This window comes from Pseudomonas neuropathica (assembly GCF_015461835.1).
Classification (GTDB): Bacteria; Pseudomonadota; Gammaproteobacteria; order Pseudomonadales; family Pseudomonadaceae; genus Aquipseudomonas; species Aquipseudomonas neuropathica.
This window is the reverse complement of sequence record NZ_JACOPX010000008.1, coordinates 54,730-170,072: the sequence shown is the minus strand read 5'-3', so window position 1 is coordinate 170,072 and position 115,343 is coordinate 54,730. Positions and strand designations below refer to the sequence as shown.

The following is a 115,343-nucleotide window of genomic DNA, read 5'->3' as shown; positions in this document are numbered from 1 at the left end:
CAGCTCAGCCGCCGCCTGACGCACTGCCGCTTTCACTTCCGGAATCTGACTCAGCGGATTAAGCAAACCGAAGTCATGAATCATCCCGTTGTAACGCACCGAGGTCACCGCTACACCCGCCGCATCCAGGTGTCGCGCATAGCCTTCGCCTTCGTCACGCAACACATCGAACTCGGCAGTCTGCACCAGTGCCGCAGGCAAGCCCTTGAGTTGTTCGGCGCTGGCATTCAGCGGCGAGGCGTGAATCTGCGCACGCTCGGCGGGGTTGGTGGTGTAGTTGTCCCAGAACCACTGCATCATGCCTTTGGTGAGGAAGTGGCCCTCGGCAAATTGCTGGTACGAGCCGTCGTCGAACTGCGCGTTGGTCACCGGCCACATCAACAGCTGGAAGCGCAGCGCCGGGGCTTTCTGTTCCTTGGCCATCAGTGCCACGACCGCCGCCATGTTGCCGCCGACGCTGTTGCCGGCCACCGCCAGGCGCTTGCCGTCGACACCGATGTCCTTGCCGTGCTCGGCCACCCATTTGGTTGCGGCGTAAGCCTGGTTTATCGCGGTCGGGTACTGCGCTTCCGGCGACGGTGTGTAGTCGACGTACACCGCAACCGCGCCAGAACCCACCACCAAGTCACGAATCAATCGTTGGTGGGTCGGGAAATCGCCGAGCACCCAGCCGCCACCGTGGAAGAACATGAACACCGGCAACTCGCCTTTGACTTTGGCCGGGCGCACAACTTTCAGGTTGAGGGTCTGGCCATCGACCTTGATCGCCTTGTCGCTGACTTCAACACCGGACAAGTCCACCTTCACCGAAGCCTGCGCGCCGGTCAGCACCGCACGGGCGTCTTTCGGGCTCAGTTGCTCAAGCGGTTTGCCACCACCGGCGGCGAGGGCATTGAGGAAGGCTTGGGTATTGTGTTCGACACCGCTGTTTTCGGCGGCGAAAGCGTTGCCGATGGACAGGGCGAGGAGGGAAGCGGTAAGGGTTTTCTTGACGATGTTCATGGTGGAAATCCTTTTGAATGTTTTTGATTTTTTATGCCTGGGTTGCGGGCTGCTGTGGCGCTGGGCTTCAGGCCTCAGCAACACCGTGAGCACAGATTAATGGGCTGCTCAAAAGTGAAAAAGCGGCTATAAAGCGTTTAACTGTCTACCAGAGAGTGACAATGAACCCGTTCGAAGACATGCGTATTTTTTGCCAGGTCATGGACTCCGGCAGCTTCACCTCGGCGGCCGATCAGTTAGGCCTGTCCAAGCAGTTCGTCAGCCGACGCTTGATGCAGTTGGAAGAGCGTCTCGGCGTGCGGTTGTTGAACCGCTCGACTCGGCGCCTGGACGTCACGCCGCTGGGGCAGAGTTATTACGAATCGGCGTTGCGCCTGTTGGGTGAAGTCGAGCAAGTGGAGCAGGGCATCGCCGGGCAGACTGCCGAGCCACGAGGGACGATTCGTCTGAGTGCGCCGCTGTCGTTTGCCGTGGCGCATCTGGGCTGTCTGCTGCCGCTGTTCTTGCAGCGCTATCGTGAGGTTACGGTAGAGGTCGATCTGAGTGATCGGCCGGTGGATTTGCTCGGTGAGGGCTACGATCTGGCGCTGCGCATTGGCGTGCTCGAAGACTCGACGCTGATTGCCCGGCGCATCGCGTCGATCGAGCGGGTGTACTGCGCCAGTCCGGCGTACCTCGCCGAGCGCGGCACGCCGCTCAAGCCTGAAGACCTGCACAGCCATGACTGCCTGCCTTATGGCCATGGGCGTTCGGTGCAATGGCGCTTCAATGCCGGGCAGGGCAAGCCGTTATTGGTCAATGTCACCGGGCGCATGCGCGTTAACAACGGCGAGTTGCTCAGGGATGCGGCGGTGCAGGGGATGGGCATTACCTATTTGCCGACGTTCATTGTCGGCGCGGCGCTGAAGGATGGCCGGTTGGTGCCGGTGCTGGATGACTTGCGCCCCGAGCCGCTGACGTTATCGGCGGTGTACCCGCAGCATCGTCAGGCCTCAAGGCCGGTGCAGGCGCTGATTGAATTTTTGCGTGAACGCTTGAACGAGAGCCACGTCGCCCTCTGATTTACACGCAGATCAAACTGTAGGAGTGAGCCTGCTCGCGATAGCGTTTCGTCTGTCACAGTTTCAGTGTCTGAATGACCGCTATCGCGAGCAGGCTCACTCCTACAGTTGATGGTGGTCGTCTGCGTAATCTGCGCACGCCACAAAACCTTGTGGGAGCGAGCTTGCTCGCGAAAGCAGTGTGTCAGTCATAACATCATTGGCTGACATACAGCATTCGCGAGCAAGCTCGCTCCCACATTTGATAAGGGTCGTCTGCGTAATCTGCGTATGCCACAAAACCTTGTGGGAGCGAGCTTGCTCGCGAAAGCAGTGTGTCAGTCAAAACATCATTGGCTGACATACAGCATTCGCGAGCAAGCTCGCTCCCACATTTGATAAGGGTCGTCTGCGTAATCTGCGTATGCCACAAAACCCTGTAGGAGTGAACTTGCTCGCGATAGCGTTTCGTCTGTCACAGTTTCAGTGTCTGAATGACCGCTATCGCGAGCAGGCTCACTCCTACAATTGATGGTGGTTGTCTGCGAAATCTGCGCACGCCACAAAACCCTGTGGGAGCGAGCTTGCTCGCGAAAGCGGTGTGTCAGTCAAAACATCATTGGCTGACATACAGCATTCGCGAGCAAGCTCGCTCCCACAGGTTTTGCGGTGTGTCTGATGATCAGTTGGCGCGCTTGTCATCGCCCGGCTCGCCGCCGACATGTACGCCGCGATCATCGCCGGCTTCAGCCGCAGCGTGGACGCCACGATCATCACCGACTTCACCGGCGCGGTGGACCCCGTGGTCATCGCCGACTTCACCGGCGCGGTGGACCCCGTGGTCATCGCCGACTTCACCAGCGCGGTGGACGCCATGGTCATCTCCCGCTTCAGCATGGGCGCCGTTGCGGCCGGATGAGGCGCTGTCGCCCGAGTGCCCCGAGCCGTGGTCGCTGCCGCTGTGGCTACTGTTGCCACCGCCACCACCACTGCCACTGTTGCCGCCACCGCCGTGACTGCCTCCGCCGCCACTTCCGCCCCCACCATTTCCACCGCTGCCACCACCACCGCTGCCACCGCTGCCACCACCGCTGCCACCGTGACCGCCGCCGCCCCCGCCACTTCCTCCACTTCCGCCGCCGCCCCCTCCGCTACCGCCACCACTGCCTCCACCACCACTTCCACCATCCTTGGCATGAGCACTGGATACCCCGGACAAACTGTCCGGAATCAGCACCGTAGACGCTGACAGAACTGCGCCGATGGCCATTGCGAGCACGAGCTTTTGAATGTGCATATCGTTCTCCGTCTTTGTGGTTTTGTTGGGAACGTAAAAGTGCGTTGTTGCAGGGACCGGACCCGTTCCCGGGAGTCAGTGAATACTCGAAGCCAGTTCGAAAATCGGGATGTACATCAGGATCACGATGACCCCGATCAGCAGGCCGATGAAGGTCATCAACAGCGGCTCGAACAATTTAACGAACCACTCCAGCCAGCGGCTGATTTCCTCGTCGTAGAAGTCGGCGCTGCGTTCCATCATCTGCCCGAGGTTGCCGGACTGTTCGCCGGCGCGCAGCAATCGTAGCGAGACCGGCGTCACCAGGTGATTGAGTTCCAGCGCGGTGGACAGCGATTGCCCCTCGCGCACCCGCTCGCAGGCCTGATCCAGCCGCGTCCGCGAAGCGACGGTGAGCAAGCCCCTGACCATGGCCATGGCGGTCACCAGCGGAATTCCGCCTTGCAGCAGAATCCCCAGCGAACGATAAAACCGCGCCAGCTCATACATGAAAATCCGTTGATGCACGGCTGGCAGTTTCTCCACCAGCCGATCCAGCCCACGGCGAAACGCCGGTTGCTTCTGCAGGACGGCGAGGGCAATGACCAGCGCCGCCAGCCCGCCAAAAAACTCAGCCTGATGCGCATGCAGAAACATGCCGCTGCTCATCAACACCTGCGACAGCCACGGCAGGTTATTGCCCAGCCCTTCAAACACCAGACTGAAACGCGGCACCACATAACCCATCAGGAACAACACCACGCCACCACCGACGATCAGCAACAGCATTGGGTAGATCGAGGCGCTGATGATCTTCTGCCGCACCTCGTCCATGCGCTGGCGATAACTGACGTAGCGACCGAGCGCATCGCCGACCGCGCCGGTCTTCTCGCTGGACTGTACCAGCGCCACGTACAACGGCGGGAACACCGCCGACAACTGGCCCAACGCCTGCGAGAAGGATTTGCCCTCATAAAGCAGGCGCACCAGCTCACTCAAGGTTTTCCGGGCAGCGGGGGCGGTTTCTTTTTCGGCGAGGCTTTCCAGCGCATCGATCAACGGTAGGCCGGCATTGAGCAGCGTGGTCAGTTCCTGGCTGAACAACACCAGGTTGAAGGTCTCGCGCTGGCGCAGTTTCAGCGAGCGCCAATGCTTGTCGGCATGCGAGCTGAGCACCCGCAAACCTTGATCCTCGGCGATCCGCCGTGCGTCGCTGTCACCCGCCGCTTCGACGCTCAAGGACACCACGCCAGCCTTGCCGACCGCTTTCAAATGAAATCGCATGGGCCGCGCTCCGTTTACTGCCAGTTGGTCACTTCAGCGTTTTCACCTTCACCGCCGGGCTGGCCGTCCTTACCCATCGACAGCAAGTCGTACTCGCTGTTTTCGCCGGGATAGCGGTAGGTGTAGTTACGTCCCCACGGATCCTGCGGGAGCTTTTTCTGCAAGTACGGGCCGGTCCATTTCGCTTCGTCACTCGGTGCGGTGACCAACGCCTGCAAGCCCTGTTCGGTGGACGGGTAGTGACCGACCTCCAGTCGATAGATATCCAGCGCTTTGCTCAGCCCTTCGATCTGCGCCTTGGCCACTTTCACTTCCGAGCGACCGAGTTGGGCGAAGTATTTCGGCGCGACGATCCCGGCCAACAGGCCGAGCACCACCAGCACCACGAGCAATTCGAGCAGGGTAAAACCGCGTTGGCCACGCGGACGAAATTGCAGCTTCATGATGACCTCCCGTGAGTGGCAGCCGTGTCGCCTGAAGGGCTTATGCAATTGCCATGCTCAGCCTCACTGAAGATCGGTTGATTGGCTGAAGCCCTTGTAAATCGGGCATTTCAAGAGTCGGCACAGTGCTTGCGTATGGCTCAAACGTGATCGGCCATTGGGGCATTTCCCCCAATTTATCGGGGTCGATCCGGGGAGGCCCGACATGAAATTTCTCGCCAGCGGATTGCTCGGATGTGTGCTGCTCAGCGGCGCCGCGCAAGCCGACGTATTCATCTCCGTGGACGCCAAGGGCAGCTATGTCCTGTCCAACGTTCACCGGCCCGGACGCACCTACGAACGGGTGATCCACGAGGCTGAAATGCCTGTGGCCAGCCTTGATCAACAGCCACAAATGATCGCCAACCAGCCCTACGCGGAACTGGTGTCGGCGGCGGCCAAGGTCAATCAATTGCCCGAGGCGCTGCTGCACGCGGTGATCAACGCCGAATCCCACTACAACCCCGGTGCGACCTCAGCCAAAGGCGCGGGCGGGCTCATGCAGTTGATGCCCGACACCGCGCGCGAACTGGGTGTGACCGACGTCTACGACCCCAAGGCCAACATCCAGGGCGGGGCGAAATACCTCAAACGCCTGATGACCTTGTTCGACAACGACATTGCTCTCGCCGTGGCGGCCTACAACGCCGGGCCCGACGCAGTGCTCAGCCGTGGCCGGGTGATTCCGCCGTTCGCCGAAACCCAGCGTTATGTACCGAACGTATTGCGTCAATACCGGCGTTTGCAGGGCCTGGCCATGGATGCGCCGTTGTGACCCAACCCGGTTTTCCCCACATTCGGGGGCAAACCGCAGAGGCCCGAAAAGTGGGGAAAACCGGTGGGGAATATCCCCCAGATCCTCAAATGGTTGCGGTAACTGATTGAACGGTAATGAGATTTTTTGTGGCACGCGGATTGCTCCGAGGCATTTGTCGAGAAGTGTTCCCAAGAGCACCCACTACGAGGTTACTGATCATGGTTGGCATTCATCACGCTCCGTCCCTGTTCAACTGGCTGCTGATTCTGGCCTCGATGCTCAGCGTCGAGCTGGCCAGCGCGGCCGTGCGTTGCGAGCGCAACCTGGTGGCCAACGTCGTCGCCTTCGATCAACCGCTGATGTTCAACCGCCTCGGTGCGCAGAACATCAACGGCATGATGTTCGCCCTGCGCCGCGATGTGGTCGATGAACATGAGCAGTCGCTGGCTTACGGCGGCGCCGCAGTGCCGGGCAAAGTCTCGCTGCGTCCGGACAAGCGTCCACGGCCGTTGGTGCTGCGCGTGGCGGCGGGTGATTGCCTGACGATCAATCTGCAGAACCTGCTCGACTATCAGGCCAATCCGAACAAGCACTTTGAAAACCAGGGCGAAGAGGAGGGCGTGGAAAACGCCAACGGCGCCGAAGCCTTCAAAGTCGACGAGCAAGTGGCGGATCGTCACGTCGGTTTCCAGGTCAACGGCCTGCAAGCGGTGAACAGCATCGATGACATCTCTTCGTTCACCGGGCGTAACGCCAACAGCCTGGTGCCTCCGGGCTCCAGCCGTTCCTACACCTTGTTCGCCGAACGTGAGGGCGCGTTTGCCGTCAGTAGCCGTGGCGCGACGTTTGGCGGCGAGGGCGCGGCCGGCAACGTTGCCAACGGTCTGTTCGGCCAGGTCGTCGTGCTGCCCAAGGGCGGTCGCACCTATCGCAATACCCTCACTGAAGAAGAAATGCGCCTGGCCACCACGGGCCGCGCACCCACCGGCCAACCGATCGTCGATTACCAGGCGCGCTACCCGCAGCGCGAACCGTGGCTGCGTGAAGGCAAGGCTGGTACGCCGATCATCGGCATGGTCGACGGCAATGAAATCATCTCCAGCGAAAGCGATGCGATTGTCATGGGCAGCAACGCCGACGGCAGTTTCCCATCCAGCACCTACCCGCTGGAGTCGATGGGCAAACGCAACCCGGCGATCCCCAACCGCCTCGAAGCATTCCGCGATTTCGCCTCGCAATTCCAGGACGAAACCGCCGCTACTCAAGCATTCCCGGCTTATTGGGCTGACCCGGTAATGGCCCATGTGCTGGAGCCGACCCGCGACTCGTTCATGATCAACTATGGCTCCGGCGGCATGGGTGCCGAAGTGGTCGCCAACCGCTTGGGCGTGGGGCCGATGCACGACTGCCTGTCGTGTGCCTATGAAGAATTCTTCCTCAGCTCGCACACCGTCGGCGATGTGGCGATGCTGGTGGATGTGCCGGCCAACACCGGGCTGGAGAACATCGCCCCCGGCCAGATACCGCGCGCCGATCAGATCGGCGTGAAAGCCACCATGGCGCTGTATCCGTCGGAGCCGTCGAACGTCAACCACAGCTACATCGGTGACTTCGTCAAATTCCGCAATACCCACAATGGCCACGAGCAGCACATCTTCCACCTGCATGGCCATCAGTGGCTGTTCAATCCCAACGACGACAACTCCGATTACGTCGACGCCCAGGGCATCGGACCGGGCGCCGGTTATACCTATGAAATCGCCAACGGTGGTTCGGGCAACCGCAACCGCGTGGCCGGTGATGCGATCTATCACTGCCATTTCTATCCGCACTTTGCTCAAGGCATGTGGGCCATGTGGCGCGTGCACGATGTGTTTGAAGAGGGCACGCGGCTCGACGTTTCGCAACAGGGCGCCGACGGCTATCACAGCGAACCGTTTGCCTTGCGCAGCGGCAAACCCGCCGCTGGCGCGCGGGCCTTGCCGGACGGCGAAATCATTGCCGGCACACCGATTCCGGCGATTGTTCCGCTGCCGGGCAAAGCCATGGCACCGATGCCGGGCAAAGTCGTGGTCGTGCCGAAAATCGGCGAAACCCTGATCGCCGGCAATGATGACGACGAGGATGAAGAAGAGGGCGACGACGGCGAACATCACGGCGGCAATACCGGCGGTCAAGCCATCGGCTCGCTGGCGCTGGTCGATCGCAGCGAAGCCAATCGCAATGCCGACGGCAGCCTGAAAAACCCAGGCTATCCGTTCTGGATCGGCGGTATGGAAAGCTCGGTCGGCCAACGTCCGCCAACGCCGCCACTGGACATGCTCGACGCCGCCACCGCACAGTCGCTCAAGGCCAGCGGCAAGGCACTGTGGGCCAATCTCGACCCGGCGCAGTCCGGCGGTTGGAATGGCGGCTTGCAGCGTCACGCACTCGATGGCGTCGCGGCCGGTGGCGAGGCGCACACCGTCACCACTTCGCTGGATTTCTCCAAGGAAGTCACCCGAGCCAAACCGATTTACCTGCCGGAAGAAGGCACTGAAGTCGAACAGGCGGCGATGGCCTTCCACGCGAAAAAAGACCACCCAAGCTACGCCTTGCTGCCCGGCAATCAAGTGGTGGCCAAGGCCTTCCGCACCAACGGTGCCTTGCCAATGGCCGGCGCGCCGTACTACGAGCCGTGCATGGACGATCGGCAAAAACGCCTGACCAGCAACGCCGGCAGCGGCGAGTTCGCCAGCGGTGAGCGCATCGACGGCATGTCCTTTGTCGGCGCCTCGAGCTTCACCGCCGACCGCCCACGCATCTACAAAGCCGCCAATATTCAGTTCGACGCGGTGTACAACAAGGTCGGCTATCACTTCCCGCAGGCGCGCATTCTGGCGCTGTGGGAAGACGCCTGGCCGGTGATCACCAAGCAGCGTCCGCCAGAGCCGCTGGTGATGCGCATGAACACTTTCGATTGCGTGCAATACCAGCAAACCAACCTGGTCCCGGCCACCTATGAGATGGACGACTATCAGGTGCGCACGCCAACCGACGTGATCGGCCAGCACATCCACTTGCCGAAGTGGGATCTGACCTCGGCGGACGGCTCCTCCAACGGCTGGAACTATGAGGACGGCGTGCTCTCGCCCGGCGCTGTGCAGGAGCGCATTCATGCGATCCGCGAGTTCAACCAGTGCGCCGGCACCGATCCACGTGACGGCACCCAGGCCTGCCCGATAGCCAGGAACCACCCATTCTTCGGCCAGTATGGTCGCGCCGACTGGCTGGGTGCGCGCACGGCGATGCAGCGCTGGTTCGTCGATCCGGTGGTCAACGCCAAAGGCGTCGATCGCGGCCTCGGCACGATCTTCACCCACGACCACTTAGGCCCATCGACGCACCAGCAGATTGGTCTGTACGCAACCGTTCTTGCAGAGCCGGCCGGTTCCACCTGGTTCCACGCCGAAACCGGTGAGCCGTTGTACAGCGGCGCGCGTCAGGATGGCGGCCCGACCTCGTGGCAAGCGGTGATCAACACCGGCGACCTCGATGGCGACGGCAAGAACGACAGCTTCCGCGAGTTCTTCCTCGAATACAGCGACTTCCAGCACGCCTATGAAGCTGGCGTCTATGTCGGTGCCGGTCCCAACGGTGTGCCGAATGCGCAGGCGTTCCCGGCCACCGCCGACAGCTTCCGTTACGCGATCAACCCGCCAGTGCGCAACAACGCCAGCAACTTGCTAGAAGGCGTGCTGGAAGTGCAGGGCGGTCAGGTGCCGGGCTGCCCGAGCCGGCCATGTCCGCAGGCGATTTCGGTGGATGACCCGGGCATGTTCGTCGTCAACTATCGCAACGAACCGCTGGCCCTGCGCGTGTACGACCCGAACAAGGTCGGCCCGGATGGCAAACGCGGCATGCAGGCTGACGGCCTCGGCGGTGATCTGTCGTTCGCCATGCAAAGCCGCACCGACCGCGCGATTCCGGCGATGAACCTGGCGCCGAATCTGCTCACCTCGGCCACCGGCCCAACCGGCGGCACCACGCTGTTCCCGCCGCACATCAACAAGGGCGGCGCCGAACCCGGTGACCCGTTCACGCCGATGCTGCGCACCTATACCGGCGACAACGTGCGGCTGCGGGTGCATGCCGGCGGCCATGAAGAAGAGCACAACGTCACCCTGCACGGTGTGAAATGGCTGCAGAGCGGTTCCGGTTTCGGCAACAGCTCCAACTCCGGCTGGCGCGCGTCGCAGATGATCGGTATTTCCGAACAGATGGGCTTCATTGCGCCGGTGTCGATGCTGTCCAGTTCGGCGGCGACCACGGGTGATTATCTGTACTCGATGGACGCTTCGATCGAAGGCTACTGGAGCGGTATCTGGGGCGTGATGCGCAACTACACCGCCAAACGCGCCGACCTGTTCGCCATCCCCAACAACCCGAGCCCGGCGGGCATGCGCAATACCGTGGCGTTCGAGGGCAGTTGCCCACGCTATGGCGCCAATCCTAACGGCATTGGCACTCGGCCGACTGTGCAGCGCAACTATGAAGTGGTCGCGGCGCTGGCCAATGACATCCTCGGCAATACGCTGGGCCTGACCATCGGCGATCCCGAAGGGCTTGGTCAGCATGTCGGCGGGCCGCTCAATCCAGCGGGCGGCACCCTGGTGCTGAATTCGCGCACGGTGAGCATTCCACAAGTCACCGTGACTGATCCGGAGGATGGCGAAACCATCACCATCGGCGGGCAGAGCGGGCCGCTGCATGATCCGACCGCGATTCTCTATGTGCGTAAATCCGACCTGGATCCGCTCAGCGGCAAGCTCAAACCCGGCATCCCGGTCGAACCGCTGGTGCTGCGCGCAGCCGCGGGAGATTGCATCAACATCACTCTGGAAAACCGTCTGCCGAGCGTGATGCCCGACTTGACGCAAACCGCGGTGATGCAAGGCATGGTCAAGCGTGATCGCAACAGCGGTCTGGGCTCGACCACCTTCAGCAACAACCTGATGCGGCCGTCCAGCCACGTCGGCCTGCATGCGCAATTGCTGGCGTATGACATCACCAAATCCGACGGTGCCAATGTCGGCGCCAACCCCATCCAGACCGTGCCACCGCGTGTCGGCAACAGCGGCGCGTACCCGACGCGTACCTATCAGTACTACGCCGGGCACCTGGAGCGTGAAGGCAAACCGGTGACGCAACTGGGTCGCAGCGTCGACAACATCAACGCCACGGCGGTCGAGTTCGGTGGTTTGAACATCACCCCGGCGGACGTGATCAAGCAGCCGCAAAAAGGCCTCGGTGGTGCGATGAGCATTCTGCCGATCGGCGCGACCTGGGTCGACGATGCGCGCAAGGTCAACGCCACGGTCACCGCGCCTGGGCAAACCAGTTACCGCGACTTCGCGATGGTCTGGCACAAGGCGTTGAACACTCGTTGGGCCAATGGCCGGCCGGTGGAAGGGATCGCTGCTGAAGGCTTCGGCGTGCCGACCGATCCGCAGGACAACTCGAGCATGGCGATCAACTACAAGACCGAACCGCTGTGGTACCGCTTCGGCCTCGCCCCGGATGCACCGTTCGGGCATGCCGATGGCGCGGGTTATGGCGACATGACCAACGCGCACATGGCCTACAGCAACGCGTTGGTGGGCGGCGATCCGCAGACGCCGGTGCTGTATGCCAAACCCGGGCAACCGTTGCGCACGCATATTTTGATGCCGAGCGGTGGCAGTCGTGGCACCACGTTCCAGCTCGACGGGCATGTCTGGTCGGTCAATCCGTTCCAGGCCGAGAAGAGCGACACCGGGGGTTATCCGATGGGGTCGCCGGGCGTGGGTTCGGTGCGCTTCGGCTACAACCCGATGTCGATGTACATCGGCGCCCACGAAAGCGTCCTGCCGGCCGCGCACTTCAGCTTCATGATCCCGAGCGCTGGGGGCAGCAATGCGATCCCGGGGGATTATCTGTTCCGCGATTACGCCGCCTACGGCAACACCTCCGGGTTATGGGGCTTGCTGCGGGTGACCAACGAACCGGAACCGGCGCCGCAGGGGCAGTAGACACAACGACAGGCCTACAGAGGGCCGGTGGTGGGCAGTGAGGGTGCGGTAGGAATGCAAATCCCTTGTGGGAGCGAGCTTGCTCGCGAATGGGAGCAACCCGGTTTCAAGGGTGCAGCGGAAGACGCCTTCGCGAGCAAGCTCGCTCCCACAGTGGGCAGTGGTGGCAGTGAGGAAGTGGGATGGATGCAAATCCCCTGTAGGAGTGAGCCTGCTCGCGATTGGGGCAACTCGGTTTCGGATGGTGAGACGGATGACGCCATCGCGAGCAGGCTCACTCCTACAGGGGCCGGTGTTTTGCCAGATGAAGAGGTAGGGGAGTGCTGGATGAACAGGATCATCAACATCATCGGTATTTGCACGCTGGCCATGGCCGGGGCGTTGTTGACGCTGAGTGAGATTGCGCTGGCGCAAACCGGCGGGGGGCAGACGCTGAACCGTGATGGCGTGGCGGTGGACTTCAACCTCAAGCCACTGGCCGCCGACGGCAAGCTGCGCGAAGGTGAATTCGCCGACGTGCAGTTCCACATCACCGACAGCGCTTCCGGTCAGCCGTTGTCCGGGGTAGCGCCGGGGGCCTGGGTCGATCCGCAAACCCTCGCCGCCGATCAGGCCCAGGGCCGCGACCAGAGCTGCAAAGCCCGGGTCGGGGTGTTTCTCAAATCCAACATCGGTGCGCGGCCGTTGCTCGACCTCAACAGCTATTTCCTGCTGGTGATGAACCGCGACGCCAGCATCGCCGTGGTCGATCCGTCGGTCTCGGTCGGCGGCATCACCAGCACCCTCGCGCGAATCGAACTCAAGCAGCCGCCGATGGACTGGGTCACGCCCAAAGACAACAAACGCGTGTTCGTTTCCATGCCGACGGCCGGCGAAGTGGCCGTCATCGACAGCGAACAATTCAAGGTTCTCGATTCGATTAAAGCCGGCAGCCAACCGGTACGCGTGGCGCTGCAACCGGATGAACGTCTGCTCTGGGTCGGCAACAACGCCAGCAAAGCCGAAGACTCCGGCGTCACAGTGATCGACAGCCAAAGCCTCAAACCCCTCAAACACTTGCAGACCGGGCGCGGCCACCACGAAATCAGCTTCAGCAAGGACAGCCGCTTCGCCTTCGTCAGCAATCGCGATGACGGCACCGTCAGCGTGGTCGACATCGCCAGCCTGAACATCGTCGAGCAAATCAAAACCGGCTCGCATCCACTGTCAGTCGCCTATTCGGGGCTGTCCGGCGCGGTCTACGTGGCCGATGGCAAGGACGGCACCGTGACCGTGATCGACGCCAGCACCCACGCCATCCGCCGGGTGATCAAACTGCAGCAAGGCCTCGGCCCCATGGGCTTCAGCGCCGACGGCCGCTTCGGCGTGGTGCTCAACACCGTGGAAAACCGCGCCAGCGTCATCGACGCCGCGACCAACAGCGCCATTCACGACCTCGACGTCAGCGCCGAACCCTACCAAGTGGTGTTCACCCAGGCCTACGCCTACATCCGCGGACTCGCTTCACCGAAAGTCACCATGATCAACCTGTCTTCTTTAGGCGAAGGCCGCCAGCCGATCAGCCAGGGGTTCGAAGCCGGCCCGCAAGCGCCGCGTCTGGCCGGGGATTTGCCGCTGGCCTCCAGTCTGGCAGTGTCGCGTGACGACAACGCGGTGTTCGTGGTCAACCCGGTCGACAACACCACCTACTTCTACGCCGAAGGCATGAACGCGCCGATGTCCGGTTACCCCAATCGGGGGCAGATCGCCCGCGCCGCCATGGTCATCGACCGCAGCTTGCGCGAAATCTCGCCGGGACTTTACAGCGCGCGGGTGAAGCTGCCGGCGGCGGGGCGCTTCGACGTGGCGTTCCTGCTCAATCAACCGAACATCATTCACTGCTTCACTGCGCAGATCGAAACCAATGGCGCCGTGGCAAAACACCTCGGCCAACCGAAAGTCGAGTTCCTCCTCGACAAGACTGCCGTGGCACTCAACGACCCCTACGTCGTGCGTTTCCGCATCGTGCAGGGCAAAGACAAAACCCAGCGCAGCGGCGTGAAAGACGTGCAATTGCGCTACTACCTCGCGCCCACCTCGCATCCCCGCGAAGTGGCCGCGCTGGAAGTCGCCGACGGCGTGTACGAAGCGCCGATCACCCTCGACCGCAGCGGCGCCTGGTATCTGCATGTGCGTGCGGCCTCTTTGGGTGCCGGTTTCGATGACAAGACCTTTGCCAGTGTTCGGGTAGCCCCCGGCCAGGCCCGTTGAAGAGGAGTTTCGACATGAACCGATTTGCATCCAGTGGCCTGCTGAGCCTGTGCCTGTTGAGCCTCGGCATCCAACAAGCCCAGGCCCATTCGGCGGACGAGCACGCCGGGCACAAAGCCCCGGCCAGCAATACCCAGGAACACGCCCAGGTGAAATTCGCCAACGTGCCGCTACTCGACCAGAACGGCAAAACCGTACGCCTGGAACAAGACCTGGTGCAGGGCAAAATCGTCGTCATGAGCTTCATCTACACCAGTTGCACCACGGTGTGTCCGGTGGTCTCGTCGATCATGGGCAAGGTGCAGAAACAGCTCGGTGCACGGGTCGGCAACGAAGTGCAACTGGTGTCGATCAGCATCGACCCGCAGCGCGACGACCCGAAACGCCTGCAGGATTATGCGCGCACGTTCCAGCGCGGGCCGGGCTGGAGCTGGCTGACCGGCTCGCCACAGTCGATCAATGAAACCCTCAAGGGCCTCGGCAGTTTCAGCGGCGACCTGAAGAGTCATCAACCGCTGATCCTCGTCGGCGACGGCGACAGCCGCCACTGGATGCGCTACTACGGCTTCACTGATCCGGCGCTGCTGGCCAAGGAAGTGGAAAAACTCAGCGGCCTGCGCACCCACGCCAAACACACTGCCATCGCCATGGAGCAACAGCCATGAGACTGCTCGACTGGATCTCCCTGACCGTGTGTTTCTGGATTCTTGGTAACGTCGTGTTCGCTCACGAAGGCCACGTCTCTGAGCCGCCAGCCGCTGTGGCCGCCGCGCCGGCCAAAGGCACCCACGACGCGAAAACCTGGTTCACCGACACGCCTTTACAGGATCAGAACGGCGAGACCCTGCGCTTCTACAGCGATGCGCTGCAAAACCGCATCGTCCTGCTTAACGTGATCTTCACCAGTTGCAATGACGCGTGTCCGCTGATCACCCAAAAGCTCAAGGAAGTCCGCGAGCTGCTGGGTGACAAGGCGCAGGACATCACCTTTATTTCCCTTACCAGTGATCCGCTGCGCGATACGCCGGCGGTGCTCAAGGCTTACACCTTGAAGCAGGGTTCCGATGACCCTCATTGGCTTTTTCTTACCGGCGACAAGGCGCAGATGGACTTGGTATTGAGTCGCATCGGCCAGATCGTACCGACGCCAGAGCAACACTCCACGCAGTTGATCGTCGGCGATGTCGCCAATAAACGCTGGAGCAAAATCCGTCCCGACGCCCCGGCTGCCGCCATTGCCCAGCGCTTGCAGTTGCTGACAATGCCCGTGGCCGGCCGCTGAGTCCGCGCCATGAAACGCTACTGCGTCCTCGCCCTGGTCCTGCTCGCCGGCGTCAGCCTTGGCACGAGCGCTGCGCCGCTGACACCCGAAGAGGCGGCGGGAAAACGCTTGTACCGCCAAGGCTTGTCGGCCAGTGGCGAAGCGATCATGGCGCGGGTCGGCGCGGCGGATGTGTTGCTGCCGGCGACCAGCCTGCCGTGCGCCAATTGCCATGGCACCGATGGCCTCGGCCGACCTGAAGGCGGCGTGCGTCCCCCCGAATTGAACTGGGCGCGACTGACCAGCACGTATGGCCAGCAACAGGTCAACGGCCGCAGCTATCCGGCCTACAGCGAAAGCACTCTGGCCACGGCCATTGAGCAGGGCCGAGATCCCGGCCACAACCGTCTCGACCCGAGCATGCCGCGCTTTCTGCTGTCGATGAAGGATCAGCGCAACCTCACCGCCTATCTCAAACGCCTCGCCGACGAACGCGACCCCGGCCTCGATACCGAGACCTTGCATCTGGGCACCTTGCTGCCCAGCCAAGGGCCGCTGGCCGAGGAGGGCATGACCGTTGCGGCGGTGCTCAACGGCAGTGTCGCGCGGATCAATCAGGCCGGTGGCATACACGGCCGGCAGTTGCGCTTGACGGTGATCGATCCCGGCCCGGACCGCGCCAGTGCCGAACAGGCCTTGCAGCAACTGATCGAGCAGGAACAGGTGTTTGCGCTGATCGCGCCGCTGGCACCGGCTCTCGACAGCGAACTGGGGCCACGCCTGGAACAGGCCGGGGTGCCACTGATCGGGCCGATGTCGATCCTCGGCACCCTGCAGGCCAGTCCGCAGATATTCGAGCCATTACCGGGATTGCGTGAGCAGTTGATCGCGCTGGCCGATTACGCCACGGCCAGTTTGCGCGTGCTGCAAGGGCCGACGCTGATTGCTTATCCCGATGACCCGATCCAGACGCAAGCCGCGCAAAACCTCGGCCAGTACTTGCAGGATCACGGCTGGCAGAAAGTCCATCTGCAAGCCTACGACCCGACGGCGGATGCGCTGCCGCTGGGTTCGCGTTCAGTGTTTTATCTGGGCACTGGCGGCGGCTTCAGTCGTCTGGCGACGCGGCTGCAAAGCGCCGGGCAAGTGCCTTACCTGTTTGCCGCCTCTAGTCAGGTGGCGGGTGATCTGCTGCAAGTCCCCGACGGATTCACCCGGCGGGTGTTTCTCGCCTATCCGTTCGTGCCCAGCGACTGGACCCAGGCCGGGCGCATGGCCCTGACGTTACTGCGTGAAGGCCAAGGCCTCGGCGCCCAGCACGCGGTGCTGCAAGTCGGCGCCTATGCCTCGATGTTGCTGCTCAGCGAAGGCATGAAGCAGGCCGGCCGCGACGCCAGCCGCGAGAAACTGGTGGCGGCGCTGGAAGGCCTGCACGACTTCGACACCGGCCTGACCCCGCGCCTGAGTTTCGGTCCCGGTCGACGGCTGGGCTTGAGCGGCGCGCATGTGGTTACCGTGGATTTGCCCGATCAACGTTTCTATCTGGTCGCACCCTATAAACCGATGGTTGCCAGCCCCTGAACGGAGGGCCCGATCATGAAACGCACAACGCTGATCTTGCTGCTGACTTGCTGGCTGCCGCTGGCGTGGGCGAATAACGAGCCGGCCGTGGCACGGGTCAACGGCACGGAGATTTCCGGGTTTCGCTTCGAGCGCTTCTTCGCCGAATACCTGGAAGATCAGGGCCGCGCGGTGACGAGTATTCGCAGCCCCAAGGCCTACAAGGAACTGCGCCAGGCCGCGTTGCAAATGCTGATCGACAAAGAATTGCTGTGGCAGGAGTCGCAGAAACGTGGCCGGCAGATCGACGAACAATTGCTGCGTCAGCAGATCGAGCAAACCCGCATGGCCATCGGCGGCGCGGATAAATTCGTCCGGCGCTTGCAGGACGCCGGTTTCGATGAGGCCTCCTTCACCGAGTACACCCGCCGCGAACTGGCGGCGCAGCAGATGTTCGCCGAACTGATCCGCGCCAATACCTTGCAACCCCGTCACCTGTTGATCCGCGTGCCCGTGCAAGCAGATGCAGCCACAGTGGCTCAAGCGCGTCTACGCTTGATGCAAATGCGCGCCTCGATTGTCAGCGGGGCGAGTTTTGCCAGCCAACCACTGCGTTCACCGTTTGGCTGGCATGTGATTTATTTGCCGAACCACTTGGAGGCCGCCGATGTCCCAGATTTACAGGGGCTGGATACAGTCAGGGCAGAGTTCGCCCGACAGCAACAGACCCAGGCTCGTCGTCAGGTGCTCGCGCAATTACGGGTGCAGAACAGGATCGAACGAATTGACGACGACTGAAGGTTCCCCCCCAATAGTGGGGAATGGCTTCGATGCCCATTCAGGTGCTTCCCCGTTTCTGGGGAACGGGGTACCAGGACGAGCGGGCATTGTCATTAAATTCAAGGACATGAAGAGATAAAATTACCGGCACTCAGCCTGGCATGAAGTGTGCGTTACCCCTGGTAAGGCGCACTCTCAGGGCGGGGTCATCGGACCTGCTGTTTCAAGGAGTCGACCTTGGTTAACAAAGTACTGGTTGTCGAAGACGAACAGCTGCTTGCACAGAACCTTCAGGATTATCTGTCGGCGCAGGGGCTGGACGTCGCGATTGCACATGACGGAGCGACGGCTATCGGTTTGGCCGAAACCTTTGCCCCCGACGTGCTGGTGTTCGATTACCGCTTGCCCGATATGGAAGGCTTTGAGGTGCTCGACGCGGTCCGCCAGAACAGGACGTGCCATTTTGTGCTGATAACGGGTCACCCGACCGCTGAAGTCTGTGAGCGGGCGCGGCAACTGGGGGTCAGCCACATCCTGTTCAAACCGTTTCCCTTGGCGGAACTGGCGCGGGCGGTCTGCGACCTTCTGGGCATCAAGCGTGAAGCGAAACCCGGTGCGAGCCCTTCCGAGGGATTTGTCGAACGACGCCAGAGCAGGACCGAGAGCTTCCCGTTGCAGTTGTACGATGGCAGTTGGGTGTTGGCGGATCGGCGACGACAGTTGCACGCCATGGCACCGGACGACGATCAAATGCTCACCGGGGAGTAATGGCGCGAACAGACGTTCCGGCACTTGCCGCCAAGGTTTGCCGCGCCGACAGGGCTCTAAGCCCCGGTTGGAGAGCAAGCCATGGAACGTCTGTCCGTTGTCGTCGAACCGCTGTTGGCCGCAAGTGCCACCGAGCGCTTTTCCAGTGAATACTTTTCCAGCGAGCAGTTGTCCCAGGCCCGGGCGCGGGCCGCCACCTCCGGCGAACGCGTCCTTGAAGCCCTCGGCGTACTCTGTGAACTGGCGCCGATGCCGTTCATTCACACCCTCGGCGCCACCCTGCATTACCCGGTGCTCGACACGGACAGCCTGTTTGCCGCGACGCCGGTGTTCGACCGGGTCACCCTCGCACAATGCCTGAAACGCGAATTCATCCTGCTGCGCCACAACGACGAAGTCATCGGCGTATTTGCCGACCCCTTCGACCCGGCGCGGCTGGCCTGGATCGACGATTGCCTGCACGGCGCGCCGCTGTATCTGGTGCACGCCGATGACCTCAAGGCCTATCTGGCCCGCCACGAAGAAAGCTTTCATGCCGTCGAATCGCTGAACGCTCAGGGCGACACCCACCACGAAATCGACACCCTGCAAAGCCTGTCGCTGACCAGCATCAGCGAAGACGCCAGCAGCGTGGTGAAACTGGTCAACTCGACCCTGTACGACGCGCTGAAAATGCACGCCAGCGACATCCACCTCGGCACCACCGGCCACGGTCTGGTGATCAAGTACCGCATCGACGGTGTGCTCAACAACATCAGCAAAGTCCAGGGCAGCGAGTTCGCCGAGCAGGTGATTTCGCGGGTCAAGGTCATGGCTGAACTGGACATCGGCGAGAAGCGCGTACCGCAAGACGGTCGCTTCAAGATCGGCATCAGTGGCCGCCAGATCGATTTTCGCGTATCGATCATGCCGAGCATCTTCGGCGAAGACGCGGTACTGCGGGTGCTCGACAAACAGGATCTCGCCGACAAGGTCTGCGGCGTGCAATTGCAGGCGCTGGGCTTTGAAGACGAAACCCTGCGCCAGTTGCGTCGCCTCGCCGCCGAACCCTACGGCATGGTCCTGGTGACGGGCCCGACCGGCAGCGGCAAGACCACCACGCTGTACGCGATGATCACCGAGATCAACCACGGCGTGGACAAGATCATCACCATCGAAGACCCGGTCGAATATCAGTTGCCGGGGGTGCTGCAAATTCCAGTCAACGAGAAAAAAGGCCTGACCTTCGCCCGTGGCTTGCGCTCGATCCTGCGTCACGACCCGGACAAGATCATGGTCGGCGAAATCCGTGATCCGGACACCGCGCAGATCGCTGTGCAATCGGCGCTCACCGGTCACCTGGTGTTCACCACCATCCACGCCAACAACGTCTTCGACGTGATCGGCCGCTTCACGCAAATGGAAATCGACCCCTACAGCCTGGTTTCGGCGCTCAACGCGATTCTCGCCCAGCGCCTGATCCGGCTGGTGTGCGCCAGTTGCAGCGCACCGGTCAATCCGAGCGATGAAGAACTGCGCGCATCGGGCCTCGATCCGCAGAAAGTCGATCACTACCACTTCGTTCACGGCAAGGGTTGCGGCCACTGCCGGGGCAGCGGCTATCGCGGGCGCACGGCGATTGCCGAGTTGCTGCACCTCGACGACGAGCTGCGCCAGATGATCGTCGAGCGCCAACCGATCAAACAAATCAAAGCCCTGGCCTGCGCCCGTGGTTTGCGCCTGCTGCGCGAATCGGCGCTGGAGCTGGTGGAACAAGGTCGCACCACGCTGGAGGAGATCAACCGTGTCACATTTATCTCGTGAGCGTTTTGTCGCCGTGCTCGGCGCCAGCGGTGTTGGTCTCGGTCAGCGGCGCGGCAGCGACACCCTGTGGCTGGGCAGCGTCGGTTACATCGACGAAGGCTTCCAGAGCTACGCGGTGGCGCTGGATACCCTCGATCGCCTGCTCGGTGAACACGCCGGCGCCGGTGCCGAATTGAGCGTGGTCATTTCCGGTCACTTCAGCCGTTTCTGCCTGGTGCCATGGAGCGCGCAGATCAGCAGCCCTGAGGAACTGCGCGGCTTTGCCCAACTGTGTTTCGAAGACCTGTTCGGTGCACCAACCCAGCCGTGGAGTCTGGTGTTGTCCGCCGAACCGGCCGGTTACGACCGCATCGCCAGCGCCTTGCCGCAAGACTTGCTCGAACGCCTGCGCACGCTGGTCAGTGGTCGCGGTTTGCGCCTGCGCTCGGTGCAGCCGTACCTGATGGCGGCGTTCAACCGCTTCGACAAAAGTCTCGATGCCGGCGACTTCCTCTTCGTCGTCGCCGAGCCGCAACGCAGCGTGTTGTTGCTCGCAAGGGAAGGGCGCTGGGCCGGTGTGCGCTCAGTGGGCGGCAGCGACAGCGATGCCGCGTTGAATGCCCTGATCGGTCGCGAACGGCAGCTGCAGGCCTCGACCAGCGAACGCGCCTTCAACGTTTATCTGCATGCGCCGGCGCGCCTTGATGCGCATCCGGACGTGGCGGGGGTGCAACTGCGCACCCTTGAAGACGACGCGATGACCGTGCGTGACGGCTTGTACGTCATGTCCCGGGCGGTGGCCTGACATGCGCGCGCTTAATCTCGATTTTCAGCCACGTCCACGTTCCGGCCCGTTGGGCTGGAGCCTGCTCGGCGGCGGCGTGCTGCTGGCGCTGCTGTGCTTCGGCGTGCAACAGCACCTCGACGCGCACACCGAACAGCAACAAGGTCATCTGCAAACCACGCAGCGTCAGCTCACCGGCGACAGCGGCGCCAAGTCCACCCTGAGCCCGGCGGAAACCCGCGAGCAAGCGGCAAACCTCGCCGAGATGCGCAAGGTCTCGCAGCAACTGCGCCGGCCGTGGGAACGCCTGTTCGCCATGCTCGAAGCCATGCCGCGCGATGACGTCGCGCTGCTGACTCTGACCCCGGATGCGCGCAAGGGCCAAGTGCGGATCAGCGCTGAAGCGCGGGATCTGCAAGCGATGCTCGATTTCCACAAACGGCTGGAAGCCAGCGACGAGCTGTCCGACGTGTCGCTGCTGAGCCACGAAATCGTCGTCAAATCGCCGGAGCAACCGGTGCAATTCAACCTGTCGGCGACCTGGGAGATGGGCGATGCGAATCCCTAGACTGATCGTCCACGAATACCTGCAAGGCCTCGGCGTTCCGGGCCTCGCCGGGTTGGCGTTGCTGCTGGTCGCCGTGGCTTGGGCACTCGGTGGCTTGCTGCCGGGCTGGCAATCGTTGCAGCACTTGAGCCAGCAGACTCAGGAAGCCAGCGAGTACCTGGCCAAGGTTGAAGACGGCAGCATCGCGCCGCCGGTGGTGCCGCAGCGTCAGCTCGACGACTTCCGCAACAAACTGCCGGCGCAGCCGCAAGCCACCGTCGCCATCGACCGCATCTACGCCCTCGCAGCCCAGGAGCACATCACCCTGGCGCGCGGTGAGTACGCCCTCGGTGTCGACCCGAAAACCCATCTGGCGCGCTATCAGATCCTCTTGCCAGTGCGCGGCAGCTACCCGCAACTGCGCCGCTTCGTGCACGCCTTGCTCGGTCAGTTGCCGGCGGTGGTGGTGGAAGACCTCGAGTTGCAACGCAAGAAGATTGGCGACACCGACCTCAATGGCCGGATCCGTATGACCCTTTACCTGTCGAGGTCGTGATGAATACCAAGCGCGTGACAGGGTGGCTGGCGTTCTTCGGTGTGGCGGCGGCGTTGGCGTGGTTGCCGGCGTATTTCTCGCCAAGCGAAGACGCCGATTCGAACCAGGTTGCCGTCGCCACACCGGGGAAAACCCGGGGCGCGCTGCCGGCCAGCACCGCCAAGGCCAAGGATGCACCGATCAAGGACCTGAGCCCGGCCGGCGATCTGTTCGCGGCGAAATCCTGGAAGGCCGCGCCGACCCTGGCCACGGTCACCGAACAAGCGATCAACCCGGCCACAGTGGTGCAAGCCCCGAGCCTGCCACCGGTGCCGTTTCAGTTCGTCGGTCGGCTGCATGACCGCAGCGACCTGCAAGTGTTTTTGCAGAACGGCGAAAAGATCTACGTCGTGCGCAACGGGGATGTGATCGACGACACCTGGAAGATCACCGGCATTTCCGATGTGGAATTGAGCCTGGTCTACCTGCCTTTGCATTTGTCGCAGACCTTGTCTGTGGGGAGTACGCAATGAACCGTTCCCGTTTGCTGATGAGCCTGGGCCTGTGTGCCGGGCTGGCCGCGTGCAGCACCGCGCAGGTGGCCAACAAGGAAGCCGCCGACCTGATTGAACAGGGTCAGTACGAGGCGGGGCTGGCGCGGATCGAAGAAGGCCTGCGTGAAAACCCTCGCGACACCGAATTGCACCTGCTGCTCAACACCGGCCGGGCCAAGGCGATCACGTCGTTGCTGACGGCCGGCGACACCGACCGCGCGCGTCGCGACTTCACTTCGGCGCGCACCGCCTACATGCGCGTGCTGACCATCGAGCCGAACAACCGCCGCGCCCAGGATGCGCTGAAGCAGATGGAGTACCTGCGCAGCATGGACGAGAAACTTGAGCTGGCCCGCGGCGACCTGCGTCGTGGCGACATCTACGGTGCGGATCGTCAGGTCAAACAGATCCTCGAACTCGACCCGGCCAACCAAGGCGCGCTGGAGTTGCAAGGCAACATTCGCCTGGTGCAGAGCCGCAACGTGATTGCTTATCCGCAACTGCGCACCAAGCTCGATCGCCCGGTGACTCTGGAATTTCGTGACGCCAACCTCAAGACCATTTTCGAAGTGCTGTCGCAAGTCGCCGGGCTCAATTTCATCTTCGACAAAGACCTGCGCCCGGACATGAAAGCGACGATCTTCGTGCGTGACGTGCGCATCGAAGACGCCGTGACCTTGCTGCTGCAACAGAACCAGTTGCACCAGAAAGTGGTGAACGAAAACACCTTGCTGATCTACCCGGATTCGCCACAGAAAGTGAAGGATTACCAGGAACTGGTGATGCGCACGTTCTACCTGACCAGCATCGACGCCAACACCGCGCTAAACATGGTCAAAACCATGCTCAAGACCCGCGATGTGTTTGTCGACGAACGACTCAACACCCTGACCATGCGCGACACCGAAGACGCCGTGCGCATGGCCGAGAAACTTCTGCAATCGCAAGACCAGTCCAACCCCGAGGTGGTGCTCGAAGTGGAGGTGATGGAAGTCGCCACCCAGCGCATTCTCGACCTTGGCCTGCAATGGCCGAGCACCTTCGGTGTGGTCAACTCCGATGGTTCGCCAGTCACCCTGTTGGGCCAGCTCAAGGGCATCAACTCTGACCGCATCTCCATCGGCCCATCGCCGCAAGCCAAGATCAACGCGCAGGACAACGACATCAACACCCTCGCCAGTCCGGTGATTCGCGTCAGCAACCGCGAGCAGGCGCGCATTCACATTGGTCAGCGCGTGCCGATCATCAGCGCGACCTCGGTGCCGTCGACACAGGGGCCGGTGATCACTGAAAGCGTGACCTACCTGGATGTCGGTCTGAAGCTCGAAGTGACGCCCACCGTGCACCTGAACAACGAAGTGGCGATCAAGATTGCTCTCGAAGTGAGTAACGCCACGCCGCTGGAACCGACCCGTCAGGGCACGATCCCGGTGCAGGTCGACACCCGCAATGCGCAAACCTCGCTGCGTCTGCACGATGGCGAAACCCAGATCCTCGCCGGGCTGGTGCGCAACGACCACGGCGCCACCGGCAACAAGATTCCGGGGCTCGGCGATATTCCCGGACTCGGCCGTTTGTTCGGCAGCAACAAAGACACCATCGGCAAATCCGAACTGGTGCTGTCGATCACCCCACGGATCGTGCGCAACCTGCCGTATCAGAGCCCGTCGGACATGGAGTTCTCCACCGGCACCGAGACCAGCATGCACATCCAGGCCCCGGATCGTTCGCAGAGCTACGTGATGCCGTCGCCTGCCGCGCAGCCGCGTGCCGTCGGTGAATCGGCCGTGGCCACCACCCGCGTCACTGTCGAGAAGCCTTGATCATGAACGCCTCCCAACGCGGTTTCACCCTGATCGAAGTCGTGGTGACGCTGGCCCTGATTGGCCTGTTGGCGAGCATGGCCGCGCCGCTGACCGAGACCCTGGTGCGGCGGGGCAAGGAGCAGGAATTGCGCAACGCGCTGTACCAGATTCGCGATGCCATCGACGCCTACAAACGCGCCTTCGATGCCGGCTACATCGAGAAGTCGCTGAACAGCAGCGGCTACCCGCCGAACCTGAAAGTGCTGGTCGAAGGCGTGCGCGATGTGCGCAGCGCCAAGGGCGCCAAGTTCTACTTTTTACGCCGCATCCCGCGCGATCCGCTGGTGCCGGCCAAACGTGATGATGAAGGGGGTTGGGGCGTGCGCGCCTACAACAGTTCGGCTCAGAATCCGCGCGATGGCGAGGACGTGTTCGACGTCTACTCCCACGCCCGGGGCAAGGGCCTCAACGGCATCGCCTACCGCGAGTGGTGAACCTCATGCGCCGGGAAAAAGGTTTTACCTTGCTGGAGCTGATGGTGGTGATGGCGATCATCGCCACGCTGATGACCATCGCGCTGCCGCGCTACTTCAACAGCCTCGAAGCGTCGAAGGAAACCACCCTGCGCCAGAGTCTGTCGGCGATGCGCGAGGCGCTGGATCACTTCTACGGCGACACCGGCCGTTATCCGGATTCCATCGAGCAACTGATCGAACAACGTTACCTGCGCAACGCGCCACTCGACCCGATTACCGAACGCAAAGACCAGTGGGTGCTGATCGCGCCACCGGACGGCGTTGCCGGTGGTGTGGCTGATATCAAAAGCGGTGCTACCGGGAGGGCGCGTGATGGCAGCCAGTATTCCGAGTGGTAACCGCGCGCAGCAGGGCGGCTTCACTTACCTGGGCGTGCTGTTCCTGATTGTGGTGATGGGCATGGGCCTGGCCAGTGCTGGCGAGTTGTGGTCGACCGCGTCGCGCCGTGACCGTGAACGCCAGTTGCTCTGGGTCGGCACTCAATACGCCCAGGCGCTGCGCAGCTACTACCGCAGTTCGCCGGGGTTGGCGCAGTACCCGAAAGAATTGGTCGACCTGCTCGACGATCAACGTTTTCCAGAAGCGAAACATCATTTGCGTCAGCTTTATCCAGACCCGATCGGTCAGGGTGAATGGGCAGTACAACGCGGTTTCGATGGACGCATCACCGGCCTCAACAGCCCGTCGACCGAGCTGCCGTTGAAGCAGGCGGACTTCCCGACACAGTGGTCGGATTTCGAAGGCATGCAGCGCTATTCGGACTGGCAGTTCGTTGCCGAAAAAGCCTTTCTTGAAGGCACCAATGGCCCGGCCAAAGGCCAGTCAAATTTGCCGCAGGCGTTGCAGCCATGACTCGTCAGTGGTGGTGCGCGCTGATCCTCACCGCTGTGGCGTGCTGCGCCCACGCCGGTGAAGAAGACGAAATGATGGGCTTCATCGTCGACGACACGATCTCGCACATCGGCCACGACTTTTACTACTCGTTCAGTGAACGCCTGCGTGACACCAGCCCGATGGATTTCAACCTGGTGGTGCGCGAGCGCCCCGACGCGCGCTGGGGCAGCCTGGTGACCGTGGAATATCAGCAACGCCTGGTTTATCGGCGCTTCCTGCCGCCGAACACCGTGGAACTGAAGGACGAGGCCTACGCGGCCGCCGACTGGGTTCGACGCCAGGTTGTCCAGCGCAAGCTGGAGGCTCTGTTGCAGGACACCACCGACCTTGAGAAGGACGAACTATGAACAGCACAACGTTCTCACGGCGCAGCGGATTCTGGATCTCGGGGTTGTTGATCGGGCTCGCCAGCGTTGCGGCTGTCCAGGCCACTGAACTGGTCTACACGCCGGTCAACCCGTCGTTCGGCGGCAACCCGCTCAACGGCACCTGGCTGCTCAACAACGCGCAGGCGCAAAACGATCACGACGATCCGGACCTGAAAAGCCGTTCGAGCGTGGCCGGCACCTCGGCGCTGGAGCGCTTCACCAGTCAATTGCAATCGCGGCTGCTAGGGCAGTTGCTGGACAACATCTCCACCGGCAACACGGGGAGCCTGTCCACCGACTCTTTTATCGTCAACGTCATCGACGACTCCGGGGCACTGAGCATTGAAGTGACCGATCGAGCGACCGGTGAGGTTTCGGAAATTCAGGTGAACGGCCTCAACCCATGACGGGCTGACGGTTCCGGGGAGAACGGACATGAAAAAGATCATCGCGTTAGGGCTGCTGTTGGCGACATTACAAGGGTGCAGTCTGCGTGAGCCGATGTCGGCCGAGCAGGACACCGAAACCCCGACCCTGACTCCAAGGGCCTCGACTTATTACGACTTGCTGAAGATGCCACGGCCCAAGGGGCGGTTGATGGCGGTGGTGTACGGGTTCCGTGATCAGACCGGGCAGTACAAGCCGACGCCGGCGAGTTCGTTTTCCACCAGTGTGACCCAGGGTGCAGCGTCGATGTTGATGGACGCGATGCAGGCCAGTGGTTGGTTTGTGGTGCTGGAGCGGGAAGGGCTGCAGAACCTGTTGACCGAGCGCAAGATCATTCGCGCGTCGCAGAAGAAGCCGAATACGCCGGTGAATATTCAGGGTGAGCTGCCGCCGTTGCAGGCGGCGAACATGATGCTTGAGGGTGGGATCATCGCTTATGACACGAACGTGCGTAGCGGTGGGGAAGGGGCGCGGTATCTGGGGATTGATTTGCAGCGTGAGTATCGGGTGGATCAGGTGACTGTGAACTTGCGTGCGGTGGATGTTCGCAGCGGGCAGGTGTTGGCGAATGTGATGACCAGCAAGACGATTTATTCGGTGGCGCGCAGTGCCGGGATTTTCAAGTTTATCGAGTTCAAAAAGTTGCTTGAGGCTGAGGTCGGGTATACGACGAATGAGCCGGCGCAGCTTTGTGTGTTGTCGGCGATTGAGGCGGCGGTGGGGCATATGGTGGCGCAGGGGATTGAGCGGCGGTTGTGGCAGGTGGCGGGGGACGCTTCTGTGCCTGGGCAGGATGATGTGTTGAATCGGTATTTGAGCCAGAACAAGATTGACCCTGAGGCGGAGTGAACGTGGCGGCCTTCGGGCCGACCAGGTTCTGGTTGGGCGGGTGCATATCCGTTGCTGCGGTAACGGCAGCTTAGGGTTCCGCCCTTACGGCGGGTCACTTTTTCCAGACGCCGAAAAAGTAACCAAAAAGGCTTGCTCCTACGTGCGGCCCGCTCGCTAAAGCTCGGGGTTCCTTCGCTCCGTGATCGATCCGGGCGCAGCGCCTACGGTTTGCTTCGCTGCACCTCCTCTCGCTGTGTTTGGCTGCGCCAAACGGTCGCTGCGCTCCCACGCCCGGATCAATCCCTCCACTCAGCCTTCCGACGTCGCCCGTGGATCAAGATCAAGAGCAGGCGAGCTGACACTCGGCCTATTGAGTGGTGAAGAGCGCGGGTGTTCGGCTTTGGATTTGTGGTGGATTTGCCCCTCACCCCAGCCCTCTCCCCGAGGAGAGGGAGCCGATTTGTGTGCTTTTCAAAACCTGAGTTCAACGCGGTATCGCACGTCGGCGTACCTCTACCAAACCACTCGGTCAGTCCCCTCTCCCTCTGGGAGAGGGCTAGGGTGAGGGGCTCTTGCTTCAACGCTTCAAAATCTGAGTTCAGCTCGGTATTTCACGTCGGCGTACCTCACCCAAACACCTCGGTCAGTTCCCTCTCCCTCCGGGCGGTCCGACGTTTCGGGAGGGCTAGGGTGAGGGCTGCGATCTGAAGTGTGTTTAAAGAAGTGTCTGAATCGGCGGAACCTTCCCACAAGGTTTTCAGGTTGTCCGTCGGACGTCCGGTCTCTAGCCTGTGTTCGTCGCTGCCAATTCAGCGACCGGGCATGGAAACCCGAAGACACGAGAGAGCAGATACGCCTTTCATAACGTATGCTTGCGCACTTTCATTGTGTGCACTCTGTTATGGCGGTTGTGCGCGGGAGACATTCGTGTCTGCCGGGTTGCTCTCTCCCGGATTTCCAGCCTGCGTACAGCTGCCACCCATTTTTCCTGGAAGTCGAATGGGCCAGCTGCAACTATCAATGAGAGAGAATCACTATGAAAAAACCAACACCCAACCCCCCAGAATCAGACACCAACACCACATCCCCCTACGCCTCAGTCGACAGCAAAAAACTCCACGAAGCCGCCGACCGCGCCCTGGATTTCTACCTCAACCCCACCGCCCACATCATGTCCAGCGCCAACGAGCCGGAACCCATGTACCTCGCCAACCCCAGGTACAACACCGAATCCCTGCTCGCCAACGCCAGCGAAACCCTCGGCTCGGCCAGCGAAATGCTCATCAACTTCGCCGCCTCCCTGGAAACCTCGCATCGCAAGACAGCACTGGGCATCGCACAAGTCGTCATGCTGGGCGAACTGGCGGTGAATCAAGCCCTCGATCACGTCGAGCTGAAGGATGGCTGATTGATCGTTCCCACGCTCTGCGTGGGAATGCAGCCCCTGACGCTCTGCGTCAAATTCGTAATTTGGAACGCGGAGCGTCCCGAGAGGCATTCCCACGCAGAGCGTGGGAACGATCAAGAACAGAGACAGGGTTTTACCCTCGGTCCGGAGGCACCATGGATCCACTGTTTTCCACAACCGTTCAATATTTCGAAAGCGAAGAACAGGCCGCCAGCTACGACCGTTGGCTCTGTGCCAAAGTCCAGAAATCGCTCGAAGATCCGCGCCCCTGCATTCCGAATGAGCAGGTAATGGCAGATATGAAGGCATTGATGACGGAACGGCGAATCAAGCATGAAACTCAAGAGACGTTGCGCAAAGTAGACCCGGCGCTCCCACGTTGATCATTCCCACGCTCTGCGTGGGAATGCAGCCCCTGACGCTCTGCGTCAAATTTGCAATTTGGAACGCGGAGCGTCCCGAGAGGTATTCCCGCGCAGAGCGTGGGAACGATCAAGAACAGAGACCGCGTTTTCACCCTCAGTCCGGAGGCACCATGGATCCCCTGTTTTCCACAACCATTGCAGATTTCGAAAACGAAGAGCAGGCGGCCAGCTACGACCGCTGGTTCCGTGCCGAAGTCCAGAAGTCACTCGATGACCCGCGTCCGAACATTCCGCATGAGCAGGTAATGGCAGAGATCGAGGCATTGATGGAAAGGGTGCGGCGCAAGCAGGAGGCACTTGAGGCGTCTGACAACGATGAATCCTTGACCGTTCAGGAGTCATCAAAGATCAGGTAACATCGGTTGATTGTAATATTCAAAGGAGAGAAACGATGGCAGGAAAGCCAGTCGCAAGGCTCGGAGACCCAGGGAGTCACGGCGGAAACATTTCCACTGGATCAAGTCCTATTTTTGTTAATTCAATGCCCGTGGCATTGGTAGGAGATATCTATTCCTGTCCTCTTCACGGCAGCAACCCCATAACGACGGGCGCTCCCCATGTTTTCGGTTTGGGGAAAGACGTTGCCCATGTTGGCTCCCAAACAGCATGCGGAGCGACGATTACTGCCGGATCACCCGACACCTTCGTCGGTGAGTCTGGTGGTGGCGCTTCCACTAGCTTCTTCTCGCAGTTTCTGAAAGAAAAGACTTTTGTCGAGTTTCAGTTGCTTAACGAAAAAGATGAGCCCATCGCCAATGAGGCGTATGAACTGACGCTGCCGGATGGAACCTTGATGACTGGCGTCCTTGACGAAAATGGCTTTGTGCATGTTGCAAATATTCCTAGAGGGAGTTGCAGCATAAAGTTTCCGAAACTTGAAGATACGGAACATCTTTAATGGTTCAGCCTACTAAAACTAACAGCACCACACAGGCAGCAAAAAATACAGGCGCATCAGGAAAAACTACAAAGACTAATCAGGTAGTCGTGTCAGGTGCCTATATGGAAATACTGGTTGGTGGTCCCTATACCCGCGATAAAGAAGAGCATCCTTTCGGGCACGCAGCTTTACACGTGGTGGTTGGTAGCAAAGACATCACCTACGATTTTGGTCGTTATGGCAAAACATGGGGAACCTTCGATAGCGAGGGGGAGGGTGTGTTGAATGTTTGGACGTCCTTCAAAACGTATATCTCTGGTGAGAATAGTTTGGGGCGTACAACAACTGGTTTTGTTTATTTTTTGGATAATGCTAAGGCTGAGGCTGTTATCGCCCATTTCGACGGTATTGTCGCTCAACAAAAAGAACAGAGAAGAAAGACAGCGTCGTCAGCACGTTACGTCCTGCCTTCAAACTATCATCCAACTACGAATAACTGCACAACCGTAACAATTGCAGGAGCAAAAGTTTCGGGTAAGCCAATTGTGCATAATCCGGCGAAATATAATGAGATGCGCGGTCTTTCTTTCATTGAAAGACAGGCAGCGCGTACGCAAAGTAGTCCGCAGGACGGAATTTTTATGCCAGCGGATTTGCAAGCCATGCTCGAAGCGAATACCGAGGCACCTTATGATAAGAAAAATGTTTACAAATAGGCGACTTGGCCTTTGGCTGGTGGCAGTTTTATCCGTAAATGCGATTTTTTTGGCTTTTCTGATTTCTGATGATATTGCGAAGGGGCACGATATGAAAATGATCAAAACTAAAGAACCGTTGCTTATCGAAGGTCCAAATGGCGACGATAATTTCTATGTCCTGCCTCTGGGCACTACGCTCTACCACGATAAAAGCTTTCCTGAAGGTCACGATCGTTATGTGGTGTATCTGAATCATAAAGGCGCGATTGCTCACGAAGAAGTGCCCATGAAGCCTGAGTATGGTGGTTCTTTTATTGATCCGCTCTGGCTGGCAAATGTGGATGCAGATACTTTGAAAGAAATTTTCAAGCGTTTTCCGCTTTCCAAAAAAGATATCGCTGCCGCCATTAAGGCCAATGAATTAACCAAGGATGATCTGGCCGACATTATTCGTTCAATGCCAGATTGATCGACTATGAGCTGCCGAAGGCTGCGATCTTCTGATCTTCAATAGCAAAATCAAAAGATCGTAGCCTTTGACAGCTCCTGCATAGGCCAAAAAAAACCGCGACCCCCCTCACCAGAGAATCGCGACCCATCAACACCCAACCCCTACTGCTGCAAAACCGTCGCCTGGTTAGCCGACCCAAACTGCTGAATGTTCGCCGTCTGCGTAACCCCACTCTGATCGACATTGGCAATGTTCCCCGTCCCGCCCTGGGTCACATACGCCACGTTCATCGTATCCGCCTGTTTCACCGTGATCATGTTGTCACTGCCATACAGCTGCGCGGTATACGCCTGGTTGCCAGTCCCGGATTGATCGAACTCAGCGCTGTTCCCCGTGCCATTCGAAGAACCCTGCACCAGGTTGCCCGTCCCGCGCTGATCCGAGATCAGAATGTTGTCGCTACCATTCTGATCAAAGTACAGCTCGTTATACGACTCAGCCTGACTGACCGTGGTCTTGTTGCCAGTCCCGGTCTGATGCGTGGTCATGACTTGCCCGACGCCGTCCTGAGTGAAGCTGGCGATGTTGCCATTCCCCGCCTGAGTAACCGTCGCACGCTGGCCGCTGCCGAACTGACCGCCGGATTGCGGGCCTTTCCAGTTGCTGGCATAGACCTTGTTGTCGTTGCCCACCGAGGTGGCGTTGAGCACGTGGCTGTCGCCGTTCTGGTAGGTGAAGTGCACGTTGCCGTTACCGACCTGATACAGCGCCAGTGTCGAGTTGACCGATTCGAACTGGTCGGCGTAGATCGCGTTGGTATTGCCGACCTGGGTGACGGCGGCGTTGTTGTTTTCGCCGAAGCTTTGGTCGACCACGGTTTCGTTGCTGTCGCCGTACTGGTTGACGGTGGCCTGGCTGGCCAGTTGCGCGTCCTGCCAGATTTCCGTGCCGTTGAGGTTGCCGAACTGGTTGATGGTGATGTTGCCGCCGGTGCCGTTGCGCTGGTCGCCGTAGGCGTAGTTGCCTTCGCCGGCCTGGTTGATGCCGATCTGGCCGCCGTTGTGCAGCACTTGTTCGGCGGTGCCGTAGTTGGCGGTGCCGTACTGGGTGATCACTGAACTGTTGCCGCTGCCTTCATAGAGTTGTTCGATGTTGGCTTCGTTGCTGTCGCCGAACTGGAAGGTTTTGCCTTCGCTGCCGTTCTGCGAGTCCTGATAGATGAACGAGAAGTTGCCGGTGCCTTGCTGCTGTTGCAGGGCGCTGTTCGGTGAGCCGAAGCCCAGCGACTGGCTGGCGTGGGCGGTGTTGAAGGCGCCGACTTGTTGCTGGGTGATGGTGGCGTTGTCTTCGTAAAGTTGTTCGGCGTAACCGGCGTTGTAGTCGCCGACCGCGTCCTGGGTGATCACGCTGGTGGCGTGGTCTTGCACGGCGGCGGCGTCGTTGCCCTGGCCCAGTTGGGTCTGGGTGGCGGTGCTGAACGGCGCCTGGGTCTGTTTCACGTCGGCGATGTTGGCGGTACCGACCTGGCTTTGGTTGGACAGGCTGTCGTCGGCCATGGCCTGGGCACTGATCATGACCAGGAGGGCGGCGGTGAGGGGCGTCAGTTTGAACATGATGAACTCTCCGATGATTTGCAGTGCTTAGCGATATTGCTTGACCGAAACGCTCATGCCGTTGCCCGACTGGGTCACGGCGCTTTGCAGCCCCGCGCCGGCCTGCTCGATGCTGGCGTCGTTGTTGTTGCCGTTTTGCGAAATCTGCGCGCGGTTGTGGCTGCCGTTCTGCGTGATGGAGGCGGCGTTGCCGGAACCGTTCTGGTTGATCAGCGCCATCAGGTCGCTGCCCTGTTGCAGGATGTATGCCTCCTGATTGCTGCCCGATTGCACGATCTGCCCGAGCAGCGACTGACCGTTCTGTTGCAGCAGGGCGACGTTGGCCTGGCCGAGCTGGTCGATCAGGGCTTGCTGACCCACGGGTGGGGGCAGTTCGCCGAGGTCGCTGCTGGTTGGGGCCAGGTCGTCGTTGTCCATCAGGTCGTCGGCACGCACGCCCGCAGTGCTGCACAGCAGGAGCAGGCAAAGCAGGGCGGCGGTCGGCGTGTTCATGGCTCACATCCTGTCAGGCGTTAACCGATTTCAATTCAGCCCCAGCCACCCGCGAGTGGCTGGGGATCTGGCTTACAGCGTGGTCACCGAGACCGTGCGCACGGTGCCCTGGGACGAGCGGATCGTCGCGGTCGGGTTGGCCGATGGCACCACCAGCGTGTTGTTCAGCGTCAGCCGCCAGCGTCCGGTGACCGGTACGGTGGTGGTGCCGAGGGTGACCAGCCCGGTCGGGGTGGTGACCTGCACGGTGATGGTGTTGCCGGTGGTCACCGACGAGGTGCCGGCGAAGTCCCAGTTGAAGCGTCCGCCCGAGCGTGCCTGCACCGTCGAGGTGGTGATGGTGAAGGTCTCCGCCGCTGGCCGTGGCGACACTTGTACCGTGACCGTGGCCGGCGTCGACAGGGCGCCGAAGCTGTCCCGGGCGATGTAGGTGAAGGTCGTGGTGAACGCCGTGGTCACCGTGGCCGGTGGGGTGTAGGTGATCACCGTGCCGTCAGTGCTGACCGTGCCACGGCCGGCGGCTGGTTGGGTCAGGCTGGCGACGCCCAGCGGCACGTTGCCTTCCGGATCGGTGTCGTTGGCAAGCACGTTGATCGGGATCGCTACACCGAGGGTGGCGACGCTGTCGGCGACGGCGGTCGGTGCCCGGTTTGGCGCGACGGTGATCGTCACGGTGGCCGGGTTGGCCGAGGCCAGACCTTTGGCGTCCTGCGCTTTGTAGGTGAAGGTCGTGGTCAGTGGCGTGTTGACCACGGCTGGCGGCGTGTAGACCACGGCGGCGGTGCCGCTGAGGGCGACGGTGCCTTGGCCGGCCGCCGGTTGGGTCAGCGCGGTGATGCCCAGTGGGTTGTTGCCGTCGGGATCGCTGTCGTTGGTCAACAGGCTGAGGGTGATCGGCACGCCGAAACTGGTGCTGCCGGTGTCGGCGTTAGCGATCGGTGCCTGGTTTTCTCCGGTGTCCGGTGCGGTGCCAACTACGACGACTGCTTCAGTGTCACTGCCGCCAGCGGCGGATTTCACCGTCACGGTGGCCGGTGGCTGAGTCAGGTCGGCGACGGTGATGCGCTGCAAGGTGCCGGACTTCGATAGACGTCCGTAACCTTGGGCAACCATGTCCGGGATCGCTACTTCATCGGTCGATGTCGCTTCGATCAACAAGGTTTTGTTGGACCAGTTGTAGCGCGCAGTCTGCACTTTCACCACGTCGGTGAGCTTGCTAGACACCGATGTCGGGCGTGTGGTCCCGGCCGGGTTGGTTGCGGTCACGACGACGACTGACGGCAGGGTGCCGTTGCCCAGGCGCTGACCGAAGAACAAACCGGTATTGTCACCGGTCAGGCTGGTCTGGCAAGGCGTTGGCGGAGGGCCGGGCAGCAGCGCCACGGTTTCGCGGAAGCACAGGGTCGAGTTGCTGTCAGCCTTGGCGAACACTTCGGCACGCACACCGGCCGAGGTGCGGCGATAGGTGGCGCGGTCGATGTCGACATGGGTTTGCTGACGGCTGTCGAGCACTTTGCCGGCGACGGTGAACAGGGTGGTTTGAATCGTGCCGGCGCCGGACGGCCCGACGATGCGGACGAAGTTGGTATTGAACGGGCTGCCGGTTACCGCTTCAGTGAGGTTCGGGTCGCCGACGAAGGTTTCGACGCCGCCGGTGTCCGGGTTCACTTCGGTGTAGGGGCCGTTGATGCTGCGCAGGAACGGTCCGATGGCGCCGTTGAGCGTGCCGCTGAAATCGCCCGGCGCACCGATGCCGATGTCCTTGGTGATGTTGATCGCGCGGCGCCCAGGGGTGGTGACGTTGACCGTTTCCACGCCATACGGGTGGGTGATGACGTAGGTGCCGGCCACCGGAACGTTCACCCGGATGCGGATCCGCGCAAAACTTTGCTGATCGCCATCCGCCGGGTTTCCCGAGGCAAATGCCGCCTCTATCCCGGCGACATAAGCGTCCATGCCATAGCCAGCGCCGTTGTTGGGAATAGTGGTTTCGGCGAGAAACCAGAAGGCTTCCGGCGGCCAGTTGTCGGGGAACACCATCGGCAGGCTGTCATCGAAGATGCCCGGTTCCGGCAGCAGGGTACACATGTAGGCCGGTGGCGTGGTGACGCCGACGCGCGAACTGGCGGCGCGCGACTGGCACAGTTCCATCGACAGGTTGTTGCTGTCCTGATACCACATCGGGAATTTCCCGGTGGCAAAGGTGTAGGGGCCGGGGTCGACGGCGGCAAGTTGCGCATAGGCACTGCCGGTCAGCGAGAGAGCGAGCCCGAGCGCGTTGAGCGCAAAGCGTGGCCACTTGTTCATGATGCCTCCTGATGCGGATCTGGGCATGTGAGCGTTCATTGCACGATGACCACTTCTTCGGTGTCGCTGCCGCCGTTGGACGACGTCACGCGCACCTTGGCTGGCGGTATCGGCGAGATCCCGGTGGCCAGACTTTTCACCGCGCCGTCGCCACTCAGCGCACCGATCGCGGCGCCGCTGCCAGAGGTGGCGGTGAGTACGGGTGGCGAGGTTTCGTCACTGGTCGAGGCCACCACGGTGAGTTGTCCGGAGCTGAGGCTGTATTGCGCGCTCTGGATCACTACCAGGTCGGTCAGGGTCATGGGCAGGGTGGTCGGCGTGCTGCTGGCGATGGCCAGGTGGTTGTCGGCGGTCACTTGCAGGACGCTCGGTACGGTCGGGTTGGCCGACGATTGCGCATACCAGGCACCGGTGGAGTTGGCTTCGGTCATGTTCAGCAACGGGGTGAAACTGGTCACGGCGACGGTGCCCGGGGCTGGCGGTGCGAGGACGAACACGTCCTGTTGGGCCACCGGTGCGCTGGTCCCGGCTTTGCGCGAGTAAGTGCTGCGCTGGGTAATCATTGGTGTGGGTCGAACTACCGTCGACAACTTGCCGGAGACGGCAAATGTCGTCGTCCGCAGATCCAGACCATTGGGGCCTTCGATACGGATGAAATTGGTGTTGAACGGGCTGCCGGTCACGGCTTCTTCAAGGTTCGGATCACCGACAAACTGTTCTGCCGAGCCAGTCACCGGGTTGGTTTCGGTGTAGGGCCCGTTGAGACTGCGCAGGAACGGTCCGACGTCACCCTTGAGCGCACCGTCGTAGGTTTTCGGTGTGCCGATGCCGATGTCGCGGGTCATGTTGATCGCGCGGCGGCCGGGCGTGTCGATGTTGAACACTTCGACACCATACGGGTGGGTGATGACGTAGGTGCCGGCCGTAGGAATATCGACCCGGATGCGGATCCGCGCGAAGCTGATCTGATCGCCTTCCGCCGGGTCACCGCCACTGAACGCGGCTTCGATCGCCGAGCCGTAGGAGAGGTTGATGCCGCGCGCGGCGTCGACAATCGTGCCGTCAGCGGTAAACCAGAATGCCTCGTCGGGGAAGTTGCTGGGGAAAACCAGCGGCTGGGCGTCATCGAATATGCCGGGCGCCGGCAGCAGCGAGCACATGTACGAAGGTGCGCCGGGTGCGCTCGGTACGCGAGAACTGAGTGCTTTGGACAGGCATAGGTCCAGGGTGCGACCGTGGGTGTCCTGATACCAACTGGCGAAACCGCCGTTGGCCGGCGCGTACGGACCGGGGTCAACAGCAAACAAAGCGGCCTGAGCAATGCCCTGGGCCAAGGCGCTCACGACCAGGACAGTCGCGGTTTTGGACAGTAAAGGGTGCATGAGTTAATCCCTCTATCAAAGTACCTGCCCCTTGGGGATGGGTCAGTTGCACAGGGCCTGTACACCTTCCATGCCAATGTGTGGTGGTTGGGCGGGAGAGGGCCGGGATAGAGGGCTTGACGCGCAGAAGGGTCAGGTTTTTGGCCTGCGGGAAAAGGGCGTCATTCCCCAGAATCGGGGACGGTGGGGATGCTCTTAGTGGCCCGTCGTACGCAGAACCCCTGTAGGAGCTGCCGCAGGCTGCGATCTTTTGATCTTGATTCACAAAAGCAGGATCAAAAGATCGCAGCCTCGTTGCACTCGACAGCTCCTACACAGATCTGAGGTGGGTTTGGGAGGTGTAGATCGGGTCGATATCCCCGCATCCGGGCAAACCCCCACCCGTGGGCTATAACCCTATAGGACGTATCGGGAAGTCGCCGCCATGAACATGCAGTCGAAATCGCTTCCGGTTGAGGAGGGCACGCTACGCTTGGGTTCGCGCAAGCAACCGTTCAACCTGCTGCGCTGGTTTTCGCTGATCAGCATGGCCGTGATCGGCACCGTGGCCATCGCACTGGGCGCGGTTTCAACGCGTTTCGTGATCGAAGAAAGCGTGCAGCGCGATGCCTTGCTCACCGCGCAGTTCATCCAGGCCATCGCTTCGGCCGAGGTGCGTCACGTTTCCATTCCCAATATCCGGACGATGGGTGAATTGCTCGACCCGCGCCAGGACAAGGATTTTCCGGATGTCGACCCACAGGCTCGGGCAGGGGCGCGGGGCGAATTTCTCGATCATATCGAGCACCTGCCGGACGTGATCCTCGCCAACATTTACGCGCCGGATCGCCAAGTGATCTGGTCGACCAATCCCGCGCTTATCGGCACCAGCATTCATGCCGATGAAGATCTCGATCGCTCCTTCAACGAAAAGATTCCGGTCTCCGCCAGTTACCACGACGTCGACAAGGCCCGGGAGGAACAGAAGTTCGTCATCCCGCCGGATTACATCTTTATCGAAAACTACATTCCGCTGTTCGACGCCGAGGGCAAGAACGTCACGGCGATGGTCGAAATCTACAAGGAACCCAAAGACCTGATCGCGCGCATGGAACGTGGGCTGACGCTGATCTGGCTGGCCACCGCGCTAGGCGGCGGGCTGATTTATCTGGGTTTGTACTGGATCGTGCGGCGCGCGGCGATTCTGCTCACCGCCCAGCAAAAACAACTGATCGCCAATGAGACCTTTGTTGCCCTCGGCGAGATGTCCTCAGCTGTTGCGCATAGCCTGCGCAACCCGTTGGCGACGATCCGTTCCAGTGCAGAACTGGCGCTGGAGTTCGATGCCGGCCCGGCAGAAAAGAACATCAAGGACATCATCGGCCAGGTCGACCGCATGTCGAAATGGGTGCGCGAGCTGCTGCAGTCCCTGCGCCCGCTCAACGATGATCCGGAGCCAGTGAACCTGGTGGCGGCGTTGCACGAAAGCCTCGTTGCGTTTGAACAGCAGATCGCCAAGGCCGGCGTGCAAGTGGTGTTTCATCCGCAGCACACGCCGATGGTGCTCAGTCAGCCGGTACAACTGACGCAGATCCTCAACAGCCTGCTGGCCAACGCCCTGGAGGCGATGGACAAGGGCGGCACATTGACTGTCAGCCTGGAACCGAGTGATGACCGTGGTGTGTGCGTGGTACTCAGTGACACGGGTAAAGGCATGAACGAAGAACAACGGACCATGGCGTTTCGGCCGTTTTTTACCACCAAGTCTGGCGGCCTCGGTGTCGGTCTGGTGCTGGTCAAACGCATCATGGAACGCTTCGGCGGCGGCGTGACCCTCGACAGCCGCGAAGGTGAGGGCACCACCGTTCGTCTGGCGTTTCAGCTTGTGCCGTAAATCGGCAAAACTTCTCTGAACTTCCCCCGCTAGTGGGTGTCAAGCCCCGGTCACCGGGGAGTGGGGAAACCCGTAGATCTTCCAAGTCCCTGTTACAACTGGAAATAATTTATTGGCGCACTAGTTGCAAAACACCATCACCCCTTCCTTGATGAGGCGGCTGGTGATGGACAGAACAACGCGTAACCCAAGCAATACCTTTCTGCTGACGCCCCTGAGTGTCTTTCTGATGTTGACCCTCGGCACCATGGCCGGCGTTCGCGCCAGTCCGATCGATGACGAGCGACAGCCAGAAACCTCCGATCCGTCGGCGTACTACGACGAGCCGGCAGACGAACCGACGGCGCTCAACGCCATCCTGACCATGCCCGAGGCCAACGAAGACTCCTTCGACTTGCCCGACGGCGTCAAAGGCACCCGTGCCGAAACGCGCATCGAAAACGTCTTGCCGCCGTCCGTGCAGACCAGTTTCAACTACCCTACCAACGGCAAACCGAGCCCGCTGTATGGCGCGCAGCCGTTCACCCAGCAGTTGACCCTGTTCGAAGAGTTCGGCCCGGAAAAGCTCGACCCGACCACTCCCGCCGCGCCGCTGCCATTTCCACCGGCGGCGATTGGCCCGGCACCGGCTCAGGACCCGAACAACGTCGCCCGCAGCGCGCCACCCGGCACCGCCCTTGATGCGTTCCTGCGGCAACCGGGGCTGACGCCATTCCCCAGCCAATTCTCTAACGTGGTCGACCGTAACCCGTGGCAGGCGCAGATCGAAGTGTTCCTCAATCGCCACATCGGCTCGTCCGCTGAAGGCCGGCCACCAGGAAAAGGCTGGGCACACCAGCGCTGGAACGAGTTCTACCCACAGGTCGCCTATAAAACCGCGCAGACCGGCGCGCGCCTCAATGGTGGCCTGCGTGACAGCGTGCAAATGCACCATTACGCGGTGGGCGAATTCGGCCCCGGCGGCCTTTACCACAACGTCGCGGGTGTACCGCTGACTGACGGTACTGCGAAAGGCGTCGACCCGCGTTTCCACCCGGCGATGCCGGCGCAAAACCACAACTCGGTGTGGACCTTCGACGGCACGTTACCGCCAAAACTGTTGATGGTGCGCTATGGCCAACCGGTGATGATGCGCCACTACAACGGCTTGCCAATCGACCCGTCGGCCAACCGTGGTTTTGGCCTGCACACCATCAGCACCCACGAGCACAACGGCCACGCGCCAGCGGAAAGCGACGGCTATGCCAACGCCTTCTTCTTTCCGGGGCAGTTCTATGACTATCGCTGGCCGATCCAGCTCGCCGGTTACGACAGCATCAACACCAAGGCTGAAGACCCGCGCGCAGCGTTCCCCTGCGCCCCCGGCGAAACCCTGTGGGTCAACGATCTCGCACCGGCGAAAAAGACCTGTGACAACGGCACCATCAAGATTCGGGGCGACTGGCGCGAAACCATGAGCACCCACTGGTTCCACGATCACATGCTCGATTTCACCGCGCAGAACGTCTACAAGGGCAACGCGGCGATGATGAACTACTACAGCGCGCTGGATCGCGGCAACGAGTCGGTGAACGACGGCGTCAACCTGCGTCTGCCCAGCGGCAGCGCCTTGCCGTGGGGCAACCGCGACTACGACGTCAATCTGGTGTTCGCTGACAAGGCCTGGGATCAGGAAGGCCAATTGTGGTTCAACCCGTTCAACACCGACGGCTTCCTCGGTGACCAGGTGCTGGTCAACTGGCAGTGGAAACCGACCCTCGACGTGCGCGCGCGCAGTTATCGCTTCCGCATCCTCAACGGCTCGGTGTCGCGCTACTTCAAACTGGCGCTGGTGCGCGAAATCAAAGGCAGCGGTGGTGAATTTCAGGGGCCGAAAAACTCTGGCCTAACCTACAGCCGCGTGCCGTTCCACATGATCGCCAACGACGGCAACATCATGGAGCACAGCGTACCGTTCGACGGCAGCATGGACCTCGACGCCGATGGCGATAAACAGAACCACAACGCGATCCTGCCGACCCAGGGCATCGCCGAGCGCTTCGATATCATCGTCAACTTCTCGAAAAACGGTATCAAGCCGGGGGACAAGTTGTTCTTCGTCAACCTGCAGGCCCACGACGACGGCAAGGGACCCAAAGAGGTCATTCCGTTGGGCGACATCCTGTCGGAGAAATACCTGGCGGTGATCAAGCAGACCAGCAAGGGGCCGCAATGGGACAGAGGCGATCCGGCGGTGGGCAAGGTCTTGCAGCTCAACGTCAAGGCTTACACCGGTCAGGATCTGGCGATGAACCCAGCTGCGTACGAACCGGCAAAACCGGGCAAGGCTGAAGGGCTGGTGATGATCCCGCTGAAGCTCCACCGCGACAACGCCGCCGACAAGGCACTGCTGGCCAAGGCCCGCCACCGCACCTTCACCTTCGGCCGTTCCGACGGCACCGATGAAGCGCCGTGGACGGTCAAGACTGACGGCGGCTTCGGCTTCCACATGGACCCACGCCGGCTCAATGCCTCGACCCAATTGTCCAGCGGCCCGACCGACGCCGGTGTCACCGGGTTCGGTACGCTGGAAGTGTGGAAGATCAAGGCTGGCGGCACGGGCTGGAGCCATCCGGTGCACGTGCACTTCGAGGAGGGGATCATCCTCAGTCGCGGCGGCAAGGCCCCGCCAGAGTGGGAAAAGTGGGCGCGCAAAGACGTCTATCGGATTGGTTCTGAAGCGGATGGTCTGGACAACGTCGAGATGGCGATCAACTTCCGCGAGTTCGCCGGGACCTACATGGAGCACTGCCACAACACTCAGCATGAGGACAACTCGATGCTGCTGCGCTGGGACCTGGAAAAACCCGGTCAGCTGCAACTGATGCCCACCCCATTGCCGAGCTGGGACGGTGTGCGCTACGTCAACTCGGCCGCGCTGCCTACCTTCCGCAGCGGCGACGGTATGGGCCCACAAGTGGTGGTCAAGCCATGAACCGTCGCCACGGTGACAGCCAACCCGTGCATACCCCGCGCTCCCGGGCGCTGGGCATGCACCTGGTGCTGCTGCTGGTCGCCTGTGTGCTCGGCAGCCGCGTGCTGCTGGCACATCAGGCCAGCGTCGGCGAACCACCTGCGGCCAGTGAATCCGCCACCCCGTGGGGTGGCGACTATTTCCCCAACACCTTGCTGACCGATCAGGACGGTCAGCAGGTGCATTTCTTCGATGACCTGATCAAAGACAAAGTGGTGGTGATCAACTTCATCTTCACTTCGTGCAGCGACTCCTGCCCCTTGGAAACCGCGCGCCTGCGCCAGGTGCAAAAACTGCTTGGTGATCGGGTTGGCCAGGACATCTTTTTCTACTCGATCAGCATCGATCCGCTCAGTGATACGCCCGAAGTGCTCAAGGCCTATGCGCAGCGCTTCAAGGTCGGCCCGGGCTGGAAATTTCTCACTGGCGAATTCGCCGATGTCACTGACTTGCGCAAGAAGCTCGGGCTGTTCATCGAAGGCGTCGACAACGGTCGCAACAAGGATCACAACCTCAGCCTGATCGTCGGCAACCAGACCACCGGGCGCTGGATGAAAGCTTCGCCGTTCGAAAACCCGTGGATCCTCGCCGATCAACTGGCCAACACCTTGCAGAACTGGAAGCAGCCGAGCATCGAAGAAAGCTACGCCAATGCCCCGGACATTCGTCCGCCGAGCAATGGCGAAGAACTCTTCCGCACGCGCTGCGCCTCCTGCCACAGCCTCGGCCCAATGGATGGCCAGGGCCTTGGCATGCGCAGCATCGGCCCTGACCTGATCGGCGTGACCCGTCACCGTGATCCGAAGTGGCTGAATCGCTGGATCCGCGAGCCGGATCGCCTGCTCGCGGAAAAAGACCCGATTGCCTTGCAACTCTACGAACAATTCGAGCGAATCCCGATGCCCAACCTGCGCCTCGACGAGGCATCTGCGCAGTCGATCATCGATTTCCTCAGTGACGAAACCGAGCGCCAGCAACCGCCCACCACGGCCGTGGCCGACGGTGCTTTGACGCCAGTAAAACCGGGCGATCGAGCCGCGACGGTGAGTCAGATGCGGTAGCGGCGAAATAGCATCATTGAACCGTGTGTCGCGGTCAGAGCCACCTACACTGATGGCTGTAACTGGCTCGATACAAAACCTCCAGGACACTCCCATGCAGCGACTGGAAGCACAAACAACCTCTGCGCCGGACACGCCGGCGGCAATGGGCAAAAGTTGGCGCGAACAGTTCAATCTGCTGCGCTGGTTCTCGCTCGCGAGCTTTTTCATCATCGCCGCCGTGGCCGTGGGGCTGGGGTACATCTCGACGCGCTTCGTGGTCACCGAAAGCGTCGAGCGCGACGCCTTGCTGACCGCACAATTCGTCCAGGCCATCGGCTCGGCAGAAATACGCCACGCTGGCATCAGCCCGGCGCGGACCATGGGCGAAATGCTTGACCCGCGCCAGGACAATAACTTTCCCGATGTCGATCCGGGCGCCCATGCGGCGGCCCGCGCCGAGTTTCTCGACCATGTCGAACACCTGCCCGACGTTCTTCTGGCCACGGTTTATGCGCTGGACCGCACGGTGATCTGGTCGACCAATCCCGAGCTGATCGGGGTCAAATTCGAAGATGACGACGAACTCGACGAGTCGTTCGAGATGAAAGTCGCGGTGTCTTCCAGTTATCACAAGATCGACGATGAGAAACCCGAGCAGCAGTTACTGCGCGAACCGAAGTATTTGTTCATCGAGAACTACATCCCGATGTTCAACGCCGACAAGAGCAAAGTCGTTGCCATGGTCGAAATCTACAAGGAGCCGGCGGATCTGGTCGACCGCATCGACCGTGGATTTGCCTCGATCTGGGCCGCTACGTGTTTCGGCGGTGCGGCGATCTTTCTGGCGTTGTTCTGGATCGTCCGCCGCGCCGCGAAGTTGCTGCAGAGCCAGCAGCAACAACTGATCAGCAACGAAACTTTTGTTGCCCTCGGCGAGATGTCATCGGCGGTCGCGCACAGCCTGCGCAATCCATTGGCGACCATTCGTTCCAGCGCCGAACTGGCCCAGGAAATTGCCAGCCCCGGTGCGCAGCGCAACATCGGCGACATCATCAGCCAGGTCGATCGCATGTCGCGCTGGGTGCGCGAGTTGCTGGTGTCGCTGCGGCCGATGAATGACGACGGCGAGGCGGTGGACCTGGTCATGGCGGTCGAAGACACCGTTGGCGCCTTCGAAGCATTGATCAAGCGCTGCAACGTCGAAGTGCGCTTCACACCGCAGAATTGCGCGCCGGTCGTCAGCCAGAAGGTGTTGCTCACGCAAATACTTAATAGCCTGTTTGCCAACGCCCTCGAAGCCATGCCCAAGGGCGGTGTGCTCAGCGTCGAATTCGAATCGCCGCAGCCCGACAGCGTGCGCCTGACCGTGAGTGACACCGGCAAGGGCATGAGCGCACAGCAGCAGTTGTTGGTGTTCAAACCGTTTTTCACCACCAAACAGGGCGGCCTCGGGGTTGGCCTGGCGTTGGTCAAAAGAATCATGGAGCGTTTCGCAGGTTCGGTCGTGCTGACCAGCCGCGAGCAGGAGGGAACCCGCGTCAGTCTCAACTTCAAAGTGGCATCGGGAGGGGAATATGGAACACAGCATTCTGCTGGTCGAGGATGACGAACTGCTGGCCGAGAATATTCAGACCTACCTGGAGCGCAAGGACTTCGAGGTGACCGTCTGCCATTCGGCCGAAGACGCGTTGGCGCAACTGGAAACCTTCATGCCCGACATTGTGCTGACCGACAACTCGCTGCCGGGCATGAGCGGTCACGACCTGATCCAGAAGCTGCGCATCAGCGCGCCGGATCTCAAAGTGATCATGATGACCGGCTACGGCAACGTCGAAGACGCCGTGGTGGCGATGAAGGAGGGCGCCTTTCATTACGTCACCAAACCGGTCGCGCTGACGGAGCTCAAACTGCTGCTCGACAAGGCCCTGGCCACCGAAAGGATGGAGCGCACGCTGTCGTTCTATCAGGAACGTGAAGCGCAGAAATCCGGGGTGCAGGCGCTGATCGGCGACTCGGCGCCGATGCAGTATTTGAAGAACACTATCGGCCAGTTGCTCGATGCCGAGCGACGCATGGCCAACACCGATCTGCCCCCGGTTTTGGTGGAAGGCGAGACCGGCACCGGCAAAGAGTTGGTGGCCCGCGCGTTGCACTTCGACGGTCCGCGTAGCAAAGGGCCGTTCATTGAATTCAACTGCGCGTCGATTCCATCGAATCTGGTCGAGTCAGAGCTGTTCGGCCATGAGAAGGGCGCATTCACCGATGCCAAGGATCGCCGGGTCGGGTTAGTGGAAGCAGCGGATGGCGGCACGCTGTTTCTCGATGAAATCGGCGAGATGGATCTGCTGTTGCAGGCGAAAATTTTGAAGTTGCTGGAGGACCGCACCATTCGCCGGGTTGGCTCGGTGAAGGAGCGCAAGGTCAACCTGCGGGTGATCAGCGCGACCAACTGCAACCTGGAGCAAATGGTGCAGCAGGGCAAATTCCGCCGTGATCTGTTTTTCCGCCTGCGGATCATTTCGATCAAAGTGCCACGCCTGTATGCCCGGGGCGACGATATTCTGTTGCTGGCGCGGCACTTCCTCGCCAGTCATGGCAAACGCTATGGCAAGCCAAATCTGCATTTCAGTCAGCAGGCCGAAGAGTTGTTGCTCAGTTACACCTGGCCGGGCAACGTGCGCGAACTGCGCAATATGCTCGAGCAGACCGTGTTGCTGGCGCCGAGCGACACGATTGCTGCGCATCAGCTCAACGTGTGCATGAGCCTGGTCGACGAGCCGCCGCTGCATATTCATGAAGCACCGATGCACTACGAACCGCGTCCGGCGAGCAACACCGAATCAATGAACCTGCCGGAAGTCGAGCGCGACATGGTGCGCAAGATGCTCGACAAGACCGACTGGAACGTCACCAAATCCGCGCGCCTGCTGGGCCTGAGCCGCGACATGCTGCGCTACCGCATCGAAAAACTCGGCCTCGCCCGGCCGGATAAACGGCAGTGGTAACCCCACCGCAAATCCCCTGTAGGAGTGAGCCTGCTCGCGATAGCGGTGTGTCAGTCGACCTTTTTATAGGCTGACACACCGCTATCGCGAGCAGGCTCACTCCTACAAGGGATCGGTGGTGCCGCAAATGTTGTGGGCAACCCGGATCAATGCTGCTGCCGACTCAAACACTCCAGCAAACAACCCGGATCCAGCACCTCGTCATTCACATAAATCCCGCGCTCGGCATCGTACGTGCGGATAAACACCCGTACCGTCGCATCCGCCACGGTCGGCAGTTGTGAATCGTAGAATTCATGGTCACCCGGAATCACCACAAAATCCTGCGGCGCCGTATCGTCGTAAGGCTTGGGCGGCGTGGAACTCAGTGAATACGGAGCAGGGTGAGCAAAGGGCTGGTTGGGCCCGTAATAATTGAAATTGCTGTCCAGCGCTTGCGCCTGAGTGGCAGCGAGCAGACAGCCGGTCAACAACAGCCGATCGAGCATATGCATGGCGGCACCTGCGAGTGCGGTTTTCCCCAAGGCTATTAACTATAGCTGCCCCACACGAAACCCATGTAGGAGCTGCCGAAGGCTACGATCTTTAAAAACAAGATCAAAAGATCGCAGCCTGCGGCAGCTCCTACACGAATTGGCTTACAAGTTTGCAACAACCGCAATTGAAGAGCTGATCTAGACTCGGATCCGCTCAATCACGAGCATCGTCCGGAGTGCGCCATGGAAGTGCCCAACAATAAAACCGCCATCGAGAGCAATCGACAGGCGTGGAACGATTCCGCCCGCCATCATCAGGATTCGCCTGACTGGCAGGCCTTGCTCGGCGAGGTCGCACAGGCGGATTTCTCCTGCCTCGATGAGACCCTGAGTGGGTTGCTGGATGTCGACGGCAAAGATGTGATTCAACTGGGTTGCAACAATGGCCGTGAGAGTCTGTCGCTGTTTGCGCTCGGTGCCAGAAGCGTGGTCGGTGTCGATCAGTCGGCGGCGTTTCTCGAACAGGCGCGTGAGCTGAACAAGCGTTCACCGCACAACGCTGAATTCATCGAAAGCGATATCCATCATTTGCCAGCGTCCTTGCACAATCGTTTCGATGTGGCGCTGATCACCATTGGTGTTTTGAACTGGATGCCGGACATCGGCGAGTTCTTCCGCCACGTCGCCTCGACCCTGAAACCGGGCGGCAAACTGGTGATCTACGAAACCCATCCGTTTCTGGAAATGGTCGACCCGGATGGGGAAGATCCTTATCGCCTCGCCAGTTCGTACTTCCGCGCCGAGCCGTTTGTGCAGGAAGAACCGATTGTCTATGTCGGCAAGGTTGAGCAGCAGGCGGCGAAGTCGTATTGGTTTGTGCATAACCTTGGCGCCATTTTCAGCGCTGCCATTGCGGCGGGGCTGAATATTGCGCACTTCAAGGAATATGCGCATTCGAACCGGGAAGAGGTGTATGACCGGTATTTGAATCAGGAAGCGCAGATGCCGATGTGTTTTACCTTGGTCGCCACCAAGTCCTGATTGATCGGTGCGGCAACCGGCCTCATCGCGAGCAGGCTCACTCCTACATTTGAAATGCGTTCCCCTGTAGGAGTGAGCCTGCTCGCGATGACGGCATCACTGCCGCTAAACATTTCAGATGTGATTCAAGCCTGCGCCGCCGCACTCACCACCGGCCGCCCCGGTTTGCGCAGCGGTTCCAGACGCGAACCCTCATACCGCGTTTCGCGGAAAAACTTCCAGCGCCCGAACAGGCAGTAAACGTGCATCACGCGACCCTGCTCGTGGTAACCCATGCGCAGATGCAGCTTCAGCGCCGGAATATTGTGCGTCTCGCAGACATCCACCACCTTGTCGCAACCCTGCGCCGCCATCGCCTCCCACAGCGCCACCTGCACGTCCACCGACAGGCTGCTGCCGAAATACGCACGGGTCATCTCACCACCGAATTCAAAGAACTCGCCGGGCTTCACCGGAAAGGTGCAGCCGTAATAGTGACGGTCGTGATAATCACGAATGCTGCCCCAGATAAACGCGACGGCGTGGCCGTCGGCATCAAGGTACATGTGCCCGGTGTGTCCCTCAGTGGCCAGCTCGGCCATGGTCTGCACGCGGTCACCGAAATGCTTGCTGAACGCCACGGCATTCTCCGGTGTGATGTCGACTTTGCGCAGTCCGTCGTAAGGCCGCAGCTTGTGCGGCGGTACCGGGCTGACCAGGTCACGCTCCATCCACAACAGTTCCCAATGGAAGAACACGTAGCGTTTCCACAACGTGCCGAACGTGCGGCCGAAGCCTTTTTGCCGGATGCGCTCTTGTAGTTTTTCGATCACGCTCATGATGCCCTCCGTGGCCGCAGCCCGGGTGTGGTGGATGGTGCTTTTGTGGGTATAGATCACGCTGGCCAGTTAATTTCAAAGGGCCACTTTGGAAAGTATTTCAACGTGTGTATCTCAATCGAGTGCCGTCGCCCCGCGTAGAAAATCCTTGTTCACATCGGTATAGGAAACCCGCGGAACGCCCGTCAGCCGCTGCTCTAGCACAAGGCTCAATGACTCGTTCGGGTTGAGATAGGCGTCACCGAAATCAGCGCCGAGTTGCGTCGGGTGGACGACGATTTCCAGCACGCCGTCGGTCGGCGCGTTGCCGTTGCGCAGGTCGATCGGCGTGCACACATAGTCGGCGGTAACGCCGGCCAGACTCTGCAAACGCCAATTGAGCAGTCCCTTGAACACACGCTTGGGCAGATTGAGGTTCTGCCCCAGGTTGCGCGCCAGCCGAATCGGTACACCTTGATGCGCGGCAAACCGCGCGACGATCTCGCCGATCGGCCAGATGTTGTGCACGTGCTGGTGAGAATCGATGTGGCTGGGACGCATGCCGTGATCGACGCAGCGCTGCCACTGCGCCTGCAATTCTTCGCGTACCGCCTCGCGATCCTCGCGGCCCAGCCAGAAGCTGTGGCGCGGCAGGCTGAGGTCAAACACGCCGAAGTCATCGCAAAAGGTGCGACGCGCCAGAATCCCCTGGCTCAGTGGTCGTCCGTAAGTGAGGTTGAAGTGCAGCCCGACCCGACCTTGCAACGTCGGATGCCGCGCCATGGCACACGCCGCTTCGAACGCCGGCATGTTGGCCATGGCGGTGGCAGAACTGATGACCCCAGCCTGAAACGCGGCGAAGATCACCGAATTTTCGTTCGGACTAAGGCCGAAATCGTCAGCGTTGACTATGACTTGGCGAGGCATGTTCGCCCTCCGTGGTGATCGCGACAGGTTTCGGTGTGGGTTTCGCAGGCTCGGTACGACGGGCGCGCCAGGCTTGTACGTGCGGTTTGAGGCGATGCCACAGGCGCAGGCCCAGACCGAGCACCAGACCACTCGGCCGCCAGGAATAAAAACTCCAGCGCCAGTGCTCCAGTTGCCCAGTCATGCGTTCATGCAGTTGATGGCTGGAGTTTTCCAGGCTGACCCGCGAGGCGTCGATCCAGCGCCAGTTGTCGTCCAGCCCCCAGCGAATCCATTCCTCCAGCAACACCCGGCCGCTGCCCAGATCGGCGTATTGCGGCAGGAAGGCGAGGTTGTAATCGTAGAGCCGTCCTTGCTCCAGCAGACCGAGGCGATAACTGATGCAGCGGCCATTCAGTTCCAGTGTCACCACCCGCACCAGGCCCTGGCCGGCGAGGGCGGTGAAGGCGCGCTCGATCAGTTGGCGGCTGTGTTCGCTGGCGAAAATCCCCACGCCTTCGTCGCCTTTCCAGCTCACCGCTTCGACGTCGCTGATAACCTTTAACAGCGGGCCCATGCTCAACGCATCGGGCACGATGCGCCGCACTTCGGCACCGCACGCGGCGATCCGCTTGCGTGCCCGCCGCAGCTTGTAGCGCGGGTCGCCGGAGACTTCCTGATGATCGGCCTCGCTGATCAGATGCACCGGCACCCGACAACTCAGGCGTCGTTCAGCGGTGGGACTGCGCGCCATCCATTCGGTCAGCGCACTTTCCTCACCCGCAGGTTCGGACAATTCATTGAGTTGCAGCAACGCGTGGGGCAGCCGTTGGCGAATCAACAGCAAGGCCTTGCGCATGTCTTCATGGCCAAGCAAAGACAACAGCGCCAAACGATCGGCCAGTGGATACCCCAAGTGATGCACGACCCGGAACGGCAGGCCGGCAAAGCGCTCGCGACTCGCCACCAATGGCAGGCACAGACGCAATTCGTCCGCTTCCCACCCCAACAGAATGTGCAAACGCTCATCCGCGCCAAGGGCCTGCTCGGCCGCGCACAACCAACCGAGGTGGTTGAACGGCGTGTGATCCGTCACCCGCAGGCGCAGCGCTTCATACGCTGCTTCCGGGAAATCGGCGGCGCACAGCGAAGTGCGCCATTCGAATCGCGTCACCATAGACTCAGGCCGCCGTGGCTGTTACGGGTGGACGGGACGGTTTGCGCAGCGCATCCAGACGCGAACCGCTGTAGCGGCTTTCGCGGTAGAAACGCCAGCGACCGAACAAGGTGTACACATTCATGATGCGGTTCTGCTCGGTGTAGCCCATGCGCAAGTGCAGCTTGAGCGCCGGGATGTTGTGGAATTCGCAGACGTCGACAACCTTGTCGCAACCCTGTGCAGCCATGGCTTTCCACAGCTCCAGTTGCAGATCCACCGACAACTCGCTGCCCCAGTAGGCGCGAGTCAGTTCACCGCCGAACTCGAAGAACTCGCCGGGTTTCACCGGAAACATGCAACCGTAATAGTGCCGGTCGAAATAGTCCCGCGAACTGCCCCAGATAAACGCCACGGCATCGCCCTGATCGTCCAGGTGCATGTGCCCGGTGTGACCTTCTTTGGCCAGCTCCGCCATGGTGCCGACGCGGTCGCCGAAGTAGCGCGCGAAGGCGCTGGCGTTGTCCGCCGTGATCTTCACCACCCGCAGCGGCGGGTACGGTTTGAGGTTGTGCGGCGGCACCGGGCTGACCAGATCGCGCTCCATCCACAGCAGTTCCTGATGGGAAAAGATGTAGTGTTTCCACGCTTTTTTGACGGTAGCAGTGAGTCCTTTCTGCCGCAGGTGTTCAGTCAGTTTGCTTAGCATGTTCATGGTCTTGGCTCCTGATGACGAGGCATCGCGCGGCCACAGGCTTGCGCGGCTGAACATCAACGGACGGTTCATGAAGCGCTCCAGCCGAGGGCGAACAGGGTTTGCCCCGGCAGCTCGAAACGCACACGCCCGTCCTGGCAGGTAAACGGCGCGTCGCGACTGCGATTGTCAGCACCGAAGTAGCGCAGGGCGCCGTTGTTCAGCGGACACTTGGCGCCGGCCAGGTCTACACGTTGCAGCCGAGTGCCTTTATTTACCCCGAGCAAGACGCGCTGATCGTCGTCGGCCATCGCCAGCACATCGACTTCAAAGGCATCGTTTTCCAGCCACAGCACCTGATGCAGCCAGTGTTGGGCTATGAATTGCTGGGCCAGGCCTACCGGCTTCAGCTCGAAGTGTTGTTCATCGGCCGAGACACGCAGCATGCCCTTGGGGTACTGCGGCTCATCGGCGGCCTGGAACCAGTTGAGCATCGTCAACAAGCCATCCTGCGACGCGTTGATCACCACCGACGCCCACCACAGCGAGGTGTAGTGGGTTTCCTGATCATAAGGGCTGAGGCTGGAGCCGCTGGACAGATTGGTCTGGTCGAGCAACAAGGCTTTGCGCGGCTGGCCTTTGCCATCGAGGCCAACCAATTCGGCCGCGCGGCGCACGCTGTCGCGATAGACACGCGTGGCGAGCAGGTCGCGGATCATCCATTCGTGCCACGCTAGTGCATCGACCTGATCGCCGGATTCGCTGAGCAGACGCCGCGCCCAGTCGATGCCACGTTTGTCTGCCGCATTATTGGCAAATGGCCCGTTGACCAGCCGCGAACTGGCCGGCATGGCGATGCGCACGCCGGCCTTGGCATTGGCCGGATCGCTGCGCACCTGCCGCGCCATGCTGGTGAAAATCGCCTGATACTGCGCATAACTGGAGTAGTTGAGGTTCGGCTCGTCGGCAAAACCGATGTAGTGGGTGCCCTTGCCACCCAGCGCTCGGGTGCTGGCTAACCACGCATCAAGTCCGCCGTTGCTTTGCACATCGGCGCGCAAGTCAGCCTGGCGCTGACTGCCGGCGAGCAAGGTGATGTCCTGCCTGATACCGAAGCGCTTCTGATACACCTGACGGAACGCATCTTCGAACTGCGGATTTTTCGCCGTCACGTCGACAAAACTGTAGTAACTCGCCGCCGTCGGTTTCAGCGCATCGAGCGCGGCGTGACTGGCGGGTGGCGGCATCACGTAGGGCAGGGCGATGCCCAGGTCCGGCGTACGTCCGAGGACTTTGTCGTGCAAGACCAGATGCGTCTGACCGGCGTCTTCACGCAGCGCTTTCAGTTGCTGCGGGTTCTGCGCGAACAGGTTGGCCGTGCCATCCAGCCAGAACGCCGCTTTGCCGCTGCCTTGCAGACGCAAGCGCCAGACTTGCTCGCGCTCGCTGACGGGCAGGGCAACCTGATCGAACTGCCAGTAGGCGCGATAGGGTTTCAGCGCCAGCGTCAGTTGCTGCTCAGCGCCGACCCGCTGTGCCTGCAACCCGCTGACACCTCCGTGAAACTTGCCCGCCAGCACCGCGTGTTCACCCGGCGCGACCTTGAAATACAATTCGTCGCCATTGCGGGTGTCGACGCTGAAATGCACTTTCGCCGGGGCGAACAGCGCGACCGTGTGCTCGTCATGTTCGACGCGATAATTGCGGAAGCTGTAGCCGGGAATTTCCAGCCGATAACTCGCCGCGCCGGGCAGCAGCGGCCAGCTTTGACTGCCACGAATTTCACTGGCCTTTATAAAACGATCACCTGCCAGTTTGCCCTGGCCATCGAGCAAATACAGATGCTCTTCATTGGCATCGGCCTGCCACGCCGGCGTCCAGCGCACGGTCAGCGTGTCCGGACGATCGGTTTGCAGATACAGGCTGCCGTCACGAATCTCGGCCCAGCGCATCGACGTCGCGAAGGCGTCCAGCGACAGGCCGAGACCGAGCAGCAGGGCCAGGCCTTTCATGCGGTTTTCCGGCGTTGCAACATCAGCCACATCGGTGTGACGTCGCGCGGCAGGATGATCAGGGTTTGCCAGAACGGCACGTCGCTCAAACGGCAGTAAAGCACCAGCATTGCCACGGTCACCGCCAGGTAGGCAATCGACGAAGCCGCCGCCGCGCCGACGATGCCGTAAGCCGGAATCAGCACCAGATTCAGCGCCAGATTGAGCAGGGCACCGAGGCCCATCAGCAACGACACCGTGCCGGGACGATTCTTGCCCAAGAGGTCCAGGCGCAGAATGCTCGCGTAGCACAGACCCAACAGCCCCGGCAGCAAGGCGAGCAGCGCCGGATACGCTGGTTGGTACGCCGCACCAAACAAGGTGACGATCAGCCATTCGCCAATCACCGCCATGGTCAGGCACGCGCCGAGCATCACCGTGGCGGTCAGGCGCAGGGCCAGCGGCGTGACCTTGTCCATGCCTTCGTCTTGCTGCAGCAGGCGTTTCATCAGTGGCGTGGTGACTGCTTCCGGAACGATCAGCAGGAGTTCGGCGGCGGCGCTGGCCATGGCGTAGTGGCCGAGGGCGGTGCTGCCGAGCAGGGCGCCGATAAACAGGTAATCCGAACGCAGGATCACTTGCTGGAACAACAGATCCGGATGGCTGCGCGCGCTGTAGCGCAGCAGTTCGTTCTGGCTGGCGCGGTCCCATTGCAGTTGCAACGGTTGTGCGCGTTTGAGCCAGACCCAACCGACCAGCACTACCAGACTGATGCCGGCCAGCCAACTGATCAGCGCCGCTTCCAGGGCCGCGCTTTGCCACATCCAGAACAGCGCGAGAAACAGCAACAGCGGCGCCAGCGACTCGACCAGGCGCAAGGCATTGAACGCGACCACGCCACCGGAGGCGTTGTGCAACGTCAGCAAACCGCTTTTCAGCACGGTCAGCGGCACTGCCAGCAACAACAGCCAAGCGAGCAAACCGAGCTGCATCGTCACATCCAGCTCGGTGCCAAACTCACGCACCAAAGCCACCACCAGCAAGGTCAGCAACGCCGCGAGCAAACAGCCGAACACCAACACCTGACTCAGCAACAAACCCATCGGCCGCTGCTTGGCGGCCTGATAACCCACCGCCGAATTCAAGCCGCCACTGGTGGCGGCGCTGATCAGATCCGGCAGCGTGCTGAGCAACGCAAACAGCCCGCGCTCGCTCGGCCCGAGAATCCGCGCCAGCAACACATTGCGCAGCAAACGCAAGGCGATCATCGCCAGTTTGGTGCCCATGCTCAGCGCCAGATGCTTGAGGTAATTGCTTCGGCTCATGGCCGCGCCCCGCGAAAAATCCGCCACGACAGCAGTTGCGGATTACGCGCGGTGCGCTGGCTGACGCCGAAACGCGGCAGGTTCAGCGGATCGCCTTCGCCGCGATAAATGCCGGTGCCGGTGCCGAGGGCGAACGGGTAATCGTGATTGGCAATCTGTTCGCGCACGCGCTCATCGTTGTCGCCATTGGGGTAGCAATACACCGGCAACGGCCGGTTGCAGCCGTTGTGCAACGCATCGCGGCTGCGGCTGATTTCTTCGCTCAGGCGCACATCGTCGAGACCGGTGAGGATGGCGTGACTGGCGCCGTGCGGACCGAAACGCACCAGCCCGGACGCCTCCAGCGCGCGCACCTGATGCCAGTCCAGCGCTTGCGGTTGCGACTCCTGCGGGCATTCATCGGTCAGGCGCTCCAGCTCCTGCGGGTCAATCGATTTCAGCCCTTGCAGGTAATGCAGCAGCGCGAGGCTGCGACGGTCGACGTCGATGTCATCCAGCAGCACTGGCAGAGGGTGATGCAGGGCGTGCAGGCATTCGATCAGATGCATCCGTGCCTTGTCGCCATGGCTGCCCCAGAGGGTTTCGCCAAGGCTTTCCCACCAGAAGCGCTGACGGCTGCCGATGAAATCGGTGGAGAGAAAAATGCTCGCCGGCACCTGATGTTTTTGCAGCAGCGGGAAGGCGTTGACCGCGTTGTCGCGCCAGCCGTCATCGAAGGTCAATGCCACCCTTGGACGTTCGGTACGCAGTGAGTTGGGCTGAAGGATTTCCATCAGCGGCACGCAATCGAAATGCTTGCGCAGCCACACCAGCAAATGCTCGAAAGCTTTCGGCCCGACGCACAGTTCGTTGCGGTGCGGCAGATCGGCTGCGCGGTCGTTCGACAGCACCCGGTGCAGCATCAGGATTACCCCGGCGCCGTGCAATTGGTTACGGCCCATGGACGAGTTGAGATAGAGCCAGCCACTGGTGCGTTTGAGTAATTGTTTGATCGCCATGGCTTCGGTCCTCTTAACGGTTCTGTTCCGGATTCCACTGGGCATACCGCTGACCGCGCAGGAACTGCCACAGGCCAAGACTCATCCCGGCGAGGGTGACCAGCAGAAACGCGGCGAGGCGGAAGGGTTTCGGCAAGCGGTGTTGCGAATCCAGCAAACCGGCAATTGCGATGGCATAGCCAAACAATTGCGCGATCAGGGCCAGGCGGTAGAAACCATGGTCGTCCCACAGCCAGAAGTTGCTCAGCAGCAACGGCAGCAACAGGACCGGCGCCAGGCGGCGGATCAGTTTGTGGCTGATCAACGCAATCGAATACAGGCCATATTTCAGCGGATTGAGCAGCTCGCGGCGCTGGGCGAGGCTTTGCAGACCGCCGACGGTGACGCGTTGGCGGCGGCGGAATTGCTTGTCCGCCTCATCCACGCCATGGTCGATCACTTGCGCTTCAGGCACGTAGACGATGCGCTTGTGCGCCACCGGTGCGCAGGTGCTGATAAAGAAATCGTCGTTGACCTCGGCCGGCACGTTCTGGAACAACTCGCGGCGCAAGGCGAGCAGGGCGCCGTCGGCGGAAACCATGCAGCCGGTGCGGTTCTCGACCCGGCGCAGCCAGCCTTCGTAATGCCGATAGAGGCTGTCGCCGACGCTCAAGCCGCCGCCGGTGACCGGAATCACCATGTGTCCGGCACAACCGCCGACATTCGGATCACTCAGTGGCGCGAGCAAATACCCAAGGGTTTCGCGCGACCATTGGTTGTCGGCGTCAGTGAACACCAGAATGTCGCCGGTGCTGAGGGCCACGCCGGCATTCAGCGTCGCCGCTTTGCCTTGGCGCGGTAGATCGAGGACGGTGATTCGCGGATCAACGACCTTGTGTGCGCAGGCCACCGTGTCATCGGTCGAGCCGTCACTGGCCAGAATGATCTGCAGCGAGGCCGGCTGGTAATCCTGCGCCAGCAAGGTGCGCAACTTGTGTTCGATGTGCCGCGCCTCATTGTGCGCGGCAATCACGATGCTGACGCTCAATGGCGGCGCCGGCGTGTGACGCCAGGCCGGGAACAGCGGCGCCAGAATCGTCAGCAGCAGCGGGTAGCCCACATAGGCGTAGACCGGCAGCAACAGGCACATCCAGAAAATGAATTCAGCCACGGGCAGGCCTCCTGGCGTTCCAATGACACAGACTCAAAATGAACGCGGCGCCGGCCAGGTGCAGACGCACCCAGTGCAGCCCCCACAGTTGCAGGGTCAGACCGATGTTCCGGTGTTTGAAGCTTTGGCGCAGGCTGAGCACCAGCCCTGGCAGCAATGTCAGGCTGACCATGACGATCGCGTGATGCGGAAAGCCGTCGAGCAGCGCTGAAATCGCCAGAAAGTCCAGCAACCACACCAGCAGCGACAGCATCGGAAAACGCAGCAGGCGCAGGCTGAAACCGTGGGTGCGCAGCAATTGCAGATGGCTGCCCTGACGCCACAGTTCCTTGCCCATCCATTCGCGCCAGTTCATTTCGTAACCCCAATGCAGGGCGACGTTGTCGTTGATCGACAGCAACCGCGCACCCTGTTCGTGCAGGCGCAGGGTGAATTCCTTGTCCTCGCCGGTGCGCAGGCTTTCGTTGAAACCGCCGACCTTGTCGAACCAGCCCCGGCGCATCAGCAGGTTTGAGCTGGGCAGCCAGTCAACGACGTGGGACGCCTGCGACGAAGCGCGCGCGGTGCGGCGTTGCCAGGCTGTGGCGTACCACGGCGCTTCGGCGGGGGTGTGCAGATCCAGGCCGAAGACATCGGCCTGGCCGCTGCCTTCAATGTCGAACAACGGCTTGAGCCAGCTCTCCGGCATTTCAATGTCGGCGTCGATAAACGCCAGCCATTCACCCGTGGCGACGGCCGTGCCGCGATTGCGCAGGGCGCCGATCAACAAACCCGGCTGCACCAGCACCTGCGCGCCGAACTGGCGGGCGATCTGCGGACCCTGATCGCTCGAGCCGTTGTCGACCACGATCAACTCGCACTCGACATTGGCCGCGTGGGCAGCTTTTTGCGCGGCAAGCAAGGTGCGGCCAATGTGCCGCGCCTCGTTGAACATCGGGATGACGATGCTGATGCGGCTCATGCCTTTGCCTCCGTGCTCAGGGGCGCCTGCTCGGCTTTCAGGCGCAGGACGCTGGTCATGGCGAGCATGATCCACACGTATTTCTGGTTCGGTGCGCTGAGGAACATCAGGAACAAGGTCAGCGACAGAAAGCTCACACCGAGGTGGGTCATCATGTCGGCCTGATGCCATTCGCGGCGCAACATCCACGCGGCGCGTGCGCGAATCAGGTTGTACAGACCGAGGCCGAGCATGCCGACGAACAACAGCCCGGCAGGTACTCCCAGCTCACTGAAGATTTCCAGATAGGTGTTGTGCGCGCGTCGATAGAGGTCGCCGATTTTGCGGTTGGCCGAAAACGCCTTGGCGTAACCAGTGGTCGCGTAGTGCAGCGGAAAGGTGCCGGGGCCGGAGCCGAGCAGCGGGTTCTCGCGGATCATCTGACTGCCGACGACGATGTACGAGGCGCGGCGCCCGAGGGATTCGTCCTGAGCCTTGGAACCGGCGCTGAGAATACTCAGGGACTGGATGCGCGCCATATAACCGGCCGGCATCGCGTAGATCGCCAGCGGAATCACGATCGCCGCGCCAAGCATGGCGAAGCCCAGATGCCGCGGGCGAATCCGCGTCAGTTGGGTGCGGTAATGCCAGCAGCCGATCAGCAGGCTCAGCGCCAATACGACCAGCCCGGAGCGCGATTCGGTTTTGGTCATGCCGCCCAACAGCAGCAGGCAGCAACCGCCCCAGAACAACCGGTGCAGCAGGTTCGGGCTGCGGATTACCAGTAGCAGCGCCAGCGGAATGGCAAAGGCGATCAGCAGGGCGAACGCGTTGGGGTCTTCAAGCAGTCCGGCGGCGCGACCCTGATCCTGAAATTTGGTCGAGAACATTGCCATCGCACAGGTGGTGCTGACGGCGAGGGTGACCAGCCGGGCGAACAGATCGAGGTTCAGCTCGCGGCCGATCAACAGGGTGATGACAAACAGAATCAGACCGACGCTGAGCTCGCGCAGGTGGCCGAGCGACATGCCCAGGTCATCGGTGTTGAGCAAACTCAGAAAGTACAGCACCAGAAACCAGATCAGGAAGCGCCAGATATTGCTGCGCAGACGCTCCGAGGGAATCTGGTGCAACGCCAGTTGCAGCATCAGGATTACCGCCAGTGAAGCACCGATCAGCTTGCTGCCGGAGAACGACGTGTCCTTGAAGAAGCCCTCGAACGGCACCAGTGCGGCAATGCCGAGCAGACCCCAGGTCGGCTTGCGGTACAACACCGCAAAACCCACCAGGCCCAGCACCGCCCCCGGCGCCAGAAACGGATAAGGGCTGGCCAGCAAACCGATGCAGACCAGACCGAGCAGACTGACGATCGAGAGCGGGAAAATCATGCGCGTGCCTCCCGTGCCGTGCGGATGTACAGCTGCGACCAGCGCTCAGCGAGCGCCTTGAGGTCGTAGCGATCCTGTTGTGTGCGTTTTGCGTTGTCGCGCAGTTGCCGGGCCAGCTTCGGCTCGCTCAGCAACGTGTCGAGCTGACGGGCGAGGGCGGCGCAGTCGGCCGGTGTGGCGAGTAAGCCGTTGTGCCGGTGTTCGAGCACATCGGGAATGCCGCCGACGCCGAACGCCACCACCGGCACCCCGGCCTGCATGGCTTCAAGCAAAATCATTGGTGTGCCTTCGGTGCGCGAGCTGATCACCAGCGCATCGAGTTGCCGCCACCACGGTTGCATGGCGATCTGATAACCGGGCAAACGAATACGTTGCTGCAAACCGGCATTGTCGATCCGCGTCTGCAACACTTCGCGTTCCGGGCCGTCACCGAGCATCACCGCATCCAGTTGTGGATGCTGGTGACACAGCGGAATCAGCGCATCAAGAAACAGATCCGGGCCTTTCTCGCTACTCAAGCGGCCGACGTAACCGACCAGCCAGCGCTGCCGATCCGCGTCAGGCACCAGCGCCGCAGCGGCTGGCAAACCATTGGGGATCACCTGCAATTTCTCCGCGCGGACGCTGGCCTGACGGTGCAGCGCGGCGATGCTTTCCGCCACGCAGACCACCCGATCCACCGACGCCGTGCGGCACAGTTGCAGACTCAGCCAGGTGTAGAACTTCTGCTTGCGACTGCGCGGTGTGAAGCCGTGCTGGGTGATCACCAGCGGCAGTCGCATCAGGGTTGCGCCGACCCAACCGAACAACAGCCCTTTGAAGTTGTGCGTATTGATCAGCGGTTTTTCACTGCGGCGCTGACGCAGGTACTGCAGCAATTCTCCGAGTCCGGCGCAGCCGCGACAGTCGACCCCGGCCGTGCGAAAGCGCGCGATCAGTTCAGGCGGCGCGTCGAGGAACAGCACCTGATGCTGACCCGGTGTCGCCAGACAATGATCCAGCAACATGCGCTCGGCGCCATAGAAGCCGCCGCTGCTGAGCAAATGAATGATCGGCAGCGCGGCAGTCGGGGAGGATGCGGTGCTCAATTGCGCACCCAGTGCAGGAAGCTTGGCACCGTCCAGTTCTTGTGCGGATTGCTCGGCAGCGCGTTCTGGTCGTTGATCACCAACAGCACCGGCAGACCGAGTTCGTGGCTGATTTGCGCCGGGTGTTTGAAGCGGTGATCGAAGAACTCACGCACGTAGACCAGGGCAATCGCCAGCAACAACCCGGTGAACAAACCGAATGGAATGATCAGGCCCGGTTTCGGGAACGCTGCTTCGGTCGGTTCGAACGGCGGGCTGAGCACCCGGGCGTTGGACAGATCGTCGTTGAGCGCGCCGGTGGTGCTGCTTTCGGCGAAACGCTGGGCGTAGGTCGAGAAGGCGGCGTGCAGCGCATCGATTTCGGTGTCCATCTGCCGCAGCTTGCTCTGGGTCTGCTGCAACTCGTGGATGCGGTTCTTGAACTCGGCGATGCGCGCGGTTTTCTGATCGATCACTTGCTTGACCACCGCCAGATCGTTGGTGCGCTCCTGGATGCGGTTGCTCACCACTTTGAGGAACTGGCCACGGGTGCGAGCAATCTGCTCGCGGGTCAGCAGCATCGGTTCGCTGCCGGGCTGGAACACCGCCAGGTCATTCATGTAGCGGCTGACCTGGGTGGTCAGTTGTTCGCCCATCTGTTTGATTTCCCGATCTTCGAACGCCACGTTGTCGACGGTGGTGGTGAAGGTGTAGGGGAAGGTGTAGTCGTTGAGCTTGTTGTTGCTGGCCGCAGCCAACGCGGTTTTCAGGTATTCGAGCCAGCGCTGGCTCTGCAACAGGCGATCCTGATACAGGTTCAGGGCTTGCTCTTCGGTGTTGATCGCGTTGAGGCGGAAGGTGATTTCTTCCTTCGGATCCGACGAGCCGACACTTTCCAGCAAGGCTTGGCGATTGCCTTCCAGACCGTCGAGGCGCACCTGGTAGAGATGCTTTTTCGACTCATAGAAGGACTGCGGCAAGTCGATCGACTGCAAGGCCTGACGGCTGAACAGATAGTTCTGCAGCAAGGCTGAAACAAACGTCGTGCCCTGATGCGGATCGGGGAAGCTGTAGATGATCGAGATCACGTTGGAGCCGGGCAGGGTCTCGATTTTCAGGCTATCGATGGCTTGCTGGGTGAAGGCGTCGAGCGCGGTGTCACGCACCGGATCAGTCTCAAGTCCAAGCACGTTGCGCACCGGGTTGATCACGTACTGGCGCAGCGGCGAACTGACGTAGCGCTTGAACGGCTCGGCCACCAGTTTGCTGAAGATGCCCGGCGAAGGTGTGTATTCACCCTTGTCGCGCAGTTCGCTGATGGTCTGACGGATCAGCGCCGGCGAGCGGAGGATATTGCTCTCGGTTTCCATGTCCGCCAGCGACGGCGGAATGAACGTGGCGTTGTCCACCGTGAGTGACGTGGTGGCGTCACCCTGGGAGAGTTTTTTCGACTGCACGATGACCTGCGCGGTGATATCGAAGCTCTGTTTGAGCACCAGCGGCAGGAGCAGGGCGATGACTGCAAAGATCAGGAAGACCCGTTTCACCAGTTGTTTGTTGGCGAAGAAGATCCTGAAGAACTCATGCAGGTAGTTTTCCTTTGGATTCATGTCGGTCACCTGAGAGTCAGTTGTTGTTGCTGTCTTTGTTGTCGACGCGGTAGCCGAAGCTGAACCCGACACCCTGGAACAGCACCACATCGGCCAGTTGGCGAGCGAGTTCGCCGGCGCTGGCCAGTTTGGTTTTTGGCACGAACAGCATGTCGTCCGGTTGCAGGTAAGCGATTTGCGAGGCATCGCCGGACAAGGCTTTTTCGACGTCGTAATGCACCGCCTGCACCTGATTGCCATTGCGGCGCATGATCACCACCGAATCCAGGCGCGCCTTGACGTTGGTGCCACGGGCCAGAGTCAGTGCTTCAAGCACCGACACCGGCCGGCGGATCGGGTAGGAACCCGGTTGACCGACTTCGCCCAGCACATAGATTTCGTTGCCGGCGGTGGATTTCAGCAGCACGTCCACGGTCATCCGGCCCGGCAGTTGCGCGTATTTCTGGTTGAGGAAGGTTTCCAGTTGATTGACGGTCATGCCTTGCAGCGGCACGGCGCCGATTTCCGGGAAACTTGCGTAGCCGTCAGTGCCGACGGTGATCTCGCGGCTCATGCCGGTGGCCGGGTGGTTCAGCGCGCTTTTCAGGTTCTGCTCATTGGTCAGCGGGCTGATGATTTGCACGGTCAGCTGATTGCGGTTGGGCTGGAACAGTTGCTTGCGCTGATAGGCACGCTGGATTTCTTCGCGGGCCTGATCGCTGGTCAGCCCGGCAATTTTCACCGAGGTGTTGGCGCCCGGCAGTTCGATGGTGCCGTCGGGCAGCACCAGTTGATTGCCGTTGAGCTGGCTGGCTGCGGTGAAGTTCAGGCCGATCTGATCACCCGACTGCACACGGTAGGCGTCCGAGCCGCTGGTGCTGATATGGAAGATCACGTCGAGCACGTCCTGCGGGCGCAGGGTCTGCTCGATCTTCGGCATATCAGTGGCCTGGGCGTTGGCCGGGGTGGCGGTGAGAATATTCACCGGCATGTTCTGGGTTTCGGAGGTGCTCGAGCAGCCTGCAAGCGGCAGCATCAGCAGCACAAGAATCTTGGCGTTCATGGCGTCATCCTTCGCGTTCGCTTAGAGGTTTTTGTAAAGCCATTTGGGCATGTAGTACTTGCGCCGGTTGAACACGCTACCGACCACTTTGGCTCCGGCCTGAGTCAGGCGTTGCACGGCGGCCTGGGCGGCTTCCCAGCGGGTGTCTTCGGCGCGTACGACAAACACCACGCCGTCGACCTGAGTGCTGATGACCAGCGTGTCGGCAGCGGAATACACCGCGTCGCCGTCGATCACCACGAAGCGGTACTGGCTGCCCAGTTGATCGAGCAACGGGCTCAGGCGCTCGGCGGTCAGGTGTTCCATGGTGCGGATCGGCCGGCCATTGGGCAGCACATGGAAGGGCAGGCTCGACACCTGCACCACGCAGTCCTGCAACAGCGGCGGGTTGTCCGGGTTGAACAGCAGGTCGCGCAGGCCGCGCTCCTTGCTCAGGTTCAGTTGCTGGGTGAGGTTGCTCGCTGACTGGCTGGCATCGACCAGCAGCACCTGGCCGCTGCTCATTTGCGCGAGTTGGCTGGCCAGCGCCAGGGCACTGGTGGTGGTGCCGGCGCCGGGATTTGCGGCGGTCAGGAACAGGATCCGCAGATCAAGATCCAGCACGGTCGAGGTCAGGTTCGATTCGCTGGGATTGGCGATGCTCAGGCTTTTGTTGGTTGAACCGTCCATTAGCTTGCTCCGTGGCCGCTGAATACTTTGAAGGGGGTTTTCAACAGAATCTTCAGATCAAGCAAAAGGCTCTGCTCGGCGATGTAGCTGAGGTCCAACTCAACGCGCTGGTCGAAGTCGATATTGCTGCGTCCGGAGATCTGCCACAGGCCGGTCATGCCGGGGTAGATCGCCAGACGGGCGAGGTGATTGTCCTTGTAGCGGTAAGCGTTGAATGAGGTCGGGCGAGGGCCGACCAGGCGCATGTCGCCGGTCACTACATTGATCAGGTTGGGCAGTTCATCGAGGCTGGTGCGCCGCAGGAAACCGCCGATGCGGGTGATGCGTGGGTCCTGGTCAATCTTGAAATCGATGGCGTCGGCACCGTGCTTGTTGAGGTGGCGCAGCGACTCTTTCAATTCTTCGGCGTTGGCGACCATGGTGCGGAATTTGTACATGCCGAACTTGCGGCCGCGGTAACCGGTGCGCTTTTGCACGAACATCACCGGCCCTGGGCTGCTGAACTTGATGACCAGTGCCAGACCCAGCAGCAGTGGCGAGATCAGCACCAGAATCATAAGCGCACCGAGGCAGGCGACCACGCGGTTGGTGCGTGACAGTTGCCATGGGCGACCGCCGTCGCGGCCAGTGAACCAGCCGCGACCCTGGCGATGAATCGCCGCGTCGAGACGCATTCGGTGCTCGGGGTCAACGCGCTTGTCACGGCGCATTTCCTGGATCGGCACACCTTTCTCATGTCCAGTCATGGAGTCCTCCGCATTAATTCAGCCGCGAGCGGCGCGTGGGCGATAGGCAGTGGGGTAGTAGTCGCGGAACCAGGCGATGAATCGCGCAAGTCCCTCATCCAGCTCGATCCGGGGCTGAAACCCGGTGGCCTGGGCCAGGTCGCTGGCCTCGGCGCAAGTGTTGAGCACGTCGCCCGGTTGCAGCGGCAGCAGCTCGACAATGGCTTTCTGGCCGAGATGTTTTTCCATCAGCGCCAGATAGGTTTTCAGCTCGACCGGATGCTGCCCGCCGATGTTGAACAGCCGCCACGGCGCCATGCTGCTGGCCGGGTCGGGCTGCTCGCGATCCCAGTGCGGGTCGGCGTGCGGTGGGCATTCGGTGAGGCGGGCGATGCTTTCGATGATGTCGTCGATGTAGGTGAAATCGCGCTGGTGCTCGCCATAGTTGAACAGCTTCAGTGGCTCGCCTTCGCTGATCGCCCGGGCAAACTGGATCGGCGACATGTCTGGCCGGCCCCAAGGCCCGTACACGGTGAAAAAGCGCAGGCCGGTGCAGGGAATGCCAAACAGGTGGCTGTAACTGTGCGCCATCAGCTCGTTGGCTTTCTTGGTCGCGGCGTACAGCGACAGCGGGTGATTGACGCCGTCCTTGACCGAGTACGGCGTGTGCTGGTTGGCGCCGTACACCGAGCTCGACGAGGCGTAGATCAGATGCTCGACCGGGTGATGCCGGCAGCTCTCGAGAATATTCAGGAAACCGTTGAGGTTGCTGTCCAGATACGCCTTGGGATTGTCCAGCGAGTAACGCACCCCGGCTTGCGCGGCGAGGTGAATCACCACTTGCGGCCGTTCGCGGACAAACAGCGCGTCAATGGCCGAGGCATCGGCCAGGTCAACCGTGACGAGCTGGAAATCGCCGGCCTGCTCACGCACCCACTGCACGCGGTCGTGCTTGAGTTGCGGGTCGTAGTAGGCGTTGAAATTGTCCAGACCGACCACTGAATGCCCGTCGCGCAGCAGCCGCAACACGCAATGGGCACCAATGAAGCCGGCCGCACCGGTGACCAGCACCTTCATGGCCGTAGTCCTTCAGGGGCAATGTGACGTAGACCGATGCCGCTGTAGTGCAGGCCAGCGGCCGCCACTTGTTCCGGGTTGTACAGGTTGCGGCCGTCGATGATCACCTTCGAACGCAGCTTTTCGGCGAGCAATTCGAAATCGACCACACGGAAGTTTTTCCACTCGGTGCAGATCACCAGTGCGTCGGCGTCTTCCAGGGTGTCGTCGCGGGTGGCGCACAGGTGCAGATCGTTGCGGTAGCCGTAGAGGCGCCGGCATTCGGACATCGCTTCCGGATCATAGGCTTGCACGCTGGCGCCTTCGGCCCACAGCGCATCCATCAAGTAGCGGCTGGGCGCTTCGCGCATGTCATCGGTGTTGGGTTTGAATGCCAGGCCCCAGATCGCGATGGACTTACCGGCAAGGCCTTGCGGGAATTGCGCTTTCAGTTTGCTGAAGAGTATGTGCCGCTGCAGGTCGTTGACGTCGGTGACGCTGCGCAGCAGTTTCAACGGCATGCCGTTGTGTTCAGCGGTGTGCAGCAGCGCGCGCAGGTCTTTGGGAAAGCACGAGCCACCGAAGCCGCAGCCCGGATAGATGAAGTGGTAACCGATGCGCGGGTCAGAACCGATGCCTTTGCGCACCGCTTCGATGTCGGCGCCAAGCAGCTCGGTGAGGTTGGCCAATTCGTTCATGAAGCTGATGCGGGTGGCCAGCATCGCGTTGGCGGCGTACTTGGTCAGTTCGGCGCTGCGGTTGTCCATGAACATCAGTTTTTCGTGATTGCGGCAGAAGGGTGCGTACAGCTCGCTCATCTGCTCGCGAGCTGCGTCGTCACGGGTGCCGACGATGATCCGGTCCGGGCGCATGCAGTCGGCGAGGGCGCTGCCTTCCTTGAGAAATTCAGGGTTGGAGACCACCCGTACGGTCAGACCTGCCTTGTCGCGGCGCTGCAATTCGCTGTTGGCGGTGGCCAGCACCTGATCGGCCGTGCCGACCGGCACCGTGGATTTGATGATCAGCGTGCGATCGGCCTCCATGTGCGAAGCGATTTGCCGGGCGACGTTGAGCACGTGGCTGAGGTCGGCAGAACCGTCCTCATCGGCCGGGGTGCCGACGGCGATGAAGATCAGCTCGGCATGCTCGACCGCATCGCTGGCCTGGGTGCTGAACAGCAGACGGCCGGCCTTGATGTTCTCTTCAAGAGTGCTGGACAAACCTGGCTCGCTAATTGGCGGCACCGCTTGTTGCAGTTGTTTAATCTTGTTTGGGTCAATATCCACGCATAAAACGCGATGACCGACATCTGCAAGTGCGGCGGCTTGTATTAATCCAACATAGCCCGTGCCAAATACGCTCACGTCCATCTGCGCACCCTCGATAGAGCGGAAAGAAGAAGTTCGAAATGAGACTGTCAAAAGGGGTATAGCGCAGGGTTTGAAACGCGTGTCAGCAAAATGACATGTTGCACCTGTATAACAGCCCCAATTTTGGGGGCGATTGGCCATCAAGTGCTTGCTATTGCTGGATTTGTCCCGTGCTTGACGCTTTTTTCACATTTCAAAGAAAACGATGGACGGTCGAAGGCCGCGAATTTAAAGGCTTTCAGCAACTTGAGTGTGTCAGATTTGAGTCATCGGTTTTTTGACGCTTTGTCAGAAAGTCAGCCATTTCTTGCGCTTTGATGGCCGGGTGCTAGTGTCAGATTTTGACCGACAAACTCTTGACCCTTTACGGTTTTTGCCCGACCGGAATTGCCATGTTTCGATATCTGAAAGAACTGCTTTTAGTTATTTATTTGCTGCTTTATTCCGAATATTACATTGATCGGTTAAATGCTATCGGCTTCGGTTTTGCTGTACTTCTTTTTGGCGCGATGTTTTTGGCGCTTACTTTAGCGTTATATCTAACGGCCTATATACGGCAAACCCTCATACGACATTTATTCGCATTGGCGATGTTCGCCTCGGCGGTATTTTTTGATGTATATACCCGCGTCACCGCGGATTACCTGAGCTACAGCAGCTTCGTCTCGCTGGTGTATTCCGGCGGCTTCATCCAGGAAGCGGCGTACCAGTATCGAGACGCGATCCTGCACGGCGCCCTCAGTGGTTTGCTGTTGCTGTTCGGCATCGGTCTGAAGCCTCGCCACGGTTTGTCGATTCCCAACGCGTTGCGTGTGGCGGCACCGCTGTGCGGCGTGTTGCTGCTCAGTACGGTGTTGTTTTTGCGTGCGGGTGAGGGCGCCCGGGGTTTGCCGATCATGTACACGCCGCTGGCCTACCTGAACCTGTTTGCCTACGAAGCGCTGCACAACACCGTCGGCCCGCGCGAACCAGTGACACTGACGCGCACCTCGCCAGCCGTCGGTCACGATATTGTGCTGATCATCGATGAAAGCATCTCCGGCAATTATCTGGACATCAACGCGCCGTTCGGCGTGCACAGCAACCTCAAGCAGGCGCATCCCGGTGTCGACATCTTCAATTATGGCTACGCCGCGTCCATCGCCAATTGCAGCGCCGACACCAACGTGACCCTGCGTTACGGCGGCACCCGTGCTGACTACATGCGCATCAACAGCACACTGCCGTCGATCTGGCAGTACGCAAAAAAGGCCGGGCTGCGTACGGTATACATCGATGCCCAGCGCACGGCTGGCAATCTGCAGAACCTGATGACTGATACCGAGAAGAAGGACATCGACCAGTTCGTGCAATTCGACCAGACCAGCGTGCGCGATCGCGACATGGCGGCGGCAGCGAAGCTCATCGAATTGCTCAACGACGACCAGTCAGAGCTGGTGGTGATCAATAAGGTCGGCGCGCACTTTCCGGTGCACGACAAATACCCGGATGCGTTCATGGCCTACCGCCCGACCTTGCCGCGCGGGCAGTTCACCGAGGTGGCCGATACCGGCGAACGCACAGGTTTCAACGGCCAGCCAGACGATTGGGTGCTGTATCGCAACGCCTACAAGAACACCGTGTTGTGGAATGTCGGCGAATTCTTTGCGCGGGTGTTCGCCCAGGGCAATCTGAACAATGCGTTGCTGATCTATACGTCTGATCATGGCCAGGATTTACACGAGCGCGGTAATCCGGGCCTGAACACCCATTGCGGTGGCGATCCGGTGGAGGAGGAGGGGCTGGTGCCGCTGGTGGTGATTCAGGGCAGCGATCTGAAGACACTGGACTGGTCGGCGCAACTGGCGGCGAACAAGGATCGCTCCAGCCACTACAACATCTTTCCGACGTTGCTGCAGTTGATGGGCTATGACCTGGCGGGGATTGAGGCGCTGTACGGCAAGCCGCTGACGGTGCCAACGGCGGATGAGTTCACCTTCAACTACCGCTTCAATGCACGGTTGGGGGCCAAGCCTGAGTGGAAGCATATTGATCTGGGCAGCATTGTCACGCCGTCGCAGGCGCCCACCAGTGTGGCGGCGGGGCAGTGAGTTTCAGCTTGTCCGGGTTGACGCTTTCGCGAGCAGGCTCGCTCCTACATTTGGAACGCGATCAACCTGTGGGAGCGAGCTTGCTCGCGAAGGGGCCGGTCAATTCAACGCTGAGTTCAAGTCGGTCATCGCCATCCGCTATCCTTGCCCCACACTGACCGATCAGGTGGCGGCATGCTTCGTGTTGAAAACGTCTTCAAAAGCTATCTCACCCCGCAAGGCCCATTGCCGGTGCTGCAAGGCGTCGACCTGACGCTGGAATCCGGCAGCAGCCTGGCACTGATGGGCGAATCCGGCAGTGGCAAAAGCACCTTGCTGCACCTGGTGGCCGGTCTCGACAAAGTCGACAGCGGCAGCATTCGCAGCGGCGAGCATCGGCTGGAAAACATGAACGAAGCGCAACTGGCGAACTGGCGGCGGACGGAAATCGGTCTGGTGTTCCAGCAGTTCAACCTGATCGGCAGTTTGCGCGTCGAGGACAATCTGGCCTTTCAGGCGCGCCTGGCCGGGCGCCATGAGCCGCGTTGGCAGGCGCATCTGGTGCAGCGTCTGGGCCTGGGCGATTTGCTCAAGCGTTATCCCGAGCAACTTTCCGGTGGCCAGCAGCAGCGGGTCGCGTTGGGCCGGGCGCTGGCGTCGCAGCCGAAATTGCTGCTGGCCGATGAACCCACCGGCAGCCTCGACGAAGCCACCAGCGACGAAGTCCTGCGGCTGTTGCTGGAATTGCTCGATGACACGCCAACCACTTTGTTGATGGTTACCCACAGCCCGCGCGTCGCGGCCCGATTGGCGCAGCGAGTGGTGTTGTCCAGTGGACGGCTGACGTGATCGTTTTCCGTCAGACCCTGCGCGCGCTGCTCAGCCATTGGCAGCGCCATCCGGTGCAGTTCTTCAGCGTGCTGACCGGCTTGTGGCTGGCGACCAGTCTGCTCACTGGCGTCGAGGCGCTGAACAGTCAGGCGCGTGACAGCTACGCGCGGGCCAGCCAGTTGATCGGCGGCGAACCCCAGGCCAGTCTCAGTACGCCGAACGGCGCGACGTTCACGCAGCAATGGTTCGTTGACCTGCGCCGACAGGGCTGGCCGGTGTCTCCGCTGCTGCAGGGTCGGTTGCTGCTCAAGGGCCATGAAGATCAGCGCCTGCAACTGATGGGCATCGAGCCGGTGTCATTGCCGGCCGATTCCGCAGTGGCCGGGCAGGCGCTGCCGATTGAGCGTGTCGTCGAGTTCTTCACGCCACCGGGCAGTACCTGGATTTCACCGGAAACCTTGCAAGCGCTGGGTCTGCGCGAAGGCGACACGCCGCAAACGGCTAATGGACTGCGCTTGCCACCGTTGCTCGCGCAAAAGGACATGGCGCCCGGCCTGTTGCTGGTCGACATCGGCGTCGCGCAGACCCTATTGGAACAACCCGGGCAATTGTCGCGGCTGTTGTTGCCCAAGGATTTCCACGGCGAGTTGCCCGCCGCGTTCAAAGGTCAGTTGCAGCTCAAAAGCAGTGGCGAGGAAAACAATCTGACGCGACTGACCGAGAGCTTTCACCTGAATCTCGATGCCTTGGGTTTTTTATCCTTCGTGGTGGGCTTGTTCATCGTCCACGCCGCGATTGGCCTGGCTCTTGAGCAACGACGCGGTCTGCTGCGTACGTTGCGCGCCTGCGGGGTCAGCGCGCGGATGTTGATCGTGTGTCTGATCTTCGAACTGGGTGTGCTGGCGCTGATCGGCGGATTGTTCGGTGTGATCAGCGGTTATTGGTTGGCGAGTGTCTTGCTGCCGGACGTCGCCGCCAGCTTGCGCGGTTTATATGGCGCGGAAGTGGCGGGGCAGTTGCGCCTCAGTCCGTGGTGGTGGTTCAGCGGCATCGGCTTGAGCCTGCTCGGGGCTTTGTTGGCCGGGGCCAATAGTCTGCTGCGCGCCGCCCGTTTGCCGTTGTTGGCCGTGGCGGATCCGCAAGCCTGGCATCAGCAATATGCGCGCTGGCTGCGTCGACAAGGTTGGCTGGCGGCAGTGCTGGGTTTACTGGCCTTGGTGGCGTTGATCTGGGGTGACAGTCTGGCCAGCGGTTTTGTCCTGATGGCCGGGTTGCTGATCGGCGCCGCGTTGGCTTTGCCGGTGTTGCTCAGCGCGCTGCTGAATCAGTTGCTCGGGCGCAGTCGCTCGGTGCTGGGGCAGTGGTTTCTTGCCGATTGTCGTCAGCAATTGCCGGCACTGAGCCTGGCGCTGATGGCGTTGCTTCTGGCGCTCGCCGCCAACATCGGTGCCGGCAGCATGACCGCCGGTTTTCGCCAGACCTTCGATGACTGGCTCGAACAACGCCTGAGCGCCGAGCTGTATATCAACCCGAGCAATCCGGCACAGTCGCGGGAAATGTACAGCTGGCTAAAGCAGCAGCCGAACATCGCGGCGATTCTGCCCAACTGGCAGGTCGCGGTGACGTTGCAGGGCTGGCCGGCCGAAGTGTTCGGCATCATCGATCACGCGCATTATCGTCAGCACTGGCCGCTGCTCGATGCCGTTGGCGGCGATCCGTGGGCGCATCTCGCGACGGATGATGCGGTGATGCTCAGTGAGCAAATCGCCCGACGCCTGAAATTGCACGTGGGTGAACACGTGGCGATTCCGACACCCAATGGCCCATGGTCGCCGCGCATCGTTGGCATCTACGCTGACTACGGCAATCCCAAGGGCCACTTGCTGGTCAACATCCATCACCTGCTGCGCGGCTGGCCACAACTGACGCCGAACCGTTTCAATCTGCGCATCGAGCCGCAGAGCATCCCGGGATTTTTAGCTGCATTGCAGACGCGTTTTCAACTCGATGACAGTCGCATCGTTGATCAGGCGCGGCTCAAGGGCTGGTCGGTGCAAGTCTTTGAACGGACCTTTGCGGCGACGGCGGCGTTGAACAGTTTGACCCTGGCGGTGGCGGGTGTGGCGCTGTTCATCAGCCTGCTGACGCAAAGCCAGAGTCGCCTCGGTCAACTCGCACCGCTGTGGGCGTTGGGCGTAACGCGGCGGCAATTGATGCTGCTCAATCTTGGTCAGACCTGGCTGTTGGCGGTGCTGACGCTGGTGTTAGCGTTGCCGCTGGGGATCGCATTGGCGTGGTGCCTGGATGCGGTGATCAACGTGCAGGCGTTTGGCTGGCGACTGCCGTTGCGGGTGTTTCCGTGGCAATTGCTGCAGTTGATGGGGTTGGCTTTGCTGGCGACGTTGCTGGCGTCGGCATGGCCGCTGTACTCGTTGTACCGCACGCAACCGGCGGATCTGCTGAGGACTTTTGCCCATGAGGATTAACCGCTTTGTGCTGCTGGTTTTGCTGCTGCTCGGCGGTTGCGATCAATCGGCGCCGGAGCAGAAGGGCTTCGCCGGAATGGGCGATCAGGCGTTGGCGTTTACGCCGGTGGTGCCGGGGCGGGTGTTCAGTTTTCCGGCGGATCATGGCGCGCATGAGGGGTTTCGCATCGAGTGGTGGTACGTCACCGCCAATCTCAAGGATCAGCAGGGCAATGAGTTCGGCGTGCAGTGGACCTTGTTTCGCAGCGCTTTAAAACCTGTGGCGGAGACGGCAGGGTGGGGCAACCAGACGATCTGGCTGGGGCACGCGGCGGTTACTTCCTGCACGGTGCACCACGCCGCCGAACGTTACGCCCGAGGTGGAGTAGGGCAGGCCGGCGTGCGGCTGGCGCCGTTCGAGGCGTGGATCGATGATTGGCGGTTTGCCAGTCAGGCGCAGGATCTCTTGAGCGACCTGCAACTCAGCGCTCGCGACAAGGATTTTGCCTATCAGCTGCACCTCACTTCCAGCCGCCCATTGGTGTTGCAGGGCGACAAGGGCTTCAGCCAGAAATCCGAAGAAGGTCAGGCGTCGTATTACTACAGTCAGCCGTTTTTTCAGGCCAGCGGCACGTTGCAGATTGACGGACAGAGCTACACCGTCAGCGGCCCGGCATGGCTCGATCGCGAATGGAGCAGCCAGCCTCTCACCGCCAATCAAACCGGCTGGGACTGGTTTTCCCTGCACCTCGACAGTGGCGAACACGTGATGCTGTACCGCATGCGCCAGAAGGATGGCGCGCCGTATCTCACCGGTACCTGGATTGCTGCCGACGGTCAGACGCAAACACTCAGTAGCTCGCAGATCCAGCTCACCCCGCAAACCACTGCCCAGGTTGCCGGTAAGTCGTTACCCGTAAAATGGTCGATCAGCATCCCCGAGAAACACCTCGACATCAGCCTCGACGCGCTCAACCCCAATGCCTGGATGAACCTGCGCATCCCCTATTGGGAAGGCCCGGTGCACATCAGCGGCAGCCATCCCGGCCGGGGCTATCTGGAAATGACCGGGTACTGAAAGGTATCCGCAAATCCCTGTAGGAGCTGCCGAAGGCTGCGATCTTTTGATTTTGCTTTTAAAAAACAAGATCAAAAGATCGCAGCCTTCGGCAGCTCCTACAATGGATCGGTTTGAACTCGGCTTGCTGTGTTGTCCTCTATAGAGAAACCTGTCGAGGATTGGCCATGAGCGACGACCTGCAACCCACAGACATGACCACTTGGCAGCGTCTGTTCGACGACGAAACCTACTGGCAGCAATCCCCCGACGCCCACTACTTCGACCTGCAGCGCATCGCCGACGACCTGCTTGGCCAGGGCGCCATCGACCTGGAGCAATGGCAACTCCTGCGCGCCAAGGCCGACGATCTGCACAAGGACTCGCCGGCGATCAACGTCGCCCGTGAACTCGACGACCCCAAAGCCTGAGGACAACCCCATGAAACCCATCACCCAAGGCGAACACCCCGACGAACCCCGGCCACCTGGCGAGATCGAACGTGACAACGACGCGCTGCGGCCCACCGATCCGAAACAGCGTGAAAACAATGGCAATGGCACGCCCAGCGGCGAATCCACCGCGCAAGACACCGCCAAGCAACAAAGCTCGCCGTCACAAACCAAAGCCAAGCCCTGAACTGCGTCTATGCTCAGTGGCACGCTCGTCGCCGAAGTCGATTCGGCGGCGAGCGCTGCCATTCATCACAGGGAAAGTATTGATTATGAAGCTCGACGCACTGGCCAAGGCCATCACCCTCGCAACCGTACTGTCCGCCACCAGCTTCGGCGCTCTGGCTGCCGATATCCCGCTGTCTGCCACTGTTGAAGCCGATCAGGTCACCACCAAAGTGATCTCCGTCGATGCCGCCAACCACCAGGTTGTGCTCGAAGGTGCCGAAGGCAAGCCGGTTCACATTCAGCTCAGCGACAAGGCGAAAAACCTCGCCAATCTGAAGGCCGACGATCAGGTCACCATCCAGGTTCAGCGTTCTGTCGCCGCTTACCTCGACACCGATGTGGATAAAGGTCTGCCTGGTACCACCGAACGTACCGGTGAGTTGCGTAAGGCTCCGGGCAGCGATAACCCGGGTGGCGAAGCGTACCGTCAGGTTCAGGTGCAATTGAAAATCACCAAAATTGATTTGAAGACAAATCAGGTGACCCTGCAAAACCCGGCGGGCGTGTCGAAAGTTCTCGACGTGAAAAAGCCTGAAATTCAGGCCAAACTGAAAGATCTGAAAGAAGGGCAGAGCGTTATTGTCACTTACACCGATATCTTAAAAGTGACCAGTCAACACGAAAGTTGAGCTTTAACTCTACAGGGTGACTGCTCTTGTACAGTTTTTGTATGAGAGTAGTCATACTATTAGTGTGATTTGACCTCATTGAAAGTTTCATGAAAGGAATCGCCGATAAATATCTATTAACGTTTCCGTACATAAATTTCATATTCAAGAATGAGGACATAAGCGCCAACTTCTATTAAAATCCACCCCGTTCGCCCAGTGTCAGGGCTCTTTACCGGTGCATGGATTGCCAGGCCATTACACTGGGCGAACACCTCTTCGGAGTGAATGTATACAATTTCTGCAAACAAAAAGGGCGACTTGATAGTCGCCCTTTTTGTTTGTCGGAAATTAAACCGAGGTGCGCGCCGCAGGCTAGCCTTGCTGCCCTTGAAAGCGCTTCAGCGTGGCCTGATACATTTTTGTTCTGCGGTGATTTTCCCCGTAGGTACCGGCAGCCGCGACGGTTCCTGACTGAATGTGATCCAGATAGCTGAAAATCTTGCGCGGTGACAGGAACTTGATGCCATAGCCCAGGCTGCTCATTCGATCTTGCAGCGCATAACCGGGAACCTGCTCATCCATGCAGAAGTGCAGGCCCAAGGACTTCATCAGACGGACATTCCACAATGTGCAGAAACTTTTCAGATGAGTTTCTTTGTAGGGTCTCGGCATTTTCGAGCGCAGGCCAAGACGTACTTTAGCTTTACGTACATAGTGCTTGCAGAAACGCGAAGTTAATCGCCAAGTGTCACGAACAACCCCGCGATTGAGTTGTTCTACACAACCGACTGCGGCCATATCCGGGTTTTTCGTGCATTCACGCATCATCATCGCAAACACTTCCTTGTCGTAGACAAAGGTGTCGGTGTGCAACAGAAACAAATAATCGGTGTCGACTTTTTCCAGTGCCAGATCCAGCGCCTTGCCGTGCGCAATATGGCCGACTTCCTTGCCCGGGGAAGGCCGTTCAATCAAGTTGATCCAGTCGAGCGAACGCAAGTAATCGAGACTGGCATCCTCCGAATCGTTATCCACCACCCACACTGGAATGCGCTGCTCCTGGACGTGCTCACGCAAAAGCTCGAGGCACATACGGGTGATGTCCGGGGTTTTGTAATTTACCAAGACAAGGCTGAAATTCGACGCTGGCTGGGTTGGTAAATCAAACGCTTTCATGTCGGAAGGACTCATCTGCGATTCAAGGGCGACAGGGTTTCGTGGCTGCGATCGTAGCGAGGCAACCTTAGTCGAACCTTAATTTGCGGATGTGACGGTAGATGTATGCCGAAGAGAGGCGGCTGATCTTACGAAATGCACGGGGTGCTGCCGGTCATTACCGGATAAAATGCGCGCCCCCCTCACTGTTCAAGGAAGAAACGGCGCGCGCCGTTGTGTAACGGATGAAACCACTCTCCCTCTACCACCCGGCCTTGTACTGGCTGCGCGTGTGGCAAAAAAGACTGTTCCGCCAGATTGCCTGGCACTGTTCCAGCAAACGCTACGCACGCCCCGTCGCCGCAGCCGAGCGCCTGCCATTTCGCTACCTCAAACACACCTCGAAACTCATCCGCAAACTCGGCGACTCCGACCTCGCCCTGCAACACAACAAAGTCATCAACCTCAAACTCGCCGTCACCGCCATCGACGGCGTCATCATCGCCCCCGGCGAACACTTCTCCTTCTGCCGCCTCGTTGGCCGCCCGACGTTGAAGCGCGGCTACGTTGAAGGCATGGAACTGTCCTTCGGTGAGGCACGACGCGGAGTAGGCGGTGGCATTTGCCAACTGAGCAACCTGATCCACTGGATGGCCATTCATTCACCGCTGGTGGTGGTCGAACGCTCCAACCACAGCTTCGACCCGTTTCCGGATGAGGGGCGGGTGCTGCCGTTCGGGTCCGGGGCGGCGATTTTCTACAACTACGTTGATCTGGTGCTGCACAACCCGACGGATCGGAGCTTTCAGCTGAAGTTGAACGTCGGCGAGACACAGCTCGAAGGGGAGTTGTTGTGTGATCGGGTGAGGGAATATCGCTATCACGTGTTTCAAGAGGCGCATCGGTTCGTGCGGGAGGGGGCAAGGGTGTATCGGGAGAACGAGATTTGGCGAGAGGTCAGGGAAAAAGGGCAGGTGGGGCAGTTGGTGGAAAGGGAGAGGCTTTATCGGAATCGGGTCGTGGTGAAGTATGAAGTGGCGGGGGAACTGGTTGAATAGATGCATTGTGGATGCGGGGTTTCAGCTTCGATGACGTAAGTGTTGTTTTTCAGCTTTTCGTGGATTTTTAGGCGGGTTAGTCGTTTACCGAGTAAGCGGGGAGGCTATTCAAGGGGAGACCACTTCTAGAAGAAAGAAAACGTGGTTTATCCCCCATGTTCCCACTCGCCGTCGGTGATCGTAGAGCGCTCCAGCCGCAGCTTCGCCCGCTCCGGGATCAGGCCCCGGCTCCGGGGAGGTGATTTTCTTTAACTACCAGGAGATCTCAGTATCCATAAACAGGGACGAAATAAGAAAGCGGTGGGTGCGTTTTTTTCCATTCCTCTGCGAATAGAAGGCCTTGCTTGATTTCTTGCTCCGTCATTTTTTCAGCTATATCAGGCAGTATCATCCTTCCATCTTCACCTGCTGTCCCGCCGCCCTCGAATTTCGACATGAGATAGGCTAGTCCATAAGCCTCAATCATGTTTTTTGGATAGTCTAGATCGTTGGGCAAATGGGCTAATCTGAGAGCGTAATTACCGACTGCGCTGGCATAACCGTTTTCGGCCGATTTTTTCAGCCAATAAGAAACTTCTTCTTTCTTGCCATCATGTTCGAATAGATAGTTGGCATAAAGATACATTGCCTTGGGATATCCACCTTCAGCTGAGGCTTTGTACCACTTTTGAATAGTTTTATCGCGGCTACCGGGAATAAGAAACCATCCGTCTCCGTCATCGTAGATTCCAGCGAGTGTATTTTGCGCTAAAGGATCACCTGCCTCTGCGGCCATTTCCAGCCAACTAAACCCTTGTCTGGTGATAAATAAAACGGTCATCGCTTCAGTGTCGTTGTTCTTGGCTCGTTCCTGAGCTATTTGTATTACTTGCTCACGCCATTCGTCTGCACCTTTGCCACCGCAGCCTTTCATGTCGAAACAAATATTGTTTTTACTGCTTAGTCTCAACATTGCGTAGAGGTGACCCTGATTCGCTGCTGCTTCATACCATTTTCTCGCTTCGTCAGTTGTGTATCGGTTGCTCAGACGAATTGCCTCTGCGAGGTAATACTGAGCTGTCTCGTCACCGGCTATGGCAGCACGCTCTAGTAAAGGTTGAGAGTCATACCAGTCGCTTTGCTGATATAAAGTTAGTCCTTTTTCTTTTGTTAGCTGCTGCTCTTGGGTTAATTGCGCAAAAGCTGAGCAGGGAAAAAGGGTGGATAGAAGTACGGTTAATACGAATTTAATCAATGTGTGGCTCCTTGCAACTTTCTTTTTGATCGGACACAGATAAACTTCCTTAGGTCAGTAGCCGTAAGCCGGAACAAAGTAGGAAAGTGGTGGGTGAGTCTTTTCCCAATCTTTGGCAAAGCGAATCCCATCCTCTATTTCTTGAGGACTCATCTTTTCGGCAATTTCAGAGAGGCTTCTTCGAGCATCCTCAGGGGCTACGCCACCGCCTTGCAAATGGGAGATAAGGTAGGTGATTCCATAGGCTTCTACCAAGTCCAAAGGGAATCCGTAACTGTCAGGGAGATGAGCGACAGTGAGGGCATATCCACCAGCAGCATCAATATGACCTGACTCAGCCGCTTTCTTTAGCCAATATCCTACATCTTCTTTGCGCGCATTATTTTCATATAAAAAATTTGAATATAGGTACATGCCCGGCGGGTAACCGCTGTCAGCTGAAGCTTTGAGCCATTTTTCAACGGCTTTCTCGCGACTACCAGGAATAAGGAACCAACCCTCACCATCTTTGTACTCACCAGCGAGCGTTTTTTGAGCAAATCCACTGCCTGCTGTCGCTGCCTTTTCTAACCATTGCAAACCTTGGCTAGCGGTAAATAAAACAATCATTGCCTCAGTATCGCCTTTCTCGGCGCGTTCATTTGCAATCTGCAGCGCATAACTCCGCCATTCTTCATCGTTTTTACCTGAGCAACTTTGCATCTCTTTGCACAAGTCATGCGCACTCAGCCGAAGCATTGCGTACAAATTTCCTTGATTAGCTGCGGATTTGTACCATTTTTTTGCATCTTCGGTGGTGTAGCGGTTGCTGAGGCGGATAGCCTCTCCCAGGTAATATTGCGCTGTACTGTCCCCTGCATCTGCCGCGATTTTCAGTAGTGGCTGTGAATCGTACCAATCACTTTTTTGATAAAGGATAATTCCGTTATTTCTTGCTAATAGCTGTTCTGTTGTTAGCTGTGCGAAAGCTGGAGTGAATAAAAATATTGAGTATAAATTGATGATATATATTATTTTAGTCAATGATTCGTCCTGTATGGAAAGCTTTGACTATTTGGATGGGGGGGATGATGGCCAGTGTATACGTTCGATTAAGTGCGGTGGCTATAGATTCTTGTCTCTGTTGCAAAAAAGTCTAATCTGTCAATGATATTTTTAATCGGGGGCATGCTACATGTAAAGCATGATAAACCGTCTTCTGCCCCTGGACATAATTGGGCGAAGGTAGGGGTGTTAAGAATATTTGATCGTCTAGTATCCGTATATTGGGTCAAAATAAAAGGAAAAAGCGACGGATTATTTAATTTCTGAAGTGTCTGTTAAATAAATCCATCGCTTTGTGTTGTTGGTTGTTCTCTAGTTGCAATGGGTTTGCTAGTAACCGTATGTCGGATGGAAATACGATAAAGGAGGGTGGGATTTTTCCCATTCTTTTGCGAATGATATTCCTAGCTTTATTTCTTCAGGTTGCATTTTTTTTGCTATTTCCAGGAGGTTCAATCTTGCATCTTCCGGTGCGATTGCTCCGCCTTTGAGGCTTGCTATCAAGTAGGTGAATCCGTAAGCCTTAACGAGATCTAAAGGAAATCCATAAGTATCTGGAAGATGGGCAATATTTAATGCGTAGCCCCCTAGTGCATTTATATGTCCGGATTCAGCTGTTTTTTTGAGCCAGCTTCCGACCTCTTCTTTACTACCATTGTGTTCATATAAATAGTTTGCATACAGATACATGCCCGGAGGAAAACCTCCTTCTGCTGAAGCCTTAAACCATTTTTTAACTGCTTTCTCGCGACTCCCAGGGATCAAAAACCATCCCTCTCCACTTTGGTAAGCACTAGCGAGCCGCTGTTGAGCAAAATTATCACCCGATTCTGCGGCTCGTTCTAGCCATTCCAACCCTTGATTTGCCGTAAACAGCACAACCATTGCCTCAGTATCACCTTTGTCGGCACGCTCACGGGCAATTTTTAAAGCTTGCTCTCTCCAATCAACATTACCTTTCCCCGCGCAGTCATCTAGTAAGTTGCAAAGATCCTTTTTACTACTTAGACGTAGCATAGCGTAAAGTTCACCTTGCTCTGCCGCAGCTACGTACCAATTTCTGGCCTCCTCTGTCATGTAGCGATTACTCAGTCGTATCGCCTCACCTAGAAAATATTGAGATTTTTTATCGCCGGCCTCAGCCGCGGTTCGTAAAAACGGTTGCGAGGAAGTCCATGCACCTTGTTGATAAAGAGTAATTCCCTTGTCTTTGGCTATTGCCTCGGGCTCTGTCAATTGTGCAGCGGAGGCACTGGATAAAATAAAGAATATTAAAAAACTTAAGATTGCTCGATTAATCAATGTTTGGTCCTTTGTAATTAGCTTTGAGACCTTGGACTGGTGCGAAAGCTGGTCCGGTGTATGTGGTGCTGTAGTCGCAGTGCTTGTTTAAGCGTATTCCAAGTTTAGAGACCCGATCTCGATACCTGGATCGCATGGCGTTGTTGGTTTGGTCAAGTCCTAACACCCGCTCAGCCATAAATAAATCTAGCTTTGCCTTGTTTTTACAGTAAGAGAGTCCAGCTTGTTCAGGTCGTGCACCATCTCGATTCATACGAATGATTGCTTCTTCAAACTGTTGATTGGCGTCAGGCTTGCTGGATATCCAGCCTAGGCATCGCTCAATTGACTGTTGCTGTAAAAGGTGAACTTCATCTTCATTGAAGTTTTCTTTTTCTTTTTCGTCGTCTTCTACTGTGAGCGGTTTGGGTGGAGTGCTCAGCGCCAGTAGTAGTGGTCCCAAAGCCTGCGGCAGCAAGTTATATACCCAATCCTGCATTATTTTCTGGTTTTCAGCTATTGCGAGTGAGTAAGCAATCTGCCCACCCCGATCCCCTTCGGTCAGCGCATCAAAAATCTCTTTAACAATTGCATACCCACGCACGTACGCAAATACCACATCAATACCTGTGGCGCCAAGGAAGCTCAGTTTTTCCATATAGGCTGAGGCTTCCTTATCCACCCAATCGAGATCCTTGTATTGGTTCGCGGCCATTTCCTGTCGTACCAGTTCCGTCAATGCAACGATGCTGTCGTAGCCCACTTCAAAGGTCAAATAACCTTTAACCCCCGCGCCCCAGACCAGTGAACCCTTGATCGACAGCAAAAGGCGTCCGTTTTGCATTCGAAGGTGCATATCGCCCGAGATGCCTGCGCCGAGTGCAACGGCCATTTCCACTTCCAGTTTGGCTAGCGGGCGCCATTGGTTGGCTAATACGCGATTGGGTACTGGGGCAGGGGGGAGGACGCTGGGTGGCGGGCACCAGAACAGTTTACCGGTGACTTTGCATCCGGCCTGTGCGCCTGCAAACACTTCGTATTTGGCGAGGTCACCGGATTTTTCGGCAAGGTCCACACCGATGAGGCTGGTGTAGCCGGTTTTTTGATCGAGGGTGAGATCGCGCGACAACATGAGGCTGGCACCGGCGAAGCCCCAGGCCTTGGCCTCCAGATCAAGGGATAATTTGCCGAAGTTGACGCTGCGAATGCTGCCGTCGTGGGCGGTGTATTGAGCGGTCCAAGGCTCGGCCTTGACCCGTTTGGGATACTCGAATTTCAGCAAGGTCACTTCCCCTCGCCATGCAGCCACATCCAGCGCGACCTCAACGTTGGCGAGTTGGGGGCTGCCACTTTTCAACGTGGGACCTTCCATTTTGACTTCGGTCAGCAGGTTGGCACCTTCAGGCAGCAGGCAACGTACCAATTGTGCCTGCGGGCTGTTGTCAAAAAGCATGAGGTTACGAAGCTGTTTATCTTCGAAAACCATGGCTTTGAGGTTTTCGCCCCAGCTTTTGCGTTTGGCTTCGGCTTTGATGCTTTCGACTCTGTAGCCTTTGGCTTCCAGCGCAGCAAAAAATTTTTCTGGCAGGAACAGGCCATGTTCATCGAACCATGGGCCTTTCTCATCGAACTGAAGTGCGCCTTCCTGATCCAGCCAATCACTGAACACACGATCGTCGTCTGCTTCTTTGGCAATCGATTTAGGCAAGCTGCTCTTGAGCTCTTTCAGTTGGTCCTTAAACGCGTTGCCACTGGCTTGGGCCAGTTGTTTCAGGCTGATGTGGTTCAGGATCGTCGTCGAAGAGGCGCTGCTGAGTTCACGTAGCGGAATGTTGGTTTTGGCCAGGCGTTCGAGGGGTTTTGGCTTGTAGCTCTCCGCGTCCCAGAGGAAGAGGCGGGGAGGCTTCAGTGCTCGAACGCGTGCTTCGGCGGTGGTCTGAATCCGCTCAGCCTCTGTGTTCAGGTCGTACCACTGCTTTTGCAAGCTGACAAACAGCACTCCAGGTGGCGCTGACTTGCCACCGGTAGCCGAGACCCATTGGGAATAACGCGCTTCGATTTTTTTCTCAAGCTCATCGCGTTTGTTTGTCAGTTCGATAAAGGCCTGAAAATCCTCGGTCCCTGTGTACTGGTCGTCAGGGCTGAGTGCGAACTCGGGAACCGCCACCCCGCACTCGGCGAGTTCCACGATGGCATTGATGTATGGGGACATCAGGTCTTTCAGCGCGAGGATGTTGATCTGCACACCCTTGAGTTTCTTTTCGTCGATCTCGCCGGTTTCAATGAGTTTTTTGTGAAGCGCCTTATAGTCCTTCAGATGCTCCCACGCCGACGCAATCTTTTTACTGCCGGGATCGAACATTTTGTAGCCGTGAGCTTTTGCCTTGTCGCGCTCTTTAATGTACTTGTCGATGGCCTCGCGAGCCTTCAAAGCGCGCGGCGTGTAGAAAACCCCGTTTTCTCGCTTGTACCCCAGCTTCTCTGCGGCGGTGTCGGAGACCTTTTCCAGCGCTTCCATGTTCTTTTTGTTTTTATCGATGCGTTGCTGAGCTGCGAACATCTCGCGCTCAGCATGCATCGTCGCGTCGCTGTCACCTTTGGCTTTAGCTGCGTCCCAATCTTTGCTGCACTGCGCTTTTTTCGCCGTGTCTTCGGGGATTGCCGATTTCGACGCCAGGTAACTGCTACGGTCGTCTGCTTCGAGAAAAGCCTCCGGGCCGGGCGTGAGGAAGTAGTCCATCAGCCCGGCATCGGCGATATTGCTCATTCGCGTGGCTTTGTCTGCGTCGACGGTTTTTTGCTTGAGCAGGTTGACGCTTTCTTTCAGCTTCTCCGAAGCACGTTTCGGCAGAAGCCAGAACCGACGCTGGCCGGTGACGTAGATGATGTCGTCATAGCTGCTGCTGCAACCCGGCTTCTTGTCCTTGCAGAATGTTTCTAAGTCGGCAGATGACTTCGGTGGGTCCGCCGGGATAACAACAGGTGGTTGTTCTGGGGTAGATGCTTGTTCGGACGTACCTGTCATTTCAAACTTCCAGTCGTTGTACTTTCTCGAATGCCGGCATATCGCTGCTCAGCACGTTCATTACGTCGGCGCGCGCTCGCAACGGGCTTTGGTTCAACTGCGGCAACAGACGCTCAAGGTGGCGTCCCTCTTCTATGCCGTGATCCACCAGCAGTTGCAAATTTTCGGACACGCCCGGCAGTTGTTCATTCGGCAAACCGTTGGCCGATTCGGTTTCGCGGGCTCGAATCCAGTACCACCAACGCACTTCATCGAACGCAACCAATGTCGTTTCCTGAAGTTGCAGCGGATACCTGTGCTCGCCAGTAGAGGCATCGAATTCTTGAGTTTGTTCCCAGACGCGCCAGTTCATATCGTCAATATGCGAGGGAGGTGTGTAGACGCTTTGCCACGGACCCAATAGAGCCTGGGCAGGTACAGTCAGCGCCAGAGCACTCCAGAATGCCGGATCGTAAAAGCGTGCCAGTGAGTCGCCGTGGGATTTGCTGTTCATTCGTAACAGTCGACGGGCATGCAGGAGGGTGTTTTCCGGTTTGTCCCGAGAGGTCAGCAGAATGCCTGCGCGGTTTCCGCGGCACAGTTCAACGGCCTTGGCTGCGGCGGCGCCTCCCGGCTTCAATTGCAGCCATAGTGGACTGACTTCATTCATTTCGGCGAAAGGTGTGCCCTGGAAAAGTTTTTCGACTTCGCCTATGTCGGCCTGCTGATAGAGCTGTTCCAGAGCGCGAGGCTGCCGGACGCTATCGATGATGCAATACAAGGAGCGGCTTGCAACGTTGCCTGCTGGCGTGGTGACCACGGGTTGTTCAAGAAAGCGACTTAACCATTCAGACATGGGCAAACCTCTCGCGAGCAAGCGCCATTGGCTTGCTTTCCACAGATCGGAACAAGGGGTAGGCCTTGAACGCTTTTTCTTACAAACGGATTGGTCATTGGCGGGACTAACACCTTGCCAGCCTTGTCAGCGTCAGCCTGTTTCACGACGCCCGGCAACAACGGCGCCGCCCCCGTGCCGCTCCCCGGGCTTCCCCCCGAGTTCATATTGATCACCGGCCCACTCATGGTCACGCCGCCAGCATCAATCTTGATGAAGCTGCCACCGCCGACCAGCGTGAGTTCGGCACCTGCTTCCATCACCACTTTCATGCCGCTGCTGAGGTGGATTTCTTGCCCAGCGTCGATGAACTGGCCGGTACCAATCTTGATGTGCTGGTTCACACCGACGGTGAGGTGGTCGTTGGCGCGGGTTTCGACTTTGCGATCGGCGTAGACGGTGTGGTGTTCTTCGGCCTTGAATTCCGTGTAGCTGTTCTGCTCGACGGTGTCGTGGCGTTCGTTGCCGACGCGGATTTTCTGGTCGTGCTCGATGTTTTCGTCCCAGTCGCGCTGGGCGTGCAGATAGATCTGCTCCTGACCTTTTTTGTCTTCGATGCGCAGTTCGTTGTAGCCGCCACCGCCCATGGAACTGAGGGTCTTGAAGGTGCTGCGGGTCTTGTTCGCCGGCAGTTCATACGGGACGGTGTTTTCCTTGTGGTACAGGCAGCCGCTGATCAGCGGTTGATCGGGGTCGCCTTCAAGGAAGGTGACCAGCACTTCCATGCCGATGCGCGGGATGGCGATGCCGCCGTACTGGGCGCCGGCCCAAGCGCTCGAGACGCGTAGCCAGCAGCTGGTTTTGTCGTCGGCTTCGCCTTCGCGGTCCCAGTGGAATTGCACTTTGACGCGGCCGTACTCGTCGCAGTGAATCTCTTCGCCTTTCGGGCCGGTGACCACGGCGCTTTGGCTGCCGAGGATGCGCGGTTTTGGATGGCGCAGCGGAGGGCGGTTGGGCACGTCCCACGGCGTGGCCTGGAAGCGGTTGCGGTAGCCCTGGTGGAAATCGTCTTTGAGTGCGGTGGTGTCGCTGGTCACCGACTCTTCGAGCACTTGCGGCTGTTTGCCTTCGTGGAGGACTTCGGTCAGCAACCAGAGGTCATTCCATTTGGCTTTCGGGTGCGCGGTCAGGGCGAGGAAGTGGCCGCTGACCAACAGCGGCTGATCGCTCGTGCCTTCAGCCAGCTTGAAATCGCTGCGATGACGTTCGAGGGCGCGTTTGGCCAGGTGTTTGCCGCGCTCGCGGTCGATGAAACGACCTGGGTAATCGTAGTCTTCGAGGTCGGGTAGGGCGTCGCCACGGTTCTCGCTTTCGAGTGTGAGGCGTGGTTTTTCGAAATCGTAATCGCGGCGGGTGGTGCGGCTGGTACGGGTTTCCAGGCGCAGGTCGAAGCGCTTGATCACCGGGTCGCTGGCGACCATGCCGGAGTCTTGCTGGTAGGCCACAGGCTTGAGTTTCGGGAACACCGTCTGGTCATCGCCGAACACCAGTTTGTGCGCCGTTGCCGTGTGCTCGAAGTGGTAGTGGATACCTTCTTCCTCACACAGGCGCTGGATGAAGTGCAGGTCCGATTCATCGTATTGCACGCAGTAGACGCGCTCGGGATAAATCGAACCGGTCTTGAATTCGTAGGCGTTGCTTTGAATGCCGTGATCTTCGAGGACCATACCGATGATTTTCGGCACGGTGAGGTTCTGGAAGATGCGCTGGTTGACGCGATGCGCCAGGTAGGACAGTTGCGGGCGCAGGGTCACCGAGTAACGGGTCAGGCGTTTGCCGGAATCACCTTGCGCGGCGCGGTAGATCTGGCCGTGGATGCCGCTGCCGTCAGGCGACAGTTGCAGGAAGGCCGGTTTGTGCAGCAGGGTTTCGAGGTCCAGCGACGGCTGCTCACTGACCAGCTCCACCTCGAAGACAAAAGGCTGGCTGATGGCTTCCCGACCGGTGAGGGTAAACACCTGGAAATCGGCGGAAAGGCCTTCGATGGTCAGGGCAAAGTGGGTTTCATTGGCCGGCGCGAACATCCCTTGTTCCTCGTGCTGTACAGCGGCGTACGTCGACGACCGCAAAGCGGCTCAACTTACGCGAAATTCTGGAGGGCGAAAACAACATCGACCAGCAGAGCTGGCCGATGCTTGTAACGATCAGCCGTAATTAAACGACTGGAGCACGCCAGTCATCGGAACCCGAAGTACCGGATACTTCGTGGGTCCAGGTGATTTTACGGTAGGTGAACTGCACTTCTTCCAGGTGGGTGAAGTGAGCGTTGCCTGGATCCTGGCAGTTGTGCATTTTGTTGTTGATGGCGACGATGATCGCGTCTTCCAGTTTGGTGGTGTAGTAGTGCTCTTGAGTACCTTGAGCAGAAGTACGGTACCACTGGATAACGATTTCGCTCATGCGCTCGCCGGAGGTCAGAGCAGCTTGCAGCAGTGGCGAAGCCTTGTCGTAGACCTTGGTGATCACAACTGGCTTGTGCACGCGCTGACCGGTTGGCTGACCGGACTGTGGGTCACGCGGGATGATCACGTCGTGGGTGAAAGCCTGAACCATAACCTGGTCTTCGTGGCCTTCCTGGTAGGTGTTGCCTACGGAGTCAGCGGTGAAAGCGCCTGCAGTGATCAGGCCTTGTTTTTCGCCGGTAACCGACATGTACGCTGGTGTTGCCATGGGGTGCTCTCCTTGCGGAATAATTTAAGGTGCCCGGGAGGCGAAATCGCCCGGTGGGTGCCTGACTGTTATCAAGGAGCGTGCCAACAATTGTGGCGACCATGCGGGCCGGGCTGTCTGTCTGGTTTTTCCGGTGAACGTGCGAAATAGAGCGGCCATCCAAGGCAAAAGTGCGCAAGAAGTTGCGCAGTACTGCGCAACTTCTTGCGCACTTGGCTGCAGGCCTTGTACGACGTAGCTTTCAGCGGTTTTATCGGTCTGTTTTGCAAATCAAGTGCGCAACTTCTTGCGCACAATGGCCAGATGCCTTCATTGGACTGAAGTGGATGCTTCAAGACTTTCAGATCAAAAGATCGCAGCCTGCGGCAGCTCCTACCTTTGGAATGCATTTCCCCTGTAGGAGCTGCCGAAGGCTGCGATCTTTTCGGCCGTTACCGGGAAAGTGTGGACAGACAATCATCGATCGAGCGTTGCTGCGTCGCGGCATATAACCCCAACTCATCAATGGTCGCGCGCCCCAGCGCCTGCTCGAAGGCCTGTCGATTGGAATGCTCGCCATAATGCGCCTGCGCCGCATCACCAAGGTTCGACTGAAAAATCCCCGCCGCACTCACCGGCAGGAAATCTTCGTACACCAACGGTTCCGCTTTCACATAACCATCGCGCAACAAGTCCTCCAGTGACGACTGTCCAAGTCCTCCAGCAGGGAGACCTTTTTCCGTGGCGAAATAGCGAAAGTACGCCAACTCTTGTTCACGCATGCCTTCGACACTGTCAGGAAATTCGCCAAAGTGCTGAGCCATCAGCGCGTTGTAGCGTGCGGCGTTGGCTTCGTTGGGGAAATCACCGAGTTCATCGCGGGCGGCGTTGAGCAAGCGGTCGTAAAGCGCCCGGCCTTTGGGCGTGAGCGCCGCGCCGCGCTGTTCGATTTCGCCGAAACGCGCGCTGTGGCTACCGCGGATCTGGCTTTGATCGGTGAAGGCGATCGGCTCGTCCAGCGCCTTGAAACTGGTCTGGCGCAGCAGGATCGGGCACTGCCGCCGTGGCGGGCCTTCGATGACCGCTTTCGGGGTGATGCCATGGGCCGGCATCTGTTCCTGCACGCTGTCGATGTCCAGCGTGCGCGGCGTCAGGTGATTGATGTGCGGGCCTTTGAACGCGACCACATCGGCGATCAAACGATGTTGGGCGCTCAAGGTCTGGTATTGCGCGGCAGTAACCGTGGCGCTGTGATGCCAGCGAAAGGTTTCCAATGCCTGTAGGACGAATGCCTCCGCCTCGCTTTCATTCAATCCGCCCGCGGTTTCAGCCTGCGCGATCAGGCGTAATGCTTCAGCGGTAAAGATCGAACGCTGGGCCAGCACGGATTCGGCGAAGGAGCGTAGCTGCGGATCTTCAATCAATTCGAGGCGCAACAGCGACGTAAACACGCGAAACGGGCTGACTTGCAGCGCCTCTTCATGCACCGCGCGAAACGCCGTGGAATGCACCGGCACGCCCGCCGGAGTCAGGTCGTAATAACCCACCGGCTGCATGCCCATCACCGCAAACAAGCGGGCGAGGGTGGCCAGTTCGGTGGCGGTGCCGACGCGAATGGCGCCATGGCGCTCCATGTCCAGGCGTTCGATTTCACCGGTATTGTTGAGCTGCCGGGCGATCTCAGGCTGACGTGCAAGTACCTCGCGATTGGTCTGCTCCACCAATTGCATCAGCGCCCCATACAGCGGCACTTCTTCGCGGTACATGTCGGACATCGCTTTGGAGAAGCGTTGGCGGATCAGGTCGGGGCTGACGAACGGCTGCACGGTCATGAAAAAAATTCCTGCCACGGTCACGGAATGGATGAGGGAAAAGATCGCAGCCTTCTCGCACGCGGGCAAACGAAGAATCCTACGAACTTCATTCTGCCAACGACTGATCCACCAGTTCGATCCAGTGCATCACCCGCGTGCGTCCGGCACTGGCCAGATGGCTCTGGCAGCCGACGTTGGAAGTGACGATCAGCTCAGGGCGACCGCTTTCCAGCGCGTTAAGGCGGTTATCGCGCAGTTGCCGGGCCAGCACCGGTTGCGTCAACGAATACGTACCCGCCGAGCCGCAGCACAAATGGCCGTCGGGCACGGCGGTGAGATTGAAGCCGAGGCGAGTCAGCACGGCTTCCACCGCGCCGCCCAGTTTCAACGCGTGCTGCAATGTGCACGGACAATGCACGGCAATCCGCCGTTCAGTGGCGGCGCAGATCTGTTCGAGGGGTTCCTGCGCGAGTACCTGCACCAGATCCAGCGTCCGCTCGCTGATTTCCCGGGCCTTGGCCGCATACACCGGATCGTCTGCCAGCAAATGCCCGTAATCCTTGATGAATGCGCCGCAACCGCTGGCGGTCTGCACGATCGCTTCGGCGCCGTTTTGCAGGTGCGGCCACCAGACATCGATGTTCTGCCGGGCGCGGTCGAGGCCTTTGGCTTGCGCGTCGAGGTGATAGTCCAGCGCGCCGCAACACCCGGCCTCGGCCACCGGGGTGACACTGATGCCCAAGCGATCCAGCACCCGCGCCGTGGCGTCATTGGTATTTGGCGATAACCCCGGTTGTACGCAGCCTTCAAGCAACAACACCTGCCGGGCATGGCGCGGGGCGGGGCGCAAACCGGAAAGCGGCAGATGCTGCGGCAGTTTGCTTTCAAGCAAGCGCGGCAGCAGCGGGCGAAACGTCGTGCCCACGCGTAGCAAGCCTTTGAACAACCCTGGATTCGGCGCCAATGCGCGCAAACCCTCGCGCAACAGACGTTGCGCCGCCGGACGTGGCACCGCGTGATCGACCACCGCGCGGCCGATGTCGAGCAGGTTGTGATAGTCGACGCCGGACGGGCAGGTGGTTTCGCAGTTACGGCACGACAGGCAGCGATCCAGATGCAGTTGTGTCTGCGCCGTCGCGGGTGCGCCTTCGAGCACTTGCTTGATCAGGTAGATGCGTCCGCGCGGGCCATCCAGTTCATCACCGAGCAATTGATAGGTCGGACACGTCGCGTTGCAAAAACCACAGTGCACGCAAGTACGCAGAATCTTCTCCGCCTCGGCGGCGCGGGGCAGCTTTTGCGATTGTTCGCTGAGGGTGGTTTGCATGGCTAGAACTCCGCATACATGCGCCCGGGGTTGAACAGCCCTTGCGGGTCGAGTTGCGCCTTGAGTTGCCGGTGATAGCGCAGCAGTGTCGCGGGCAATGGCTGGAACGGCGAATTGCTGGCGCCATGGCTGAAACAGGTGGCGTGGCCACCCAGTTCCTGCGCGAGAATGTGGATGTGCGCCGCGTCGGATTTCAGCCAGTGTTGCGCGCCGGCCCAGTCGATCAACTGCTCGCCGGGCAGATCCAGCGGGCCGAGATTGTTCGGCAGTGACAGGCGCCACAACGGCCGGCCTTCATCGAAAAACGCCAGCCTCTGCTCATTCAGATCACGCCAGAACTGCGAGTCCAACGGCTCACCACCGAGGCGTTGATGCGCCGCCGTCACCGAACCTTCGCCGCCCTCAAGCCGCAGGTACAGGCTCTGGCCATCGTGGCACGCGGCACTGATCGGCAATGGTTGTTGGCCCCACTCGGCAAGCTTGGCCAGCGCCCGCGCGCATTCCATATCGAGGCGAATGCTCAGGCACTGGCGCGGTTTCGGCAGGACCTTCAGCGACACTTCGGTGAGCACGCCGAGGCAGCCATAACTGCCGGCCATCAGCCGCGACAGGTCATAACCGGCGACGTTTTTCATCACTTCGCCGCCGAAACGCAGGTGCTGACCGAGGCCGGTGATCACCCGCGTGCCGAGAACGAAGTCGCGCACCGAGCCAGACCACGGTCGTCGTGGCCCGGACAAACCCGTGGCGATCATGCCGCCGACGGTGGCGCCTTCACCGAATGCCGGCGGCTCGCACGGCAACATTTGTCCAGCAGCGTCCAGCGCCGCGAGGAGCTCGGACAAAGGCGTGCCGGCGCGCGCCGTGACCACCAGTTCGGTCGGCTCGTAACGGACGATGCCGCAGTGGGCGCGGGTATCGAGCACTTCACCGGCTACTTCGCGGCCGAGAAAGGCTTTGCTGTTACCGCCCTGAATCTTCAACGGAGTGGCGTTGGCCCGAGCTTCGTTGACCTGATCAAGCAAGGCGCCGGCGGCATCGACGTCGGCCATCAGAAACGCTCCAGTTCGGGGAACGGCAATTGCCCAGCGTGAATGTGCATTGCGCCGAATTCAGCGCAGCGGTGCAGGGTCGGAATGTTCTTGCCGGGATTGAGCAGGCCTTGGGGATCGAACGCGGCTTTTACGGCGTGAAACAGACTCAACTCATCGTTGTTGAACTGCGCGCACATCTGGTTGATTTTTTCGCGGCCGACGCCGTGTTCGCCGGTGATGCTGCCGCCGACCTGCACGCACAGTTCAAGAATCTTGCCGCCCAGGGCTTCGGCGCGGTGCAGTTCGCCCGGTTGATTGGCGTCGAACAGGATCAGCGGGTGCATATTGCCGTCGCCGGCATGGAATACGTTGGCCACGCGCAATCCGTATTCTTCGCTGAGGCGGGCGATGCCTTGCAGGACGCCGGGTAATTCGCGGCGCGGGATGGTGCCGTCCATGCAGTAATAGTCCGGCGACAAACGGCCGATGGCCGGGAAAGCATTTTTGCGCCCGGCCCAGAAGCGCACGCGCTCGGCTTCGTCGCGGGCCTGACGCACTTCGGTGGCGCCGGCCTCGGTCATGACCTCGCGCACCCGTTGGCAGTCGTCGTGGACATCGGCCTCGACGCCATCGAGTTCGCACAGCAGAATCGCCTCGGCATCGACCGGGTAACCGGCGTGAATGAAGTCTTCAGCGGCGCGAATGGCGAGGTTGTCCATCATCTCCAGGCCGCCGGGAATGATCCCCGCCGCGATGATCTCGGCGACCGCGCGGCCGGCCTTTTCCACGGAATCGAAACTGGCCAGCAGGACTTTCGCGACCTGCGGTTTGGGCAGCAGTTTGACCGTGACTTCGGTGATGATCCCCAGCAGACCTTCGGAGCCGGTGAACAAGGCGAGCAAATCGAAACCGGCTGAGTCGAGGGCATCCGAACCCAGGGTCAGGCGTTCGCCTTCGATGGTCAGCACTTCGATTTTCAGCAGGTTGTGCACGGTCAAACCGTACTTGAGGCAATGCACGCCGCCGGCATTTTCGGCGACGTTGCCGCCGATCGAGCAGGCGATTTGCGAGGACGGATCCGGCGCGTAATACAGGCCGAAGGGCGCCGCTGCCTGGGAGATCGCCAGATTGCGCACCCCCGGTTGAACTCGCGCGGTGCGCGCGGCCGGGTCGATGTGCAGGATGTTGTTGAAGCGCGCCATCACCAGCAGCAGGCCTTGTTCCAGCGGCAAGGCGCCGCCGGACAACCCGGTTCCGGCACCACGGGCAACCACCGGGACGTTCTTCTGATGGCAGAGTTTGAGCAGGGTTTGCACTTGCTCGAGTCGACGGGGCAGGGCGACCAGCATCGGCGTGGTGCGGTAGGCGGAGAGGCCGTCGCATTCGTAGGGTTTGAGTTCGTCTTCACGCCACAAAACGTCGAGGTCAGGCAGCGCGCGCTGCAGGTCTTTGAGCAACTCAGCCTTGTTCACCTGCGGCAACGGGCCGTCGAGGCGTTCGTCATAAAGAATATTCATCTACACCTCAGACCTCGTCACTTTGTAGGAGCTGTCGAGTGAAACGAGGCTGCGATCTTTTGATCTTGTTTTTAAAAAGCAAAATCAGAAGATCGCAGCCTTCGGCAGCTCCTACACAGGATGTGTTGAGTGTCATTTCTGGCTTCCGAGAAATTCCCGATACAGGCGCGCAGTATTCCCCGGCTGTTCAACCATCGGCATATGCCCGACATGATCCCAGACATCCACGCGCAAATTGGCGATGCCCTTGCTCCACACCGGCACGCTGCTGACGTCGATCAGCCGATCCTTGCGTCCCCAGAGCAACAGCGCCGGGCACTTGATGTCGGCCAGTTTCGGCTCCATCGGCGGGCTGGCGCGAAAATCGCGGAAGATTTCTTCCAGTTCATCGCGTTGTTGTTCGTAGCGCTGGGCGATGGCGTCCAGCACCAATTTGGGTACCCATGGCGGCGTGGCCATGGTCATGGCGTAGAACTGCTGGAACTCTTCCCGCGAATTGATCAGAAACGGGTTATGCCCGCGCGCCAGATGGCGCTCCATGTCGCTGGCCTCAGGCGCGGTGACGCCGGCCGGGTCGATCAATGCCACCGAGGCGATGCGGTCGGGATACGTCGCCGCTAGCCACGCCGCGATGTAGCCGCCCATCGAGTTGCCGATCACATGGACTTTTTCCACACCACAGACGTCGAGCAACTGGATCATGCGTTTGGCCTGCAGCGGGATGTCGTAGCCGCCGCCCGCCTTGAAGCCGGTTTCACCATGGCCGGCGAGGTCCGGGATGATCACCCGATACTGGCGCACGAAGTGCCGGGAAAAGCGCAGCCACAGGTTCTTCTCGGCGCTGTAGCCATGCAGCATCAGAATCGCGCTGGCCGCTTCATACGGCCCGCCCTGCCAGGTCGAGACGGTCATCTCGGCGATCGGCACTTCAATCTTGTGCAATTTGTACAACTTGGCCTCGATGGCCATGTTCAGGTCGTACAGCCAATGACCGACCGCCGGATAACTCAACCAGCTCCAGGCCACGAAAACCGCGAGGGCGACAAACAGCAAAAGCATCGACGTCTTCCTTTTACGTGTTCAGGACAGAATGTGGTCGGCCGGTTTCAGCGCCCGGGTCAAGCGGTGATAGCTGAAACTGAAGCCGGGAAACATCGCGATCACATGACCGCTCTTGCTTTGATACCAACTGTGGCAGCCGCCGGACTTCCAGACCGTGCGCTCCATTTCCCGATGAATCATCTCAGTGTAGGTACGTTCCGCTTCACGGCGCACTTCGATGCTGCGCAGACCCTTCGCCTGCACGGTGCGAATGCAGTCGAGGATGTAGTTCATCTGCGATTCGATGATGAACAGCGCCGAGGTGTGGCCGATGCCGGTGTTGGGGCCGGTGACGATAAACAGGTTGGGAAAGTCCGGCAGGCTGGTGCCCAGGTAGGCGCGTGGGTATTGCGCCCAGACCTCTCTGAGTTGCACGGCGTTTTTTCCGCTGACCGGGTAGGAAATCACCCCGTCGGTGGCGTCGTAACCGGTCGACCAGACGATCAGATCAACATCGATGTGCTGACCGTCCTCGGTATTGATCCCGGTTTCGTCGATGGACGCAATGCCTTGCTCGCGGGTATGCAAGGTGACGTTGGCGCGACTCAGCGCCGGGTAATAGGTGCTGGACACCAGCACCCGTTTGCAGCCGATGGTGAAGTCCGGGGTGAGTTTTTCTTGCAGCGCCGGGTCTGGCACCTGACGTTTGAGAAAGCGCAGGGCGTGCTGCTGAACCATGTGAATCGCCGCTTTCGAGTATTTGAACGCGATGACGCGGGTTTCGAATTGCCAGTAAATCAGCCAGCGCAACAGTTTGTAGGCGGGTTTGCGGCCGAGCAGCCAGCGTTGCAGCGGTCCGAACTGGCGATCGGCGCGGGGCAGCACCCAATGGGGCGTGCGCTGAAACACGTGCAGGTGATCGACTTGCGGCGCAATCGCCGGAATCACTTGCACCGCACTGGCGCCGCTGCCGACGATGGCCACGCGTTTAGCGCGGTAGTCGTAGCTGTGATCCCAGTTGTTCGTATGAAAAGTCTTGCCTTGAAAGCGATCCTGACCGGGAAAATGTGGGATGACCGGTTGGCTCAGTGGCCCGGTGGCATTGATCAGGAACTGCGTATAAAAGGTGCCTTTGCTGGCGGTGTGCACAGCCCAGCGTTTTTCCGTGTCGTCCCATTCGACGCGCTCGACGTTGGCCTCCAGCTCCACGCGCTCACGCAAACCGAACTGCTCGATGACATGCTCGGTGTAGCGCTGCAGTTCGGCCTGTCCGGCGAACATCTGCGACCAGCGGTACGGCGCGAACGACAGCGAATACAGCGGCGACGGCACGTCCACCGCCGCGCCGGGGTAGGTGTTCTGGCACCAGGTGCCGCCAAAGAAGTCCCGTCGCTCCAGCAGGCGAAAATCGTCGATTCCGGCCTTGAGCAGGTTGACCGCAGCACATTGACCGCCAAAACCGCTGCCGATGATCAACACGTGATAGGTGTGCATGGGTCTCCTTCTTATAGTTTTTTTTCCATTTTGCTCCTTTCATGTATAGCCAAATATTTGCCCTGTGTGCGGTCCTGATGTCGCGCTATTCAGCCCGCTGGCCGGTGATGGCTATTTAACGTCGCCCTGTTAGACTTCCAGCACATCCGTCCTGCGGTGTGCGTGATCGAGGTCCTTATGGGAAATACCGGAGGAAAGGGACTTTCATTGGCCAGGAGGCTTTATACGTCGCGCATCCTCGGGTTGATTCTGGGGCTCGTGTGCGTGAGCGTGTCGATGTACTCGCTCGATCCGCCGCTGTGGGTCTGGGCACTGATGTTCTTCAATGGCCTGATCTGGCCGCATCTGGCGTTTCAATGGGCGCGCCGCGCCCGGGTTCCTTACCACGCTGAACACCGCAATCTGTTGATCGACGCCTTTTTCGGCGGCTTTTGGCTTGCCGCCATGCATTTCAATCCGCTACCCACTGCCACGACCATTTCGATGATGGCGATGAACAACGTCGCAATCGGTGGTTCACGTTTTCTATTGGCAGGCTCAGCGGCGCAGTTGCTCGGGGTTGGCGTCGGGCTGGTGGTGTTTGCTCCGGCATTCATTCCGCAAACTACGCCTGCACAAATGTACGCCTGTTTCCCGTTACTGCTGCTGTACCCCTTGGCGCTGGGCTGGATCTGCTTTCGTCAGGCTTACACGCTTGGCTTGCATAAACGCGAATTGCTCGCCCTGAGCCGCACCGACAGCCTGACCGGCCTGCTCAATCATGGCGCCTGGAAGGATCAACTGGAGATCGCTTTTCAGCGCTGCAAGCGGCAGAAGCAGGGTGCGGCGATTGCGTTGATCGACATCGATCACTTCAAGGCGATCAACGACACCTACGGCCATGTTGCGGGCGACATCGTGTTGCGCCAGTTAAGCAAATTGCTCAAGCAGAACCTGCGGGCGACGGACGTTGCCGGGCGTTATGGCGGTGATGAGTTCTGCGTGATTTTGCCGGATCTGCCGCTGTTCAACGCCGCGCAGGCCATGGAGGCATTGCGCGAGCGTTTTGCGATTCTGGGTTATGAGCAGAATCCGGCGTTGAAGGTCAGCTTGAGTATCGGCCTGGCGGCGTACGATCCGGCGCACACCGACGCAACACGCTGGCTCAATGATGCCGATCAGGCGTTGTACGAGGCCAAGGCCAGCGGGCGTAACCGGGTGATCTGCAATTGCGATGACAAGTCCCGGCAGACGTTGCTGGATTCGGTTTGATCCCTGACCACAATCCCCTGTAGGAGTGAGCCTGCTCGCGATAGCATTGTGTCAGTCACCATCAATGTCACTGACAGAGTGCTATCGCGAGCAGGCTCACTCCTACAAATTTGTTCGGTGTCGATCTGGAGGAGGTCGCATTCGGTGTAGAGCCTCGCGCCGATGTCGGGTACGGTTAAATCCCTCCGACGCGAAACAAGGATCGCTTCATGACGTTCTCATTTTCTCGCTCCCTGCTGGCCGCCAGCCTCGGCCTGTCTCTCGCTTTCTCCGCTGCCCACGCCTTCGCCGAACCGCACAAACAAGTGCTCGCCGATGCCGAGCAATATCAACCAGAAGCCCTGAAACTGCTGGAACGGCTGGTCAATATCGACTCCGGTTCAGGTTACGAGCCAGGCCTCAAGCAAGTCAGCGACATCGCCATCGATGAGTTGAAAAAACTCGGCGCCACCATCGAACTGGTGCCGAACACACCGGAAAAATCCAACCATGTTCTGGCCACGTTCAAAGGCACCGGCAAGGCGAAAATCCTCCTGATGGCGCACATGGACACGGTGTTCAAGGAAGGTTCGGCGGCCGAGCGGCCGTTCCACATCAAGGACGGCCGCGCCTACGGGCCGGGGGTGATGGATGACAAGGGCGGCATCGTTGCCGGGATCTACGCGCTGAAAGTCCTGAAAAACCTCGACTTCAAGGACTACGCGCAAATCACCTTCCTGCTCGACGCCAGCGAAGAAACCGGCTCGGACGTCGCCACCGACCTGATCAAGAAAACCGCCAAACAGCACGACGTGACCCTCAACCTTGAGCCGGGCCGCCCGGCCGATGGCCTGGTGGTGTGGCGCAAGGGCAGCGCGACGGCGCTGGTCGAGGTCAAGGGTAAAGCCGCACACGCCGGCGTCGCCCCGGAACTGGGGCGCAACGCCGCGATGGAAGCGGCGCACCAGATTCTGCAGTTGGGCAAACTCGGCGATGAGGCGAAGAAGACCACCGTCAACTTCACCGTGCTCAAGGCCGGCGACCGCACCAACGTGATTCCCGATCAAGCCACCGCCAAGGCCGACGTGCGCGCGGCGGTGCCGGAGGAGTTCGACCGGATCGAGAAGGACTTGGCGCGGGTGTCGCAGGACAAATTGATTCCCGAGACTGAGGTCAAGACTTCTTTGCAGCGCGGCTTGCCCCCGATGCCGCAAACGCCTGAGTCGGATCGCCTGATGGCGATGGCTCAAGGGATTTATGGCGAGATTGGCCGCAAGTTGACCGAGGAGGGCAGTGGCGGTGCGGCGGATGCCAGTCTGTCCGCCGGGGTTGGAACGCCGACGCTGGATGGCTTCGGGATTGTTGGCGGCAATATCCACACGCCGGAGGAATACGCCGAAGTGGCGAGCGTGGCGCCGCGGATTTATCTGTTGTCGCGGATGATTATGGAGTTGGCCAAGCCGCGGTGAGGTAGTGATCGTTCCGACGCTCTGCGTGGGAATGCCTCAACGGACGCTCCGCGTTCGGCTTTGTGTGGGACGCAGAGCGTCCCGGACTGCATTCCAACGCGGAGCGTGGGAACGATCATTCAGCCGCGGTGAGGTGGTTTGCGGTGTGATGAGGTCGGCGGGGTGCCAGATAAATCGGCCCCTCACCCTAACCCTCTCCCAGAGGGAGAGGGGACTGATCGCGTTGTTTCTGGTCCATGTGGCAACCGGCAGATCAAGTTGAATGCAAATTCGCATTCAACGCGGTCTCTCACGTCGGCGTAGCTCCCGAGCATCCCCCAATCAGTTCCCTCTCCCTCCGGGAGAGGGCTAGGGTGAGGGGCTTTTGTGGGAAAAGTGGAAGGCGCGGGCGGCGTACAACTTTCCAAGACGTTTCCTACAACGTACCCTGTTGCCGCATTTCGGTATCGACCCCTATAGTTCGGGCTCGCGGAAAAACACCGCGAACGACCTTGGCCGGTCGATACAGAGACGTACAGTCTGCCCAACATATTCAGTCAATGTTTGTCTGTGATGTTGTGTTATGGCGGCTGTGCGTGGGACACCTTCGGGTGTGCCGGTTCCTGTATCCGGTCGGCCAACCCGCGTACGGCTGCCACCTTCCTCGTTTGGCCGCGACTGGTGGTAGCTCTCTCAATACAGGAGTTATACCAATGTGTGATCAAGTAATGCCCCGCTTCCTCCCCATCGACACCTACGACGCCGAATCCCCGGTGCTCTTCCTCAATACCCATTCAGAACTCAGCGACATGGCCGCCTGTGCGATGCACCGGTTCGTGGTTGTGCGCGATCTGGCCGACACCTTCGCCAGTCTCAACCTCAAGGGTATTTCCGATTGTGATCTGACGCGGGTGACCAGCGCGGTGCATCTGTTGATGCGCGAGGGCTGTGCGATTCTGAATGTGATTCAGGCGCGGGCGGTGCAGCGGGAAGAGGCTTACAAGACGCCGGTTTAGCGGTGTAGCGGCTGTTGCTATCGCGAGCAGGCTCACTCCTACAATTGATCAGTGTTGAACACAAATACTGTGTGCACTGAAGATCTACTGTAGGAGTGAGCCTGCTCGCGATGGCGTCAGCCCGGTCAACCCATCACTCCTTGACGCTCATGTATTCCTTGGCCCAGAGAATGTATTCCTCCGGCTGGGTATAGGTGTGCGTCAACTCGGTCGCGCTCAGGTCGGAGGCCTGGGTGAAGATCTGCCGCTGTTCACGCAAGCTGTCATACGTCGCTTTGATCGCCGCAAAGTAAGCGCCATGCCCATCGATGGTCACGCGTACACCGAGTTCGGCCAGACGTTTGTCGTCGCGCAGCGCCGGGTTGCCGTAGGTCACCAGCATCAACGGTACGGTCAGGTGTTCGGCGATTTGCTCGAGCTGATCGAAATCCTGAATCCCGACCATGCAGATGCCGTCAGCCCCGGCCGCCTGGTACTGGCGAGTGCGGCTGATGATTTCCTGGTTCGGCAAAATGCCGGCATTGGTACGGGCGATGATCGCCATTTCCGTATCAACCCGGGCTTCAAGCGCCGCGCGGATCTTGCCGACGCCTTCGGCAACGGTGATCAAATCGGTGGATTTGCGGCCGAATTGTGCCGGCAGCAAGGTGTCTTCGATGGTCAGGGCGGCGACGCCGGCGCGTTCCAGTTCGACGATGGTGCGCATCACGTTAAGGGCGTTGCCGTAGCCGTGGTCGGCGTCGGCGATCACCGGCAATTGGGCGACGCGGCCGATGCGGGTGGCCTGTTCGGCGAACTCGCTGAGGGTGATCAGGGCAAAGTCCGGGGCACCCAACACCTGCAACGAGGCCACGGAGCCGCCGAGAATCCCCACTTCAAAACCCAGGTCAGCGGCAATGCGTGCGGACATCGGATCGAACACTGAAGCCGTGTGATAGCAGGTGTCGGAGGCCAGCAGTTGACGGAAGTTACGGCGCAAATCTTGATGGGAAAGCCTGGTCATACGAGTTCCACCAATACAAAGGAATGGAAAGGCTTGAACAAAGGTGTCAACGCCGAAGAATGAAAAGGCTATCACGCGAATGGGTCAATGATCATGACGAATTTGCAAGGGACAGGTTGTCGCGGACCCTTTTGCTGAAAGGATTTACCTTTTTGCGGTGGTGACCGTCAGGCCGCCACCGCCTGTTGCTGTTGATTGGGCAGCATTACCGCGCGTACCGAATTGCCCGGTTGCAGTTGCAGGCGCTTGGCGGTGAGGCGGTCGATCACCAGGCTGCTGCCGACCCGACGGGCGCGAGCGACGGTGATGCGGCAGTTCTCCAGACGGCGGTTGTGAATCAGCCACAGCGGCGCCTGTTCGTCGGGGCTGCCGAGGCTCAGGGCCAGCTCGACGCTCTCGCGCACGGTGCGGATATTGCGCACTGGCGCTTCGATCACCGGGCCGCCATCGAAGATGTCGATGTAGCCTTTGTGGGTGAAACCTTCGGCCTGGAGGATTTTCAGCGCCGGCTCGGTATTCGGGTGCGCCTGGCCGATCGCCGCCTGGGCCTGTTCGGTGAGCAGGCAGGTGTACAGCGGCTGGCGCGGCATCAGTTCGGCGATGAACGATTTGTTGCCCAGCCCGGACAAGTGATCGGCATGGCTGAAGTCCATTTGAAAGAAGTGCCGACCCAGACTGTCCCAGAACGGCGAACAACCGTGTTCATCGGCACTGCCGCGCAGTTCGGCAATCATCTTCTCGCCGAACAGGTGCGGGAACTCGGCAACGAACAGCAATCGCCCCAGTGACAACAAGCGGCCATTGCTGCCGTGGCGCTGGTCGTGGCCGAGAAACAGCGAGCACAGCTCCGATTGGCCGGTGAGTTCGTTGTTGAGAAACAGTGTCGGGATCTGCCGTTGAATGCCCAGATCCGGCGCCGAACTCACCGTCAATCCGACCCGATAGTTGTACCACGGCTCACGCAGGCCGACCGCCCCGGCCAGAGCGCTGACGCCGACCACGCGCATGTCGTCGTCTTCGAGCACAAACAGATAGTCTGCGTCGGCTCGTTCCACTTGTTCGGCGAACGCCCGTTGCGCCCAACGGACCCGGTGGGACAGGCGATCTTCGTTGGCCGGCAGGGTGGTGAACCCCGGGCCGGCCTGTTGCACCAGCGCCATCAAGGCTGGCAGGTCGCTCACTTTGACCGGGCGGACAATCATGCTGTAACTCCTTCTGCGCGCCTGTTCGGGCACTGTCGTTGGCTGCGCAACCGCACGGGTTTCACAGGGCAATCAGCCGGATCGGGCTGCCATCGGTCACGTTCAGCGCCGCACACATTGCAGGGGTGAGGGACAGCTGTTGATCGGTCTGGTAATCGAGTTCGGCCATGATCGACCGGAAGCCGTGCAGCGCGTCGTTGCTCAGCAGATAACGACCGCGGGCATCTATTTGGGGTTTTTGCTGCACCGTTGCCGTCTGGCTGCGGGCGATCGAACGAATGTTGCTGGTGCGCGCATACAGGGTCGGGCCAGCGTCGAACAAGTCGATGTAGCTGTTGGTTTCGAAGCCTTCACGCTCGAGGATGTCGAACGCTTCCTGGCCATCCGGGTGGATGCGCCCGATGCAGTCCTGCGCGGCTTGCGGCAGCATCGGCACGTAGATCGGATATTGCGGCATCAGTTCGGCGAGAAACGTGCGGCTCTGCAGCCCGCACAGGCGTTCAGCTTCCGCGTAGGGCAGGTCGAAAAAGTGTTTGCCCAGCGCATCCCAGAACGGCGAATGGCCTTGCTCGTCGCTGTAGCCGACGATTTCGGTGATCACCGCCTCGGCAAAGCGCGGCGCATGGGCGGCGATGAACAACAGGCGCGCCCGTGACAGCAACTCGGAAAACGGCGTGCGCACCAGATTGGCGTCGATGTGAAAACCGCGCAGCAGCGTGTGATCGTTGAGATCGTGGCACAGCGACAGCGCCGGCACGCCGTGTTCAATGTTCAGCTCGCGGGAAGCACTGGTGAAATGGCGATTGCGCAGGCTGTAGAACGGCTCGTCGAAGCCTGCCGTCGCCAGAATCTCCGAGCAGCCGACCAGACGCTGGTCGTCCAGGTCTTCCAGCACAAAGAAGTAATTCTCCGGGCCGTGGGCCGCCGCTGCGCTAGCGAACGATGCACACGACGCGGCGATTTTTGCGCGCAGGCGCTCGCTGTCGTCCGGCAGGGAGGTCACGCCCACCAGACTGTCGCGGGCCAATTGTTGTAGCTGGGGCAGGTCAGTCTGTTCGACTGGGCGTAAGACCAGCATGGATGTACTCCTGTATCAAAAGGTTCGGCGATGTCGCCAAACCTGACTATCACTGTCGGTGTCCACGCGATAAATCGGCGGTCGCCTGATTTGTTGTCAGACGCCGCTCTTTTTCTTGTCAGCCGTTGCTCGGGTCAGGCAGCGCAGTACTGGCGCCGAGTTTATTCAGGAAGAACAGGTACACCAGGCCCAGGGCAATCCAGATCAGGCCGAGCTTCTGCGCATCGACGCCCATGTTGTACATGATGGCCGCGACGATGATGAAGCCGATCACCGGGCAGATCAGGTGACGCACCACCTGACCGGACTTCTGCCGACGCCAGTAGTAGTTGATCACTGTCAGGTGCAGCAGCATGAAACCGCTGAGTGCGCCGAAGTTGACCAGCGAGGTCAGGGTGTCGACCGAGTTGATGAACAGGTAGCAGATCACCAGCGACAGCACCGCCACCAGATAAATGCTCAGGTACGGCGTGTTGTGTTTCGGGTGCACCTTGGCCAGCACTTTCGGCAACTTGCCGTCGCGAGCCATGCCGAACAGCAGGCGCGAGACTGCGGCTTGCGAAGTTATCGCCACGGCTACGCCCCAGGCCAATGCCGTGGCGACAGCGGTCAGGGTCGCCAGCCAGCTGCCGGCGGCGATTTCGGCGATTTCATAGAATGCGGTGTCGGCGGATTTGAAACCCATGCCGGCCGCCAGATCGGTGGCGATCCAGGTTTGCGCGACGAAAATCACGCCCATTACTACTAGAGTGATCAGCGCCGCTTTGCCGACGCTTTTGCCCGGATCGCCCTTGATTTCTTCAGCGAGGGTGGAGATCGCATCGAAGCCAAGGAACGACAGCACGGCAATCGACACCGCTTGCATCAGCAGGGCGAAGTTGAAGGTTTGCGGGTGATACAGCGGCGCCAGGGTCAGCTCGCCGTTACCGCCACCGTTGTGCAGGGCATTCCAGGCGTAGAACAGGAAGATCCCCAGCACCACCAGTTGCGCGAGCAGGAAGATGATGTTCATCCGTGCGGTGAAGGTGATGCCGCGCAGGTTGACGAAGGTCGCGCTGACCAGAAACGCCAGAATAAAGCCGACTTTCGGAATGTCCGGGTACAAATGGTTGAGCGCCATCGCCGCGTAGACATAGAGCAGCGGCGGGATCAGCAGGTAATCGAGCAGCATCAGCCAGCCGGCGATGAAGCCGACGTGTTGATTGAGGCCACGCTGCGCGTAGGAGTAGACCGAACCGGCAATCGGAAAAGCCTTGGCCATGCTGCCGTAACTCAGCGCGGTGAACAGCATCGCCACCATGCCGATGATGTACGCCAGCGGCACCATCCCCGGTGCCTCGGCGTTGACGTAGCCATACACACCGAACGGGGCGATGGGGATCATGAAGATCATCCCGTATACCACCAGGTCGGTCAGCGTCAGGCTACGTTTCAACTCTTGCTTGTAGCCGAATTCTTCAATTTCCATGAAGCGCAACTCCTTGTCAGCCAGTCGGTCGTTTTAGTTGTTATCGATCCATCGTTTACAGCGTCAGCAGTCTTTCATTCATTACAGCAAAGGCGCGAGGTATCCGGCCCAGCGCGATACGGCTTCGGGGCTGCGCAGCAAATCGTTGCGCACCTCGATCAGCACCGAGTCGAGGCCACGGGCATCGCCGTGCACCGGCACGGTCATGTCGCCCAGCGGATCGATCTTGTAGGGCTGATTGCCGGCCACTTTCAGCGGGAGTTCGCCGAGGCCGTCGAGCAGGCGTTGCGCGTAGGCCTTGGCCTGACCGAACAGCACGCCGGCCTCCAGCGGTCGCGGCTGGCCGTAATACACCGGGGTGAAACTGTGAATCCCCACTACACGCACCGCTTGGCGCTGAGCAACACGTTCGTCGATCAACGTTTGCAAGCGCGAGTGAAACGGTTTGAACAAGGTCTGGCGGCGGTACTCGCGGGTGGCTTCGTCCAGCTCGCGATTACCAGGCACCTGATAGATTTCGCTCTGCGCCGGAATGCTGTCCGGGGCGTGGCGTGGCCGGTTCAGATCGATCAGCAGGCGCGAATAATTGGCGCTCAACAGGGTTGCGCCGAGCCTTTCCGATAACTGTTCGGCGAGTTGCAGCGCACCAATGTCCCAGGCGATGTGTTCAGCGGCGGCGGCCTCGTCCAGGCCCAGGTTGTTCAGGGCCTCGGGGATGTAGCGGCTGGCGTGCTCGCACACCAGAATCACCGGGTGCGTCGAGTCGGCGCGGCTCAGGTTGTAGGCCGGTCGGGTGTACAACCCTAGCTCGGCGGATTCAGTACAGGCGTGCATAGTGCTCACACAAGTCAGTGGGCGAGAGCTGTTCCGTCAGCGCCAGTTCCTCGGTTTTCAGGGCGTAGTAAGTGTCGAGCAGCGGCTTGGGTAGCCATTCGGTGAAGGCGCCACTGTTGCGCAGGCAATCCAGCGCCTGGGCCAGCGAGGTGGGCAGGGCGATGATGCCCCGGGCCTTGCGTTGCTCGTCGTTGAGTGAATCGGGAATTTCGTTGGTGATGGCGTTCAGCGCCAGACGCTGTTCGATGCCCAGACGTCCGGCGATCAGCAGCGCGGCCATGGCCAGATGCGGCGAGGCGGTGGCGTCCATGGCGCGGAACTCAAGGTTGAACTGCTGGGCCACGGATTTGCCGCCGAGGCTCACGGTCGGGCAGATGCGCAGCGCCGCTTCGCGGTTCTGTTGGCCCAGACAGGCGTAGGACGCGCTCCAGTGATGCGGTTGCAAGCGCTCGTACGACACCGGCGTCGGCGCGGTGAACGCGCACAGGGCTGGCAAGTAATGCAGGATCCCCGCCGCCCAATGCTGGCCGAGACTCGACAGACCGTTGCTGGTGCCGGCGTCGTAAAGCATCGGCTGGCCGGCCAGATCGAGCAGGCTGACGTGTAGATGCACGCCGTTGCACACTGCATCCGCCGCAGTTTTCGGCGCGAAGCTCAGATCCAGGCCCATTTGCCGGGCGATCTCGCGGGTAATCTCGCGCACGTTGACGGCACGATCGGCCGCCGCCACGCCGAGCGTCGGGCGGCAGGTGATTTCGTATTGATGCTTGCCGTATTCCGGCAGAAACATTTCCGGCTCGACACCGCCGGCGCGCAGGGCGCTGAGCAGCCAGCCGCTAAACTCGGCGCCCTGACGCTGGGCTTCGAGGGAGAACGCCAGATGCTCGGCGAAACCGGCGTGCAGATTGAACTCGTGCTCGAACGCGGCGTTGACCTGCAAGCCCAGTTCATCGCGATAACGCTCGATTTCATCACGCAACAACGTGCGCGGGCAGGCGCCCCACGGGCGGCCATCGGTTTCGCGGATATCGCCGTGGATGAAATCCAGCGCCGGTGCGTCGACGTCCGGGCCGTTGCCGACGGTGACGCGGCTGCCCAGATCCGGAATCAACCGCAGATCGCCATAGGCGCCCCACGGATTGGTCGAAGCAATGATGTCCTGCGGCGTCAACGCGCTGTTGGCCGGCACCCAGCCGCAGCCGGCGGCTTGATAGTGCTCCAGCTCATCAGTGGGAAACGAGCGGCCACGGGTGATACCGATCAGGTCGGTGGTCACCAGCGTAGTCATCGGCAGCGGTGTCAGGCGAGCGCTCATGGCTGCATCTCCTGCAGGCGGGCGAGCACGGTGTCGGTGTCGGTGATCCAGCAGTAACCCTTGATCGCATTCAGACAGGCGTGATGGCGTTCGGCGCTGTAGGTGGCGCAGGCGTCTTCGACCAGGGTGACCAGATAACCGCGATCGGCGGCGTCGCGCACGGCCATGTCCACGCACTGGTCGGTGACGATGCCGGCGATGATCAGGTGACGGGTTTCGAGGTTGCGCAGCACGTAATCGATGTTGGTCGAGTTGAACACCCCGGACGAGGTCTTCGGCAGGACGATTTCGTTTTCCACCGGGCTCAGGTCTTCAATGATCCGCGCCTGCACGCTGCCTTTGGGCAGATGCATGTCCGAGAGTTTGTGGTCGAGCGAGCGGTCGCGGCCATCAGCCGTAAGGCTTTCGATAATGGTGTGCAGTACATTCTGCCGCGCTTCGCGAAAGGCACTGAGCAAACGACGTTGGTTGGGCACCACCTGCATGTGTGCACGGGTCAGGAAATACTCGGCGTCAGGCCCGTTGAGGTGCGCGTCGAACTGCGGTTCGAGCCAGGCACGCTGCATGTCCACCAGCAACAGTGCGGTGTGATCGGTGACAAACGGCAAGTCCCGCGGCGAGCGGTGGGGAAGGCTGAACATCCTTATTTATCCTCCAGCAGGTGGGTGTTGAAGTCATTGCGCAGGGCATCGATGCCTTCCAGGCGATCGGCGAGGTTTTCGGTGCGCAAGGTCAGGCAGGCGATCAGTGCTTCGACCTGAGCCAGCGCTGGCACCATGGTGTCGAACGGCGAAGCCGATTCCACCGGCGCGCTGATGATCAGATCGGCCAGTTCACGCAGCGGCGAGGCATAGATGTCGGTGAACAACACTACGCGTGCGTTGTTGTTTTTCGCCGCACTGGCGACCCGCAAGGCCTGGGTCTGGTAGCGGCGATAGTCGAACAGCAACACCACATCCTGGCGTTGCAGATCAAACAAGCGATCAGGCAGTTGCGCGTTGTCTTCCAGAGCGAAGCAACCGGGGCGCAGCAGGCGCAGGTGATTGAGCAGGTAAGTGGCCATCAGGCTGCTGAAACGTCCGCCGAAACAGTACACCTGATGCCGCGCGTCGAGCAGCCAGTCGGTGAGAATGCGCACGTCTTCGGGTTGGGTCAGCGATTGGGTTTCGACCAGCAGGCGATGACTGTCGCCCAGATAGTGGCTCCAGGCGTCGTCCCTGTGTTGATGGGCGCGCGGTTGCAGCAGCGTGCGCGGCGAGCGCAGGCGGTGGTCCATGTCACTGAGCAGGGCATCCTGGAATTCGGCGTAACCACCGAAGCCGAGTTTTTTCACCAGCCGCACGATGGTCGGATCGCTGACGCCGGCATGTTCGGCCAGACGCGCCATCGGCCCCAGACCGTTGCGGGGATACTGATCAAGCAAGGCGCGAACGACTTTGCGCTCCGACGGCGTAAGATCCAGGCCGGGATCGGTGATCAGGTCTCTAAGAGGGGGCATCCGGGCTCCTGCTGGATGAGGGGTGTTGAATTCGCTTCATAATCCGTCAAAACAGTATTTATGTAACTGACGTTACATGTCTAGTGAATTTTTCAGCGCGTTGAAAAGGCCCCGAGATGGGGCGAGACGCCTGTATAACAAGGGCCACACGGACTTCGACGGAGCTTGTAGTCCATCGCCCACGATAGTGTCAGGGATTGCCGTATTTTTGCTTTTGTCCGCACTTGCCGGGGCGATGCAACAACCCTGCAGCCCTTGGTTTACGGCACAATTGCCGACAGAACGGCTTTGCGCCGCTGTTTTTCATGAAGGCCCACCGGAGCGATCCCTGTGCAGACCACTCGTTTGACATTGATTTGCCATGCGCGAACCGTCGCACAGAAATTGGCGTGTTTTCCTACGAATGAACCTGTTGAAAATAGCCAGTTGGCATCGGGCGAATTGGCCGAGCGTTTCGACGCCGCGCGACGCTTGATTTGCGCGCCGGAGTTGCGCACGCGCCAGACAGCAGCATGGTTTGGCGCAGACGCGCAGATAGATGAGGCGCTGCGCGATTGTGACTGGGGACGCTGGCATGGCCAGTCGATCAAAGCCCTGCAAGCCTCGGAAGATGCCGCGCTGCAGGCCTGGGTGAATGATCCCCACGCCACTCCGCATGACGGTGAGTCAGTGGCGCAGTTGTGCGAACGCGTGGCGATTTGGTTGGCTAGCCTGCAAGGCACGTCGGGACATGTTGTGGCGGTGACGCATCCGTTTGTCATCCGCGCCGCGCTGATCCACGTGCTGCGCGGTTCGGCGTTGCATGACATCGATGTCGAACCGTTGTCGCTGCTCGAACTGCGCTTCACCGGGCGCTGGCGCCTGTGTCTTAAAGGAGCTTTGTGATGAAACAACTGCTGGTGATCGGCATCGGTGCCGGCAATCCCGACTACATCACGATGCAGGCGGTGAAGGCGTTGAATCGGGTCGACGTGTTCTTTCTGATGGATAAAGGCCAGAGCAAGGACAAGCTGATCGACCTGCGCCGCGAGATTTGTGAGCGCTACATCGACAACCCTGACTATCGCTTTGTCGAGGCCCACAGTCCGGAGCGCGAACGCGGCGATGTCGACTATGCCGCCAGTGTCGATGAGCTGAACCGCGCCAAGCAGCAGACCTTCGAACGCCTGATCAATGACCAATTGTCTGACGGTCAGTGCGGCGGTTTCCTGGTGTGGGGCGACCCGGCGTTGTACGACAGCACCGTGCGCATCCTCCAGGCGATCCTGGACTCGGGCACGTGTGCCTTCGAGTTTGAGGTGATCCCCGGGATCACCAGCGTTCAGGCGTTGGCGGCGCAGCACAAGGTGCCGTTGAACACCATCGGTCGTTCCATCGAAATCACCACCGGGCGGCGTTTGGCGGCAGGGCAGGTGAGTGATACGGACAGTCTGGTGGTGATGCTCGATGCTGAAGATTCGTATCAGCGGGTCGCCGATCAGGAGACCGAGATTTACTGGGGCGCCTACTTGGGCACGCCGGACGAGATTCTGATCAGTGGCAGGCTGGCGGATGTCGCGGATGAGATCGAGCGGGTGCGCAAGAAGGCGCGGGCGGAGCATGGGTGGATCATGGATACGTACCTGCTGCGCAAGCCTTAGATTGTTGGTGCTTGGACTGGCCCCATCGCGAGCAGGCTCACTCCTACAATTGAATGGGTGCACAATTCCAATGTAGGAGTGAGCCTGCTCGCGATAGGGCCGGAACATTCAAAGCACATTTCGAACAGGCAAAAAAACACCCGGTGCAACGCAAGTCGCACCGGGTTTTTGTTGCCAGCAAGCGGCGGATGTCGTGGATCCGCCATTCACTGTTGAACTCTGGTTATGCGCGTTCCAGCGCCAGCGCCACGCCTTGGCCGCCGCCGATGCACAGGGTCGCCAGACCCTTTTTCGCATCACGCTTGATCATTTCGTGCAGCAGGGTCACCAGCACGCGGCAACCCGATGCACCGATCGGATGGCCCAACGCGATGGCGCCGCCGTTGACGTTGACCTTGTCCAGATCCCATTGCAGATCCTTGGCCACCGCCAGCGATTGCGCAGCGAAGGCTTCGTTGGCTTCGATCAGGTCAAGTTGACCGAGGTTCCAGCCAGCCTTGTCGAGGCAGCGGCGAGTCGCCGAAACCGGGCCGATGCCCATGATTGCAGGATCAACACCTGCGTTGGCGTAGGCAGCGATTTTCGCCAGAACCGGCAGACCGAGCGCTTTGGCTTTCTCGGCGCTCATCAAGATGACCGCAGCGGCGCCGTCATTCAGCGACGAAGCGTTGCCGGCCGTGACGCTGCCGTCCTTTTTAAATGCCGGGCGCAGTTTCGCCAGGGATTCGGCAGTGGTGTCGCCACGCGGCTGTTCATCAACCTTGAAGGCCACCGGATCGCCTTTGCGCTGCGGGATCAGGATCGGCGTGATCTCATCGACAAAGCGACCGGCCTCAATCGCGGCGGCGGCTTTCTGCTGCGAGGCTGCGGCGAAGGCGTCCTGCTGTTCGCGGCTGATCTCGTATTTGTCGACGAGGTTCTCGGCAGTGATGCCCATGTGGTAATCGTTGAACGCATCCCACAGGCCATCGCTGATCATGGTGTCGACGATTTGCGCGTGGCCCATACGCAGACCGGTGCGTGCGCCCGGCATGACGTAGTTGGACAGGCTCATGTTTTCCTGACCGCCGGCGATGATCACGTCAGCGTCGCCGCAACGGATCGCTTGCGCACCCAGATGCAGGGCTTTGAGGCCCGAACCGCAAACCTTGTTCAGGGTCATTGCTGGCACGGCGTGGGGCAAGCCGGCCTTGATCGCGGCCTGACGCGCCGGGTTCTGGCCGGCGCCGGCAGTCAGCACCTGGCCCATGATCACTTCATCGACCTGCGCACCGTCCAGACCGGTTTGTTCGAGCAACTGGCGGATGACCGCCGCGCCCAGATCAACGGCGGACACGCTGGCCAGGGAGCCCTGGAAACTGCCGATCGCGGTGCGCGTGGCGGCAACAATTACGACGTCTTGCATTTTCGAATTCCTCACTGGGCAGCGAACTGCATTTCCGGTACGTGATCCGGGACGATCAGTTTACCAGCGGTTTTGGCGACGATTTCCTCGACGCTGACGCCAGGTGCGCGTTCCTTGAGGACAAAAGCGCCATTTTCGATTTCCAGGTAGGCGAGGTCGGTCAGCACACGCTTGATGCAACCGGCGCCGGTCAGCGGCAGGCTGCACTTGGATAGCAGTTTCGACTCACCATCCTTGGACGCGTGGGTCATGATCACGATGATATTGTCGGCGCCGGCCACCAGATCCATCGCACCGCCCATGCCCTTGACCAGTTTGCCGGGGATCATCCACGAGGCGATGTTGCCTTCGACGTCCACTTCGAACGCGCCGAGCACGGTCAGGTCGACATGACCGCCACGGATCATCGCGAACGATTCGGCGGAGTTGAAGATCGACGCGCCGATGCGTGCGGTCACGGTCTGTTTGCCAGCGTTGATCATGTCGGCATCGATGGTTTCTTCGGTCGGAAACGGACCCATGCCGAGCAGGCCGTTTTCCGACTGCAGCATGACTTCCATGCCTTCGGGAATGTAGTTGGCGACCAGGGTCGGAATGCCGATGCCGAGGTTCACATAAAAGCCGTCCTGCATTTCGCGGGCGACGCGCTGAGCCATTTGTTCGCGGGTAAGTGCCATGGTTTTATTCTCCGTCAGCCTGAATTATTTGCGGATGGTGCGCTGTTCGATGCGTTTTTCGAACGTGCCGCAAATGACCCGATCGACGTAGATGCCCGGGGTGTGGATCTGCGAGGGGTCGAGTTCGCCGGGTTCGACGATTTCTTCGACTTCAACCACGGTGATCTTGCCGGCGGTAGCCGCCAGCGGGTTGAAGTTCTGCGCGGTGTGACGGTAGATGACGTTGCCGAAGTGGTCGGCTTTCCAGCCTTTGACAATGGCGAAGTCGCCGGTGATGGATTCTTCCATCAGGTACTTACGACCTTTGAATTCGCGTACTTCCTTGCCTTCGGCGACCGGGGTGCCGACGCCGGTGGCGGTGAAGAAGGCCGGAATGCCGGCGCCGCCTGCGCGCATCTTCTCGGCGAGGGTGCCTTGCGGGGTCAGGATGACTTCGATGTCGCCTTTGAGCAGTTGTTCTTCGAACAGCTTGTTTTCGCCGACGTAGGAGGCGATGACTTTGCTGATCTGACGATCGGTGAGCAGCACACCGAGGCCGAAACCGTCGACGCCGCAGTTGTTGGAAACGACGGTGAGGTCGCGGGTGCCTTTGCGTTTGATCTCGGCGATCAGGTTTTCCGGAATGCCGCACAGACCGAAGCCGCCGGCGATAACGGTCATGCCGTCCTCAAGCCCGGCCAGGGCTTCCTCGTAGGAACTCACGCGCTTGTCGAAACCTGCCATATGCACCTCTTTTATTATTTGCGGGCGGCTGGCTAGCCGAATGGTTGGAGTGTCTCGCTGGAGGATATATTTGTTAAGTTGATTTTTAAGGTTGATTGATTGATAAAGCTCAACAAATGCATCTGCCCCCTGTAGGAGCTGCCGAAGGCTGCGATCTTTTGATCTGATAAAACCAAGATCAAAAGATCGCAGCCTCCGGCAGCTCCTACCTGACCGAGTTTCATGTTCAGAGGTTTGAGTATGACCATCAAACAGATCCGCGCCTTCCTCGCCGTGGCACAGAGCCTGAGCTTCGCCGTGGCCTGCGAGCGTCTGCACCTGTCGCAATCGGCGTTGAGCCTGACCATCAAAGCGCTGGAAGAGGGCCTGGGCGGGCGCCTGTTCAGCCGTAACACACGCAATGTCGCGTTGACTGCGGAAGGTGAATCCTTGCTGCCGCTGGCGCGGCGGCTGATCGCCGACTGGGATAACGCCGAAGACGAAATGCGCCAACGCTTCAGCTTGCAGCGCGGGCGGGTGACGCTGGCGGCGATGCCGTCGTTTGCCGGTAACTTGCTGCCGCCGATCCTCAAGACGTTTCGCGCGCGCTATCCGAACGTCAACGTCACGGTCAATGACGTGATCAACGAGCAAGTGCTGGAAATGGTCCGTGACCGTCAGGTGGAACTGGGCGTGGCGTTCGAGCCGATGCAAAACACTTCGATGACGTTTACGCCGTTGTACGTGGATCGCTTCGTCGCGGTGGTATCGAAGGATTCGCCGCTGGCGCAGTGCGACGAGATCGATTGGCAGACGTTATTGCAGGAGCCGTTCATCACCTTGCAGCGGCCTTCGACGGTGCGAGTGATGCTCGAAGAGCACCTGCAGGCGCGAGGCATGAAGTTGCCGGTGGAATTTGAAAGCCATCAATTGGCCACGGTCGGGCGGATGGTCGCCAGCGGTCTGGGCGTCAGTGCCGTGCCGGCGTTGTGCGCCGAGCAGATGCAGGAGCTCGGCGCCCACTGCCTGACCCTGGATGACTCGGTGCAGCGGGCCATCGGCGTGCTGACTGAGCCGGGCAATGAACTGTCGGCGGCGGCCCAGGCGTTGTTCGATATTCTCCAGCAAGAGAACCTGAGCCAACGCCTGTCTCCTTGATTGTCCCAATCCCTGTAGGAGTGAGCCTGCTCGCGATAGCGGAGTATCAGTCAGAGTTGCTGTGGCTGACAGAACGCTATCGCGAGCAGGCTCACTCCTACAGGGGATCCGTGTATTCAGTAGGTGAGGCGTTGTGTCAGCAGGGGCAACAGCTGTTCACACGACGCTTCAATCTTCAAATCCAGCAAGTCATCCGCGCGGGTCTTGCCCAGGTTGATCGCGATCAGCGGCTTACCGCGATCGGCTATCACCCGGCACAGGCGAAACGCGGAATATGCCATCAACGACGAACCCACCACCAACATCCCCGCTGCACTCTCTGCCGCCGCCATCGCCCTTACCGCCGTGGGCTGCGCGACGTTCTCGCCGAAAAACACCACGTCCGGTTTCATCCGCTCGCCAGCGCAATGCGGGCAGCGCGGCACCTGAAAGCGCGCTTCGAAAGCCGGGTCGAGCAGGGTGTCGCCATCCGGCGCCTGCACTGCATCGACCCCGGCCAGATACGGGTTGTGCATTTCCATTAATTGTTGAATCGAATCGCGCTCACTGCGCTGGCCGCAGTCCAGGCAGAGGACGCGATGCAGGCTGCCGTGCAGTTCGATCACATCGTGACTGCCGGCTTGATCGTGCAGGGTATCGACGTTCTGGGTGATCAAACCGTGGATCAGCCCATGGCGCTGCAAACTGGCCAACGCTTGGTGCGCTGCATTTGGCTGCGCCTGACGCACCCTCGGCCAACCCAGCATGGCCCGCGCCCAATAGCGGCGGCGCGACTCGGGAGCGGCGAGGAACTCCTGGTACATCATCGGCTGCCGGCCACGGCGCACACCGTCGCTGTCGCGGTAATCCGGAATGCCCGACGGCGTACTGATGCCGGCTCCGGTCAGGACGAGGAAGTCGCCATCGGCCATCACCTCTTGCAAGGTATCGAGGTGTTCGCGGGTCGGGCTGTCGAGCATGGTCAGCGCTCCGAAATGGGCAGTGCCAGCAGGTTAGCACGCGACCCGCGCGGGTTACTTGCGCGCCTCCAGAATCAGGTTGAACGGCGTTTGCGTGGCCCGGCGGAACTGCTTGAAACCGGCCTCGGTAAACACCTTGCGCAAACGCATTTCCCCGGCCTGCGCGCCCAGGCCGAGGCCGACTTCCTGCGACAGCGAGTTGGGTGTGCAGATAAACGTCGAGGCCGCATAGAACAGCCGCCCGACCGGGTTGATGTTGTCGTCCAGCGTGTCGTTGGCGAACGGCTCGACCAGCAACACCGTGCCATCGTCTTTCAGCGAGTCATAGGCGTGACGGGCGGCACCGACCGGATCGCCCATGTCGTGCAGGCAGTCGAAATAGCAGATCAGGTCGTAGTCGTCGCCGGGGTAGCTTTTCGCCGAATCCTGAAAGAACTTCGCCCGGCTGCTGACGCCACCTTCCTCGGCGCGCTGGGTGGCGACGGTGATCGAGGGCGCGTGATAGTCATAGCCGACGAAACGCGAGTTGGGAAACGCCTGGGCCATGATCACGGTCGAGGCGCCATGACCGCAGCCGATGTCGGCGACTTTCGCGCCTTGCTCAAGCTTGGCTACCACGCCGTCCAGCGACGGCAGCCATTCGGCGATCAGGTGGCCCTTGTAGCCGGGCCGGAAGAACCGCTCGGTGCCGGTGAACATGCACGGGTGGTGATCGCCCCAGGGCAGGGCACCGTTGCCGCGCATGGCTTTGACCAGTTTGTCCTTGTCGTGGAAAAACGATGCCACCACCCCGAGGCCACCAGCGACATACACCGGGGAATCTTCAACGGCCAGGGCCAGTGCCTGTTCTTCGGGTAAACGGAACTGACCGTCGTGGTGCTCCATGTAGCCGGACGCCGCATGAGCGCTGAGCCATTCGCGCACCAGACGCGGGTTGCAGGTGGTTTTGGCAGCGAGGGCATCGGCACTGATCGGCTGACTGTCGGCCATTGCCCGGTACAGCCCGAGCTCTTCGCCGACGATGACATTGGCCAGCATCGCCGCGCCGCCCATGTCGTTGACCAGTTTGCCCATGAATTGGTTGAGCTTCGCCTCATCCATCATGTGTGCTCCTGAAACAGGATCACGGTCCGGCGGCGTCGAGGGTCGAGGCGTGCGCCACCGGGCGGTGGTCACGGAGTTGGGCAGGGCACGGCTGACGTCCTGCGTCCCCCTCGACTGGGTAATAAAGGAGTCTAGCCCCGGTCCGGGCGTGTCGCTGGATTTGTGAGCAACGAAAACCTGTGGGAGCGAGCAGGCTCGCTCCCACAATATTGATCGTCAGAGAATCTGTATCACTGTGTATCGCCGTGATGGTGGGACACACAGGGCTGCAAATGCCCGGTCATCTGCACACAACCGCAATACATCCGGCGGCTCAAATGTGGCAAACCCACTGCTGAGGTACATCCCATGCATACGCCGCCCTCATCAATGCCACCCAGTGTTGGCTTCGGCCTGCGCCGTGGTCTGCTGAAAGACCTGCAGGCTGCCCGTAGCGGCGCCTTCGACTTTCTCGAAATCGCCCCGGAAAACTGGATCGGAGTCGGCGGCGCGCACGGTGCGGCGTTACGTGAACTGGCCGAGCGCTATCCGTTGTCCTGTCACGGCTTGTCGCTGTCGCTGGGCGGGTCGGCGCCGCTGGACGTCAGATTCTTGCAGGAGGTCCGGGTGTTTCTCGACCGTTACAACGTGCCGCTGTACAGCGAGCACCTGAGTTACTGCAGCGATGACGGGCATCTGTATGACTTGCTACCGTTACCGTTCACCGAAGAAGCGGTGCAGCACGTTGCCGCGCGGATCCGTCAGGCTCAGGACATTCTCGGC

101 protein-coding genes (2 of these 101 only partly in view) are annotated in these 115,343 nt (G+C 60.0%); 48 read left to right on the top strand and 53 right to left on the bottom strand.

Annotated elements, in window-relative coordinates:
• On the bottom strand, positions 1–1,002 hold the 5' portion of the coding sequence (locus tag H8F23_RS13510; protein WP_194934700.1) for an alpha/beta hydrolase. The gene continues 21 nt to the left of window position 1, outside the view; the window shows 1,002 of its 1,023 coding nt (coding positions 1–1,002); the start codon lies at positions 1,000–1,002; the stop codon falls past the left edge of the window.
• Between the two features lie 161 nt (positions 1,003–1,163).
• Here H8F23_RS13510 and H8F23_RS13505 point away from each other — a divergent pair, with 161 nt between their 5' ends.
• On the top strand, positions 1,164–2,063 hold the full coding sequence (locus H8F23_RS13505; protein ID WP_194934699.1) for a LysR family transcriptional regulator: 900 nt from the start codon (positions 1,164–1,166) through the stop codon (positions 2,061–2,063).
• 661 nt (positions 2,064–2,724) lie between these two features.
• On the opposite strand, the gene H8F23_RS28895 is transcribed toward H8F23_RS13505, so the two are convergent.
• From H8F23_RS28895 to gspG, 3 genes are all read right to left on the bottom strand, one after another.
• The gene (locus H8F23_RS28895; protein WP_228759223.1) at positions 2,725–3,339 is read right to left on the bottom strand and encodes a hypothetical protein; all 615 of its coding nucleotides are present in this window, start codon (positions 3,337–3,339) and stop codon (positions 2,725–2,727) included.
• 75 nt (positions 3,340–3,414) lie between these two features.
• A complete protein-coding gene (locus tag H8F23_RS13495; RefSeq protein ID WP_194934698.1) occupies positions 3,415–4,602 on the bottom strand; it encodes a type II secretion system F family protein in 1,188 nt (395 codons plus the stop codon).
• A gap of 14 nt (positions 4,603–4,616) precedes the next feature.
• On the bottom strand, positions 4,617–5,045 hold the full coding sequence (gene gspG / locus H8F23_RS13490; protein WP_064120121.1) for a type II secretion system major pseudopilin GspG: 429 nt from the start codon (positions 5,043–5,045) through the stop codon (positions 4,617–4,619).
• A gap of 205 nt (positions 5,046–5,250) precedes the next feature.
• On the opposite strand from gspG, the gene H8F23_RS13485 reads away from it, so the two are divergent.
• The 26 genes from H8F23_RS13485 (at position 5,251) to H8F23_RS13360 (ending at position 31,473) form a co-directional block, all read left to right on the top strand.
• The gene (locus tag H8F23_RS13485) at positions 5,251–5,859 is read left to right on the top strand and encodes a lytic transglycosylase domain-containing protein (protein ID WP_093439292.1); all 609 of its coding nucleotides are present in this window, start codon (positions 5,251–5,253) and stop codon (positions 5,857–5,859) included.
• 200 nt (positions 5,860–6,059) lie between these two features.
• Positions 6,060–11,891: a manganese-oxidizing multicopper oxidase MnxG gene (mnxG, locus tag H8F23_RS13480; RefSeq protein ID WP_194934697.1), complete on the top strand. Its 5,832-nt coding sequence runs from the start codon at positions 6,060–6,062 to the stop codon at positions 11,889–11,891.
• Between the two features lie 327 nt (positions 11,892–12,218).
• Positions 12,219–14,141 (top strand): YncE family protein, encoded by a 1,923-nt coding sequence (locus tag H8F23_RS13475; protein ID WP_194934696.1) that lies wholly within the window; start codon positions 12,219–12,221, stop codon positions 14,139–14,141.
• Positions 14,142–14,155: 14 nt separating this feature from the next.
• Positions 14,156–14,806 carry an SCO family protein gene (locus H8F23_RS13470; protein ID WP_194934695.1) on the top strand — a complete coding sequence of 217 codons (651 nt, stop codon included), beginning with the start codon at positions 14,156–14,158 and terminating at the stop codon, positions 14,804–14,806.
• Positions 14,803–15,423, top strand: coding sequence for an SCO family protein (locus H8F23_RS13465; protein ID WP_194934694.1), 621 nt, complete (start codon positions 14,803–14,805; stop codon positions 15,421–15,423). The genes H8F23_RS13470 and H8F23_RS13465 overlap by 4 nt, the downstream gene beginning before the upstream one ends.
• 9 nt (positions 15,424–15,432) lie before the next feature.
• Entirely contained in the window at positions 15,433–16,983 is a 1,551-nt protein-coding gene (locus tag H8F23_RS13460; protein ID WP_194934693.1) for an ABC transporter substrate-binding protein, read from the top strand.
• Positions 16,984–16,998: 15 nt separating this feature from the next.
• On the top strand, positions 16,999–17,760 hold the full coding sequence (locus tag H8F23_RS13455; protein ID WP_194934692.1) for a SurA N-terminal domain-containing protein: 762 nt from the start codon (positions 16,999–17,001) through the stop codon (positions 17,758–17,760).
• Between the two features lie 219 nt (positions 17,761–17,979).
• Positions 17,980–18,510, top strand: a complete 531-nt coding sequence (locus H8F23_RS13450) for a response regulator (protein ID WP_034152602.1) — start codon at positions 17,980–17,982, stop codon at positions 18,508–18,510.
• Positions 18,511–18,591: 81 nt separating this feature from the next.
• A complete protein-coding gene (locus H8F23_RS13445; RefSeq protein ID WP_228759222.1) occupies positions 18,592–20,313 on the top strand; it encodes a GspE/PulE family protein in 1,722 nt (573 codons plus the stop codon).
• The gene (locus H8F23_RS13440; protein WP_194934691.1) at positions 20,294–21,097 is read left to right on the top strand and encodes a hypothetical protein; all 804 of its coding nucleotides are present in this window, start codon (positions 20,294–20,296) and stop codon (positions 21,095–21,097) included. The genes H8F23_RS13445 and H8F23_RS13440 overlap by 20 nt, the downstream gene beginning before the upstream one ends.
• 1 nt (position 21,098) lies before the next feature.
• Positions 21,099–21,644: a PilN domain-containing protein gene (locus H8F23_RS13435; protein WP_194934690.1), complete on the top strand. Its 546-nt coding sequence runs from the start codon at positions 21,099–21,101 to the stop codon at positions 21,642–21,644.
• Positions 21,631–22,179 carry a GspMb/PilO family protein gene (locus H8F23_RS13430; protein ID WP_194934689.1) on the top strand — a complete coding sequence of 183 codons (549 nt, stop codon included), beginning with the start codon at positions 21,631–21,633 and terminating at the stop codon, positions 22,177–22,179. The genes H8F23_RS13435 and H8F23_RS13430 overlap by 14 nt, the downstream gene beginning before the upstream one ends.
• Positions 22,179–22,691: a hypothetical protein gene (locus H8F23_RS13425; protein ID WP_194934688.1), complete on the top strand. Its 513-nt coding sequence runs from the start codon at positions 22,179–22,181 to the stop codon at positions 22,689–22,691. The genes H8F23_RS13430 and H8F23_RS13425 overlap by 1 nt, the downstream gene beginning before the upstream one ends.
• Positions 22,688–24,535: a secretin N-terminal domain-containing protein gene (locus tag H8F23_RS13420; protein WP_194934687.1), complete on the top strand. Its 1,848-nt coding sequence runs from the start codon at positions 22,688–22,690 to the stop codon at positions 24,533–24,535. The genes H8F23_RS13425 and H8F23_RS13420 overlap by 4 nt, the downstream gene beginning before the upstream one ends.
• A 2-nt stretch (positions 24,536–24,537) precedes the next feature.
• Positions 24,538–25,011, top strand: a complete 474-nt coding sequence (locus tag H8F23_RS13415; RefSeq protein WP_194934686.1) for a type II secretion system protein — start codon at positions 24,538–24,540, stop codon at positions 25,009–25,011.
• A 5-nt stretch (positions 25,012–25,016) separates the two neighbouring features.
• On the top strand, positions 25,017–25,391 hold the full coding sequence (locus H8F23_RS13410; protein ID WP_007919395.1) for a type II secretion system protein: 375 nt from the start codon (positions 25,017–25,019) through the stop codon (positions 25,389–25,391).
• Positions 25,366–25,905 (top strand): type II secretion system protein, encoded by a 540-nt coding sequence (locus H8F23_RS13405; RefSeq protein ID WP_194934685.1) that lies wholly within the window; start codon positions 25,366–25,368, stop codon positions 25,903–25,905. Before H8F23_RS13410 ends, H8F23_RS13405 begins: the two co-directional genes overlap by 26 nt.
• Entirely contained in the window at positions 25,902–26,294 is a 393-nt protein-coding gene (gene csgE / locus H8F23_RS13400; RefSeq protein ID WP_093439237.1) for a curli production assembly/transport protein CsgE, read from the top strand. The genes H8F23_RS13405 and csgE overlap by 4 nt, the downstream gene beginning before the upstream one ends.
• Positions 26,291–26,722 carry a curli assembly protein CsgF gene (locus tag H8F23_RS13395; RefSeq protein ID WP_194934684.1) on the top strand — a complete coding sequence of 144 codons (432 nt, stop codon included), beginning with the start codon at positions 26,291–26,293 and terminating at the stop codon, positions 26,720–26,722. Before csgE ends, H8F23_RS13395 begins: the two co-directional genes overlap by 4 nt.
• A 28-nt stretch (positions 26,723–26,750) precedes the next feature.
• Positions 26,751–27,611: a CsgG/HfaB family protein gene (locus tag H8F23_RS13390; protein ID WP_038364894.1), complete on the top strand. Its 861-nt coding sequence runs from the start codon at positions 26,751–26,753 to the stop codon at positions 27,609–27,611.
• A gap of 1,018 nt (positions 27,612–28,629) precedes the next feature.
• On the top strand, positions 28,630–29,001 hold the full coding sequence (locus tag H8F23_RS13385; protein ID WP_150707381.1) for a DUF6124 family protein: 372 nt from the start codon (positions 28,630–28,632) through the stop codon (positions 28,999–29,001).
• 155 nt (positions 29,002–29,156) lie between these two features.
• Complete coding sequence (gene relB / locus H8F23_RS13380) at positions 29,157–29,384, top strand: type II toxin-antitoxin system RelB family antitoxin (protein WP_122610256.1); 228 nt, start codon at positions 29,157–29,159, stop codon at positions 29,382–29,384.
• A 152-nt stretch (positions 29,385–29,536) separates the two neighbouring features.
• Positions 29,537–29,782, top strand: coding sequence for a type II toxin-antitoxin system RelB family antitoxin (gene relB, locus H8F23_RS13375; protein WP_122610255.1), 246 nt, complete (start codon positions 29,537–29,539; stop codon positions 29,780–29,782).
• A gap of 35 nt (positions 29,783–29,817) precedes the next feature.
• Entirely contained in the window at positions 29,818–30,324 is a 507-nt protein-coding gene (locus H8F23_RS13370) for a PAAR domain-containing protein (protein ID WP_095120174.1), read from the top strand.
• On the top strand, positions 30,324–31,022 hold the full coding sequence (locus tag H8F23_RS13365; RefSeq protein ID WP_134667717.1) for a hypothetical protein: 699 nt from the start codon (positions 30,324–30,326) through the stop codon (positions 31,020–31,022). Before H8F23_RS13370 ends, H8F23_RS13365 begins: the two co-directional genes overlap by 1 nt.
• Before the next feature lie 91 nt (positions 31,023–31,113).
• Complete coding sequence (locus tag H8F23_RS13360; protein ID WP_224795170.1) at positions 31,114–31,473, top strand: hypothetical protein; 360 nt, start codon at positions 31,114–31,116, stop codon at positions 31,471–31,473.
• Between the two features lie 143 nt (positions 31,474–31,616).
• Here the strand turns inward: H8F23_RS13360 and H8F23_RS13355 are convergent, their stop codons facing one another.
• The 4 genes from H8F23_RS13355 to H8F23_RS13340 form a co-directional block, all read right to left on the bottom strand.
• Positions 31,617–33,068, bottom strand: coding sequence for a curlin (locus H8F23_RS13355; RefSeq protein ID WP_194934683.1), 1,452 nt, complete (start codon positions 33,066–33,068; stop codon positions 31,617–31,619).
• A 27-nt stretch (positions 33,069–33,095) separates the two neighbouring features.
• Positions 33,096–33,560: a curlin gene (locus H8F23_RS13350; protein ID WP_008077339.1), complete on the bottom strand. Its 465-nt coding sequence runs from the start codon at positions 33,558–33,560 to the stop codon at positions 33,096–33,098.
• Positions 33,561–33,632: 72 nt separating this feature from the next.
• Positions 33,633–35,867 carry an Ig-like domain-containing protein gene (locus H8F23_RS13345; protein ID WP_194934682.1) on the bottom strand — a complete coding sequence of 745 codons (2,235 nt, stop codon included), beginning with the start codon at positions 35,865–35,867 and terminating at the stop codon, positions 33,633–33,635.
• A 35-nt stretch (positions 35,868–35,902) separates the two neighbouring features.
• Entirely contained in the window at positions 35,903–37,249 is a 1,347-nt protein-coding gene (locus tag H8F23_RS13340) for a hypothetical protein (protein WP_194934681.1), read from the bottom strand.
• A 424-nt stretch (positions 37,250–37,673) separates the two neighbouring features.
• Between H8F23_RS13340 and H8F23_RS13335 the strand changes: the two genes are divergently transcribed.
• The 5 genes from H8F23_RS13335 to H8F23_RS13315 all read left to right on the top strand — a co-directional run bounded on the left by H8F23_RS13335 (position 37,674) and on the right by H8F23_RS13315 (position 46,183).
• A complete protein-coding gene (locus H8F23_RS13335; protein ID WP_194934680.1) occupies positions 37,674–39,122 on the top strand; it encodes a sensor histidine kinase in 1,449 nt (482 codons plus the stop codon).
• A gap of 166 nt (positions 39,123–39,288) precedes the next feature.
• Positions 39,289–42,096, top strand: coding sequence for a multicopper oxidase domain-containing protein (locus H8F23_RS13330; protein ID WP_194934679.1), 2,808 nt, complete (start codon positions 39,289–39,291; stop codon positions 42,094–42,096).
• Entirely contained in the window at positions 42,093–43,196 is a 1,104-nt protein-coding gene (locus H8F23_RS13325; protein ID WP_194934678.1) for an SCO family protein, read from the top strand. Before H8F23_RS13330 ends, H8F23_RS13325 begins: the two co-directional genes overlap by 4 nt.
• Positions 43,197–43,290: 94 nt before the next feature.
• A complete protein-coding gene (locus H8F23_RS13320) occupies positions 43,291–44,784 on the top strand; it encodes a sensor histidine kinase (RefSeq protein WP_194934677.1) in 1,494 nt (497 codons plus the stop codon).
• Positions 44,753–46,183 carry a sigma-54-dependent transcriptional regulator gene (locus H8F23_RS13315; RefSeq protein ID WP_093439195.1) on the top strand — a complete coding sequence of 477 codons (1,431 nt, stop codon included), beginning with the start codon at positions 44,753–44,755 and terminating at the stop codon, positions 46,181–46,183. Before H8F23_RS13320 ends, H8F23_RS13315 begins: the two co-directional genes overlap by 32 nt.
• Before the next feature lie 146 nt (positions 46,184–46,329).
• Here H8F23_RS13315 and H8F23_RS13310 read toward each other — a convergent pair whose 3' ends face one another.
• Positions 46,330–46,677, bottom strand: coding sequence for a hypothetical protein (locus H8F23_RS13310; RefSeq protein WP_093439192.1), 348 nt, complete (start codon positions 46,675–46,677; stop codon positions 46,330–46,332).
• 225 nt (positions 46,678–46,902) lie between these two features.
• Here H8F23_RS13310 and H8F23_RS13305 point away from each other — a divergent pair, with 225 nt between their 5' ends.
• A complete protein-coding gene (locus H8F23_RS13305) occupies positions 46,903–47,700 on the top strand; it encodes a class I SAM-dependent methyltransferase (RefSeq protein ID WP_194934676.1) in 798 nt (265 codons plus the stop codon).
• A gap of 125 nt (positions 47,701–47,825) precedes the next feature.
• On the opposite strand, the gene H8F23_RS13300 is transcribed toward H8F23_RS13305, so the two are convergent.
• The 17 genes from H8F23_RS13300 to H8F23_RS13220 all read right to left on the bottom strand — a co-directional run bounded on the left by H8F23_RS13300 (position 47,826) and on the right by H8F23_RS13220 (position 66,584).
• Positions 47,826–48,518, bottom strand: coding sequence for a GNAT family N-acetyltransferase (locus H8F23_RS13300; protein ID WP_194934675.1), 693 nt, complete (start codon positions 48,516–48,518; stop codon positions 47,826–47,828).
• A gap of 114 nt (positions 48,519–48,632) precedes the next feature.
• Positions 48,633–49,424 carry a ChbG/HpnK family deacetylase gene (locus tag H8F23_RS13295; protein ID WP_194934674.1) on the bottom strand — a complete coding sequence of 264 codons (792 nt, stop codon included), beginning with the start codon at positions 49,422–49,424 and terminating at the stop codon, positions 48,633–48,635.
• Positions 49,396–50,580, bottom strand: coding sequence for a GNAT family N-acetyltransferase (locus tag H8F23_RS13290; protein WP_194934673.1), 1,185 nt, complete (start codon positions 50,578–50,580; stop codon positions 49,396–49,398). The genes H8F23_RS13295 and H8F23_RS13290 overlap by 29 nt, the downstream gene beginning before the upstream one ends.
• 4 nt (positions 50,581–50,584) lie before the next feature.
• Positions 50,585–51,274: a GNAT family N-acetyltransferase gene (locus tag H8F23_RS13285; RefSeq protein ID WP_194934785.1), complete on the bottom strand. Its 690-nt coding sequence runs from the start codon at positions 51,272–51,274 to the stop codon at positions 50,585–50,587.
• Positions 51,275–51,342: 68 nt separating this feature from the next.
• Positions 51,343–53,265 carry a hypothetical protein gene (locus H8F23_RS13280; protein WP_194934672.1) on the bottom strand — a complete coding sequence of 641 codons (1,923 nt, stop codon included), beginning with the start codon at positions 53,263–53,265 and terminating at the stop codon, positions 51,343–51,345.
• Positions 53,262–54,569, bottom strand: coding sequence for a lipopolysaccharide biosynthesis protein (locus tag H8F23_RS13275; RefSeq protein WP_093439482.1), 1,308 nt, complete (start codon positions 54,567–54,569; stop codon positions 53,262–53,264). Before H8F23_RS13275 ends, H8F23_RS13280 begins: the two co-directional genes overlap by 4 nt.
• Entirely contained in the window at positions 54,566–55,567 is a 1,002-nt protein-coding gene (locus H8F23_RS13270) for a polysaccharide deacetylase family protein (protein ID WP_194934671.1), read from the bottom strand. Before H8F23_RS13270 ends, H8F23_RS13275 begins: the two co-directional genes overlap by 4 nt.
• A 13-nt stretch (positions 55,568–55,580) precedes the next feature.
• Positions 55,581–56,717: a glycosyltransferase family 2 protein gene (locus H8F23_RS13265; protein WP_194934670.1), complete on the bottom strand. Its 1,137-nt coding sequence runs from the start codon at positions 56,715–56,717 to the stop codon at positions 55,581–55,583.
• Positions 56,710–57,678 carry a glycosyltransferase gene (locus H8F23_RS13260; RefSeq protein WP_194934669.1) on the bottom strand — a complete coding sequence of 323 codons (969 nt, stop codon included), beginning with the start codon at positions 57,676–57,678 and terminating at the stop codon, positions 56,710–56,712. The genes H8F23_RS13265 and H8F23_RS13260 overlap by 8 nt, the downstream gene beginning before the upstream one ends.
• Entirely contained in the window at positions 57,675–59,045 is a 1,371-nt protein-coding gene (locus tag H8F23_RS13255) for an O-antigen ligase family protein (protein WP_194934668.1), read from the bottom strand. The genes H8F23_RS13260 and H8F23_RS13255 overlap by 4 nt, the downstream gene beginning before the upstream one ends.
• Positions 59,042–60,133 (bottom strand): glycosyltransferase family 4 protein, encoded by a 1,092-nt coding sequence (locus tag H8F23_RS13250; RefSeq protein WP_194934667.1) that lies wholly within the window; start codon positions 60,131–60,133, stop codon positions 59,042–59,044. The genes H8F23_RS13255 and H8F23_RS13250 overlap by 4 nt, the downstream gene beginning before the upstream one ends.
• Complete coding sequence (locus H8F23_RS13245) at positions 60,130–61,722, bottom strand: GumC family protein (protein WP_194934666.1); 1,593 nt, start codon at positions 61,720–61,722, stop codon at positions 60,130–60,132. Before H8F23_RS13245 ends, H8F23_RS13250 begins: the two co-directional genes overlap by 4 nt.
• A 16-nt stretch (positions 61,723–61,738) precedes the next feature.
• On the bottom strand, positions 61,739–62,764 hold the full coding sequence (locus H8F23_RS13240; protein WP_034152566.1) for a polysaccharide biosynthesis/export family protein: 1,026 nt from the start codon (positions 62,762–62,764) through the stop codon (positions 61,739–61,741).
• A 21-nt stretch (positions 62,765–62,785) separates the two neighbouring features.
• The gene (locus H8F23_RS13235) at positions 62,786–63,433 is read right to left on the bottom strand and encodes a CpsD/CapB family tyrosine-protein kinase (protein ID WP_093439152.1); all 648 of its coding nucleotides are present in this window, start codon (positions 63,431–63,433) and stop codon (positions 62,786–62,788) included.
• Positions 63,433–64,179, bottom strand: a complete 747-nt coding sequence (locus H8F23_RS13230; RefSeq protein WP_194934665.1) for a sugar transferase — start codon at positions 64,177–64,179, stop codon at positions 63,433–63,435. Before H8F23_RS13230 ends, H8F23_RS13235 begins: the two co-directional genes overlap by 1 nt.
• Before the next feature lie 18 nt (positions 64,180–64,197).
• Positions 64,198–65,235 carry an NAD-dependent epimerase gene (locus H8F23_RS13225; protein ID WP_194934664.1) on the bottom strand — a complete coding sequence of 346 codons (1,038 nt, stop codon included), beginning with the start codon at positions 65,233–65,235 and terminating at the stop codon, positions 64,198–64,200.
• The gene (locus H8F23_RS13220; protein ID WP_194934663.1) at positions 65,232–66,584 is read right to left on the bottom strand and encodes a UDP-glucose dehydrogenase family protein; all 1,353 of its coding nucleotides are present in this window, start codon (positions 66,582–66,584) and stop codon (positions 65,232–65,234) included. Before H8F23_RS13220 ends, H8F23_RS13225 begins: the two co-directional genes overlap by 4 nt.
• A gap of 392 nt (positions 66,585–66,976) precedes the next feature.
• On the opposite strand from H8F23_RS13220, the gene H8F23_RS13215 reads away from it, so the two are divergent.
• From H8F23_RS13215 to H8F23_RS13185, 7 genes are all read left to right on the top strand, one after another.
• Positions 66,977–68,674, top strand: coding sequence for a sulfatase-like hydrolase/transferase (locus H8F23_RS13215; RefSeq protein ID WP_194934662.1), 1,698 nt, complete (start codon positions 66,977–66,979; stop codon positions 68,672–68,674).
• A 174-nt stretch (positions 68,675–68,848) separates the two neighbouring features.
• The gene (locus H8F23_RS13210; protein WP_099758613.1) at positions 68,849–69,502 is read left to right on the top strand and encodes an ABC transporter ATP-binding protein; all 654 of its coding nucleotides are present in this window, start codon (positions 68,849–68,851) and stop codon (positions 69,500–69,502) included.
• The gene (locus tag H8F23_RS13205) at positions 69,499–71,970 is read left to right on the top strand and encodes an FtsX-like permease family protein (RefSeq protein ID WP_194934661.1); all 2,472 of its coding nucleotides are present in this window, start codon (positions 69,499–69,501) and stop codon (positions 71,968–71,970) included. Before H8F23_RS13210 ends, H8F23_RS13205 begins: the two co-directional genes overlap by 4 nt.
• Positions 71,960–73,027, top strand: coding sequence for a lipocalin-like domain-containing protein (locus H8F23_RS13200; protein ID WP_194934660.1), 1,068 nt, complete (start codon positions 71,960–71,962; stop codon positions 73,025–73,027). The genes H8F23_RS13205 and H8F23_RS13200 overlap by 11 nt, the downstream gene beginning before the upstream one ends.
• Positions 73,028–73,194: 167 nt before the next feature.
• Positions 73,195–73,437 carry a hypothetical protein gene (locus tag H8F23_RS13195; RefSeq protein ID WP_194934659.1) on the top strand — a complete coding sequence of 81 codons (243 nt, stop codon included), beginning with the start codon at positions 73,195–73,197 and terminating at the stop codon, positions 73,435–73,437.
• A 10-nt stretch (positions 73,438–73,447) separates the two neighbouring features.
• The gene (locus tag H8F23_RS13190) at positions 73,448–73,645 is read left to right on the top strand and encodes a hypothetical protein (protein WP_194934658.1); all 198 of its coding nucleotides are present in this window, start codon (positions 73,448–73,450) and stop codon (positions 73,643–73,645) included.
• Between the two features lie 85 nt (positions 73,646–73,730).
• Positions 73,731–74,315 (top strand): hypothetical protein, encoded by a 585-nt coding sequence (locus H8F23_RS13185; RefSeq protein ID WP_194934657.1) that lies wholly within the window; start codon positions 73,731–73,733, stop codon positions 74,313–74,315.
• Positions 74,316–74,669: 354 nt separating this feature from the next.
• On the opposite strand, the gene H8F23_RS13180 is transcribed toward H8F23_RS13185, so the two are convergent.
• A complete protein-coding gene (locus tag H8F23_RS13180) occupies positions 74,670–75,473 on the bottom strand; it encodes a glycosyltransferase family 2 protein (protein WP_194934656.1) in 804 nt (267 codons plus the stop codon).
• Between the two features lie 224 nt (positions 75,474–75,697).
• On the opposite strand from H8F23_RS13180, the gene H8F23_RS13175 reads away from it, so the two are divergent.
• Positions 75,698–76,510, top strand: a complete 813-nt coding sequence (locus H8F23_RS13175) for a VanW family protein (protein ID WP_194934655.1) — start codon at positions 75,698–75,700, stop codon at positions 76,508–76,510.
• Positions 76,511–76,775: 265 nt separating this feature from the next.
• Here the strand turns inward: H8F23_RS13175 and H8F23_RS13170 are convergent, their stop codons facing one another.
• The 13 genes from H8F23_RS13170 to H8F23_RS13110 form a co-directional block, all read right to left on the bottom strand.
• Positions 76,776–77,744 carry a tetratricopeptide repeat protein gene (locus H8F23_RS13170; protein ID WP_194934654.1) on the bottom strand — a complete coding sequence of 323 codons (969 nt, stop codon included), beginning with the start codon at positions 77,742–77,744 and terminating at the stop codon, positions 76,776–76,778.
• A 54-nt stretch (positions 77,745–77,798) separates the two neighbouring features.
• Entirely contained in the window at positions 77,799–78,767 is a 969-nt protein-coding gene (locus H8F23_RS13165) for a tetratricopeptide repeat protein (RefSeq protein ID WP_194934653.1), read from the bottom strand.
• Between the two features lie 351 nt (positions 78,768–79,118).
• Positions 79,119–80,090: a tetratricopeptide repeat protein gene (locus tag H8F23_RS13160; protein ID WP_194934652.1), complete on the bottom strand. Its 972-nt coding sequence runs from the start codon at positions 80,088–80,090 to the stop codon at positions 79,119–79,121.
• Complete coding sequence (locus H8F23_RS13155; protein ID WP_194934651.1) at positions 80,083–83,094, bottom strand: hypothetical protein; 3,012 nt, start codon at positions 83,092–83,094, stop codon at positions 80,083–80,085. Before H8F23_RS13155 ends, H8F23_RS13160 begins: the two co-directional genes overlap by 8 nt.
• A gap of 1 nt (position 83,095) precedes the next feature.
• Positions 83,096–83,929, bottom strand: coding sequence for a DUF4123 domain-containing protein (locus tag H8F23_RS13150; protein WP_194934650.1), 834 nt, complete (start codon positions 83,927–83,929; stop codon positions 83,096–83,098).
• Positions 83,914–85,992: a type VI secretion system Vgr family protein gene (tssI, locus tag H8F23_RS13145; RefSeq protein WP_194934649.1), complete on the bottom strand. Its 2,079-nt coding sequence runs from the start codon at positions 85,990–85,992 to the stop codon at positions 83,914–83,916. Before tssI ends, H8F23_RS13150 begins: the two co-directional genes overlap by 16 nt.
• A gap of 130 nt (positions 85,993–86,122) precedes the next feature.
• Entirely contained in the window at positions 86,123–86,638 is a 516-nt protein-coding gene (locus tag H8F23_RS13140; RefSeq protein ID WP_007949952.1) for an Hcp family type VI secretion system effector, read from the bottom strand.
• A 431-nt stretch (positions 86,639–87,069) separates the two neighbouring features.
• Positions 87,070–88,449 carry a 2-oxoadipate dioxygenase/decarboxylase HglS gene (gene hglS, locus H8F23_RS13135; protein ID WP_194934648.1) on the bottom strand — a complete coding sequence of 460 codons (1,380 nt, stop codon included), beginning with the start codon at positions 88,447–88,449 and terminating at the stop codon, positions 87,070–87,072.
• Positions 88,450–88,537: 88 nt separating this feature from the next.
• Positions 88,538–89,758 carry a glycolate oxidase subunit GlcF gene (gene glcF, locus H8F23_RS13130; RefSeq protein WP_194934647.1) on the bottom strand — a complete coding sequence of 407 codons (1,221 nt, stop codon included), beginning with the start codon at positions 89,756–89,758 and terminating at the stop codon, positions 88,538–88,540.
• Positions 89,759–89,760: 2 nt separating this feature from the next.
• Complete coding sequence (gene glcE, locus H8F23_RS13125) at positions 89,761–90,810, bottom strand: glycolate oxidase subunit GlcE (protein WP_194934646.1); 1,050 nt, start codon at positions 90,808–90,810, stop codon at positions 89,761–89,763.
• Entirely contained in the window at positions 90,810–92,309 is a 1,500-nt protein-coding gene (glcD, locus tag H8F23_RS13120) for a glycolate oxidase subunit GlcD (RefSeq protein ID WP_194934645.1), read from the bottom strand. Before glcD ends, glcE begins: the two co-directional genes overlap by 1 nt.
• 132 nt (positions 92,310–92,441) lie before the next feature.
• Entirely contained in the window at positions 92,442–93,368 is a 927-nt protein-coding gene (locus tag H8F23_RS13115; RefSeq protein WP_194934644.1) for an alpha/beta fold hydrolase, read from the bottom strand.
• 21 nt (positions 93,369–93,389) lie between these two features.
• Positions 93,390–94,844: a flavin-containing monooxygenase gene (locus tag H8F23_RS13110; protein ID WP_194934643.1), complete on the bottom strand. Its 1,455-nt coding sequence runs from the start codon at positions 94,842–94,844 to the stop codon at positions 93,390–93,392.
• 177 nt (positions 94,845–95,021) lie between these two features.
• Here H8F23_RS13110 and H8F23_RS13105 point away from each other — a divergent pair, with 177 nt between their 5' ends.
• From H8F23_RS13105 to H8F23_RS13095, 3 genes are all read left to right on the top strand, one after another.
• A complete protein-coding gene (locus H8F23_RS13105) occupies positions 95,022–96,095 on the top strand; it encodes a diguanylate cyclase (protein ID WP_194934642.1) in 1,074 nt (357 codons plus the stop codon).
• Between the two features lie 209 nt (positions 96,096–96,304).
• Entirely contained in the window at positions 96,305–97,543 is a 1,239-nt protein-coding gene (locus H8F23_RS13100) for a M20/M25/M40 family metallo-hydrolase (RefSeq protein WP_194934641.1), read from the top strand.
• Between the two features lie 692 nt (positions 97,544–98,235).
• Entirely contained in the window at positions 98,236–98,538 is a 303-nt protein-coding gene (locus H8F23_RS13095) for a hypothetical protein (protein WP_038369113.1), read from the top strand.
• A 133-nt stretch (positions 98,539–98,671) separates the two neighbouring features.
• Here H8F23_RS13095 and H8F23_RS13090 read toward each other — a convergent pair whose 3' ends face one another.
• The 8 genes from H8F23_RS13090 to H8F23_RS13055 all read right to left on the bottom strand — a co-directional run bounded on the left by H8F23_RS13090 (position 98,672) and on the right by H8F23_RS13055 (position 106,936).
• On the bottom strand, positions 98,672–99,541 hold the full coding sequence (locus H8F23_RS13090) for an isocitrate lyase/PEP mutase family protein (RefSeq protein WP_007919546.1): 870 nt from the start codon (positions 99,539–99,541) through the stop codon (positions 98,672–98,674).
• 167 nt (positions 99,542–99,708) lie between these two features.
• On the bottom strand, positions 99,709–100,743 hold the full coding sequence (gene astA / locus H8F23_RS13085; RefSeq protein WP_095047516.1) for an arginine N-succinyltransferase: 1,035 nt from the start codon (positions 100,741–100,743) through the stop codon (positions 99,709–99,711).
• 61 nt (positions 100,744–100,804) lie between these two features.
• Complete coding sequence (locus H8F23_RS13080) at positions 100,805–101,821, bottom strand: arginine N-succinyltransferase (protein WP_194934640.1); 1,017 nt, start codon at positions 101,819–101,821, stop codon at positions 100,805–100,807.
• Between the two features lie 118 nt (positions 101,822–101,939).
• Entirely contained in the window at positions 101,940–103,289 is a 1,350-nt protein-coding gene (locus H8F23_RS13075; protein WP_194934639.1) for an APC family permease, read from the bottom strand.
• Positions 103,290–103,370: 81 nt separating this feature from the next.
• A complete protein-coding gene (locus tag H8F23_RS13070; RefSeq protein ID WP_194934638.1) occupies positions 103,371–104,123 on the bottom strand; it encodes an N-formylglutamate amidohydrolase in 753 nt (250 codons plus the stop codon).
• Positions 104,107–105,438 carry a glutamine synthetase gene (locus H8F23_RS13065; protein WP_194934637.1) on the bottom strand — a complete coding sequence of 444 codons (1,332 nt, stop codon included), beginning with the start codon at positions 105,436–105,438 and terminating at the stop codon, positions 104,107–104,109. Before H8F23_RS13065 ends, H8F23_RS13070 begins: the two co-directional genes overlap by 17 nt.
• A complete protein-coding gene (locus tag H8F23_RS13060) occupies positions 105,435–106,079 on the bottom strand; it encodes an isochorismatase family cysteine hydrolase (RefSeq protein ID WP_194934636.1) in 645 nt (214 codons plus the stop codon). Before H8F23_RS13060 ends, H8F23_RS13065 begins: the two co-directional genes overlap by 4 nt.
• A gap of 2 nt (positions 106,080–106,081) precedes the next feature.
• Positions 106,082–106,936 (bottom strand): MurR/RpiR family transcriptional regulator, encoded by an 855-nt coding sequence (locus H8F23_RS13055; RefSeq protein WP_093439023.1) that lies wholly within the window; start codon positions 106,934–106,936, stop codon positions 106,082–106,084.
• Positions 106,937–107,266: 330 nt separating this feature from the next.
• Here H8F23_RS13055 and H8F23_RS13050 point away from each other — a divergent pair, with 330 nt between their 5' ends.
• Together H8F23_RS13050 and cobF are read left to right on the top strand one after the other, a co-directional pair.
• Positions 107,267–107,821, top strand: a complete 555-nt coding sequence (locus H8F23_RS13050) for a histidine phosphatase family protein (protein WP_194934635.1) — start codon at positions 107,267–107,269, stop codon at positions 107,819–107,821.
• On the top strand, positions 107,821–108,576 hold the full coding sequence (gene cobF, locus H8F23_RS13045) for a precorrin-6A synthase (deacetylating) (RefSeq protein ID WP_194934634.1): 756 nt from the start codon (positions 107,821–107,823) through the stop codon (positions 108,574–108,576). Before H8F23_RS13050 ends, cobF begins: the two co-directional genes overlap by 1 nt.
• A 223-nt stretch (positions 108,577–108,799) precedes the next feature.
• Here cobF and H8F23_RS13040 read toward each other — a convergent pair whose 3' ends face one another.
• Genes H8F23_RS13040 through H8F23_RS13030 form a run of 3 tightly spaced genes read right to left on the bottom strand, consistent with a single transcriptional unit; the run spans position 108,800 to position 111,381 of the window.
• Positions 108,800–109,981 carry an acetyl-CoA C-acetyltransferase gene (locus tag H8F23_RS13040; RefSeq protein ID WP_194934633.1) on the bottom strand — a complete coding sequence of 394 codons (1,182 nt, stop codon included), beginning with the start codon at positions 109,979–109,981 and terminating at the stop codon, positions 108,800–108,802.
• An 11-nt stretch (positions 109,982–109,992) separates the two neighbouring features.
• Positions 109,993–110,658 (bottom strand): CoA transferase subunit B, encoded by a 666-nt coding sequence (locus tag H8F23_RS13035; RefSeq protein WP_110720524.1) that lies wholly within the window; start codon positions 110,656–110,658, stop codon positions 109,993–109,995.
• A 24-nt stretch (positions 110,659–110,682) separates the two neighbouring features.
• The gene (locus H8F23_RS13030; RefSeq protein ID WP_016983257.1) at positions 110,683–111,381 is read right to left on the bottom strand and encodes a CoA transferase subunit A; all 699 of its coding nucleotides are present in this window, start codon (positions 111,379–111,381) and stop codon (positions 110,683–110,685) included.
• Positions 111,382–111,621: 240 nt separating this feature from the next.
• Here H8F23_RS13030 and H8F23_RS13025 point away from each other — a divergent pair, with 240 nt between their 5' ends.
• A complete protein-coding gene (locus H8F23_RS13025; RefSeq protein WP_194934632.1) occupies positions 111,622–112,518 on the top strand; it encodes a LysR family transcriptional regulator in 897 nt (298 codons plus the stop codon).
• Positions 112,519–112,634: 116 nt separating this feature from the next.
• Here H8F23_RS13025 and H8F23_RS13020 read toward each other — a convergent pair whose 3' ends face one another.
• Positions 112,635–113,477 carry an NAD-dependent protein deacetylase gene (locus H8F23_RS13020; RefSeq protein ID WP_194934631.1) on the bottom strand — a complete coding sequence of 281 codons (843 nt, stop codon included), beginning with the start codon at positions 113,475–113,477 and terminating at the stop codon, positions 112,635–112,637.
• A gap of 54 nt (positions 113,478–113,531) precedes the next feature.
• Positions 113,532–114,578 carry a class I SAM-dependent methyltransferase gene (locus H8F23_RS13015; protein WP_194934784.1) on the bottom strand — a complete coding sequence of 349 codons (1,047 nt, stop codon included), beginning with the start codon at positions 114,576–114,578 and terminating at the stop codon, positions 113,532–113,534.
• Positions 114,579–114,929: 351 nt separating this feature from the next.
• On the opposite strand from H8F23_RS13015, the gene H8F23_RS13010 reads away from it, so the two are divergent.
• A protein-coding gene (locus H8F23_RS13010; RefSeq protein ID WP_194934630.1) for an HvfB family MNIO-type RiPP peptide maturase crosses the window boundary here: on the top strand, positions 114,930–115,343 show its start. It continues 426 nt past the right edge of the window; the window shows 414 of its 840 coding nt (coding positions 1–414); the start codon lies at positions 114,930–114,932; its stop codon lies beyond the right edge, outside the window.

Bases quoted from the DNA above. Each gene is read 5' to 3' on its own strand.
- H8F23_RS13300 (WP_194934675.1), bottom strand. From the start codon at position 48,518: ATGAGCGTGATCGAAAAACTACAAGAGCGCATCCGGCAAAAAGGCTTC.
- H8F23_RS13175 (WP_194934655.1), top strand. From the start codon at position 75,698: ATGAAACCACTCTCCCTCTACCACCCGGCCTTGTACTGGCTGCGCGTG.
- H8F23_RS13385 (WP_150707381.1), top strand. From the start codon at position 28,630: ATGAAAAAACCAACACCCAACCCCCCAGAATCAGACACCAACACCACA.
- H8F23_RS13360 (WP_224795170.1), top strand. From the start codon at position 31,114: ATGAAAATGATCAAAACTAAAGAACCGTTGCTTATCGAAGGTCCAAAT.
- H8F23_RS13325 (WP_194934678.1), top strand. From the start codon at position 42,093: ATGAACCGTCGCCACGGTGACAGCCAACCCGTGCATACCCCGCGCTCC.
- H8F23_RS13270 (WP_194934671.1), bottom strand. From the start codon at position 55,567: ATGGCGATCAAACAATTACTCAAACGCACCAGTGGCTGGCTCTATCTC.
- H8F23_RS13040 (WP_194934633.1), bottom strand. From the start codon at position 109,981: ATGCAAGACGTCGTAATTGTTGCCGCCACGCGCACCGCGATCGGCAGT.
- H8F23_RS13060 (WP_194934636.1), bottom strand. From the start codon at position 106,079: ATGTTCAGCCTTCCCCACCGCTCGCCGCGGGACTTGCCGTTTGTCACC.
- H8F23_RS13065 (WP_194934637.1), bottom strand. From the start codon at position 105,438: ATGAGCGCTCGCCTGACACCGCTGCCGATGACTACGCTGGTGACCACC.
- H8F23_RS13285 (WP_194934785.1), bottom strand. From the start codon at position 51,274: ATGAACATGCTAAGCAAACTGACTGAACACCTGCGGCAGAAAGGACTC.
- H8F23_RS13505 (WP_194934699.1), top strand. From the start codon at position 1,164: ATGAACCCGTTCGAAGACATGCGTATTTTTTGCCAGGTCATGGACTCC.
- H8F23_RS13015 (WP_194934784.1), bottom strand. From the start codon at position 114,578: ATGGATGAGGCGAAGCTCAACCAATTCATGGGCAAACTGGTCAACGAC.
- H8F23_RS13340 (WP_194934681.1), bottom strand. From the start codon at position 37,249: ATGCACCCTTTACTGTCCAAAACCGCGACTGTCCTGGTCGTGAGCGCC.
- mnxG (WP_194934697.1), top strand. From the start codon at position 6,060: ATGGTTGGCATTCATCACGCTCCGTCCCTGTTCAACTGGCTGCTGATT.
- H8F23_RS13035 (WP_110720524.1), bottom strand. From the start codon at position 110,658: ATGGCACTTACCCGCGAACAAATGGCTCAGCGCGTCGCCCGCGAAATG.
- H8F23_RS13215 (WP_194934662.1), top strand. From the start codon at position 66,977: ATGTTTCGATATCTGAAAGAACTGCTTTTAGTTATTTATTTGCTGCTT.
- H8F23_RS13230 (WP_194934665.1), bottom strand. From the start codon at position 64,179: ATGACTGGACATGAGAAAGGTGTGCCGATCCAGGAAATGCGCCGTGAC.
- H8F23_RS13155 (WP_194934651.1), bottom strand. From the start codon at position 83,094: ATGACAGGTACGTCCGAACAAGCATCTACCCCAGAACAACCACCTGTT.
- H8F23_RS13240 (WP_034152566.1), bottom strand. From the start codon at position 62,764: ATGAACGCCAAGATTCTTGTGCTGCTGATGCTGCCGCTTGCAGGCTGC.
- H8F23_RS13275 (WP_093439482.1), bottom strand. From the start codon at position 54,569: ATGAGCCGAAGCAATTACCTCAAGCATCTGGCGCTGAGCATGGGCACC.
- H8F23_RS13185 (WP_194934657.1), top strand. From the start codon at position 73,731: ATGAAGCTCGACGCACTGGCCAAGGCCATCACCCTCGCAACCGTACTG.
- H8F23_RS13140 (WP_007949952.1), bottom strand. From the start codon at position 86,638: ATGGCAACACCAGCGTACATGTCGGTTACCGGCGAAAAACAAGGCCTG.
- H8F23_RS13445 (WP_228759222.1), top strand. From the start codon at position 18,592: ATGGAACGTCTGTCCGTTGTCGTCGAACCGCTGTTGGCCGCAAGTGCC.
- H8F23_RS28895 (WP_228759223.1), bottom strand. From the start codon at position 3,339: ATGCACATTCAAAAGCTCGTGCTCGCAATGGCCATCGGCGCAGTTCTG.
- H8F23_RS13390 (WP_038364894.1), top strand. From the start codon at position 26,751: ATGAAAAAGATCATCGCGTTAGGGCTGCTGTTGGCGACATTACAAGGG.
- H8F23_RS13290 (WP_194934673.1), bottom strand. From the start codon at position 50,580: ATGGTGACGCGATTCGAATGGCGCACTTCGCTGTGCGCCGCCGATTTC.
- H8F23_RS13420 (WP_194934687.1), top strand. From the start codon at position 22,688: ATGAACCGTTCCCGTTTGCTGATGAGCCTGGGCCTGTGTGCCGGGCTG.
- H8F23_RS13460 (WP_194934693.1), top strand. From the start codon at position 15,433: ATGAAACGCTACTGCGTCCTCGCCCTGGTCCTGCTCGCCGGCGTCAGC.
- H8F23_RS13025 (WP_194934632.1), top strand. From the start codon at position 111,622: ATGACCATCAAACAGATCCGCGCCTTCCTCGCCGTGGCACAGAGCCTG.
- H8F23_RS13350 (WP_008077339.1), bottom strand. From the start codon at position 33,560: ATGAACACGCCGACCGCCGCCCTGCTTTGCCTGCTCCTGCTGTGCAGC.
- H8F23_RS13355 (WP_194934683.1), bottom strand. From the start codon at position 33,068: ATGTTCAAACTGACGCCCCTCACCGCCGCCCTCCTGGTCATGATCAGT.
- H8F23_RS13070 (WP_194934638.1), bottom strand. From the start codon at position 104,123: ATGCACGCCTGTACTGAATCCGCCGAGCTAGGGTTGTACACCCGACCG.
- csgE (WP_093439237.1), top strand. From the start codon at position 25,902: ATGACTCGTCAGTGGTGGTGCGCGCTGATCCTCACCGCTGTGGCGTGC.
- H8F23_RS13410 (WP_007919395.1), top strand. From the start codon at position 25,017: ATGCGCCGGGAAAAAGGTTTTACCTTGCTGGAGCTGATGGTGGTGATG.
- H8F23_RS13225 (WP_194934664.1), bottom strand. From the start codon at position 65,235: ATGAAGGTGCTGGTCACCGGTGCGGCCGGCTTCATTGGTGCCCATTGC.
- H8F23_RS13315 (WP_093439195.1), top strand. From the start codon at position 44,753: ATGGAACACAGCATTCTGCTGGTCGAGGATGACGAACTGCTGGCCGAG.
- H8F23_RS13055 (WP_093439023.1), bottom strand. From the start codon at position 106,936: ATGCCCCCTCTTAGAGACCTGATCACCGATCCCGGCCTGGATCTTACG.
- H8F23_RS13280 (WP_194934672.1), bottom strand. From the start codon at position 53,265: ATGAAAGGCCTGGCCCTGCTGCTCGGTCTCGGCCTGTCGCTGGACGCC.
- relB (WP_122610255.1), top strand. From the start codon at position 29,537: ATGGATCCCCTGTTTTCCACAACCATTGCAGATTTCGAAAACGAAGAG.
- H8F23_RS13075 (WP_194934639.1), bottom strand. From the start codon at position 103,289: ATGGAAATTGAAGAATTCGGCTACAAGCAAGAGTTGAAACGTAGCCTG.
- H8F23_RS13345 (WP_194934682.1), bottom strand. From the start codon at position 35,867: ATGAACAAGTGGCCACGCTTTGCGCTCAACGCGCTCGGGCTCGCTCTC.
- H8F23_RS13430 (WP_194934689.1), top strand. From the start codon at position 21,631: ATGCGAATCCCTAGACTGATCGTCCACGAATACCTGCAAGGCCTCGGC.
- H8F23_RS13115 (WP_194934644.1), bottom strand. From the start codon at position 93,368: ATGCTTTTGCTGTTTGTCGCCCTCGCGGTTTTCGTGGCCTGGAGCTGG.
- H8F23_RS13475 (WP_194934696.1), top strand. From the start codon at position 12,219: ATGAACAGGATCATCAACATCATCGGTATTTGCACGCTGGCCATGGCC.
- H8F23_RS13405 (WP_194934685.1), top strand. From the start codon at position 25,366: ATGGCAGCCAGTATTCCGAGTGGTAACCGCGCGCAGCAGGGCGGCTTC.
- H8F23_RS13200 (WP_194934660.1), top strand. From the start codon at position 71,960: ATGAGGATTAACCGCTTTGTGCTGCTGGTTTTGCTGCTGCTCGGCGGT.
- H8F23_RS13455 (WP_194934692.1), top strand. From the start codon at position 16,999: ATGAAACGCACAACGCTGATCTTGCTGCTGACTTGCTGGCTGCCGCTG.
- astA (WP_095047516.1), bottom strand. From the start codon at position 100,743: ATGATTGTCCGCCCGGTCAAAGTGAGCGACCTGCCAGCCTTGATGGCG.
- H8F23_RS13090 (WP_007919546.1), bottom strand. From the start codon at position 99,541: ATGACCAGGCTTTCCCATCAAGATTTGCGCCGTAACTTCCGTCAACTG.
- H8F23_RS13370 (WP_095120174.1), top strand. From the start codon at position 29,818: ATGGCAGGAAAGCCAGTCGCAAGGCTCGGAGACCCAGGGAGTCACGGC.
- H8F23_RS13220 (WP_194934663.1), bottom strand. From the start codon at position 66,584: ATGGACGTGAGCGTATTTGGCACGGGCTATGTTGGATTAATACAAGCC.
- H8F23_RS13245 (WP_194934666.1), bottom strand. From the start codon at position 61,722: ATGAATCCAAAGGAAAACTACCTGCATGAGTTCTTCAGGATCTTCTTC.
- hglS (WP_194934648.1), bottom strand. From the start codon at position 88,449: ATGACCGTGCAGCCGTTCGTCAGCCCCGACCTGATCCGCCAACGCTTC.
- H8F23_RS13295 (WP_194934674.1), bottom strand. From the start codon at position 49,424: ATGCCTCGCCAAGTCATAGTCAACGCTGACGATTTCGGCCTTAGTCCG.
- H8F23_RS13105 (WP_194934642.1), top strand. From the start codon at position 95,022: ATGGGAAATACCGGAGGAAAGGGACTTTCATTGGCCAGGAGGCTTTAT.
- H8F23_RS13485 (WP_093439292.1), top strand. From the start codon at position 5,251: ATGAAATTTCTCGCCAGCGGATTGCTCGGATGTGTGCTGCTCAGCGGC.
- H8F23_RS13465 (WP_194934694.1), top strand. From the start codon at position 14,803: ATGAGACTGCTCGACTGGATCTCCCTGACCGTGTGTTTCTGGATTCTT.
- H8F23_RS13235 (WP_093439152.1), bottom strand. From the start codon at position 63,433: ATGGACGGTTCAACCAACAAAAGCCTGAGCATCGCCAATCCCAGCGAA.
- H8F23_RS13180 (WP_194934656.1), bottom strand. From the start codon at position 75,473: ATGAAAGCGTTTGATTTACCAACCCAGCCAGCGTCGAATTTCAGCCTT.
- H8F23_RS13210 (WP_099758613.1), top strand. From the start codon at position 68,849: ATGCTTCGTGTTGAAAACGTCTTCAAAAGCTATCTCACCCCGCAAGGC.
- H8F23_RS13190 (WP_194934658.1), top strand. From the start codon at position 73,448: ATGAAACCCATCACCCAAGGCGAACACCCCGACGAACCCCGGCCACCT.
- H8F23_RS13260 (WP_194934669.1), bottom strand. From the start codon at position 57,678: ATGAGCCGCATCAGCATCGTCATCCCGATGTTCAACGAGGCGCGGCAC.
- tssI (WP_194934649.1), bottom strand. From the start codon at position 85,992: ATGTTCGCGCCGGCCAATGAAACCCACTTTGCCCTGACCATCGAAGGC.
- H8F23_RS13425 (WP_194934688.1), top strand. From the start codon at position 22,179: ATGAATACCAAGCGCGTGACAGGGTGGCTGGCGTTCTTCGGTGTGGCG.
- H8F23_RS13020 (WP_194934631.1), bottom strand. From the start codon at position 113,477: ATGCTCGACAGCCCGACCCGCGAACACCTCGATACCTTGCAAGAGGTG.
- H8F23_RS13310 (WP_093439192.1), bottom strand. From the start codon at position 46,677: ATGCATATGCTCGATCGGCTGTTGTTGACCGGCTGTCTGCTCGCTGCC.
- glcD (WP_194934645.1), bottom strand. From the start codon at position 92,309: ATGAATATTCTTTATGACGAACGCCTCGACGGCCCGTTGCCGCAGGTG.
- cobF (WP_194934634.1), top strand. From the start codon at position 107,821: ATGAAACAACTGCTGGTGATCGGCATCGGTGCCGGCAATCCCGACTAC.
- H8F23_RS13150 (WP_194934650.1), bottom strand. From the start codon at position 83,929: ATGTCTGAATGGTTAAGTCGCTTTCTTGAACAACCCGTGGTCACCACG.
- H8F23_RS13100 (WP_194934641.1), top strand. From the start codon at position 96,305: ATGACGTTCTCATTTTCTCGCTCCCTGCTGGCCGCCAGCCTCGGCCTG.
- glcF (WP_194934647.1), bottom strand. From the start codon at position 89,758: ATGCAAACCACCCTCAGCGAACAATCGCAAAAGCTGCCCCGCGCCGCC.
- H8F23_RS13080 (WP_194934640.1), bottom strand. From the start codon at position 101,821: ATGCTGGTCTTACGCCCAGTCGAACAGACTGACCTGCCCCAGCTACAA.
- H8F23_RS13415 (WP_194934686.1), top strand. From the start codon at position 24,538: ATGAACGCCTCCCAACGCGGTTTCACCCTGATCGAAGTCGTGGTGACG.
- H8F23_RS13305 (WP_194934676.1), top strand. From the start codon at position 46,903: ATGGAAGTGCCCAACAATAAAACCGCCATCGAGAGCAATCGACAGGCG.
- H8F23_RS13435 (WP_194934690.1), top strand. From the start codon at position 21,099: ATGCGCGCGCTTAATCTCGATTTTCAGCCACGTCCACGTTCCGGCCCG.
- gspG (WP_064120121.1), bottom strand. From the start codon at position 5,045: ATGAAGCTGCAATTTCGTCCGCGTGGCCAACGCGGTTTTACCCTGCTC.
- H8F23_RS13330 (WP_194934679.1), top strand. From the start codon at position 39,289: ATGGACAGAACAACGCGTAACCCAAGCAATACCTTTCTGCTGACGCCC.
- glcE (WP_194934646.1), bottom strand. From the start codon at position 90,810: ATGGCCGACGTCGATGCCGCCGGCGCCTTGCTTGATCAGGTCAACGAA.
- H8F23_RS13195 (WP_194934659.1), top strand. From the start codon at position 73,195: ATGAGCGACGACCTGCAACCCACAGACATGACCACTTGGCAGCGTCTG.
- H8F23_RS13470 (WP_194934695.1), top strand. From the start codon at position 14,156: ATGAACCGATTTGCATCCAGTGGCCTGCTGAGCCTGTGCCTGTTGAGC.
- relB (WP_122610256.1), top strand. From the start codon at position 29,157: ATGGATCCACTGTTTTCCACAACCGTTCAATATTTCGAAAGCGAAGAA.
- H8F23_RS13335 (WP_194934680.1), top strand. From the start codon at position 37,674: ATGAACATGCAGTCGAAATCGCTTCCGGTTGAGGAGGGCACGCTACGC.
- H8F23_RS13495 (WP_194934698.1), bottom strand. From the start codon at position 4,602: ATGCGATTTCATTTGAAAGCGGTCGGCAAGGCTGGCGTGGTGTCCTTG.
- H8F23_RS13030 (WP_016983257.1), bottom strand. From the start codon at position 111,381: ATGGCAGGTTTCGACAAGCGCGTGAGTTCCTACGAGGAAGCCCTGGCC.
- H8F23_RS13395 (WP_194934684.1), top strand. From the start codon at position 26,291: ATGAACAGCACAACGTTCTCACGGCGCAGCGGATTCTGGATCTCGGGG.
- H8F23_RS13365 (WP_134667717.1), top strand. From the start codon at position 30,324: ATGGTTCAGCCTACTAAAACTAACAGCACCACACAGGCAGCAAAAAAT.
- H8F23_RS13095 (WP_038369113.1), top strand. From the start codon at position 98,236: ATGTGTGATCAAGTAATGCCCCGCTTCCTCCCCATCGACACCTACGAC.
- H8F23_RS13255 (WP_194934668.1), bottom strand. From the start codon at position 59,045: ATGATTTTCCCGCTCTCGATCGTCAGTCTGCTCGGTCTGGTCTGCATC.
- H8F23_RS13110 (WP_194934643.1), bottom strand. From the start codon at position 94,844: ATGCACACCTATCACGTGTTGATCATCGGCAGCGGTTTTGGCGGTCAA.
- H8F23_RS13320 (WP_194934677.1), top strand. From the start codon at position 43,291: ATGCAGCGACTGGAAGCACAAACAACCTCTGCGCCGGACACGCCGGCG.